At 57.4% G+C, this 114,516-nt stretch carries 106 protein-coding genes, 1 tRNA gene and 1 other RNA gene (2 of these 108 running past the window's edge); 65 read left to right on the forward strand and 43 right to left on the reverse strand.

The window, feature by feature from the left end; all coding sequences use genetic code 11:
• Window positions 1–123: the beginning of a dihydroneopterin aldolase gene (locus ACO079_RS13340; protein WP_421790724.1), read on the reverse strand. Its footprint begins 222 nt before the window's first position; 123 of the gene's 345 nt are visible here — the first part of the coding sequence; its start codon is at window positions 121–123; its stop codon lies beyond the left edge, outside the window.
• A 134-nt stretch (window positions 124–257) separates the two neighbouring features.
• Here ACO079_RS13340 and phhA point away from each other — a divergent pair, with 134 nt between their 5' ends.
• The 3 genes from phhA (at window position 258) to ACO079_RS13355 (ending at window position 3,727) form a co-directional block, all read left to right on the forward strand.
• Entirely contained in the window at window positions 258–1,169 is a 912-nt protein-coding gene (gene phhA / locus ACO079_RS13345; protein WP_421790725.1) for a phenylalanine 4-monooxygenase, read from the forward strand.
• Between the two features lie 84 nt (window positions 1,170–1,253).
• Window positions 1,254–2,777 carry a hypothetical protein gene (locus tag ACO079_RS13350; RefSeq protein ID WP_421790726.1) on the forward strand — a complete coding sequence of 508 codons (1,524 nt, stop codon included), beginning with the start codon at window positions 1,254–1,256 and terminating at the stop codon, window positions 2,775–2,777.
• Window positions 2,778–2,914: 137 nt separating this feature from the next.
• Window positions 2,915–3,727 (forward strand): hypothetical protein, encoded by an 813-nt coding sequence (locus ACO079_RS13355; RefSeq protein ID WP_421790727.1) that lies wholly within the window; start codon window positions 2,915–2,917, stop codon window positions 3,725–3,727.
• Here ACO079_RS13355 and ACO079_RS13360 read toward each other — a convergent pair.
• Both ACO079_RS13360 and ACO079_RS13365 read right to left on the reverse strand, forming a co-directional pair.
• Complete coding sequence (locus ACO079_RS13360) at window positions 3,724–4,095, reverse strand: 6-pyruvoyl trahydropterin synthase family protein (RefSeq protein WP_421790728.1); 372 nt, start codon at window positions 4,093–4,095, stop codon at window positions 3,724–3,726. The two genes, ACO079_RS13355 and ACO079_RS13360, sit on opposite strands and share 4 nt — an antisense overlap.
• Before the next feature lie 15 nt (window positions 4,096–4,110).
• A complete protein-coding gene (locus ACO079_RS13365) occupies window positions 4,111–5,118 on the reverse strand; it encodes a calcium/sodium antiporter (RefSeq protein ID WP_421790729.1) in 1,008 nt (335 codons plus the stop codon).
• Here ACO079_RS13365 and ACO079_RS13370 point away from each other — a divergent pair.
• From ACO079_RS13370 to ACO079_RS13380, 3 genes are all read left to right on the forward strand, one after another.
• Window positions 5,117–5,242: a hypothetical protein gene (locus tag ACO079_RS13370; RefSeq protein ID WP_421790730.1), complete on the forward strand. Its 126-nt coding sequence runs from the start codon at window positions 5,117–5,119 to the stop codon at window positions 5,240–5,242. The two genes, ACO079_RS13365 and ACO079_RS13370, sit on opposite strands and share 2 nt — an antisense overlap.
• Window positions 5,243–5,320: 78 nt before the next feature.
• Window positions 5,321–5,794, forward strand: a complete 474-nt coding sequence (locus ACO079_RS13375; protein ID WP_421790731.1) for an NUDIX domain-containing protein — start codon at window positions 5,321–5,323, stop codon at window positions 5,792–5,794.
• A gap of 67 nt (window positions 5,795–5,861) precedes the next feature.
• Window positions 5,862–6,323 (forward strand): hypothetical protein, encoded by a 462-nt coding sequence (locus ACO079_RS13380; RefSeq protein ID WP_421790732.1) that lies wholly within the window; start codon window positions 5,862–5,864, stop codon window positions 6,321–6,323.
• A gap of 124 nt (window positions 6,324–6,447) precedes the next feature.
• Here ACO079_RS13380 and ACO079_RS13385 read toward each other — a convergent pair whose 3' ends face one another.
• Window positions 6,448–7,221 carry a helix-turn-helix domain-containing protein gene (locus tag ACO079_RS13385; RefSeq protein ID WP_421790733.1) on the reverse strand — a complete coding sequence of 258 codons (774 nt, stop codon included), beginning with the start codon at window positions 7,219–7,221 and terminating at the stop codon, window positions 6,448–6,450.
• A 314-nt stretch (window positions 7,222–7,535) separates the two neighbouring features.
• Here ACO079_RS13385 and ACO079_RS13390 point away from each other — a divergent pair, with 314 nt between their 5' ends.
• A complete protein-coding gene (locus ACO079_RS13390; RefSeq protein WP_421790734.1) occupies window positions 7,536–7,724 on the forward strand; it encodes a hypothetical protein in 189 nt (62 codons plus the stop codon).
• A gap of 158 nt (window positions 7,725–7,882) precedes the next feature.
• Here ACO079_RS13390 and ACO079_RS13395 read toward each other — a convergent pair whose 3' ends face one another.
• The gene (locus ACO079_RS13395; RefSeq protein WP_421790735.1) at window positions 7,883–8,431 is read right to left on the reverse strand and encodes a hypothetical protein; all 549 of its coding nucleotides are present in this window, start codon (window positions 8,429–8,431) and stop codon (window positions 7,883–7,885) included.
• Between the two features lie 760 nt (window positions 8,432–9,191).
• Between ACO079_RS13395 and ACO079_RS13400 the strand changes: the two genes are divergently transcribed.
• Window positions 9,192–10,511: a hypothetical protein gene (locus ACO079_RS13400; RefSeq protein WP_421790736.1), complete on the forward strand. Its 1,320-nt coding sequence runs from the start codon at window positions 9,192–9,194 to the stop codon at window positions 10,509–10,511.
• 111 nt (window positions 10,512–10,622) lie between these two features.
• Here the strand turns inward: ACO079_RS13400 and uvrB are convergent, their stop codons facing one another.
• Window positions 10,623–12,779, reverse strand: coding sequence for an excinuclease ABC subunit UvrB (gene uvrB / locus ACO079_RS13405; RefSeq protein WP_421790737.1), 2,157 nt, complete (start codon window positions 12,777–12,779; stop codon window positions 10,623–10,625).
• A 153-nt stretch (window positions 12,780–12,932) separates the two neighbouring features.
• Between uvrB and ACO079_RS13410 the strand changes: the two genes are divergently transcribed.
• Complete coding sequence (locus ACO079_RS13410; RefSeq protein WP_421790738.1) at window positions 12,933–13,454, forward strand: response regulator; 522 nt, start codon at window positions 12,933–12,935, stop codon at window positions 13,452–13,454.
• On the opposite strand, the gene ACO079_RS13415 is transcribed toward ACO079_RS13410, so the two are convergent.
• The 3 genes from ACO079_RS13415 to ACO079_RS13425 form a co-directional block, all read right to left on the reverse strand.
• Entirely contained in the window at window positions 13,451–14,473 is a 1,023-nt protein-coding gene (locus ACO079_RS13415; RefSeq protein WP_421790739.1) for a threonine aldolase family protein, read from the reverse strand. The genes ACO079_RS13410 and ACO079_RS13415 overlap by 4 nt on opposite strands.
• Before the next feature lie 32 nt (window positions 14,474–14,505).
• Entirely contained in the window at window positions 14,506–15,237 is a 732-nt protein-coding gene (locus tag ACO079_RS13420) for a hypothetical protein (protein ID WP_421790741.1), read from the reverse strand.
• A 70-nt stretch (window positions 15,238–15,307) separates the two neighbouring features.
• Window positions 15,308–15,445 (reverse strand): hypothetical protein, encoded by a 138-nt coding sequence (locus ACO079_RS13425; protein ID WP_421790742.1) that lies wholly within the window; start codon window positions 15,443–15,445, stop codon window positions 15,308–15,310.
• A 378-nt stretch (window positions 15,446–15,823) separates the two neighbouring features.
• Between ACO079_RS13425 and ACO079_RS13430 the strand changes: the two genes are divergently transcribed.
• Window positions 15,824–17,029, forward strand: a complete 1,206-nt coding sequence (locus ACO079_RS13430; RefSeq protein WP_421792972.1) for a pyridoxal phosphate-dependent aminotransferase — start codon at window positions 15,824–15,826, stop codon at window positions 17,027–17,029.
• 92 nt (window positions 17,030–17,121) lie between these two features.
• Window positions 17,122–17,577: a Dps family protein gene (locus ACO079_RS13435; RefSeq protein ID WP_421790743.1), complete on the forward strand. Its 456-nt coding sequence runs from the start codon at window positions 17,122–17,124 to the stop codon at window positions 17,575–17,577.
• Between the two features lie 286 nt (window positions 17,578–17,863).
• Here the strand turns inward: ACO079_RS13435 and ACO079_RS13440 are convergent, their stop codons facing one another.
• The 6 genes from ACO079_RS13440 to ACO079_RS13465 form a co-directional block, all read right to left on the reverse strand.
• Window positions 17,864–18,757: a LysR family transcriptional regulator gene (locus ACO079_RS13440; protein ID WP_421790745.1), complete on the reverse strand. Its 894-nt coding sequence runs from the start codon at window positions 18,755–18,757 to the stop codon at window positions 17,864–17,866.
• A gap of 10 nt (window positions 18,758–18,767) precedes the next feature.
• Complete coding sequence (locus ACO079_RS13445; RefSeq protein WP_421790747.1) at window positions 18,768–19,766, reverse strand: aldo/keto reductase; 999 nt, start codon at window positions 19,764–19,766, stop codon at window positions 18,768–18,770.
• Between the two features lie 106 nt (window positions 19,767–19,872).
• Entirely contained in the window at window positions 19,873–21,045 is a 1,173-nt protein-coding gene (locus tag ACO079_RS13450; protein WP_421790748.1) for a DUF547 domain-containing protein, read from the reverse strand.
• 95 nt (window positions 21,046–21,140) lie between these two features.
• Window positions 21,141–22,085 carry a thioredoxin-disulfide reductase gene (trxB, locus tag ACO079_RS13455; protein ID WP_421790750.1) on the reverse strand — a complete coding sequence of 315 codons (945 nt, stop codon included), beginning with the start codon at window positions 22,083–22,085 and terminating at the stop codon, window positions 21,141–21,143.
• Between the two features lie 63 nt (window positions 22,086–22,148).
• A complete protein-coding gene (locus ACO079_RS13460) occupies window positions 22,149–22,658 on the reverse strand; it encodes a beta-lactamase hydrolase domain-containing protein (protein WP_421790752.1) in 510 nt (169 codons plus the stop codon).
• Window positions 22,659–22,663: 5 nt separating this feature from the next.
• On the reverse strand, window positions 22,664–23,575 hold the full coding sequence (locus ACO079_RS13465; RefSeq protein WP_421790754.1) for a mitochondrial fission ELM1 family protein: 912 nt from the start codon (window positions 23,573–23,575) through the stop codon (window positions 22,664–22,666).
• 99 nt (window positions 23,576–23,674) lie between these two features.
• On the opposite strand from ACO079_RS13465, the gene ACO079_RS13470 reads away from it, so the two are divergent.
• Genes ACO079_RS13470 through ACO079_RS13485 form a run of 4 tightly spaced genes read left to right on the forward strand, consistent with a single transcriptional unit; the run spans window position 23,675 to window position 26,400 of the window.
• Window positions 23,675–24,058, forward strand: a complete 384-nt coding sequence (locus ACO079_RS13470; RefSeq protein ID WP_421790755.1) for a BlaI/MecI/CopY family transcriptional regulator — start codon at window positions 23,675–23,677, stop codon at window positions 24,056–24,058.
• Window positions 24,055–25,593, forward strand: a complete 1,539-nt coding sequence (locus tag ACO079_RS13475) for a peptidoglycan DD-metalloendopeptidase family protein (RefSeq protein ID WP_421790756.1) — start codon at window positions 24,055–24,057, stop codon at window positions 25,591–25,593. The genes ACO079_RS13470 and ACO079_RS13475 overlap by 4 nt, the downstream gene beginning before the upstream one ends.
• A gap of 55 nt (window positions 25,594–25,648) precedes the next feature.
• Window positions 25,649–25,954 carry a metalloregulator ArsR/SmtB family transcription factor gene (locus tag ACO079_RS13480; protein ID WP_421790758.1) on the forward strand — a complete coding sequence of 102 codons (306 nt, stop codon included), beginning with the start codon at window positions 25,649–25,651 and terminating at the stop codon, window positions 25,952–25,954.
• Window positions 25,951–26,400: an SRPBCC family protein gene (locus tag ACO079_RS13485; protein ID WP_421790759.1), complete on the forward strand. Its 450-nt coding sequence runs from the start codon at window positions 25,951–25,953 to the stop codon at window positions 26,398–26,400. The genes ACO079_RS13480 and ACO079_RS13485 overlap by 4 nt, the downstream gene beginning before the upstream one ends.
• Here ACO079_RS13485 and greA read toward each other — a convergent pair.
• From greA to carA, 6 genes are all read right to left on the reverse strand, one after another.
• Entirely contained in the window at window positions 26,397–26,870 is a 474-nt protein-coding gene (gene greA / locus ACO079_RS13490) for a transcription elongation factor GreA (RefSeq protein WP_421790760.1), read from the reverse strand. The genes ACO079_RS13485 and greA overlap by 4 nt on opposite strands.
• A gap of 38 nt (window positions 26,871–26,908) precedes the next feature.
• Window positions 26,909–30,223, reverse strand: coding sequence for a carbamoyl-phosphate synthase large subunit (carB, locus tag ACO079_RS13495; RefSeq protein WP_421790762.1), 3,315 nt, complete (start codon window positions 30,221–30,223; stop codon window positions 26,909–26,911).
• A 124-nt stretch (window positions 30,224–30,347) separates the two neighbouring features.
• Window positions 30,348–31,907, reverse strand: coding sequence for a peptide ABC transporter substrate-binding protein (locus tag ACO079_RS13500; protein WP_421790764.1), 1,560 nt, complete (start codon window positions 31,905–31,907; stop codon window positions 30,348–30,350).
• Entirely contained in the window at window positions 31,907–33,520 is a 1,614-nt protein-coding gene (locus ACO079_RS13505; RefSeq protein ID WP_421790766.1) for a phytanoyl-CoA dioxygenase family protein, read from the reverse strand. The genes ACO079_RS13500 and ACO079_RS13505 overlap by 1 nt, the downstream gene beginning before the upstream one ends.
• A gap of 15 nt (window positions 33,521–33,535) precedes the next feature.
• On the reverse strand, window positions 33,536–34,297 hold the full coding sequence (locus ACO079_RS13510) for an FkbM family methyltransferase (RefSeq protein ID WP_421790768.1): 762 nt from the start codon (window positions 34,295–34,297) through the stop codon (window positions 33,536–33,538).
• A gap of 3 nt (window positions 34,298–34,300) precedes the next feature.
• Window positions 34,301–35,494 (reverse strand): glutamine-hydrolyzing carbamoyl-phosphate synthase small subunit, encoded by a 1,194-nt coding sequence (carA, locus tag ACO079_RS13515; RefSeq protein WP_421790769.1) that lies wholly within the window; start codon window positions 35,492–35,494, stop codon window positions 34,301–34,303.
• A 169-nt stretch (window positions 35,495–35,663) separates the two neighbouring features.
• Between carA and ACO079_RS13520 the strand changes: the two genes are divergently transcribed.
• From ACO079_RS13520 to ACO079_RS13535, 4 genes are all read left to right on the forward strand, one after another.
• Window positions 35,664–36,131 (forward strand): GatB/YqeY domain-containing protein, encoded by a 468-nt coding sequence (locus ACO079_RS13520; protein WP_421790771.1) that lies wholly within the window; start codon window positions 35,664–35,666, stop codon window positions 36,129–36,131.
• A 74-nt stretch (window positions 36,132–36,205) separates the two neighbouring features.
• A complete protein-coding gene (gene dnaG, locus ACO079_RS13525; RefSeq protein WP_421790773.1) occupies window positions 36,206–38,026 on the forward strand; it encodes a DNA primase in 1,821 nt (606 codons plus the stop codon).
• A 63-nt stretch (window positions 38,027–38,089) separates the two neighbouring features.
• Window positions 38,090–40,165 (forward strand): RNA polymerase sigma factor RpoD, encoded by a 2,076-nt coding sequence (rpoD, locus tag ACO079_RS13530; RefSeq protein WP_421790774.1) that lies wholly within the window; start codon window positions 38,090–38,092, stop codon window positions 40,163–40,165.
• A 7-nt stretch (window positions 40,166–40,172) separates the two neighbouring features.
• Complete coding sequence (locus ACO079_RS13535) at window positions 40,173–40,595, forward strand: secondary thiamine-phosphate synthase enzyme YjbQ (RefSeq protein WP_421790775.1); 423 nt, start codon at window positions 40,173–40,175, stop codon at window positions 40,593–40,595.
• Window positions 40,596–40,678: 83 nt separating this feature from the next.
• On the opposite strand, the gene ACO079_RS13540 is transcribed toward ACO079_RS13535, so the two are convergent.
• Window positions 40,679–41,713, reverse strand: coding sequence for a hypothetical protein (locus ACO079_RS13540; protein WP_421790776.1), 1,035 nt, complete (start codon window positions 41,711–41,713; stop codon window positions 40,679–40,681).
• A 177-nt stretch (window positions 41,714–41,890) separates the two neighbouring features.
• On the opposite strand from ACO079_RS13540, the gene ACO079_RS13545 reads away from it, so the two are divergent.
• From ACO079_RS13545 to ACO079_RS13560, 4 genes are all read left to right on the forward strand, one after another.
• The gene (locus ACO079_RS13545) at window positions 41,891–42,766 is read left to right on the forward strand and encodes a hypothetical protein (RefSeq protein WP_421790778.1); all 876 of its coding nucleotides are present in this window, start codon (window positions 41,891–41,893) and stop codon (window positions 42,764–42,766) included.
• Between the two features lie 65 nt (window positions 42,767–42,831).
• On the forward strand, window positions 42,832–43,122 hold the full coding sequence (locus tag ACO079_RS13550) for an aspartate decarboxylase (protein WP_421790779.1): 291 nt from the start codon (window positions 42,832–42,834) through the stop codon (window positions 43,120–43,122).
• Window positions 43,122–43,736, forward strand: a complete 615-nt coding sequence (locus tag ACO079_RS13555) for a 2-hydroxychromene-2-carboxylate isomerase (RefSeq protein WP_421790780.1) — start codon at window positions 43,122–43,124, stop codon at window positions 43,734–43,736. Before ACO079_RS13550 ends, ACO079_RS13555 begins: the two co-directional genes overlap by 1 nt.
• A complete protein-coding gene (locus tag ACO079_RS13560; RefSeq protein ID WP_421790781.1) occupies window positions 43,733–44,461 on the forward strand; it encodes an SDR family oxidoreductase in 729 nt (242 codons plus the stop codon). The genes ACO079_RS13555 and ACO079_RS13560 overlap by 4 nt, the downstream gene beginning before the upstream one ends.
• A gap of 3 nt (window positions 44,462–44,464) precedes the next feature.
• On the opposite strand, the gene ACO079_RS13565 is transcribed toward ACO079_RS13560, so the two are convergent.
• The 3 genes from ACO079_RS13565 to ACO079_RS13575 form a co-directional block, all read right to left on the reverse strand.
• On the reverse strand, window positions 44,465–44,653 hold the full coding sequence (locus ACO079_RS13565; protein ID WP_421790783.1) for a hypothetical protein: 189 nt from the start codon (window positions 44,651–44,653) through the stop codon (window positions 44,465–44,467).
• A 77-nt stretch (window positions 44,654–44,730) separates the two neighbouring features.
• Complete coding sequence (locus ACO079_RS13570; protein ID WP_421790784.1) at window positions 44,731–45,651, reverse strand: DUF4349 domain-containing protein; 921 nt, start codon at window positions 45,649–45,651, stop codon at window positions 44,731–44,733.
• A 52-nt stretch (window positions 45,652–45,703) separates the two neighbouring features.
• A complete protein-coding gene (locus tag ACO079_RS13575) occupies window positions 45,704–46,519 on the reverse strand; it encodes a carbon-nitrogen hydrolase family protein (RefSeq protein WP_421790786.1) in 816 nt (271 codons plus the stop codon).
• Between the two features lie 95 nt (window positions 46,520–46,614).
• On the opposite strand from ACO079_RS13575, the gene panD reads away from it, so the two are divergent.
• Together panD and ACO079_RS13585 are read left to right on the forward strand one after the other, a co-directional pair.
• The gene (panD, locus tag ACO079_RS13580) at window positions 46,615–46,980 is read left to right on the forward strand and encodes an aspartate 1-decarboxylase (RefSeq protein ID WP_421790788.1); all 366 of its coding nucleotides are present in this window, start codon (window positions 46,615–46,617) and stop codon (window positions 46,978–46,980) included.
• A 60-nt stretch (window positions 46,981–47,040) separates the two neighbouring features.
• Window positions 47,041–47,448, forward strand: coding sequence for a hypothetical protein (locus ACO079_RS13585; RefSeq protein WP_421790789.1), 408 nt, complete (start codon window positions 47,041–47,043; stop codon window positions 47,446–47,448).
• On the opposite strand, the gene ACO079_RS13590 is transcribed toward ACO079_RS13585, so the two are convergent.
• A complete protein-coding gene (locus tag ACO079_RS13590) occupies window positions 47,445–48,140 on the reverse strand; it encodes an SIMPL domain-containing protein (RefSeq protein ID WP_421790791.1) in 696 nt (231 codons plus the stop codon). The two genes, ACO079_RS13585 and ACO079_RS13590, sit on opposite strands and share 4 nt — an antisense overlap.
• A gap of 154 nt (window positions 48,141–48,294) precedes the next feature.
• Here ACO079_RS13590 and ACO079_RS13595 point away from each other — a divergent pair, with 154 nt between their 5' ends.
• Entirely contained in the window at window positions 48,295–49,065 is a 771-nt protein-coding gene (locus ACO079_RS13595) for an outer membrane protein (RefSeq protein ID WP_421790793.1), read from the forward strand.
• A gap of 120 nt (window positions 49,066–49,185) precedes the next feature.
• A tRNA-Ile gene (locus ACO079_RS13600) sits at window positions 49,186–49,262 on the forward strand.
• A gap of 12 nt (window positions 49,263–49,274) precedes the next feature.
• Here the strand turns inward: ACO079_RS13600 and ACO079_RS13605 are convergent.
• Window positions 49,275–51,383, reverse strand: a complete 2,109-nt coding sequence (locus ACO079_RS13605) for a TonB-dependent receptor (protein ID WP_421790794.1) — start codon at window positions 51,381–51,383, stop codon at window positions 49,275–49,277.
• Window positions 51,384–51,556: 173 nt separating this feature from the next.
• Window positions 51,557–52,087, reverse strand: a complete 531-nt coding sequence (locus ACO079_RS13610; protein WP_421790796.1) for a phosphoribosyl-AMP cyclohydrolase — start codon at window positions 52,085–52,087, stop codon at window positions 51,557–51,559.
• Between the two features lie 131 nt (window positions 52,088–52,218).
• On the opposite strand from ACO079_RS13610, the gene ACO079_RS13615 reads away from it, so the two are divergent.
• From ACO079_RS13615 to ACO079_RS13625, 3 genes are all read left to right on the forward strand, one after another.
• Window positions 52,219–53,163 carry a LysR family transcriptional regulator gene (locus ACO079_RS13615; RefSeq protein WP_421790798.1) on the forward strand — a complete coding sequence of 315 codons (945 nt, stop codon included), beginning with the start codon at window positions 52,219–52,221 and terminating at the stop codon, window positions 53,161–53,163.
• A 158-nt stretch (window positions 53,164–53,321) separates the two neighbouring features.
• Entirely contained in the window at window positions 53,322–54,026 is a 705-nt protein-coding gene (locus tag ACO079_RS13620; RefSeq protein WP_421790800.1) for a carbonic anhydrase, read from the forward strand.
• Window positions 54,027–54,166: 140 nt separating this feature from the next.
• Window positions 54,167–57,997, forward strand: coding sequence for an Ig-like domain-containing protein (locus ACO079_RS13625; RefSeq protein WP_421790801.1), 3,831 nt, complete (start codon window positions 54,167–54,169; stop codon window positions 57,995–57,997).
• A gap of 6 nt (window positions 57,998–58,003) precedes the next feature.
• Here ACO079_RS13625 and ACO079_RS13630 read toward each other — a convergent pair whose 3' ends face one another.
• A complete protein-coding gene (locus ACO079_RS13630; protein WP_421790802.1) occupies window positions 58,004–60,166 on the reverse strand; it encodes an acylase in 2,163 nt (720 codons plus the stop codon).
• A 166-nt stretch (window positions 60,167–60,332) separates the two neighbouring features.
• Between ACO079_RS13630 and ACO079_RS13635 the strand changes: the two genes are divergently transcribed.
• Window positions 60,333–62,246: a PhoX family protein gene (locus ACO079_RS13635; RefSeq protein WP_421790804.1), complete on the forward strand. Its 1,914-nt coding sequence runs from the start codon at window positions 60,333–60,335 to the stop codon at window positions 62,244–62,246.
• A gap of 10 nt (window positions 62,247–62,256) precedes the next feature.
• Here ACO079_RS13635 and ACO079_RS13640 read toward each other — a convergent pair whose 3' ends face one another.
• The 6 genes from ACO079_RS13640 to ACO079_RS13665 all read right to left on the reverse strand — a co-directional run bounded on the left by ACO079_RS13640 (window position 62,257) and on the right by ACO079_RS13665 (window position 69,016).
• The gene (locus ACO079_RS13640; protein WP_421790806.1) at window positions 62,257–63,210 is read right to left on the reverse strand and encodes a calcium/sodium antiporter; all 954 of its coding nucleotides are present in this window, start codon (window positions 63,208–63,210) and stop codon (window positions 62,257–62,259) included.
• Window positions 63,207–64,265: an AI-2E family transporter gene (locus tag ACO079_RS13645; RefSeq protein ID WP_421790808.1), complete on the reverse strand. Its 1,059-nt coding sequence runs from the start codon at window positions 64,263–64,265 to the stop codon at window positions 63,207–63,209. Before ACO079_RS13645 ends, ACO079_RS13640 begins: the two co-directional genes overlap by 4 nt.
• 3 nt (window positions 64,266–64,268) lie before the next feature.
• The gene (locus ACO079_RS13650; RefSeq protein WP_421790809.1) at window positions 64,269–65,978 is read right to left on the reverse strand and encodes a class I adenylate-forming enzyme family protein; all 1,710 of its coding nucleotides are present in this window, start codon (window positions 65,976–65,978) and stop codon (window positions 64,269–64,271) included.
• Window positions 65,979–65,992: 14 nt separating this feature from the next.
• Window positions 65,993–67,195, reverse strand: coding sequence for an acetyl-CoA C-acyltransferase (locus ACO079_RS13655; protein WP_421790810.1), 1,203 nt, complete (start codon window positions 67,193–67,195; stop codon window positions 65,993–65,995).
• Window positions 67,196–67,287: 92 nt separating this feature from the next.
• Window positions 67,288–68,106 (reverse strand): acyl-CoA thioesterase, encoded by an 819-nt coding sequence (locus ACO079_RS13660; RefSeq protein WP_421790812.1) that lies wholly within the window; start codon window positions 68,104–68,106, stop codon window positions 67,288–67,290.
• Window positions 68,099–69,016 (reverse strand): SDR family NAD(P)-dependent oxidoreductase, encoded by a 918-nt coding sequence (locus ACO079_RS13665; protein WP_421790814.1) that lies wholly within the window; start codon window positions 69,014–69,016, stop codon window positions 68,099–68,101. The genes ACO079_RS13660 and ACO079_RS13665 overlap by 8 nt, the downstream gene beginning before the upstream one ends.
• Window positions 69,017–69,212: 196 nt before the next feature.
• On the opposite strand from ACO079_RS13665, the gene ACO079_RS13670 reads away from it, so the two are divergent.
• The 3 genes from ACO079_RS13670 to lysM are packed head-to-tail and all read left to right on the forward strand — an operon-like array spanning window position 69,213 to window position 70,491.
• On the forward strand, window positions 69,213–69,419 hold the full coding sequence (locus ACO079_RS13670; protein WP_421790816.1) for a dodecin family protein: 207 nt from the start codon (window positions 69,213–69,215) through the stop codon (window positions 69,417–69,419).
• Window positions 69,419–70,015: a DUF937 domain-containing protein gene (locus tag ACO079_RS13675; protein WP_421790817.1), complete on the forward strand. Its 597-nt coding sequence runs from the start codon at window positions 69,419–69,421 to the stop codon at window positions 70,013–70,015. The genes ACO079_RS13670 and ACO079_RS13675 overlap by 1 nt, the downstream gene beginning before the upstream one ends.
• Before the next feature lie 26 nt (window positions 70,016–70,041).
• A complete protein-coding gene (gene lysM / locus ACO079_RS13680; protein ID WP_421790819.1) occupies window positions 70,042–70,491 on the forward strand; it encodes a peptidoglycan-binding protein LysM in 450 nt (149 codons plus the stop codon).
• A gap of 24 nt (window positions 70,492–70,515) precedes the next feature.
• Here the strand turns inward: lysM and ACO079_RS13685 are convergent, their stop codons facing one another.
• Complete coding sequence (locus tag ACO079_RS13685) at window positions 70,516–72,027, reverse strand: helicase HerA-like domain-containing protein (RefSeq protein WP_421790821.1); 1,512 nt, start codon at window positions 72,025–72,027, stop codon at window positions 70,516–70,518.
• A 96-nt stretch (window positions 72,028–72,123) separates the two neighbouring features.
• Between ACO079_RS13685 and ACO079_RS13690 the strand changes: the two genes are divergently transcribed.
• Window positions 72,124–72,456, forward strand: a complete 333-nt coding sequence (locus ACO079_RS13690) for a YegP family protein (protein WP_421790822.1) — start codon at window positions 72,124–72,126, stop codon at window positions 72,454–72,456.
• A gap of 19 nt (window positions 72,457–72,475) precedes the next feature.
• Here the strand turns inward: ACO079_RS13690 and ACO079_RS13695 are convergent, their stop codons facing one another.
• Window positions 72,476–73,342 (reverse strand): SIMPL domain-containing protein, encoded by an 867-nt coding sequence (locus ACO079_RS13695; RefSeq protein ID WP_421790823.1) that lies wholly within the window; start codon window positions 73,340–73,342, stop codon window positions 72,476–72,478.
• Window positions 73,343–73,412: 70 nt separating this feature from the next.
• Here ACO079_RS13695 and ACO079_RS13700 point away from each other — a divergent pair, with 70 nt between their 5' ends.
• On the forward strand, window positions 73,413–73,889 hold the full coding sequence (locus ACO079_RS13700; RefSeq protein ID WP_421790824.1) for a GAF domain-containing protein: 477 nt from the start codon (window positions 73,413–73,415) through the stop codon (window positions 73,887–73,889).
• Here ACO079_RS13700 and ACO079_RS13705 read toward each other — a convergent pair.
• Complete coding sequence (locus ACO079_RS13705; RefSeq protein ID WP_421790825.1) at window positions 73,886–74,788, reverse strand: OmpA family protein; 903 nt, start codon at window positions 74,786–74,788, stop codon at window positions 73,886–73,888. The genes ACO079_RS13700 and ACO079_RS13705 overlap by 4 nt on opposite strands.
• A 79-nt stretch (window positions 74,789–74,867) precedes the next feature.
• Between ACO079_RS13705 and ACO079_RS13710 the strand changes: the two genes are divergently transcribed.
• Both ACO079_RS13710 and ACO079_RS13715 read left to right on the forward strand, forming a co-directional pair.
• Window positions 74,868–75,461: a TetR/AcrR family transcriptional regulator gene (locus ACO079_RS13710; RefSeq protein ID WP_421790827.1), complete on the forward strand. Its 594-nt coding sequence runs from the start codon at window positions 74,868–74,870 to the stop codon at window positions 75,459–75,461.
• 31 nt (window positions 75,462–75,492) lie between these two features.
• Entirely contained in the window at window positions 75,493–76,221 is a 729-nt protein-coding gene (locus ACO079_RS13715) for a M48 family metallopeptidase (protein ID WP_421790828.1), read from the forward strand.
• On the opposite strand, the gene ACO079_RS13720 is transcribed toward ACO079_RS13715, so the two are convergent.
• The gene (locus ACO079_RS13720) at window positions 76,222–78,432 is read right to left on the reverse strand and encodes a DPP IV N-terminal domain-containing protein (protein ID WP_421790830.1); all 2,211 of its coding nucleotides are present in this window, start codon (window positions 78,430–78,432) and stop codon (window positions 76,222–76,224) included.
• A gap of 94 nt (window positions 78,433–78,526) precedes the next feature.
• Complete coding sequence (locus tag ACO079_RS13725; RefSeq protein WP_421790831.1) at window positions 78,527–81,811, reverse strand: VPS10 domain-containing protein; 3,285 nt, start codon at window positions 81,809–81,811, stop codon at window positions 78,527–78,529.
• Between the two features lie 135 nt (window positions 81,812–81,946).
• Between ACO079_RS13725 and ACO079_RS13730 the strand changes: the two genes are divergently transcribed.
• The 7 genes from ACO079_RS13730 to metH all read left to right on the forward strand — a co-directional run bounded on the left by ACO079_RS13730 (window position 81,947) and on the right by metH (window position 90,243).
• Window positions 81,947–82,486, forward strand: a complete 540-nt coding sequence (locus tag ACO079_RS13730; protein WP_421790833.1) for a hypothetical protein — start codon at window positions 81,947–81,949, stop codon at window positions 82,484–82,486.
• Window positions 82,487–82,582: 96 nt separating this feature from the next.
• The gene (gene ettA, locus ACO079_RS13735) at window positions 82,583–84,250 is read left to right on the forward strand and encodes an energy-dependent translational throttle protein EttA (RefSeq protein WP_421790834.1); all 1,668 of its coding nucleotides are present in this window, start codon (window positions 82,583–82,585) and stop codon (window positions 84,248–84,250) included.
• A gap of 117 nt (window positions 84,251–84,367) precedes the next feature.
• Window positions 84,368–85,354 carry an ArsR/SmtB family transcription factor gene (locus ACO079_RS13740; RefSeq protein WP_421790836.1) on the forward strand — a complete coding sequence of 329 codons (987 nt, stop codon included), beginning with the start codon at window positions 84,368–84,370 and terminating at the stop codon, window positions 85,352–85,354.
• A complete protein-coding gene (metF, locus tag ACO079_RS13745; RefSeq protein WP_421790837.1) occupies window positions 85,351–86,250 on the forward strand; it encodes a methylenetetrahydrofolate reductase [NAD(P)H] in 900 nt (299 codons plus the stop codon). The genes ACO079_RS13740 and metF overlap by 4 nt, the downstream gene beginning before the upstream one ends.
• Before the next feature lie 2 nt (window positions 86,251–86,252).
• Window positions 86,253–87,314, forward strand: coding sequence for a homocysteine S-methyltransferase family protein (locus ACO079_RS13750; protein WP_421790839.1), 1,062 nt, complete (start codon window positions 86,253–86,255; stop codon window positions 87,312–87,314).
• Window positions 87,315–87,341: 27 nt separating this feature from the next.
• A complete protein-coding gene (locus ACO079_RS13755; protein ID WP_421790840.1) occupies window positions 87,342–87,569 on the forward strand; it encodes a hypothetical protein in 228 nt (75 codons plus the stop codon).
• A gap of 13 nt (window positions 87,570–87,582) precedes the next feature.
• Window positions 87,583–90,243 carry a methionine synthase gene (gene metH / locus ACO079_RS13760; RefSeq protein ID WP_421790842.1) on the forward strand — a complete coding sequence of 887 codons (2,661 nt, stop codon included), beginning with the start codon at window positions 87,583–87,585 and terminating at the stop codon, window positions 90,241–90,243.
• Here metH and ACO079_RS13765 read toward each other — a convergent pair.
• The gene (locus ACO079_RS13765; RefSeq protein WP_421790844.1) at window positions 90,240–91,091 is read right to left on the reverse strand and encodes a pirin family protein; all 852 of its coding nucleotides are present in this window, start codon (window positions 91,089–91,091) and stop codon (window positions 90,240–90,242) included. The genes metH and ACO079_RS13765 overlap by 4 nt on opposite strands.
• 143 nt (window positions 91,092–91,234) lie before the next feature.
• Here ACO079_RS13765 and ACO079_RS13770 point away from each other — a divergent pair, with 143 nt between their 5' ends.
• Genes ACO079_RS13770 through ACO079_RS13785 form a run of 4 tightly spaced genes read left to right on the forward strand, consistent with a single transcriptional unit; the run spans window position 91,235 to window position 94,256 of the window.
• Window positions 91,235–91,828, forward strand: a complete 594-nt coding sequence (locus ACO079_RS13770) for a hypothetical protein (protein ID WP_421790846.1) — start codon at window positions 91,235–91,237, stop codon at window positions 91,826–91,828.
• Entirely contained in the window at window positions 91,813–92,271 is a 459-nt protein-coding gene (locus ACO079_RS13775; protein ID WP_421790848.1) for an ATP-dependent zinc protease, read from the forward strand. Before ACO079_RS13770 ends, ACO079_RS13775 begins: the two co-directional genes overlap by 16 nt.
• Window positions 92,272–92,316: 45 nt before the next feature.
• Complete coding sequence (gene rimK, locus ACO079_RS13780; RefSeq protein ID WP_421790849.1) at window positions 92,317–93,222, forward strand: 30S ribosomal protein S6--L-glutamate ligase; 906 nt, start codon at window positions 92,317–92,319, stop codon at window positions 93,220–93,222.
• Complete coding sequence (locus ACO079_RS13785; protein WP_421790851.1) at window positions 93,219–94,256, forward strand: succinylglutamate desuccinylase/aspartoacylase family protein; 1,038 nt, start codon at window positions 93,219–93,221, stop codon at window positions 94,254–94,256. The genes rimK and ACO079_RS13785 overlap by 4 nt, the downstream gene beginning before the upstream one ends.
• A 108-nt stretch (window positions 94,257–94,364) precedes the next feature.
• Here ACO079_RS13785 and ACO079_RS13790 read toward each other — a convergent pair whose 3' ends face one another.
• On the reverse strand, window positions 94,365–94,901 hold the full coding sequence (locus ACO079_RS13790) for a fasciclin domain-containing protein (protein ID WP_421790852.1): 537 nt from the start codon (window positions 94,899–94,901) through the stop codon (window positions 94,365–94,367).
• 161 nt (window positions 94,902–95,062) lie between these two features.
• On the reverse strand, window positions 95,063–98,650 hold the full coding sequence (locus ACO079_RS13795; protein ID WP_421790854.1) for a hydantoinase B/oxoprolinase family protein: 3,588 nt from the start codon (window positions 98,648–98,650) through the stop codon (window positions 95,063–95,065).
• Here ACO079_RS13795 and ACO079_RS13800 point away from each other — a divergent pair.
• The 16 genes from ACO079_RS13800 to murC all read left to right on the forward strand — a co-directional run.
• Complete coding sequence (locus ACO079_RS13800) at window positions 98,649–99,401, forward strand: TerB family tellurite resistance protein (protein ID WP_421790856.1); 753 nt, start codon at window positions 98,649–98,651, stop codon at window positions 99,399–99,401. The two genes, ACO079_RS13795 and ACO079_RS13800, sit on opposite strands and share 2 nt — an antisense overlap.
• A 91-nt stretch (window positions 99,402–99,492) precedes the next feature.
• On the forward strand, window positions 99,493–99,786 hold the full coding sequence (locus ACO079_RS13805) for a hypothetical protein (protein ID WP_421790857.1): 294 nt from the start codon (window positions 99,493–99,495) through the stop codon (window positions 99,784–99,786).
• Between the two features lie 54 nt (window positions 99,787–99,840).
• On the forward strand, window positions 99,841–100,755 hold the full coding sequence (locus ACO079_RS13810) for a DMT family transporter (protein WP_421790859.1): 915 nt from the start codon (window positions 99,841–99,843) through the stop codon (window positions 100,753–100,755).
• Window positions 100,752–101,420, forward strand: coding sequence for an N-acetylmuramoyl-L-alanine amidase (locus tag ACO079_RS13815; protein ID WP_421790861.1), 669 nt, complete (start codon window positions 100,752–100,754; stop codon window positions 101,418–101,420). Before ACO079_RS13810 ends, ACO079_RS13815 begins: the two co-directional genes overlap by 4 nt.
• A 33-nt stretch (window positions 101,421–101,453) precedes the next feature.
• Window positions 101,454–101,842: RNase P RNA component class A (gene rnpB, locus ACO079_RS13820), an RNA gene on the forward strand.
• A gap of 187 nt (window positions 101,843–102,029) precedes the next feature.
• The gene (locus ACO079_RS13825) at window positions 102,030–102,494 is read left to right on the forward strand and encodes a division/cell wall cluster transcriptional repressor MraZ (protein ID WP_421790862.1); all 465 of its coding nucleotides are present in this window, start codon (window positions 102,030–102,032) and stop codon (window positions 102,492–102,494) included.
• The gene (rsmH, locus tag ACO079_RS13830) at window positions 102,491–103,483 is read left to right on the forward strand and encodes a 16S rRNA (cytosine(1402)-N(4))-methyltransferase RsmH (RefSeq protein ID WP_421790863.1); all 993 of its coding nucleotides are present in this window, start codon (window positions 102,491–102,493) and stop codon (window positions 103,481–103,483) included. The genes ACO079_RS13825 and rsmH overlap by 4 nt, the downstream gene beginning before the upstream one ends.
• The gene (gene ftsL / locus ACO079_RS13835) at window positions 103,480–103,836 is read left to right on the forward strand and encodes a cell division protein FtsL (protein ID WP_421790865.1); all 357 of its coding nucleotides are present in this window, start codon (window positions 103,480–103,482) and stop codon (window positions 103,834–103,836) included. Before rsmH ends, ftsL begins: the two co-directional genes overlap by 4 nt.
• Window positions 103,833–105,608: a peptidoglycan D,D-transpeptidase FtsI family protein gene (locus tag ACO079_RS13840; protein WP_421790867.1), complete on the forward strand. Its 1,776-nt coding sequence runs from the start codon at window positions 103,833–103,835 to the stop codon at window positions 105,606–105,608. Before ftsL ends, ACO079_RS13840 begins: the two co-directional genes overlap by 4 nt.
• Window positions 105,605–107,053 (forward strand): UDP-N-acetylmuramoyl-L-alanyl-D-glutamate--2,6-diaminopimelate ligase, encoded by a 1,449-nt coding sequence (locus tag ACO079_RS13845; protein WP_421790869.1) that lies wholly within the window; start codon window positions 105,605–105,607, stop codon window positions 107,051–107,053. The genes ACO079_RS13840 and ACO079_RS13845 overlap by 4 nt, the downstream gene beginning before the upstream one ends.
• Window positions 107,046–108,452 (forward strand): UDP-N-acetylmuramoyl-tripeptide--D-alanyl-D-alanine ligase, encoded by a 1,407-nt coding sequence (locus tag ACO079_RS13850; RefSeq protein ID WP_421790871.1) that lies wholly within the window; start codon window positions 107,046–107,048, stop codon window positions 108,450–108,452. The genes ACO079_RS13845 and ACO079_RS13850 overlap by 8 nt, the downstream gene beginning before the upstream one ends.
• A gap of 6 nt (window positions 108,453–108,458) precedes the next feature.
• Entirely contained in the window at window positions 108,459–109,565 is a 1,107-nt protein-coding gene (gene mraY, locus ACO079_RS13855) for a phospho-N-acetylmuramoyl-pentapeptide-transferase (RefSeq protein ID WP_421790872.1), read from the forward strand.
• Window positions 109,566–109,569: 4 nt separating this feature from the next.
• Complete coding sequence (gene murD, locus ACO079_RS13860; RefSeq protein ID WP_421790874.1) at window positions 109,570–110,970, forward strand: UDP-N-acetylmuramoyl-L-alanine--D-glutamate ligase; 1,401 nt, start codon at window positions 109,570–109,572, stop codon at window positions 110,968–110,970.
• A gap of 11 nt (window positions 110,971–110,981) precedes the next feature.
• A complete protein-coding gene (ftsW, locus tag ACO079_RS13865) occupies window positions 110,982–112,100 on the forward strand; it encodes a putative lipid II flippase FtsW (protein ID WP_421790875.1) in 1,119 nt (372 codons plus the stop codon).
• Window positions 112,097–113,179 carry an undecaprenyldiphospho-muramoylpentapeptide beta-N-acetylglucosaminyltransferase gene (gene murG / locus ACO079_RS13870; protein ID WP_421790877.1) on the forward strand — a complete coding sequence of 361 codons (1,083 nt, stop codon included), beginning with the start codon at window positions 112,097–112,099 and terminating at the stop codon, window positions 113,177–113,179. Before ftsW ends, murG begins: the two co-directional genes overlap by 4 nt.
• Window positions 113,180–113,193: 14 nt before the next feature.
• Window positions 113,194–114,516, forward strand: partial view of a UDP-N-acetylmuramate--L-alanine ligase gene (murC, locus tag ACO079_RS13875; RefSeq protein ID WP_421790879.1) — the 5' portion only. The gene runs 81 nt beyond the window's last position; only the first 1,323 of its 1,404 coding nucleotides appear in the window; its start codon is at window positions 113,194–113,196; its stop codon lies beyond the right edge, outside the window.

Below are 114,516 nucleotides of genomic sequence, written 5' to 3' on the forward strand. Positions count from 1 at the left end.
CACGTCCTCAAGCGTCAGCACCAGATCGACCGTGACATCTTGGCGCGCCTTGCGTTCGAAATCATGCACGCCGAGCGAAACCGGCACGCGCAAAGCAGTGATTTCAATATCGATTTGAGCCATTCTTCAGGCTACTCCGGATCACAACACGGCGCAGGGCATAAGCGCGAATGGCTGCGCTTTCAAGCGCCGCGCACCTTGGACGAGGCGGCGAATACGCCTAGTTTCATTTCGAGCAAAACTCGGTGGAGGCCCCCATGGTCGAATTGCGTGTTCCCACGACCGATCCCATCGTCCAGCGCCAGGTCGAGGCGGGGCAGGTGCGTGATGATTTTACGATCGATCAGTGCTGGGACGAATACACCGATGAAGAACATGCCATGTGGCGCAAGCTCTATGATCGGCAGACCGGCATGCTGGGCAATCGCGCTGTCAAGGAATTCTATGACGGGCTGGATGCGCTGGGGCTGGACAATTCGAAAATCCCCGACTTCCGCGAGGTCAATCCAAAGCTGGAAGCCCTAACCGGATGGAAGCTGGTCACCGTGCCCGGCCTTATCCCGGATGAACCCTTCTTTACCCATCTGGCCAATCGGCGATTCCCGGTTGGACGCTTTATCCGCAAGCCGCACGAGATCGATTATCTACAGGAACCGGACATCTTCCACGATGTCTTCGGTCACGCACCGCTGTTGGGCCTGCCGGTCTTTGGCGATTACATGGCCGCCTATGGCCGCGGCGGTTTGCGCGCGCTGAAATTCGATACGCTGGAAAACATTACCCGGCTGTACTGGTATACGGTGGAGTTCGGCCTGATCAAACAGGATGATGCGCTGAAGATTTATGGCGCGGGGATCGTCTCGTCATTTTCCGAAAGCGTATTCTCGCTGGAAGCCCGCTCGCCCAACCGCATCGGGTTCGACATCGAGCGCATCATGCGCGCGCAATATCGCTATGATGATTTCCAGCAGACCTATTTTGTGATCAACAGTTTCGAACAGCTGTTGAACGACACCGCCAATCAGGATTTTGCGCCCATCTATGAGCGCATCAAGGGCCAGGCCGATATCCCGGCCCGCGCCACCGCCGAGGGCGATGACGTCATCCACAAAGGCACGCAGGAATACGCCGATGCCGGCGGCCGCTGGGAAAACGCGCCGCAGGTTTAGGACAGGTACCCTTCTTCTATTTAGGGTTTTGCCGCGGCAGGCCGCGCGCCATAGTGGGCGAAAGCAGGTTTGAGGAGGCGTCAGATGCGCGGTCTGATTTGCGGGATATGGCTGTTGGCAATTGCGAGCGCCGGGGCGCAGCAGGAGACGCCGCCCAATCTGGGTCAGGAAATGCTGGCTTTCGTTCAGGCTGCGAACGCCCATGATGCAGAAACCGCGCTTGAGATCGGGCGGGAGATCCCCGACATTCCCGCATTCCAGTCCCTGCCGGTCATGCCGCGGATGGAGTTTTACAATCGGCTGGCCTGGCTGGAAGCCGCGACGGGGAATGCCGAGGCGGCCTTGCTATTGCTCGATACAATAGAGGCAGAAAGCCCCGATCCCGGCCTGGCTCTGTCGGTGCGTTATGACATCATGTTGATGCTGGACCGGTGGACCGAGGCAAGCGACGCCATGCAGCGCCTGCTGGCGATCAACCGCTTCTATGCCAGTTATTTCTATCCCCCTTCATTTGATCGGCTGCTCGGTCGCTTGTCGCGTCAGGGGGAGCACGAAGAGATCATTGCCCTGACAACCGCCGCCGAGGGGCTTTTTGTCCATGAAGCGCCGGAATGGACCGATGCGGGCCGTCGTTTCCTGCTGGCAATCTCGTTTACCCGGCTTGGCCTGGAGGACCGCGCGGCCGCCCAGCTAAGCGGAATGCGCATCCCCTCCCTGCTGGCCGAAATCCGCTATGACCGCACCTTCAGCTATCTGTGGAACGGGCCGGGATTTGACGAGTGGACAGATGTAAGAGCCGCAACCCAGCTGGAGCTGACCCGGCTGCAGGCTCTGGCTGAAGAAAACCCGCACCATCTTTCGATCATCAATTCACAAATCCGCGCACTCGATGCGCTGGGCAATGAGGATGAGGCTCTACAGCTGGCCGAGGCGACGTTGGAGCGGATCGGTGCAGGCCGCCGCTATCGCGATCAGGAACAGGAGCTGGACTGGCTGCTGCAGGAGCTGGCCGATCTGTACTATGCGGACGCGCGATTTGAGGACGGCGATGCCATGATGGAACGCGCCATCAACCGGCCGCGCACCGAAAGCCAGTTCAACATCAACCAATCGATCAATTATGCCATCGAGCTGTTGTCACGCGGCGAGGATGCACGCGTGCTGGCTTTTGTTGAAAGCCTGCCCGGCCATGAAATGAGCTCGTTTGGAGAATTGTTTACCGTCGCCGTCCGTGCTTGCCTCGCTCACTATGATGGCGAGAGAGATGAATACCGCAGATATCTGACGGAGCTTGAAGAAGGCGCGGAGATCAATCCCGGCGCGCTGGAAAACGCTTTGCATTGCGCCGGTGACGAAGACCGCCTGGCCAGCATTATGCTGGAAAAGCTGAATGACCCGGACCGGCGTCAGGGCGTTCTCGCATTGGCGCAGGAGTATAGCGCGACCGGTGATTTTGCGGCTCCGCCCGAGGTCGAAAGCGAAAGAGCGCGGGAACGCCGTGAACGCCTTGAACGCCTGCTGGCGCGGCCGGAGATCGCGGCCCTGATTGATCAATATGCCCGCCGGGTAAATTTCCATGTCGACCGGCTGATTGATACGGGCGGCTAGCCTCGCCGAAACGACGCCTCCTCTTGACACGGGGGTGGTTGAATTCGATGCCGCCAGCACCAGAGCCAGAGCCATTTGATGATCCAGCTTTGGCGGAATGTCGTAAATCTGTGCACGAACGAGACAGGGTTGAAGGCATGGTGAGCGACACGAAGGCGCCCTCCGACGGGCGAGCCAATACGAGTGATGCGGTCCGTATCATTCTGGTTTTGCTGCTGGTGGTGGCGCAGATCAGCGCCAGCGCGCTGGCCTTTGCGGCCGGCTGGGAAGAGACGCCTGCCAGCCGGTCGAATGCCAATCCGACCCTGATCACACCGGAATCCTACGCCTTTTCGATCTGGGGTCTGATCTTCCTGGGAAGCATATTGTTTGCGCTGTATCAGGCGCTGCCGAAAAACTGGACCAACCCGAATTTGCGGCGCGCCGGATGGCTGGCCGTTCTGGCGTTCAGCGCCAATACCGCCTGGCAGATCTATAATCCGCTTTACGGGTTCCATTGGCCGTCTCTGGCGATCATCCTGACCATCCCGGTCTCGATGATTGTCCTGATCTTTATGCTTTCCCGGCGGGACGATGTCTCTCTGTGGACTCGCGTCTTCGTCTTTCCGCTTTTCCTGTTGGGCGGGTGGGGCACGGCGGCCTCCACAGTGAATGCCGTGATCACGATTGACTGGGAAGGTTGGAATTTTCTGGCCCTGGCGGACCTGCCGCTGGCCTTGAGCGTGCTATCTCTCTCGGTTCTGGTCGCCGCGCTCACGACCTGGCGGTCTGGCGCGATTGATTATGCCGCGGGCGTAGTCTGGGCGCTCGCCGCGATTGCTGTTGCGAATACCGGCGACGACGGAAACCAGACGGTCTATATCGCCGCCATCGGAGCGTCAGTGCTGTTGGGACTGGTCTTGCTGGCCAGCTGGGTCGCGGCGTTCAATCGACGGAAGACTACCGCCTAACCCCGGCGTAGAACGGCGCGTTCCCCACAGGAGGGACGGCCGACTTCCACGGCGACAAGGCCCGGCAGCTGGTCTTCCAACCGGTCGAACAGGAAGGCGCAAATATTTTCCAGCGAGGGCTTGTTGAGCCCCTCCACCTCGTTCAGCAGGCGGTGATCCAGAAGGCCCACCACACCGGCGACGATCTGCTCGATTTTCCAGGTGTCCTTGATCCAGCCCTTGTCATTGGGCTTGCCGGCCAGCGTCACCGATCCGGCAAAGGAATGCCCGTGCATCCGCGAGAACGGATGGTCCTCGGCCTCGTGCTCGAAATAGTGAGCGGCCTCGAAGGTAAATTCCTTCGTGATTTCCAGACGGGTTTCGGTCATGCAGCGTGTCGCGGGTTAGAGCTGAATGGGGTTCATCCACCAAAGCGCCGCGATATACGCAACATAGCCGCCAAAGAAAAGCACCCCGGCCAGACGGCCCACATTGCGGCCGGCGAAGATCCACAGCGCAAGCAGCGCACTCGCGCCCAGCATCACCCAGAAATCAAACGTCATGAACTGGTCCGGGACGGGCAATTCCACACCCGCAGCGCCCGCCGCCAGACCGGCAGCCCCGCCCACGGCAAACACGTTAAACACGTTCGAGCCCAGCACATTGCCGATGGCGAGACCCGCTTCGCGGCGCATCACGGCGACCACCACAGTGGCGAGCTCGGGCAGAGAGGTGCCAATCGCCAGCGCGGTCAGGCCAATGACGGCATCCGACACGCCCAGGATTTCTGCGGCTGCTGTGCCGCCCATGACGATCATGTGCGCACCGAGAGGCAACAGGACGATACCGACCCCCAACAGGACCAGCGTCATGGCTAAGGAGCCTTTGGACGCGGCTTCTTCCAGCTCGGCGACTTCCGCCAGGAGCGGGTCGTCATCCTTTGCGCCCATGGCAGAGAAAGCCAACAGACCGATAAAACCAAAGATCAGCGCAAACAGCACCGCCGCTTCGATGATGTCGATCATCCCGTCGCGGCTGACCACGACCAGCGCCACACCCGCCAGCAAGGCAAACACCGCATTGCGGCGCACGCCGGGCGCTTGGGTTCCGATGACGCCGACTAGTGCCGGCAGGCCCAGCACAAACAACACATTAGCGATGTTCGAGCCGACAATATTCCCCAACGCCAGGCCCGGCGCGCCGGACAGGGCGGCATCCACCGACACCACCAGTTCCGGTGCCGACGTGCCAAAGGCGACAATCGTCAAACCAACGATCAAAGGCGGTATGCTGGCGCGCTTGGCGATCGCGGCTGCACCGCGAATCAGCATGTCCCCGCCGAACAACAGGATCACGATCCCGGCGAGGATGAAGCCGCCAGCGAGCGGCAGGTTTGTTTCCAGTCCGAACATGAAGGCCGCTTGGGGCTGCGTTCAGGGACTAGTCGAGGCGACCGTATTCGATGAGATTCAGGATCGCGAAGGCACAAAAGGCGAGACCAAGAGCGATAAGGGCGTACATGAAATTCTCCGCTAAATCGGTTCAATTCTGGGCGCTTTCTAACCGGGTTTTACGCCCGCCGCTAGGGTGGGACTCTGCGAGCAGGAATCCCGCATGACCAACTGGCGCACCCGCCTGGAACCGCTCTGGCGGCCCTTGATCCAGATGCACTGGCGGCGCACCCGCGGCATGACGCTGGGGGTGAGGGGGCTGGTGGTGCGCGAGGATGGATTTATCCGACTGGTGCGCCACACCTATACGCCCGGCTGGTATCTGCCCGGCGGCGGGGTGGAGCGCGGCGAAACGCTTGAACAGGCGCTGGAAAAGGAATTGCGCGAGGAGGCCGGCATCCGCCCCACCGCCCCGCCAGAGCTCTTCAAAGTCTATTCCAACGAGGCCAACTTTCGCGGCGATCATGTCGCCCTGTTTGTGGTGCGCGCGTTCGAAGAAATCCCGGCAGAGCCCGGCCAGGAAATCGCCGAGATGGGCTGGTTTCCCGCCGACAAACCCGCCCCCGGCATCACCCGCGCCTCTCTGGCTCGCATTGCCGAAGTGCTGTTCGATCATCCAGTCAGTGAGGCGTGGTGAATCTCCAACGGCTTGGGCGCGTCGGTTTTGAACGCTATGGTAGAAAGACCAGCCAGGGGAGATTCAAATGAACAGGACGCTCGTATCAGCAGGGATTGCCAGTTTTGTGACCGCCGCCGCCAGTTTTGGCCACGCGGAAAATGGCTGTCCGGCGACAAGCGATAATCCCAGCTTTCGCGCCACCTTGGAGATTACCGACGCGGTGCAGGAGCACACGCTAGAGCGCGCCAGACGCAACACACAGACGGTGCCGACCTTTACTTTCATTTTGCGCGGCACGCTTCGGGTGAATGGTGGTGACGGCACCGAACGAGTGAATGCCTATATCACTTTTTCGGATTCCAGGCGGCTGGACGCGCCCTTAATCGATCGACAAAACCGGATACGGCTACAGTATCCGATTGGCAGTGTCAGCTATATCTGGGAACTCGTATCGAATACGGATCATGACTACCGCTATGTCTGGTTTGAGTGCGACACCCAGGGCCGCCGAATGGGACGCATTCATATTGGTCCATTTACGCCTTGATAGTCCATACAGGCGCCAATCACCTGGGTCCGTCGGGTTCGCCAGTCCTCGACCCCGATCGGCGAAGCCGAGGGTCCATCTTTTCCTAATTGATGGATCCCCGGATCAAGTCCGGGGACCCCAGCTATTTGCCAAACAACGAAAACACAAACCTGTCCGCTTCGGATGCCGCGCCGGAGGCCTCCGGGGTCCAGTCCGGGTCCTGGGCCAGTTGTTCGGCCTGCAACTCGCGTATCCGGGCAAAGCGGCGCGCCAGCTCGGCCCTGGCCCCGCCGGGCCATTCCTCCTGGCCGTCCGGGTCGGGCTCGGGATTGGCGATATCAATGCGCAACAGTTGCGCCTCGGTGCGGATAATCCGCTCGGCCAGACGCGCCGCGGCCTCGGCGGCACGGATCTGCCCGGCCTGACCGAGCTCTGCCGAGCGTTGATGGAGCGCGCGGGCGGCGTCGAGGGGAGATAACTCCGTGCCTCGCGCCCGGCTTCCTGATTTTTCCTGAGGCTCCGACCCATCCGGGTCGTCGCTCCTCGCTTTTTCCAGGCAAGCTGGAAACGCTGCGGGCGGACGGTCGTCCTTTTGGGGTGCTAAACCTGCGAACTCAGACCCGCTATCGCCCCAGCCCTGAGCGCATTCCATGCGAGCACCGGCGCCCGCGCCTTCGGGTGTCTCACCCGCCGCGCCGGGCGGAGCGGGAATAACCAAGGAATCAGGGGCGTGGGATGGCACAGAGTTTAACCCTTCAATTTCCAAGTCTACGATCCGCCACCCGCCCTGTGCGGCCCAGAGGTGAAGGGTAGACGGAGAGCGCCCCACAGCGCGGGAGATTTCGGCCATGCTCGCGCCCGCGCGCCGCATCGCCTCGGCCCGGGCTTTCAACTCATCAAGGGATATCACCGCCATCAGCCCACCAGTTTACGGGCGGTCGGGGAGGGCGTGGATTTCTTTTAAAACGCGTCATCCCGGACAAGCGCGAAGCCGCGCGATCCGGGACCTATGCTGTGATGTTGACGGTCCGGCATGGGTTCCGGGCTCTCACCTTTGGTTCGCCCCGGAATGACGGAGGTATAACGTGTTGGCGTGCATTATCCCCGGCTGTCATCGAACTGTAGTAAAACCGTCATCACGAACCCCAAAAACCTCCGCTATCGCACAGGGAGCAGCGGCCTTTATGGCCTCTGCATGCCAGTTACCTTCAACGAAGAAGGGAGGTTTGAATGGCACTTATTGACAAACATGAGCAAGAGTTGCTGCCAGCAGGAGAGTCGAAGAGCGTTGGCATTCAATTCGTGTTGACCTACCGGTCCTGGGGCGAACTGCCGGTCTGGATTCGGCGTACGCCCTTGTTCCTGGGCGGTATCGCCGCTGGCTATGCTCTGGCTGAGGTGATTAGCCTTATTGGCTGATTGCCTCGTTTTACGACCACAATTGAGGACGATCAGCTTTCTGACCGGATTTCCGGTCGGGGGCTGTATTGTCTTGTCCCTCGGCCCGGGCTTTCAACTCATCAAGGGATATCACCGCCATCAGCCCAGCAGTCTACGGGCGGTTGGGGAGGGGTGGATTAGTTGATCCAGCCCAGCATCCATTCTGCACCCAGACCGATCACGACAAACCAGAAACCGATTATGAGTTCGCTCCGACGCGCAGGGCTCTGAACAGCCATTGCAATGATCGAAAATGGAGAGAACGCCTTGGGAGGCCGGAACCGCATGAGTGCATGTGTTTCGTTCGTTCCGACCATTTTATGCTTTTGGTCCGGATGAACGTGGATCGACAGACCTTTGGCGTTACGCGCGAAGACATGTTCAAAATCAAACGGCTCGGCGTTTTCGACCCTTTGCAGATGGATTTGTTTGCCGCGCTCAATCCAATTGAATTGCGAATAGAGTTCGTTCGAAAGCCGAATATCCTTGAATTCGACATCGTCGGCTTCAACGACCTCAACTCTGAATATCCGTCGGCTGCCTTCACGCCGGATGATCCAGTACAATCGGCTTACAGACCCTATGAGCCATAGCCCACCGAGTCCTGCCAATACCAGGAACAGCAGTCCTAACTGACCGGTCGGCCATGCGGCCAACCACGCTCCAATACGCTCGAAAAACTGCATTCCCCATTCCCCCACGAATGAGGTTAGCGCAACTTTAGTATTGCGTCATCTGCCCGGCCCGGGCTTTCAACTCATCAAGGGATATCAGCGCCATCAGCCCACCAGTTTAAGGGCGATCTGGGAGAAGCGACAAACGAATCAAAAAGGCGAATCAGTTAAGGTTGCCGCTGCAACAAAAGTTAACGACATCCAAACAAAAACTACATTTTGTGTTGCGCGAATTGCCGCACCCCATATAGTGGGTTGGCGGTTGGCAGTCTTGACCGCCGAGTGCCAATCGGCTCTCGTATCCGACCCGGCGCAAAAAATACAAAACCGCCGACGAGGGTTGTAGCCTCGCCGACGGCTCTTTGAAGCGCCGACCAACCGAAGACCGGTTGGGCCGAGAAGCGCCCTAACGCCGCGCAGTTTGCGGAAAACGCCGATCGGGTCAACTGGTCGCCTACTTTAAGAGGAGGCCAAGTAATGGCTCATTATTGCGTAAACAAGAATGCCCAATCGAACGGTGACCACGAAGTACATAAGGTGGGTTGTTCGTTTTATCCCGATGTATCGAACCGTATATCGCTCGGCGAGCATGCGACTTGTTCTTCAGCAGTTAGCGCTGCGCGGCGATACTACAGCCAAGTAAACGGTTGCTATTATTGCTCAAATTCTTGCCATACACAGTAATCAATATTTGACCCCATGAGGCGGCGGACCAAGCGATTTAGATTGCTTGCCTGCCGTCCTCACCGGGGCGCCAGCGGGAGAGACTCTTGTGGCCATTACTTCCGAAATTAAGAACCACGCCCTACACGCTAGACTAGAAGTTTATCGCAAAGCGATCGCCGGAATTCCGAAAGATCATATCGATTTTATCAAGCGCAAGCGCCGAATAGAGGCGCTTTATGATTTTCTCGCTACAAACATCGAGAAGTCAGAGCCAAATTACATTCCTGACCAAGTGCTCGACATCGTACAGACAAACTGCGAGGCTGCGTTAGCCGCAATAAATTCTTTTTCTACAGAGAAAAACAGTTCTCAGCTCGACACAGCAATCGACAGCCTCAGTAAAGCGGTGCGGGAGATTCCAGCGCCTTTTTATTCAAGATATGCAAAATTAAATAATGCGCATCTAGATCGCTTCAACAATCGAGTTGACGAAATTGTGGAAGAATTTCTTTCGCGATTGGCAAGTGTGTCTGATCAAGCGAGTAACATTGAAACGATAGTTGGAGAAACTGAGGCGCGGATAAAGGAACTAAAAGAATCGGCGGCAGCATTCAACGATTCCTTGAACACTACTTTTCAACAATCTCAGGCACAGAGACGAGATGAGTTCAAAACAGAACTAGAAGGCGTCAATGATCAGACGACAAAATTTATCAAAGAAAATTCTGATAAGTTGAACGCAAAAATTGAAGAATTTGATGGTTCCCGAACCGAGCTCATTGAGAAAAGCAACGCGGAGTTAAAAACCGCAAACGATCGTTATCATGCATTGATAGAAGAGTACCAAAATAAGAAAACAACATTCGAAAAGAAAATTGAAGACGACATTCAGGAAATTGTCGAAAAAAGAAACCATATTCGCGAGCTATACCGTTTGACTGGAAATGATGCGACTGTTGGTGGGTATCAAAGCCAGGCTGACCAGGAAAAAAAGTCGGCAGATTTATACCGAGTTTTTGCCATTACATTGATGATTATCGCTGCAGCGGCCCTTTTATATCCGTACATCATGGAGATTGTTCGGAATGAAAGGCATGATTTTCAATGGGCGGTTTTCCTCGAACGCCTGCCGCTTTCCACGATTATTCTGGTGCCGGCTCTATATGCCGCGCGAGAGTCAGGAAAACACCGTTCTGAGGAACGGAGTCTCCGAACCCTCCAACTGCAAATATCCACGCTAGACCCATACCTTTCCACGCTGCCAGATAACAAGAAGCGGCAAATCAAAGAAGACCTTGTCGGCAAATATTTTGATGGTCGACGCGCTGAAAGAAGTTCGCGAACAGAGCAGAGTATGCTGGATCAAGTACTAGATGAACTCAGAAAAATTACTGGGAATTTCACTAACAGGTCACGAGGGCAGTAGCGGCAAGATGAAACCGCCTACTCCCCCTCCAGCGCTTTGATCTCATCCCTTAGGCGCGCCGCTTCCTCATCCGCCTTCGCGGCCGTTGCCGCTTCGGCGCGATGAAACCGCCTATTCGCCTTCGAGTTCCTTGATCTGGTCTCTGAGATCTGCGGCGGTTTCAAATTCCAGATTGGCGGCCGCTTCGCGCATCTGTTTTTCCAGATCTGCGATGACGGCTTTGAGATTGTTCGGCTCGAAGGTTTTCTGATCCTCCGCGACGCGGCCATCGCGTCGGTTTTTCCGATCCCGCGCCTTGGCACTGCGGCCCTTGGCGGTTTTTTCCATCACGCCTTCGAGCACGTCCGAAATGCCGCGCGTGATGGTTTTCGGCGTAATGCCGTGTTCGAGATTATGCGCCACCTGCTTGTCGCGCCGCCGGTCGGTTTCGTCCATCGCGCGCTGCATGGAGCCGGTGATGTTATCCGCATAGAGGATGACTTTTGAGTCGGCATTTCGCGCGGCGCGGCCAATCGTCTGGACCAGGCTGGTTTCCGAGCGCAGGAAGCCTTCCTTGTCCGCATCGAGGATGGCGACCAGCCCGCATTCGGGAATATCCAGGCCTTCGCGCAAGAGATTGATGCCGACCAGCACATCATAAACGCCCAGGCGTAAGTCGCGGATCAGCTCGATACGTTCCACCGTGTCCACATCCGAGTGCATGTAGCGGACTTTCAGCCCCTGCTCGTGCATGTATTCGGTTAGATCCTCGGCCATGCGCTTGGTGAGCGTGGTGATGAGGGTGCGGAAACCCCTTTTGGCCGTGGCGCGCGCTTCATCAATGACATCATCGACCTGACTGGCGCCGTCCTTGGAAACAGCGCGGACTTCCACGGGCGGATCAACGAGGCCGGTCGGGCGGATGACCTGTTCGGTGAACACGCCGCCGGTGCGGTCCAGCTCCCAGCCGCCGGGCGTGGCGGACACACAGATGGTCTGCGGCCGCATCAGGTCCCATTCCTCGAATTTCAGCGGGCGATTATCGAGGCAGGAGGGCAGGCGGAAGCCATGATCGGCCAGCGTTTTCTTGCGGTTATAGTCGCCCTTGTACATCGCGCCGAGCTGGGGGATGGTCTGGTGGCTTTCATCCACGAAGACCAGCGCATCCTCCGGCAGATATTCAAACAGGGTGGGCGGCGGCTCGCCGGGTTTGCGCCCGGTGAGGTAGCGGGAATAATTCTCGATGCCCGCGCAAGAGCCGGTGGCCTCCAGCATTTCAATGTCGAACTCGGTGCGCTGGGCCAAGCGCTGGGCCTCCAGCAGCTTTCCGCTTTCCTCCAGCCATTGGAGGCGCACTTTCAACTCGGATTTGATGGAGTTGATCGCCTGATGCAGCGTCGGGCGCGGCGTCACATAGTGCGAGTTGGCGTACATCTTGACGCTATCCAGCTCGGCCTGCGCCTTGCCGGTCAGGGGGTCGAACTCGGTGATGCGCTCGATCTCATCGCCAAAGAAATCCACGCGCCAGGCTCTATCGTCATAATGGGCCGGGAAGATTTCCAGCACATCGCCTTTGAGCCGGAAGGTGCCGCGCTGGAAGGCGGCATCATTGCGGGTGTATTGCAGGGCGACGAGGCGCTTGGTGATCTCGCGCGGGTCGATTTGCTCGCCGGCTTTGATCTCGAAGGTCATCGCCGTGTAGGTCTCGACCGAGCCGATGCCGTAAATACAGGAGACCGAGGCCACAATGATCACATCATCGCGCTCCAGGATGGACCGGGTCGCCGAGTGACGCATCCGGTCGATCGCCTCGTTTATGGAGCTTTCCTTCTCGATATAGGTGTCGGTGCGCGGCACATAGGCTTCGGGCATGTAGTAGTCGTAGTAGGAGACGAAATACTCCACCGAATTATGGGGAAAAAAGCTTTTAAATTCGCCGTACAACTGCGCCGCCAGCGTCTTGTTCGGCGCCAGGATCAAAGCGGGACGCTGAACACTTTCAATGACTTTCGCCATGGTGAAAGTTTTGCCCGTCCCGGTCGCACCGAGGAGAACCTGGTCTCTTTCCTCGGTATTGAGACCTCCGACGATCTCCGAAATCGCCGTCGGCTGGTCTCCGGTCGGCGCATATTCGGAGACACACTCAAACCGGATTCCGCCTTCCGATTTTTCCGGCCGGGCCGGGCGGTGCGGGGTCCACAGGGCCGGGGTGTTTGCTACCGCTTCGGGCGTGAAAACCGCCTGTCCCATATCCTGAACGGCGCTGTCATCTGCGGAAAGTTTGACCATGAGTTGTGTATAGGGAGTCCGGCGTGAAGTTTCCAGTTTGTTCCGCTGAAATTGCCGGGCTTTCGCGGATAATATAACACTTGGTTAAGGCGAATGAGCGCATTTTGACCCATTGGGACGAGGCAAACAGTAAAGGCACGCCGACGCGAAACCATGGCAGGCAGTTTTGATCGCGTCCGGGTCCTCATTGTGGAGGACAATCCGCACATGTCGGCAATCCTGCGGACAATCCTGCAGGGGTTCGGCGTGCGGATGATCCATGAATGCCGCGATGCCGAAACCGCCTTGCGCAGCCTGGAAACGCTCAACCCGGATATGCTGCTGACCGATTTATATCTGGGCGAAATGGACGGGTTTGAGCTGGCTCAGCACATTCGCAACGACGAAAACAGCGCTCATAAATACCTGCCGATTCTGATGGTTTCAGCGCATACCGAGCGCTCGAAAGTTATTGGCGCGATCAATGCGGGGATCAATGAATACCTCGCCAAACCGGTCAAACCGATTGATTTGTTTGAGCGCATGGTCTCGCTGATTGAGCGCCCGCGCCGGTTTGTCCGCGTCCCCGATTATTTCGGGCCCGACCGCCGCCGAAAACAGGATGCCGGCTTCCGCGGTCCCTGGCGGCGGTCCACTGACGAACAATACGAGGACGTCGAGGACGAAGTCGCCTAGGCGTTGATAGCGTGTCTGAAGTCTGAAAGTTCTTCTTCGCTCGTCGACCAGCTTGCGACGAAGCGTGCTGACCCATCCGGCCATTGATAAAATCCAACACCGGCTTTCCGCAACTGCTCGGCCAACGGGTCTTCCAACCGCGCAAAAACCTCATTGCCATCAACCGAATGAAGGATTTTGGCTCCGCCGGAAGAACGCAAAAGCGCCGCGATTTCCTGTGCGGCCGAGTTCGCGTCACGAGCCAATGCCAACCAGAGATCGTCCTCCAGCCACGCGAGCATCTGTGCTGCGATAAAGCGGGCTTTGGGTCCCATATGACCAGAGCGCTTTTGACGCGCTTGTAATTCGGTCAGTTGGTCCTGAGTTTTGCCGAACAGCAGAATGGCCTCAGCGCCAATCGCGCCATTTTTGGTCGCACCCAAACACAGAATGTCCGCACCGGCCTTCCAGCTGAGCTCTGCAGGCGTTTGGCCAGAAGAAATCAGCGCATTAGCAAAGCGCGCGCCGTCAAAATGAACCCCTAGTCCGAGTTTCCGCGCTGGCTTGGTGACGGCGATGAGCTCGTCGATTGAATAAAGACAGCCCGACTCGTTGAGATTTGAAATCGAGAGCGCCCTGGGCGGCGTGGTGTGCACAAAATCTCGAGGCCATTCCTTCAGCACTTTGTGCAGCTGCCCAGCATCAATCTTTGCGTGATCCCCCTTCAATGGCAGCAGTTTTCCGCCGCCTGTAAAGAATTCCGGCGCACCGCGTTCGTCCCGATGGATGTGCGCCTCATCATGACACAGGACCATTCCGTGCGGTGGACATAATAAGGACAGTGCGAGCGCGTTTGAGGCGGTGCCGCTGGTTGTCAGCACCATCTCAATGGGGGCTTCAAATAGCTCGGATAATTTCGCCCTCAGCCGGGTGGTTATCGGATCATGGCCATAGCTCGCCGCATAGCCATCGTTCGCGGTTTTTAATGCGTCCAGAATCACCGGGTGGACCGGCGAGGTGGTATCAGACAGGAAATTCATACCGCCAGAACCTTGGCAATTTTACCGGCGCGTCAATCCCCGAAAGCGGGATCTGGCGCGGATGACGGTAAGCGGTCCCGCATGGCATCCGAATTGCTGAAACTCGGGTCATTCAGGCCCGACGCGAGAGTGGCGGTGCCGGCGAGGGCATGCGGAGACACCCCGAACATCGCCCGGATCGCGCTGACATCAATTGAATAATGGTCAGACGGGCTCTCACCTGCGGCAGTTAGCCTGGCGGTTCGGCGCGCGCCATCTGGACACACGCCCGTGCGCTGGAAGGTCTGAATGTCGCCCGGACATTGAATGCCGCTCAGCACGGACCGGGTGCCGGGATTGAGCGGATAGGCGTCGGTTCCGGGGTCCTCTGAAAGCGATGCGTCTCCGGTGGTGGACTGTGCCGAGACGGGTTCTTGTTCGGAAGGGCCAGCTTGGTTCTCAGAACCGGTCGCAGGTTCTGAAATGGAGGGCGGTGCGATCGTTTCTTCATCAATCGTTTGCGGCGGCTCGGGCTCCAGCTCCGGGTCCGCAGCGATGGGCGGCTGTGGCTCGGGGAGTTCGGATGTAAAAAGCGCAACATCAATCACACGGGCAGATGAAACCGGTGGTTCGCCGGGGCCTGCGAGCAGTATCGCGCTCAGGCTGCCAATATGAAGTATGACCGCAACGGCAAGCCCCACTGCCTTCTGGCGTGAGGACTCCTTACCATTGGAATGGAGCCAAGCGTGTAACTCTCGAAGCTGCAAATGCTTGCCCCGGACCATCGAATTACCCCGCCATGTCTAGGCATAGCGCAGGAAGAGGTCCGGGGCGAGCCCATTCGTGTGGCGAGAATTATTTGCGGGCTTTTTCGGCGCGGCGGCGAGCATCATAAAGCGCGGCCACAGATTGACCGCCGGTTCGTGAGAGCACACCGAAGCTGCGCACCTGCGGTAATTTAACGGGAGAAGCGGTTTTCCGGAGTATGGTCATGATCAGCCCCTTGGCTATCTGGCCACGGCGGCTGATGCCGCTGTGGATTTATTAGAATCCCCCGATTCGGCCACCGGAAAGATCAGGCTCGATGAAGACTGGCTGTTCACCAGAAACGCACTCGCCGCGAACACAACAGCTGCAATCACCAGACTTGTCAGCGCTGCTGCGTTTGTTGATCTGTGCCGAGCCATCACCGTCTCCCCTAATTGGCCGATACAAGAACATTCTGCGGCGTTGCGGGCAGGCCAAGGGCAAGATCGCGTCAAAGTAAAGAAAGTCAGGGCAAGGTTGCGGCAATTGAGGCGATATTGCGGCTTGGCCTGCGCAGGCACGGCGACTAGTTTTTCAAATATCACGTCAGGAAAGACCCAGCATATGGACATTGAACTCTCGCAAGCCCTTGCCCGCGTCCAACCCTCGGCCACGCTTGCGGTAACGCAAAAAGCCAGTGAGCTGAAGGCGCAGGGCATTGATGTAATTTCGCTCGGCGCGGGAGAGCCGGATTTCGATACCCCGGAGCATGTCAAACAAGCCGCTATAGACGCCATTCGGGCAGGAAAGACAAAATACACCGCCGTAGACGGGTTGCCAGAGCTGAAAGAAGCGATCTGCGGCAAGTTCAAAAGAGAAAATCAGCTCGAATATGTGCCATCACAGATATCGGTTGCACCGGGTGGTAAACCTATTCTGTTCAATGCATTGATCGCTACCCTCAACCCGGGTGATGAAGTGTTGATCCCGGCACCCTACTGGGTGTCATATCCCGAAATGGTGCGCTTGTGTGGCGGCGAGCCCAAAACAATTCCGGCAGATATACAGACAGGCTTCAAGATTAAGCCAGAGGCTTTGGATGCGGCGATTACACCGCAAACCAAATGGTTCATATTTAACTCGCCATCCAATCCGACCGGCGCAGGATATACCGCAGAAGAAATTCGTGAACTCGCCGAAGTGTTGCTACGTCACCCACATGTCTGGGTGATGACCGACGATATGTATGAACACATCGCTTATGATGGCTTCAGGTTTGCCACGATGGCAGAGGTCGAGCCCAACCTTAAAGACCGGACGCTGACGACGAACGGTGTGTCCAAAGCATTCGCGATGACGGGCTGGCGAATTGGGTATGCGGGAGGGCCAGCGAAGCTGATAACCGCTATGCGTAAGGTCATGTCCCAGACTACATCGAATGCAACATCGATCAGCCAGTGGGCGGCGGTAGGCGCATTAACCGGACCGATGGATTTTGTCGAAGAGCGTAATGCGGCTTTCAAGCGCCGCCGCGACCTTGTCCTTGCGGATATCAACGCATCGGCCGGTCTGTCGGCTCCTGTGCCCGAAGGGGCTTTCTACATTTTTGCAGACTGTGGGCCCTGGATCGGCAAGACCAGTGCCAAGGGTAATTCGCTAAAGGATGATGTTGGTGTGTGCGCCGCTCTTCTGGAAGAAGAGGCTGTTGCTGCCGTGCCGGGCGCTGCCTTCGGCGGATCACCCGGCTTTCGCATCTCTTATGCGACCAGCGATGAGGCCCTGATCGAGGCCGGTAAGCGTATTCGTCGTTTTGCAGAAGGCTTGGAATAAAAAAATTTCATCACTACGACGAATAATATTTATTTGATCTATGGATCGGCTTGCCCCATATCCCGGGCAAAGTAAACGAATGGAGTTGCCAAATGGGTATGGATCAGAACCAACGCGAAACTATGGCAAAGGCCGTCACCGAAGTGCTGGCGGATACCTATGCTTTGTATTTTAAAACGCATGCCTATCATTGGAACGTGACCGGGCCGCGATTTCACGATCTGCATACGCTATTCGAGACCCAATATACTGAGATGTGGGCCGCAACCGATGAAATTGCCGAGCGCGTCCGAGCCTTGGGCGTTAAAGCCCCGAATTCCTATTCGGCCATGGGGGAGCACGCCCGGGTAAAATCCGATGCGATCAGTACAGATGCGAACGAAATGATCGCTGATCTGCTGGCTGGTCATGAGCAAGTCGCAGAAACGATCCGCGGTGTTCTGGAACAAGCCGGACAACACGGGGACGAAGCCACCGGCGACATCCTCACACCGCGCCTGACAGCCCATGAGAAAATGGCCTGGATGTTACGCTCGACACTTGGCTGATCCCACTAGCCCCGACAAAAAAGAAACCCCGGTCAGCTCGACCGGGGTTTTTCTGTTACCAGAAATAGAAGCGCCGGGCCCTAGGGGAGGGAAAGGGTCCCGGCGCAAAGTGCATACAATGTCGGGGAGGAGACAGTATGCAAACTTGAAGGGGGAACGATGGGCAGTTGCCTCGTTCGGGGGAGTATATGTGCGTGTGGATCCAACTTGACCAGAGCCAAGTACGAATAGCGGTTATGCAGATTTGCAACGCCGGAATGGTCAGGCGGCCAGACCAAGAGGAGACTCAGGCTTCCCACCGCTTTGCTTCGGACATCAGAAAATCTCTGAAAACAATGATGCGGCTCGAGCCTCGCAATTCTTCGGGATATACAAAATAGACGTCAAAAACCGGTCCTTCGATTTCCGGAAGAACGCAGACAAGCTTGTCATTATCCCGTGCAACATAATCGGGCAGGCCAGCGATTCCGATTCCGGCTTCGACAGCTTTCATAACGGCATTTACCGTGTTGGCTTCCAGAACGGCAGGGCGCGGCGGCGCACCGTCCGGCCTTCCGGCACGTGAGGCCCAGTCAAGATTGGGAATAGGAGCAAGGTGTGGCGGCCCATACTGAACGATTGCATGATCATCGAGCGCCTCCAGGCTGCGAGGTGTACCCGCGCGTTGCAGATAGCTGTGGCTGGAAAACAGGTGTTGAGGCACCTGCATGATTTTACGCTGAATCAAATCATTTTGTGTGGACGGCCAGGGACGGATGGCACATTCGGCCTCAAGCCCGGCGACATCGAGCTCATGATCGTCGAGCAATAACCGAATCCGGATATCAGGATAGGCAGCGTGAAACGACGCCAATCTTGGAGCTAGCCAGGTCGCCCCCAGCGCCGTTGGCGCGGTGACACGAAGGTCGCCTGAGGGCTTGTCGCGCGAGTCCGCCACCATGGCTTCGGCCAAAGCAACCTTAGAGGAAATATCATGTGCGGCCCGGTACAAGAGGTTGCCTGACTCGGTGAGCAGCAGCCCGCGCGCATGCCGGTGAAACAGCTTTATACCGAGCTGGTCTTCCAGAGCAGTAATCTGACGGCTGAGTGCAGATTGGGACAAGCCAAGTGTTTCGGCAGCCGCAGTCAGGGAACCGGCTTCTGCTGCAGCGTGAAAGGATTTCAGCTTGTCCCAGTCCATAGCAATCTTGTCAGCGGTTAACCGAGGCCATCCCTTGTTCGTTATAACGCGCGCCTTGCACCTTGTCCGCCAGTGCGCCCAATCCCGCCAATTCCGCGTCTGAAAGCGTAATGGCAGACGCGCCCAGATTGGATTTCATATTGGCCAGCTTGGTTGTGCCCGGAATGGCAACGATATTTTCGCCTTGTGCGAGCACCCAGGCCAGTGCCACTTGCCCGGGTGACGCCCCGTGGGTTTCTGAAATGGATCTGACCTCTTCTACGAGCGCCAGATTCGCCTCGTAAGCGCCCTCGGCAAAGCGCGGCTGCATCGCGGCCTGGCGAAACTCGCCTTCGCCTGATGGTTTGTTCTCCTTGGTCATTGCTCCGGTGAGGAGCCCGCGTCCGAGCGGAGAGTAAGCCACCAGTGTTGCACCAATATCCTTTAGCGTTGGGAGTGTGGTCTCCTCAACATCGCGCGAGAAGATCGAATATTCACTTTGTACAGCGGACACGGGATGAGTTTTGTGGGCTCTACTGATGGTTTCGGCGCCCGCTTCAGAAAGGCCGATCGCACGGACTTTCCCCTCATCAACCAGATCCCCCATCGCACCGACACTCTCTTCAATGGGAATGTTCGGATCGACCCGGTGGAGATAGTAGAGGTCGATCACATCTGTCTTCAGAAATTTAAGCGAATTCTCTACAGCCCGGCGCATATTTTCCGGCGTTCCGTCGACGGTTGTGCCGGAAATATTTCCATCCTCGTCGAATAGAAATTTGGGCCCCCATTTTGTGGCGATGCGCACTTTATCGCGCCGATCACTGAACGCCTCACCCAGCAATTTTTCATTGGCTCCCATGCCGTACATTTCGGCCGTATCAAAATGATTGATACCCAGCTCAATGGCCTCGTGCAGCATGCGAATGGCTTCGGCCTGTTCGGTCGGCGGACCATAAAATGCTGACAGGCCCATACAGCCAAGCCCGATCGGGTTGACGTCGAAATCATGAAGTTTGCGTTGGTCCATTCCGGCCTCCCTTTGGAAGCAGCTTAGACGCGCGCACCCGCATCCGGCCAGATAAAAGAATGGCGGCCGATTGGCCGCCATTGTTTATCGGATTAAAACTGACCCGCTAGTTCGTTGGGTCGGCGTCACCTTCTTCCTCGTCATCCATATCGATAACGAAATTATTGTCCGGCAGATCCGTAACGATGACGTTGCCAATTGTGCCATCGCGGAATTGACGGATGCGGCGTTCAATCACGTATTCCATCAGCACGCGCGCATTGTCTGGCAATCCGCCACAGAACATGGCGTCACGGCCAGCGCCGCCCCGACCGGTGCTAACGGTCTGACTGATAGACCCACCACACCGGTTAGAGCCGTTGGTCATGTCGGCCACACCCCATTCTTCGACATTGGCGCGGAGCGGGATATCAGCATCGACCAGCTCCATAACGGCGTCGCTGGCGAACAGGCGCACATGGGCCCTCACATCCTCCGGCCAGTTCGGGAAGAAATACGGTTGCGCCTCTTCATAGAGGTGAGAAATTTCCAGCGTGCGGCGTGAATTATCAACGCCGCGCAATGAGTGGACGAATTCGCGCGCATTGGATTCGAGCTGTGACCAGATCCGCGACCCAGTATAGGCGTCCCGGCGGATCCTCGGGCTACCAATCGTTCCATTGAAAAAGCCATAGATGACCCGAGGGTCGTCCCAGTGCTGATAAACGATATTGTACTGGATATCGTTCAGGCTGAGCGGGTTTCCAAGAATCGTCACGACCGGCGCGTCCCAGAAGAATTCATCGCTGTTATGGGCACGAACCCGGCGCATATCGGATACAGGGTAGATCAGGCCCGTCTGTTCAATAACCGCAACTGTGTAGAGATTCAGCCAGTAGGCCAGTTGTTCATCTGGATGCAGGCGGGTGAGATTGACGCGCGCCGGTATTTCTTCCAGCTCGCGTCGGTATTCGGAAATGGCGTCCATGTGGAAGTCTTCGACCAGGTGATAGATCACGCGGTTGGCTTCATACCTGTAGCGGCCGTCATTGCCGGTGTTGATCCGCGTACCGGTATAGATAGGTTCACCGCGGGGTGACCTGCGATCGGAGGTTCCGACATTCAGCACGATCTCGCCAAGCATCATCGACCAGGTCGAGTAATCGATCGTGGTACGGCTGTATTCAACGCCGTCTGACGGTCCCAGCCCCATCGACATTGGGGGCGTTTCATCGGCATAGGCCGAGGCTGAAAACGAGATGACCGCGAATGCTGCGACAAGATGAGATAGACGGAACATTATCTTCCCCGGAACAGGAGCTTCCAACACTTTGGGCCTGCATCTAGGGCAGCCAACCCAGCCTGACCAGTTAAATCGGCGAAAGGTGTTGCGGATTATTCCTGTGCCGCCAGAAAACGTTCGGTTTCCAGCGCTGCCATGCAACCCATGCCAGCGGCCGTAACCGCCTGGCGGTAGATATCGTCGGTCACATCGCCAGCGGCAAACACGCCCGGAATCGAAGTCGCCGTAGAATCCGGCTTGGTGACCAAATAGCCACCTGATTTCGTCTCCAGCTGGTCGGAGAAGAGCTCGGTCGCGGGCGCATGCCCGATGGCAATGAAAACACCATCTGCCGGATGCTCACTCACATCTTCGGTTTTGACATTCTTGAGCCGGACGCCCGTCACTCCAGGCGGATTTTCTCCACCAGTGATCTCTTCCAGAACGGTGTCCCAAATCACTTCGATCTTCGGATGCTTGAACAGGCGCTCTTGCATAACCTTCTCGGCGCGCAGTTCGTTGCGGCGGTGTACAAGCGTGACCTTGCTGGCGAAATTGGTGAGGAAGAGTGCCTCTTCTACAGCCGTGTTTCCGCCGCCGATCACAAACACTTCTTTTTCGCGATAGAAGAAACCGTCGCAGGTCGCACAGGCGGATACGCCAAAGCCCTGGAATTTTTCTTCTGACGGCAGTCCGAGCCATTTTGCGCTCGCGCCGGTGGCAATAATTACGGCATCGGCAGTGTAGAGCGTGCCGCCATCGCCTTTCAGCTTGAAGGGCCGCTCTGAAAGATCCGCTTCGACAATGATGTCTTCAACGATCTCGGTGCCGACATGTTCGGCCTGGTCTTTCATCTGCTGCATCAGCCACGGGCCCTGCACAACCTCGGCAAAGCCGGGATAGTTCTCGACATCGGTCGTAATCGTCAGCTGACCGCCCGGCTGGAGGCCGGCAATCAAGAGCGGCTTCAACATGGCCCGTGCGGCGTAAATCGCGGCTGTATAGCCTGCGGCCCCGGAGCCGATGATGATAACTTTGCTGTGGCGGGTCTCAGACATGGAGCGACTCGATCCTGCTATTTGCGTGCTGTTTAGATAGTCAGCAGCGCCGGGCCTACAACCCTATTCAGGGAATGCGGCCGCATAAGCCGGGGATAAACGCCGCATCATCTCTTCATTGATCCCATCCCGGGGCCAGAGATTGAGATCGACGGCCTCTTGCGGCGTCATATGACCGGACTCAATCAGATAGGCGGTATAACTATGCGAAGCGCGCCAGCCGATGGTGCAATGAACAACCACCCGGCCTTGCGCGGTCTCTAATGTCTGACCGATTAGATCGACCGTTTCAGGCGTGTAGGCCTCTCTTGGCATTGGAATATTGGTGTAGGAAATCCCTAGCGCATCGATTGCCGCAGGTTCGTCGAAGTCCACACCTTCCATCTCGGAATCGGGTCGGAGATTAATGATGGTCGTAACGCCAGCTTCCGACCAGGCTTGCAAATCCGCTTCCGTCGGCTGGCCCGCAAACCAGACCGAACCATGTTCACTGACAATACTGTCAGGTGTTTCCTGCGCGATGGCCGCAGCGGTTGAAATGAGTATTGCGGGCAACAAGACACGAAGAAGCATCGGATTTACCTTTTCAGATTGAAGCGATCAGCCAGAATTCCAGCGATCCGGCCGGTTTCATTCAATGGGACGTAAGTCCAGGTTTCGAGGCGGCCAAGGAAGGGGCGCAGAGCGCCATAGGACTCCAGCGCTGCATACAAACGCCGGAACTTTCCGGGGTTGCCTTCCAGGGGCAGCGAATAGACCGGCTTTCCTGTGAATGCGGCCTCTGTCAGCATATTGGTGGAATCTTCTGTGACGAATATCCAGTCTGCGGCCGCCAAGAAGGCAAAATACGGGTTTTCGCCCTCGCCGGTATAGACCCAGCAATTTGGTCGCTCGCGCAATTCAGCCAGTCGCCGCACCAGGCCTGCGGGAGTCCTGCGAGACGTTGTTATGAGCAAGGAATGTCCCTGATCTAGAAATGTCTTGGCCCGATCGACAAGGGAATTAATGACACCTGCATTGGCCTGCAGCCGCTTGTTTGGTCCGCCAATCAACATGGCGATCCGGGGCTCCGGAAATTTTGCGAGGTCATTTTCAAACGACATCTGGGCGGCGGTAAGTTTTTCTGCTGACAGCCGGTTCGGGGACCCAATCATCGAAACTGCTTTGGCCCGCCGAAGCCGATCATGATCGGGCGCGACAATCGTGTCGAATAGCTGGTAATAGGATCGCGGATCTTGCACGTAGACAAACTTGCAGCCGCGATAAACACTCCGATGCTGCCGGGCAATCGCGATGGAGGGCCGTCCGCATCCGATCCAGATATCCGGATTTTCCGAGTTGGGTAGGGCGGCGTAACCATCGTTTCTTGCCAAAACGCGATGAACCTGACCACCGCAATAGCCAGCGAGGGATTCTGCAAGGCCAAGCGCTTGATTTTCAACACCCCGGCGTGAATCGGCAACGGCCCAGATTTCGATTGGCTGGCTCATACCAATCACTAGGCCGATGGGGACAAGAAGAACAAGCCCCTTGACTGAGTGTTACGCGTTTAGCATCGTTACAAGTGTAACAACTAGGTGACGACTATTATGCCCACAACGCCATCGCAAGCTGAGCTCGCCATCCTCAAATACTTATGGTCAGCCGGGCCCCAGAGCGCGCGCGAAGTCCAGAACGCAATCGCGGCCCAACACGGATGGTCCTATTCGACGACGCGGACGCTGCTCCTCCGAATGACCAAAAAACAACTGATCAGGCGCAAAGACATGCACGGCCTGGCTGTGTTTGCTGCGAAAGCTACAAAAGTCGCCGTCATGGGGGCATTGATAAAGGAGTTCGCCGCCAAAACGCTGGATCTCGACGGCCCGATCGAAGCGACGGCGTTCTCGTCCAGCAAATTGTTTTCCAAAGAAGAAGCGGCCGAGCTGGAACAATTGCTTTCTCAGTCGGCCGATGATGAGGGCCGGTCATGACGGGGTTGGTTGAAGCTCTCACCCTCGGCACCGCCTTTTCGCTCTTCGTAGGAAGTGTCCTGGCAGTATCACTCTCTTTGCTCGGACGGTGGGCCGCAGATGTAGCCGTCTGGCGGACCGCGCGATGGGCGACAATTCTGCCGATCGTGCTCGCGCCGGTAATCTACATGATCCCGGAAACTCAGATGGCCCTTGCCCCGGCTGTGCCCGTGGGCAGCGAACCCACCGACACAATAGCATTCGCCGTAACCGATGCTCGCCTTTCGCCTGAAGCGGCCACAAACCTTTCTTCCTGGATCGGCCTTGGCAGTCTTTATCTTGCCGGGCTGACGGTTTCGCTTCTGTTGTGTTTGGTCCGGCATATACGCCGCGCCCGAATTCTGGCGCGGTCCCGTCAGCCGGTTGGACGTGAGACGCTGTTGCTTGAAGCTGTTCAGCAGGAAGCGCTCGTTCGCGGCACCAGATTCCGAATAACGGCCGACATGACCTCGCCCGCGCTTTCCGGATGGCAAGGTGTTGTCCTGCTACCCGCTGATTTGTTTGAAAACCGCAAATCGTTTCGTTTCGCCGTGTTGCACGAGTTAATGCATGTACAGCGGGGTGATGAGCGTGATCGTCTGGTGGGCAGAGCATTGATGGTTTTTCTTTGGTTCCATTTGCCGCTGTTCTGGATTGAGCGTGAACTGGATGCGGTCCGCGAACTGGCGTGTGACAAGGTGACATTGAACGCGTTGGGGCGTGAACAGCGGCATGACTATGCCGTCGAGGTGTTCAACGCGATGCGCGGAGAAGCATTGGCTGCTTCACCTTTTGGACCCCATGGCAGGAGACATCGCAAAATGCGTATTGAATCTATTCTAAACAGAAATGCGCGGACCCATACGTCGGCAAAATGGGTGTTCGGAATTGTCGGGGCTTTCATGGTCCCTGTCGCCGCAGCCCAGGCCTCCTGGACGGAAAGGATTGACCCCCCACGGTCAATCAAATTGGTCACGCCATTTTCAGCGACAGCCCAAGACGGGATTGCGGATTCCAACGAAACCCAAGCGGCCCCGACCACGTCGTCAGGCTCCACCCAGACGCACGAGGCACAAGACGCCAGCTTTGGTCCGGCCGGAGCGTCAGCGCCAACGCTTGAACGGCCTGTTATGCAGGGGAGAATTACAAGTCTTTATGGACCGCGTTCCGCCAGGCCCGCCGGGGCTCCGCTTTTTCATGGTGGTGTGGATATAGCGGCACCTGCGGGCACGCCGATAACAGCAGCCGCCAGCGGACGGGTGGTTCATGCGGCGTTTGGCTATAGCGGGTCAGAGGCTTGGGGGAATACGCTTGTCATTGACCATGGTCGGGGATGGCAAACGGTCTACGCGCATATGCAGGCTTTCGAAGTCGCGGTCGGCGACAGTGTGACTGCGGGGGAACGGATCGGTCGGGTTGGATCCTCAGGGCAATCCACAGGCCCCCATGTCCACCTTGAAGTGCGCCGCAATGGTGAGCGTGTAGACCCGGCTGACTTTGTATCGGGATTGCGTTGACCGGTGGGATAGTCTAATTGCTTGACATGTAACGCATAGGTTACATAATGGCGGAATGACGCATACCAATGATGTCTTTCTTGCTGTCAGTCATCCGGTCCGCAGATCGATTCTGGAGCGCCTGCGTGCTGGAGAATTGCCGGCAGGCCGCATCGCGGAGCCCTTCGAAATAAGCCGGCCCGCTGTTTCCAAACATCTCGCGGTATTGCGTCGCGCTGGCCTGGTAATCGAGCGCAAGCACGGTCGCGAACTTCTCTACCAGCTGAACACAGAAATGATGGAAGAGGCGCGCGACTGGCTGAATCGCTTCTGGGACAACCGTCTGACAACACTCAAGCAGCTTGCGGAACGCAAATCATGACCGGATCTGTCGAAGATATTGTATGCAAAATTGAAATAGACGCCAGCCGCAAACGGGTCTGGGACGTATTGACTGGAAAAGAGACGATACCGATCTGGCTTGGCTGTCTGGAATATACGGGTAAGGCGGGTTCGCGGTTTTACATGCAACCCGACGAGGCGAAACGCGAAGCCGGTGACCTTGAAGGCGCGACCTGGTGCGAGATCGAGACACTGAATCCGCCCCGGACATTTGTTTTTTCCTGGTTCTTTCCAGACACGCCTAAAACCTATGTTCGCATCGACCTGGAATCGCTGAGCGAAACCCGCACCCTCGTGCAACTAAAGCATTTCGGATGGGATCAATTTCCGGTCGATATCATCCGGCACATTCGCGACGGCCTGGCAGGCGGTTGGGAAAGCGCTGTTCTGCCGAATCTGAAAAAAACCGCGGAAAGCGACGTCTAGATCCAGTCAACCTCGATGATTTCGTAGGATTTCAGACCGCCCGGCGCATTCACTTCCACAACGTCACCGACTTCCTTGTTGATCATGGAGCGGGCCAATGGCGACGTGATCGAGATCTTTCCCGCTTTCACATCGGCCTCATCTTCACCAACAATTTTGTAGACGGCTTCCGCATCAGTATCTTCATCGACGACTTTCACGGTCGCGCCAAACTTAATGGTGTCGCCATCCAGTTTGGTCACATCGATGACTTGCGCGCGTGCCAGCTTGTCTTCGATCTCGGCAAGGCGGCCTTCAATCCAGCCCTGACGTTCTTTCGCGGCGTGATACTCGGCGTTCTCGGAAAGATCGCCGTGCTCGCGCGCTTCCGCAATCGCCTGGATCACGGCCGGGCGTTCAACGGATTTCAGGTTTTTCATTTCTTCGTCGAGGGCTTTATGGCCGTCGGCGGTCATAGGAATTTTCGTCATGTCTGGATACGCCGCAGTTCAATCTGCATTTGAAGTGATCAATTAGAATAAGATTGCAAGGCGCGCGGTTCAAGCGCTCCATCATCTATCTTTTCCAGTGATCTTGCCGCCGCAATCGCGGCCGACGCCGTCGTGTAACACGGTATCTTCATTTCCAATGCGGTTCGGCGGATGGAATAACTATCCTTGTGAGAGAGACGTCCCTCCGTCGTATTCACGATCAGCTGGACGTCGCCATTCTTGATGTCATCAACAATGTGAGGCCGGCCCTCATAGACCTTATTGACGGTTTTCACCTTGATGCCTGCCGCTTCAAACGTCTTCGCAGTGCCGCGCGTTGCCAGGATTTCAAAACCCAGATCGGCATAGGCGCGGGCAGCCTCCAGCATCAGCGGTTTGTCGGATTCTTTCAGCGAAATGAAGATCGAACCCTTGCGAGGCAGGTTCACGCCTGCAGCTAGCTGTGATTTCGCGAAGGCAGACTCGAACGATGTGTCGATGCCCATCACCTCGCCAGTGGAGCGCATCTCTGGTCCCAGAACCGGGTCAACGCCAGGGAAGCGTGCAAATGGCATCACGGCTTCTTTCACCGCCACATGTTTCAGGTCCGGGCGCTTGAGGGCGAAGCGCTCCAGCGGCGCCCCGGCCATGACTTTTGCGGCGATCTTGGCGACCGGAACACCGATTGCCTTAGCGACGAAAGGGACCGTCCGGGATGCGCGCGGATTGACCTCCAGCACATAGATTGTGCTGTCCTTCACCGCGAATTGAACATTCATCAGGCCTTTCACGCCAATAGCCTTGGCAAGCGCGACCGCTTCGGCCTCAAGCTCAGCGACCATGTCGTTGGACAGAGAAAAGGGTGGAAGCGAGCAAGCGCTATCGCCAGAATGAACGCCCGCTTCCTCAATGTGTTCCATCACGCCGGCGACGTAGACGTCTTTGCCATCACAGATGACGTCGACATCAATCTCTTCTGCATTGTCGAGATAGCGATCAACCAGCAGGGGTGTGTCACCCGAGACATTCACCGCTTCGCGCAGATAGCGCTCCATGCCTTCGGTATCGCGCACGATCTCCATAGCCCGGCCACCAAGAACATAAGACGGGCGCAACACGAGCGGGAAGCCCAGCGTCTCAACCGCCGCCATGGCTTCGTCTTCAGAGCGGGCAATCGCATTCGGCGGTTGTTTCAAGCCAAGATCATCCAGAAGCGCTTTGAAGCGCTCGCGGTCTTCAGCGAGATCAATCGCGTCCGGCGGTGTGCCCAGGATGGGGATGCCTGCCGCCTCCAGATCACTGGCCAGCTTCAAGGGCGTCTGACCGCCATATTGAACCACGACACCCAGCAATTCGCCGGATTGTTGCTCGGTCTCAATCAGCTCCAGCACGTCTTCAGCCGTCAGCGGTTCGAAATAAAGCCGGTCCGCCGTGTCGTAATCCGTTGAAACGGTCTCCGGATTACAATTGACCATAATCGATTCAATGCCCTCTTCCTTGAAGGCAAAGGCGGCATGACAGCAGCAATAATCAAACTCAATCCCCTGACCGATCCGGTTTGGACCCCCGCCCAGGATGATCGCTTTCTTACGATCCGATGGCTGCGCCTCGTCATCTGCAGGCTGGCCGAGCGCGCCGGTTTCGTAAGTTGAGTACATGTAGGGCGTTACCGCCTCGAACTCGGCAGCGCAGGTATCAACCCGTTTATAGACCGGGCGCACGCCAAGTTTTTTGCGGTGAGCGCGAACTTCTGCTTCCGTCACCCGGGTTAGCACGGCGAGCCGCGCATCGGCAAAACCGTCAGCTTTTAGAGCCAGCATGGCCTCGGCATTATCTGGCAGACCGCTCGCCCGAACCTGATCTTCTGTGGCCACGATCTCGTGAATCTGGCGCAGGAACCAGGGCTCGAAATCGCATGCCGCTTGAACCTCATGGATTGTCAGCCGCTCTCGGAAGGCCTGGGCTATAATCAACAAGCGGTCCGGCGTCGGCCGGGACAGTGCCGCGAAAATCGCTTCGCGCCGGGCATAGGCGTCGGGCGCTTCAGCCAGGCCCTCAATCTCGATCTCGTCAAAGCCGGACAGGCCGGTTTCAAGGGACCGCAAGGCTTTTTGAACGGATTCCTTGAATGTTCGCCCCATCGACATGGCTTCGCCAACTGATTTCATCGAAGTCGTGAGAATGTTCTCGGCACCTGGATACTTCTCGAAGGCAAAACGCGGAATTTTCGTGACCACATAGTCGATAGTGGGTTCAAAACTGGCCGGGATCGCCCCGCCCGTAATGTCGTTGCCGATCTCATCGAGCGTGTAACCCACCGCCAGCTTGGCGGCGACGCGCGCAATCGGGAAGCCGGTCGCTTTCGAGGCCAGAGCCGAAGAACGTGACACGCGCGGATTCATCTCAATGACGACCATGCGGCCATCAGCAGGGTTCACCGCGAACTGGACATTTGAGCCGCCGGTTTCCACGCCAATCTCGCGCAATACCGCGATAGAGGCGGTCCGCATGCGCTGGTATTCCTTATCCGTCAGGGTGAGGGCAGGGGCGACGGTGACGCTGTCGCCGGTGTGCACACCCATCGGATCGACGTTTTCGATAGAGCAAATGATGATGCAATTGTCCGCCTTGTCGCGAACAACCTCCATCTCATATTCTTTCCAGCCCAGAAGGCTTTCATCGATCAGGACCTGGCCGGTCGGCGACGCATCGATGCCCGCGCGAATGATCGTTTCATATTCATCGAGATTGTAGGCAACACCGCCACCGGTGCCGCCCAATGTGAAGGCCGGGCGGATAATTGCGGGCAGGCCGATCTCATCGATGACTTGCATCGCCTTGATGACGCCGGCGGCGCGGTCATAACCGATAATTCGGCCATCCTCGTCTTTCACCTTGGGTGAGGAGATTACGACGGCACGCGGATTTTCCAGGCCGATCCTGTCCATGGCTTCGCGAAAACGCTCGCGATCCTCGGCCTTATCGATGACATCCGCTTTGGCGCCGATCATCTCGACGCCATGCTTTTCGAGAACACCGCGACGGTCGAGTTCAAGGGCGCAGTTCAGGGCTGTCTGACCCCCCATGGTTGGCAGTAGCGCATCCGGCTTTTCAAGCGCGATGACTTTTTCGACCATCTCCGGCGTGATCGGTTCGATATAGGTCGCATCCGCCAGCTCCGGATCGGTCATGATCGTGGCGGGATTGGAATTCACCAGAATGACCCGATAGCCCTCTTCCTTGAGCGCTTTGACCGCTTGAACGCCGGAATAATCAAACTCACAGGCCTGGCCGATGATAATCGGGCCGGCACCAATGATCAGAATACTGTTTAAATCCGTACGCTTGGGCATTCGCAGGCTCGCTCTTGCGGGCGCAGCTGTAACCGCCTTGCCGAGGCGGCAAAGGGCGCAGTGCGTCTGGTTGTCGTGCTAGGAGGCGGTCTTAACCCGGATTCGCAGGCTTGGCGAGGGACTATTAGCCGCCGACCGATAACGCACGCCAGATTTGCGGTTGAACACCATTGGTCAGCCCGCTCACCCGGTCGGATACAAGCCAGTGCGCTTGTTCATGCAGGAGTGGAATGATGATCTGTTGGTCCAGAAGAATCCGCTCGGCCTCGTCAATATGTCGGTTGCGTTGGGCGGGCTGAATGGCTTCACGCGCCTGGCCGATGGCGGCATTGAACGCCTCATTCTCTGATGTCGGTGAATCAAACCAGCCGGAGTCATCAGCAAAACCACCCTGCGTAAACGGGTCCATCAGGAAATGGCCGTCGAATTTGAGCCCCCGGTCAAAATGCGACATCGCCACATCAAAATCGCCGCCATCAACAGCCGAGTACAAATCGACCGCCGCGGTTGTGAGAAGTTCGGTTTCGATCCCGGCGCGGCTCCAATCATCTGCAAGAGCGACCGCCATCCTTTCCCGATCGCCCGCCATAGTACGAAGCTGGATTTGCGGGCGATTGGCACCGGTCAACCCTGCTTCAGTAACAAGGCGCAAGGCTTCATCCGGATCAAACCTCGGCGCTTGCCCGGTCGGCAAAATCGTATCGGTTGGATCCGCCACACCGCGCATGATTTGCTCGGACAGGAAGGGCCGGTCAATCGCAAGGGAAAGTGCACGACGCAGAACAGCCTGATCAAGTGGTGATCGGCGGAGATTGACCTTGAGATAGGTGAATTTCGGAGCCGGAAAACTCATCAACTGATCGCCGACCTGATCCCGCAATAGGGTGATCTGGGTGGGCGGCGGTGCCTCAGCGAGATCAAATTCGCCCGCCCGGAACATGCGCGCGCGGGTCGCAGCATCATCGACAATATCAATCCGTGCCGCCGGCACCGCTGCGGGCTGGATGGCGTACTCATTCCGAACCAGATCGTAGGATAGCGCCCCCTGATCCGCCAACGCGAAGGGGCCGGAACCCACAAAGTTTTCGGGGCGAATCCACGCAGCGCCATGCGCTTCCACGGCGTGCTGTGGCACAGGGTAGAATTCCTGCATCAGAAGCGGGAAATGGCCAATGGGCTGGATCAAACGGATTTCTACAATGCCGCCATCCAGCAACGAAACGCCCACATCGCTTAAGGGCAATTCGCCAGCAAGCGCCGCCAGAGCGTTCTCAACCGCAAAAAAGTCCCCGATCTCGCCGCCAGCCGTTGCCGGGTCGAGAAAGCGTCTGACGGACCAGGCGACATCGGCGGCGGTCAAGGGATGACCGTCCGACCAGAACAGCCCGCCGGGAATAGTGAAATGCCACATCCGCCCATTGTCCGGCGACGACCATTCCGCAGCGAGGCCGGGCGCGAGCCCGAGCACGTTCGAGTAGTCCGTGAGTGGTGTGAAAATTTGTTTGAAAATCAGGGCAGCAGACGCGAACTGGCCGATCGCTGGGTCCAATGAATCCGGCGCCGTTCCGATCGCGACCCTCAGGAGCCCCGCCGGGGCATCGCCGCTTCGACTGCAAGCGGCGACCGTCAGGCCCGCCAATCCGGTTGCAATCGCTCCGCGTCGGGTGAGGGCTGGCAGCGACATTAAACCAGTTCCACCACGCGCTGCGGATCCGCCTCGCGTTTTCTGGGTTCGACAAAATAGAGCCCGCCCGTATCCCAGCGTTCAACGGCGCCATAATGCTTCATGGCATCCAGCGCCGTGTAATGAGATATGATGGCTTTGCGCAACCGGTCGGGATTCCTGGCGACTGTGCCGCGGTGCAGGAGGCGCGCATGCCAGATCAGCACATCTCCTTTTTCGGCGGTGAACTCGACGGTTTCGAGTTTCTCCCGGTCGATGATTTCCTCAAAAAATGGCGTGAGCACGCGTTCGGAATGGATCGGCCAGGCACGCGTCTCACGAACCTCGTCGGGCACGAAATTCAGGATTTTGCTCTTTTTGATGTGCGGCCATTGGTGGGAGCCGGGAACAAACTGGAAGGGTCCGCTGTCGGCGGTGATGGTGTCGAGCGCGAACCAGCAGGCCACGTAGCGGCCCCGCACCTCATCCGGATTCAGATAATCGTCCTGATGCCAATCGCGCTGGGTGGTTTTCCAGCCGGTCAGATTGAGATTCATGACCATTTCTTCGCCTATTAGCGAATGCAGGGTTTTTGCCAGCGGACCATAAAGACAAAGATCACGGATTTCCTTGATCTCCATATAGGGTGTCTCGTCGTCCCAGCCGCCCGGCGCGGAGATTTTCTCGCGGACGCGGCAATAAGCATCGACCACGTCATCCGGAATGAATTTTCGGAGAATGAGGTAGCCATTCTCACGCCAGAACTTCTGCTCATTGGTCAGCAGGGTTTCATCGACCTGCTTGCGATCGAGTGGCGGCAGCATGTTATCAGAAGGGGCTTCTTCGGCGATGTCGTCCCAGCTGATTGATGCTTTGAACGGGTTCTGGGCGAAGAAGATAAGTTCTTCCTCGCCGGGCCCGGCCAGCCGGACACGGCTGGCCCCGAATCCTGCAGCCTTGGCGGCACGAGACAGGCTGTCCGGTGTAAAAAACCATCGCCGGACATTGGCACTGAGATGCGGCCAGTCCGGCCCCATTTCTTCACGGCCTTTAGCGGCATAGTTTGGCGTGGAAATCATCAGTAATCCGCCGGGCTTCAGCTTTGCGCGGCAGGCTTTGAGGAAGGTAACAGGGTTATTCGTAAAACTAATGACATCCAGCGCGGTGACAGCCTCGAAAGCACCATCTTCGAGCTGGCTATCTTCAATACGATTGGGTTCGACCGGAATATTGAGGTGTTTCTGTCCCCAGGCCGCAATCTCTCTCCAGTTATCGACGCCCTGGACCTTCCAGCCGTGAGCGCGCGCGTGAAACAGGAAGTAACCTGGGCCCGATCCGACATCGAGCAGATGCTTGTCCCAGGGACCGGTTTTGACCACCCAGGGCGTTAATTCCCTGGCCGCATCCATGAGCCGCTCATATTTGAAGCTGAGCCCGGATAACTCCAGAGCTTTCCAGTCATCCATGAAGTGCTCGGCACCCAGATTAGTAAAGTCAAACGCCACCGGCGGGTTACGTTGAGCCAGCCCGCAACCCGTACAAACCTCGATTGATGCCGTCTGATTAAGCGGCAGGTCAAAGGCGGAATAGGCTTCTTCAAAAGAACTCCCGCAGGACTGGCAGGGGGCACGCATTTTTCACTCTCACGCTTAGGCTCGTGGCCGGAAAACAAAATTGTTCAGATAGCCAGATTGTCCGGCTTTCTGCCGATGATCAACATCTGCATCGAAAGCAGAACGCGGATGAAGTGTCCCGTCCTTCAGGACGAAGGTGTCATATCCGAATGTCTCGACATGATCGAGTTCATCCTCAATACGACGCCCTGTATGACGCTCCTCCAGCTCGATAATCATCACCGGTCGATCGCGCGCAATGGTCGCAGCTGCCCCCGCCAGGACCTCACGTTCATGACCTTCAACATCAATTTTCATGAAGCCGACCGGGGGTGGGTCCAGCTGATCCAGTCGGATCCTTTCCGCGTGAATACGAAGATGGGGGCAGTCGCCGACCTTTGTTTCTGAAAGCGAAGCTCCCTGATTAGAAAATTTCCGGCCCTTTCCGGGAATCAGCAGCTCGCACGGGCCGTCGCGATCAGAGAGGGCATAGCTAAGACATTTTATTTTGCCGCTCACCCCGCGTTGCAGCCAGTCGAACATCACCGGATTGGGCTCGAACGCCCAGACCGTTTCGGTGTAGCGCGACATGACATGAGCCCAGATGCCACGATTGGCGCCGATGTCGAATGCCGTGCGCTTTCGATCCACCAGCACCTGCAGCAGATGGATTTCCGGTTCACCGCATTTCAACTCGCGCGCTGTGATGCGTTCCAGATTGTATTTGGCAGGAACAAAAAAACGCTTCAGCTGTTCCGCAAAGGTTAGCGGAATGGAGGCAGTTCGGTTGGGGTTCACGGCTCAGGCCGGGCTGGCTTCAGCTTTTTTCAGGCTGGCCACGAAGCGGTCGAAAACGGCAAAACTGTCCTGCGGTCCCGGGCTGGCTTCAGGATGATGCTGAACCGACATGACCGGCTTCGAAGTCAGACGAAAACCGCAATTCGTTCCATCAAATAGCGAAACGTGCGTTTCCACCGCATCGGCCGGCAATGTGCTGGCATCGACGGCGAAGCCGTGATTCATAGAAACGATTTCCACTTGGCCGGTCTCATGATTTTTGACCGGGTGATTAGCGCCATGATGGCCTTGAGCCATCTTGACGGTCTTTCCGCCCAGCGCCAGCGCAAGCATTTGATGCCCCAGGCAGATGCCAAGGACAGGTACGCCAGCATCGATCACGCCGCGAATAGTCTTGAGGGCATAACTGCCCGTCGCGGCAGGGTCACCCGGACCATTTGATATCAGAACGCCGTCAGGTTTGGCAGCCAGCACATCGGTTGCGGTCGATTTGCCGGGCATGACTTTTACGCGGGCCCCGGCGGAAACCAGACGGCGCAGGATATTTGCTTTCACACCGTAATCCAGGACCGCGACCAACGGCCCGTTTTCCGGTCCGGTTTCAAAGCCTTTGTCCCAAATCCAGTCGCCTTCCTGCCAATCGGTGTCGCCGCCTGACATAACGCCGGCGGCCAGTTCGCGTCCTTCCATGGTCTGGGCGGTTCGAGCGATTTCTATCAGCCTTTCCAGATCAAAATTATTCATTTCGGCGTGGGTAATAACAGCCATGGGCATACCGCTTTCGCGAATACGCCGTGTGATGGCACGGGTATCGACGCCGGAAATTCCAATAATAGCCCGGTCTGCCATCCAGTCGGAGAAATGCTCTTGCGCCCGATAATTCGCCGGATCCGTCATATCCGCGCGCATCACCGTTCCCGTCGCAGCCCTCGTCGCGGGATCACTGGCGGCCTCCTCGTCTTCCGCGTTGGTGCCAACATTGCCGACATGGGGGAAGGTGAAGCAGACGATTTGTCCAGCATATGATGGGTCGGCGAGGATTTCCTGCTGACCCGTCATCGCTGTGTTGAAGCAGAGCTCTCCGATCGATTCGCCGCGAGCACCCAGCCCTTTACCGGCAAAAACGGTCCCGTCGGCCAGGACAAGTCGCGCGTAAGTCATTGGCATTGGGGGTTGATTTTTTTTTGTCGCCGTCATACGAGCGCGCTCCTTGAAATGAGGGGGCGTTAATCGCTATCTTTACCCTCAGACGGAGCGCGACGCTAGGAGGCGCCCCACACGAGGTCAAGCCAGTGCTTGAACCAAATTATATAGGAAAAACAAAGGCCTTTATCGGTGTCAGTTTGGCACCAAGGTATTGAATGATATGTCGATACGTGAACGAATTCTCGCTGATCTGAAGATCGCAATGAAAAACAAGGACGCTGTGCGTCTTTCAACGCTGCGCTTGATTTCTACGGCCATCAAGGACCGTGACATTGCCGCGCGTGCCGAGGATCGCTGTCAGGGCTGCGAGTCCGGCGAGATTATGGCCATCCTGCAAAAGCTCGCGAAACAACGCGATGAAAGTGCAGACACATACGAAAATGCTGGCCGGCTCGACCTTGCAGAGAAAGAGCGCGCCGAAGCTGAAATCGTGCGCGAATATTTGCCTCAGCCGATGGACGAGGACGAAATTGAAGCTGCTGCCAGTCAAGTCGTCGAGGAATTGGGGGCCACCGGCCTGAAGGATATGGGAAAATGCATGGGTGCGCTCAAAGAGCGCTACACAGGCCGCATGGATTTTTCCCGGGCGGGCGCGAAGATCAAATCGCTTTTGACGAAAGCGGCCTGAGTCTTCGCCATTAGCCGTCGCCATTCCACATTGATTGGGATACCATGGGGCATTTCGCCGTTGCGGGATGCCCCATGCGTTTGACCGATGATTTCAAGGATGAAATCCGCGCGCGGATTCGCTTGTCGGATCTGATCGGGCGCAAGGTCAATCTGAAGCGGACCGGCCGCGAATTTGTGGGGCTTTCTCCCTTCAAGAAAGAAAAAACGCCGTCCTTCACCGTCAATGATGAAAAGCGGTTCTATCATTGTTTCTCGACCAACGAGCACGGTGATGCGTTTGACTGGTTGATGAAAATCGAAGGTCTGTCATTCATGGAAGCCGCCGAGCAGCTCGCATCCCTTGCAGGGTTGCCAATGCCGAAAGCGGATCCGGAAGCCGCCAGAAAGGCTGAAGCCTCCAAATCCCTTATTGAGTGGATGGAAGCGGCCCAGCGCTTTTATTCACAGCAGCTGAAGTCGTCGGCGGGCGCAGATGCCCGTGCCTATCTGGAACGCCGTGGTTACGGCCCCAAGGAGTGGACCGCCTACGAGATCGGCTATGCGCCCGACCGCCGGACAGCCCTGAAGGAGGAATTGACCGCAGCGGGCGCTTCCCCTGCAGAGTTGATCGATTGCGGTTTGTTGATTGCACCCGATGAAGGCGGGGTCCCTTTTGACCGCTTTCGCGGCAGGATCATGTTTGCGATCCGCGACCGTCGAAACCGTCTGGTCGCGTTTGGCGGGCGGGCCATGTCCGCCAATGCCAAGGCGAAATACATGAATTCGCCTGAAACCCCGATCTTTCACAAAGGCCATAACCTCTATCGCTATGTGCCTGCGCGCCGGGCGGCAGCGGATCCAAAGAACAACGCGAACGGTTTGATTGTGGCGGAAGGTTATTTCGATGCGATTGCCTTCTCACGCGCCGGACTGGAAAATGCCGTCGCGCCGCTGGGCACGGCGCTGGGGGAAGACCAGATCAAAATGCTCTGGCAAGCAGGCGATGAGCCGATCCTGTGCCTCGACGGCGATGCGGCCGGACGCATGGCGGCCAACCGGGCAGCCGAACGGGCTCTGCCGCTCCTTGAGCCCGGAAAAACGCTCCGCTTTGTATTCCTGCCAGATGGCAAAGACCCGGATGATATGCTGCGTGAAGAGGGCGCTGCGGCGCTCAAGGATGTGATGGGAAATACGCGGCCCCTGGCGTCCATCCTTTGGGACATGGAGGCAGAAAAGGAACCGCTGGATGATCCCGACCGGCGCGCTGGGTTCCGCAAGCGATTGCGGGACCTGCTGTATAAAATCGAGAACGCCTCGGTTCGATCTGAATACCAGCGCGAATTCGACAGGCGCCTGGATCAAGCCTTCGGTGCACCGGGGCGAGGCAACCGGTCTTTCCGAAAGGGGATTCGCCTCGGCGCGAAAGAGGAAACAAAGCGATTGGCTGGCGCTCGCCCGGTGCCAACGCGCGCCCGCCATCTATTGTTGGCAGCGATCGAATATCCGGAAATCGCGGAAAATCAGGCAGAACTGTTATTAAGCCTGCCCTGTGGTCAAATGGATGGACTTCGAGATGCAATCCTTGACTCGCTTTCATCAGAGGACGTTGACCAGGCCGGTGGAATACGAAACTTGCTGATGAATCATGGCTTTGCGGCAGATTTGAAACGTCTTGATCCGGAGCGCATACCGATGCGGGCGGCGCTCGGCGGCGAAACCGCAACTGCAATCCAGCGAGAAGAGGCTTGGACACGCCTCGCAAGCGCTTATATGGAACATACGGGGTATCAGTCTTTGCGGCCAGAACGCCTGTCACGGCTCGCCGAAGAAATTGAGAACGATGATGCCGACACATTGCGCAGCCTGATGGAAGATCATCGGCGGCGCCGCACACGGCAAAAGCCCGACACCTGAGGTTGGCGGGTTGATCAGGAATTGCGGGTGGCGAATCAGCCACCGGACGGGAAACACTTAGGCATGGCAACAAAAACGAAGTCGGCAGCGGCAGCGAAATCTGGCGAACAAACGCAAGACAGCCCGCTCCTCGATCTCACCGATCGCTCGGTCAAGGCGATGATCAAAGCCGCGAAAAAACGCGGCTATGTCACCCACGACGAAATCATCAAGGTTTTGCCGGAAGAGGAATTCACTTCCGAGCAAATTGAAGATGTGCTCGCCCAGCTGTCTGAAGTCGGCGTTAACGTCATTGATAGCGAAGATGCGCCCGATGATGAGGACGACACCAAAGCCAAGGAAGGCGATGGTAAAGGCGACAATGAAGGGGACGATGACGGCGACGGAAAGGAAGAGGGAAAAGCTGTAACAGCTAAGGCCAATACAACCGTCACCGGCCAGAACACGACCAGCGCATCAGACCGCACTGATGATCCGGTGCGCATGTATCTCCGCGAAATGGGCACAGTCGAGCTTTTGTCCCGTGAGGGTGAGATCGCCATCGCCAAACGCATCGAGGCCGGACGCAATGCGATGATCCGAGGGCTGTGCGAAAGCCCGCTGACATTTGAAGCCATCATGGTTTGGCGTGAAGAAGTCGAAGAAGGCCGCGTTCTTCTGCGGGATGTGATCGACCTGGATGCCACCTTTACCGGTAAAAATCCGCAGCCTGACTATTCTGAAACCGGGCGCCCGGACCAGCAGCCCGGCGGCAAGCCGGAAGACAAGCCCAAGCCGAAAATGCCGGAGGGCCACGAAGAGAAGAACAAGGATGGCAAGGAAGACGGCGAAGGTAGTGACGACGAAGATGATGATGACGAGGATGAGGGCGTAAACCTCTCCCTCTCGGCAATGGAAGCCGAGCTGCGTGACGAGGTTATGGAAATCCTCGACGCGATTGCTTCCGATTTTACGGCTTTCAGGAAGTTGCAGGACAAGCTGGTTGCCGCACGCATCGCCGGCAAGGACCTGACAAAGCAGAGCCGCGAGAAATATGAAGAGTTACAGGCGCGTATCGTCACCGAATTGAATAGCCTGCATCTCAACAATGCGCGGATCGAGGCGCTGGTAGAACAGCTTTATGCGATCAACAAGGAATTGATGGCGCTCGAAGGCCGCCTTTTGCGCATGGCCGACGCCCACGGCGTGCCGCGGCTTGAGTTCATGGAAGCATATTTCGGAAACGAAACAAATCCGAACTGGCTGGACGATTTCAAGGATAAGTCGAAGTCCTGGACGCGATTTATTCAGCGTGAAGAAGGGGTTGTGGAATCCATCCGCGAGGAAATCTCCGAGATTGCGCAGCGTTCCGGCGTGCCGGTTGATGATTTCCGTCGTATCGTGAAAGCGGTGCAGAAGGGTGAGCGCGAAGCCCGCATCGCCAAGAAGGAGATGGTTGAGGCCAATCTCCGCCTGGTTATTTCGATTGCGAAAAAATACACGAATCGCGGGCTGCAATTCCTCGATTTGATCCAGGAAGGAAATATCGGCCTGATGAAAGCGGTCGATAAATTTGAGTATCGCCGCGGCTACAAATTTTCGACCTACGCTACGTGGTGGATCCGTCAGGCGATCACGCGGTCCATTGCGGATCAGGCCCGGACCATCCGGATCCCGGTGCATATGATCGAGACAATCAACAAGATTGTCCGGACCTCGCGTCAGTTCCTGCATGAATTCGGCCGCGAGCCGACGCCGGAAGAGCTGGCCGAAAAACTCGGCATGCCGCTGGAAAAGGTTCGCAAGGTGATGAAAATCGCTAAAGAGCCGATCTCGCTGGAAACGCCCATCGGGGATGAGGAAGACTCGCACCTCGGCGATTTCATCGAGGACAAGAATGCGGTCCTGCCGATTGATGCGGCCATTCATGCCAATCTACGTGAAACCACGACCCGCGTGCTGGCCTCTCTGACGCCGCGCGAAGAGCGCGTCCTTCGTATGCGGTTTGGCATTGGCATGAATACGGACCACACGCTGGAAGAAGTGGGGCAACAGTTCTCGGTGACCCGCGAACGGATCCGTCAGATTGAAGCCAAAGCGTTGCGCAAGCTGAAACACCCGAGCCGCTCGCGCAAACTGCGGAGCTTCCTGGATAACTAGCGGGCAAATGCCCCAGACCACACTCCGCCTCTCTACAAACGGGCCTGGCCTTTATGATGTCACGTCAAAGGCTACCCGATTTGTTGCCGAGAAGGAGGCGGGCGAGGGCCTGCTGACGTGTTTTGTCCGGCACACCTCCTGTTCGCTGGTGATCCAGGAAAATGCCGATCCGGATGTGCGGCGAGATCTGGATGAGTTTTTCCGCCGGTTGGTGCCGCATAGTGATGACCCGACCATGGGCTGGCTGCGGCACACTACGGAAGGACCAGACGATATGCCCGCTCATATCAAGGCAGCCCTGACGGCGACTTCGCTTTCCATCCCCGTTACCGATGGGCGGTTAGCACTGGGCACCTGGCAGGGGCTTTACCTGTTTGAACATCGCGATGCGCCACATTCCCGGCAGATCGTGCTTCACCTGTCAAAATAAAAAAGGGCGGCCAGGTGGGGCTTGGCCGCCCTTTATAATGACAGCGCCGTCTGGGTGAGGTGCCGTCATGGGTGTTTTCCGGGTTAGTCGATTTCGTCTGGCTCAACGCCGTCATCAGCCGTGCGGTTGATGATGCGCAGCGCATCTATGGGCGCCGCTTCACCGTCGTCATCTGCTTCCCGCACCCGTTGCACCGCCGGCAGGATAAGTCCTGCTCGAGAATCGTCCTCCTCACTGCGAATGTCGCTGGCCGCCGTGCCGCTGGCCGACGTGTCGCTAGCACGGGCTGGCCGCGAGACGCGGGCCGGTGGCATTCCCGAAGCGCCGTTCGTGGTGGCTGTTTCGCGCGCGCGGTTCGGGACCGGAGCCGCGACGTTTCCCGCGCCACCGACGGTGCGGATGACATCCTGAATGTCATCGTCACCTTGATAAAAGATACGTGCGATCACGGTGAAATAGCGCGCGCCAGCATAGTCATTGTCGATCGTGCCGCTGTCATACTGACACCAGCCCACGGCGCTGATCGGCAATTGAACTTCGAAGACATCATCCTGGCGAAGGAAGTCGGCTTCCGAGCCCGCATTGTTTTCGGTGAATAGTTGCAGATGTTCCTCGACCTCACGGACCGGATTGAACCAGCCAATATCGACCAGCGCATTCGCATCCCAGTCCTGAGGGATCTCCAATGGCATATCAATGTCAAAATTCTCGAGCGTATCTGTGCCATTGAACATCTGGGTATGGTCAGGCATATCGCTGCCAAACAGGAAGGGGGAGGGGATTGCTCCGCCTCCAGGCGCTGAGACGATGTCGATATGGGTCGGCATGCCATGGGCGCGCAATGCAGCTGTTTCGGCGAAGTCATAGGATTTGCACCAAACCTGGCCCCGTACGTTCACAATCTCGGTCTCACCGGAGACTACGCGCAGATTGCGGTCAGCAGGATCTGTCGAATTCGCGATATTGCGGACTGTGATACTGATGGAAGGCGTGTGTTGCGTGACCAGAATATCGTGGACCGGGAAGGAAAAGTCGGTGCCGTCGGCACTGGCAGATGCTGTCGCTAAGAAAGAGAGCCCTAACCCTCCAAGCAGAACAGTTTTCAATTTCGTTTTCAATTTTGTCTCCTGTTGATGGACCGCGCTGTCCCTCAACACGCGCTGGCGAATACATTGCGCTTTATGGAGAAATTCGGTTCATGCGGGGAGGTGCAGGTCAGGACTACAACGCGCATGAAGGTTGCAACGCGATGCAACTTGGTTGCATCGAAATGCAACCCGTGACACATTTTCGCCATGCGACCGATCGCCTTTTCCGAGAAGCTCCAGCTTGTGCTGAAATCCCTTTCTGTTAGCCGGGCCGGGTTGGCGGCGGCCTTGAATGTGGACAAGTCGCTGGTCGGGCGCTGGGCTTCCGGGGCGGTTATGCCGTCCGAACACAACCGGTCCCTGCTGACACAATATATTGCTCAGCGGATCGATGGGTTCTCTATGTTGGACTGGGAAGCCGACATCAATGCCTTTTCTGCTCGGCTTGGTAATGAGACGGGCACCGGTTCGAGCACAATGCAGGACTGGATTCCTGATGCATTGCTCGAGGAGGCTACACGCGGGGCCAAGCGCCGGGCAACGGCCTATGAAGGTATCTGGCGCTCGACGCGTTATTCCAGCGATTTGCCGGGACGATTCCTGCACGACATCACGCTAATCCGTTGCAACCGTGAAAATATCATCGAGTTCACATCTGGCATTGAAGGCGTGCGTTATCGCGGCCGGGCGCTGTTGCTGCAGCACCAGCTCTTTTCCATCGCTGCCGATGAAGAGGCTGTCGCCATGATGTTTGGCATCTTCAACGGTGTGGCCCGGCAAAAAGCTGAAGTGCTGGATGGGCTTTCTATCGCGACGTTACGGGATGCCGGTGGCTCGCCGGCCTGCTCGGCTGTCGTTATGCACCGCATCGCTGATTTAACCGGTGCGGCGGATGCCGACACGCAACTGTTCGAAGCCTCGGTCGCGGCCCAGAACCCGCTGGCTGAGGAACGCGCCGTGCCTCAGGATATCCAGGATCATCTCGCTCGCACAGCTTCGCAGGATACGCCCGGCTTGATGCGGATGCTCTTCCAGAATTCCATGGCACGCGGCCCCTTGTTGGAGCCCCATTCCGCGGGCTGAAACCTTAGCGCGGGCGCGCTAAGCTACTGCCAACTGATTCTTCGCTGACATGGGGAGGCACCGGCATGTCCACCGATCGCACACTGGGTTCAAAATCCAACCCATCCAAATTCGACTGTTATCCTGACCTTGCCAATGACGAACCCTATTTTGTCATTCGCGCGGATGATCCGCTTTCCAACGCGCTTGTAGAGCTGCACGCTTATATTGGTGCCGGCCAGTCCGGCGCGGCACACAACAAGCTGGCGGAGATTATGGAGCTAACGCGTGACAAGCCACCGCGGCCGTCTGACAGCCCGAAATATCGCGAGACCTTCGCGATATCCTCGTCCATGGAAAAATGGCGGGAAGGCTGATGCCGCAAGTTGACTTCATTTTCGATTTTGGAAGCCCGAATGCTTATCTGGCTCACAAGCTGGTGGCGGGGATTGAACGTCGCACCGGCGTCACGTTCACCTACAAGCCTTGCCTGTTGGGCGGGATATTCAAGTCCACAGGCAATCAGGCACCCATGCTGGCCTTTGCGGGTGTAAAGGGAAAGCTGGAATACGACATGCTTGAATTCCAGCGCTTTATCGACCGGCACGAACTGACGAAATTCAATTTCAATCCGAATTTCCCGATCAACACATTGCCGCTGATGCGCGGCGCGGTGGCGATGGAAATGAAAGGTCAGGCCGACTTGCGCCGCTATGTTGACGCCATCCTGACATTTATGTGGGAAGCGCCGAGAAATCTGAATGATAGCGAAGTGCTGGCGCAGACCTGGACGGATGCCGGATACGACGCGGATGATATGGCGGCACTGATCCAATCGCCTGAAGTCAAAAAGGGATTGATGGAAAATACGGCTGCTGCCGTTGAGCGGGGCGTGTTTGGCATTCCAACCTTCTTTGTCGGGGATGAAATGTTCTTCGGAAAAGATCGCCTCGATCAGGTCGAGGAAGAGATCAGAAAGCAGGGTCCATGAACGGCGCGTGTCTGGTCGTAGGGGCAGGCGATGATACGGGTTCGGCCATCGCTCATGCTTTCGCAGAAAAAGGCCTGACTGCCTGCGTGGTTCGTCGGCCACGGCATCTCGACAAGTTGGAACAGCTAGTCGCCGATATTGAAGTCAAAGGCGGTAAGGCGCGCGCCTTCGGCATGGATGCACGCGAAGAAGACGAGATGGTCAATCTCATCAGCACGATCGAGGCCGAGGTCGGCCCAATCGAAGTTGCGGTTTTCAATATCGGCGCAAATGTCCGGTTCGGCATTCGTGAAACCACATCGCGTGTTTATCGCAAGGTCTGGGAGATGGCGGCGTTCGCGGGTTTCCTGATGGGCCGTGAAGTCGCCGGGCCGATGCTGGACAGGGGCCGGGGCACTATTTTGTTTACCGGGGCCACGGCCAGCCTGCGGGGTGGAAAGGTCTATTCCGCTTTTGCGGGGGCCAAGTTTGCGCTTCGTGCGCTGGCGCAATCCATGGCGCGTGAACTAGGCCCCCGAAACATCCATGTTGCCCATGTCGTCGTGGATGGCATGATCGATTCCAGTTTTATTCGGGATAACGTCCCGGGCGTTGATGGATTGCGCGCGGAGGATCGAATTCTCTCGCCAGCCGCGATTGCTCAAAACTATGTCATGTTGCACGAGCAGCCGCGCTCGGCCTGGACCCACGAGTTGGATCTCAGGCCATGGGCGGAAACCTGGTGAAACCTAGGGGCGGCTTTTGACGCGCACCGGGACGGGCTGATGCAGAGGATAGGCGCGAGCCAGGTTCAGATAGTCCCCTGCGCGCTCCGCAATCTTCTGAGCTTCCGCGACGCCTTCGGATTTCAAGAGGCGCGCTTGTTGCGCCAGCATTTGACCGAGTTCGAAAAGTTGGCGGCGGTTTGAGCCGTTCATATCAATCTCCCTTAACTGAAACATTGTACGGCCAAACACCGAAGTTGGATCAGTTCGGACGGGCGATCATGCCGGAATTATCTGTGGCGTTGCGCCATCCAGCGCCGCCAGCGCGAACGGATCAGCCAGAACGCCGGAATGATCAGGATCAACCAGGGTAGAATAGCCGCTGTGAGTCGGATTACGGTCGCGAGCCCGCGTGAGGCAATGCTCAGGAAATCGTTGATCGCTGCCGTTATCGGGTTTGTTGTAGAAGGCGTAAACGGCACCGCTTCCGATCGATAATTGATGGTCAGAAGCGACATGGAAACGCGCCGCTCCAGATAGCGCAGGCGCGAGGTAGCGCTTTCGATTTCAGTCTGCACACGCGCGAGCTCGCGCTCGACCCGGATCAATTCTTCGACGCTCGCCTCGTCTGTTTCCAGCAAAAGGATCAATCGATCTCGTAATGCAGTCTGGCCAGTGAGACGCGCGCGCGTATCCAGAATGGGAGCGGACAAATCTTCGGCCGAAGTGGTCTCCGACAAAAGCCGGCCACCGGCGGCCTCGGCATCCTCACTTATTCGCGCCCGAAATTCGGTCAGCCAGGCAGGCGTTGCGCGCAGCGACAATTGCCCGCTGGACCGATCAGCGGATTGGGTCGACACCTGAGCATTGATGATCTGGCACACGTTCGGCCCCGCATCCTCGCAGACTTGGCGATGAAGCTGGAAAAGCGCTTCCAGGTTGTCCGATGGCGTCTCGACCGCCATGCCGTAAGCGTAGGCAAGGAATCCTGGATTTTCATCCTCGGGTGCCTCGGCTTGTCCGTCTTGAACGCCGCCAACAAGCTGAACAGGTTCGACAGAACCAAACTCGGAGCTAACCAGCCTAGAGCCAGTAACAACAATACCATCATCAAAGGCGGGTTCAGCGACATAGTCCACTGATCCTCGATCAGCCCCACAAGCTGTTAGAATGAGTCCAGCGCCCGCTATAGCGGCGATACGTTTGATCATGTCCTGTCTCCCGTTCCCATCCCGTTGATTGAAGGCACCGATGACGGCAAGATCAAGGCGTTTTAGTGCCGGGCTTGAGCCAGGGTTTTAACTCGCCCAGCCAGTTTCTTTGAGCGGCGGCCCTGGCCCGGTAATCGAGATCATACTCCGCGACCAGAACGGATTCGTCTGCACCAGCTGCAGCTAGAAGTTCACCTTCCGGCCCGGCGATCACCGAATGTCCGCCATAGGCAGTATCGCCCTCGACGCCGCAGCGATTGGCCAGAATGGAATAGACAGAGTTCTGCATGGCCAGAATCCGCATCTCCCAGGCAAACAAGTCCAGGGGCTCCCCTGCCAGATTACAGGTCGGCGTTGCAATGATCTCGGCACCTTGAAGCGCGCTCGCACGATAGCTTTCCGGGAAATGCCGGTCATAGCAAATGACGACGCCGACGCGCCCGGCCGATGTGTCGTAAACATCGAAGCCGCTTCCGGAGGCATAATAGTCTTTCTCCCAGAACTTTTCGAACTGCGCGATGTGCACCATTTTCGAGATGCCTATCAGCGTCCCATCGGCCTCGAAGACAGGTGAGGCGTCAAAGCGTCGGCCGTCTTTTTCCTGAAAATAAATGTTCGCCACAGTGACGATTCCATTGGATTTGGCCATCTTGCCAAGTTCGTTGAGTGCCGGGTTTTCATCAGTCATCGCATAGGCGCTGGCGTTATTGCCGCGCGCCACGGGGAAAAAGGGCGACAGCTGAATTTCCGGAAACACGGCGACCTTGGCACCCTTCGCAGCCGCCTTTGCCAACATTTGGCGGGCCGTTTCCAGATTGGCGTCGATGTCCGGAGACGATGCATGTTGCAGCGCGGCGAGTTTGGGCATTTTCCCTCCCTTTCGGAACGTCAGGCAAGACACTATATCCAGCGGTGGATTTCGGTTATATGCGCCGCAACATGACCAGCAGTCAGGATAATTCCATGCGTTTGAAAATGATGAAATCGAAGTTGCATCGCGCGACCGTAACGGAAGCAGATCTTCACTATGAAGGTTCGATATCGGTTGATCGCGATTTTCTCGACGCATCCGGCATCCTGCCCTATGAGCAGGTCGATGTTTTGAACATCAATAATGGCTCCCGCTTCACGACGTATACAATTCCGGCACCTCGCGGTTCACGGAAGTTCGGAATCAATGGCGCAGCCGCGCGTCTCGCCCAGGTCGGCGACAGGATCATAGTGGTCGCTTATGCAGAAATGGACGCGGTGGAGGCCGAACGCCATGAGCCGGGCGTACTTGTGTTTGATGAACACAATCATCCGCTGCAAACGCCTGAAGCGGCTTAAGAATTTCTATAATTTCACGGTGTATTCGATTCCGGCAATTGGGTTCCGGAGCATGCGCTGGTGGCATTTAGTGTCGATAAATCCATTATTGACCCGCCGGGTATTTTCCAGGCGGTTTTGCATGGGCCGAACATCTTTTCGGTCAGCCTCGATAATGCGAGAACCCTTGTGCGGCGTTTCGAAACCGCGCCCTTGAACGGCGTAATAATCGATTATTCCGATGCCATTCTCGGCCACTCAATGAGGGAGTTCCACGAGATTGCCTCGGTATTTGCCAAAGGGCTGCCGAAAGGAATGCCGTTTGCCTACGTGTTTGGGGCCCAACAACTGGCGCATGTTATGTATATGACGCGGCTGTTGCATGCGGGCGGCCTCATGGTGAAAGCCCATGCATCGCAGGAGGACGCAAACGCATGGATTTTCCCGCTCGCCGAAGCCCGCCGCGCAGAGCGGGAACGCGCCGCCTAATCCTCGATCGCGTACACGCCATTAATAGTGACCGACACCGTCAATTGACCGGCCGCAACCGGTGTCGATGCGTCGAAACTTTCTGTGCGGGCCAGCATGGCGCGCGGTTGAGGCGAGAAGCCGCCTGACTCGGAGAATTCGATCAATCCGCCCAATTCGATGCCCAGAGCCGTGGCGTAAAGGTCAGCGGTCTGCCGCAATGCCGCAACGGCGCGCCTTCGCGCCTCATTCCGGGCCGCGGAATCGTCTTCAAGGCCGAACGTCACTCCCTGGATGTTGTTTGCACCGGATGACACCAGTGCATCGATCGTTCCACCCAGATTATCAAGGTCGTCGACGCGGGCCGTAACCATGTTCGTCACCTGATATCCTGTAATGCGTCGGCTCTCGCCGGACGAATAATTCGACCATACCGGATTAACCTGAAGATTAGACGTCTGGACGTCCTGCCTTTCAATCCCGGCGCGATCCAGTGCGGAAAAGACAGAGGCCATCAATCGTGAATTGGCATTCAAGGCTTCAGCCGCGGTTCGGCCTTCGCTGACGACGCCGGATTGGACCATCGCAAGGTCGGGGGCGGCCTGAACTTCACCTGTGGCGCTGAGTGACAAACGGCCCGGCTCCTCCTGAGCAAATGCAGGCGTGGAAAGTGCAAGAAAAACAGAACTGGCAAGCAAGGTTGAGCGGATCATTTGAACCTCTTTGATTTGACGTTGGTGGACCGTCTAGCCGGGTGATACGGCGGTAGTACGGCACCGCCATAAATCCCCCATTCATTTTGCGGTGAACCGTTTTCGCACGCCTGCGTACCCCTTGATGTCTCCCAACCCATCAAGAGGTAAAATCATGTTCTTCAAAAGTATTCTTGCAGCATCGGCCGCAACGCTGGCGCTTGCCGGTACCGCGAGTGCACAAAACTATGTTTCGGTTTCCGGCGGCTTCAATCTGCAGGCCGACAGCGGCAATTCTGGCGCTTTGACCCGCGACTTCGTGACCGGTAATGGCGTGGCGGTTCCGGCTGGAACGACGCTGTCGCAGGGCACACCTATTGCCTGGAACACCGAATTTGGCACGGGTGGTTTTTTCTCTGGCGCTATTGGCCGGGAAGTCATCGAAAATGTCCGTCTGGAGTTCGAAATCGCTTACTCGAGCGCCGATGTCGACACCCACACTAATGTCACCGCCGGCGGGAACAGCATTGATGCGGCTGATGCTGCGGTTCTGATCACGGGCAGCGCGCCGCTGGGTGTGACTGTGGGCGCAGCCGTGGCTGATGGCCGGGGCGACATCTCCACGCTCAGCTATGCGGTGAATGGCTTTTATGACATTCCGCTGGAAATGTTCACCGCTTATGTCGGCGCTGGCGTCGGTCTGGCGGAAGTCGAAGTCAATTACGCACCTTTCGGCATCGCAATCATCCAGGACACGGAATCGGTAGGTCTGTTTCAGGTGATGGCTGGCGCCTCCTATCCGTTGAATGATACGACGGATTTGTTTGGTGGCTATCGGTTCCGGATGGCCGGCGATGCCGGCACAAACTCCGTGCTTTTCCCGACCAGCCTGGATGTTGAAAATAACGCGCACGTCTTCGAGTTTGGCGTCCGCTTCAACTTTTAAATCGGACGCTTCCGGCTACACAAAAGCGCCCGGCATATTTTGGCGGGCGCTTTTTTATTTACAGCATTCCCGGCTTGGCGCGGGGCAGGGCATTCCGTATGTGTTTGTGCGCCGGTTTGGGGGCCTGTAGCTCAACTGGTTAGAGCTGGCGGCTCATAACCGCTAGGTTGGGGGTTCGAGTCCCTCCGGGCCCACCATTTTTCTCTTCCCTAAAACCGGTGCCGCACCGTCAGGCGCGCATTTAACGGCTCACCTGTTGTGATGTTGTCGTTTGAATGCGCGTCAGGGAAATAATCTTCATCCAGCAGATTTTCGATATTCAGCTGCAAGCGCGTGTCCTCGCTGACATCATAAAAAACGCCAGCATCAAATCGGATATAGCTGGGCACTTCGACCGCATTGTCCTCGCGGACGAAAAACGCGTCCTGATAGGTTGCACCGCCGCCAATGGAGAGGCGGTTAGTCAGCCGGTATTGGGTCCAGACCGAAAGCATATGCTCGGGCGTTTGCCGGGGCCGGTTGCCGTTATTGGCTCCGCCTTCAATCTCGCCATCGAGATAGCTGTATCCTGCGCTGATGAACCAGTCGTCCGTCAGTTCCCCTACAAGCTCGAGTTCAAACCCGTCTGTGGTGCTGCCGGGCACGGTCGTCACAATGGACGCATCATCCGGATCAACGCTCGTAAACAGGCCGCGTTCCAGCCGGAAAGCGGAGGCGGTGAAGCTTAGCGCGGGCGAAATATCCCATTTGAACCCGATTTCCTGATTTTCAAAAACTTGCGGTCTGATGTCTTCAGTCGTGGTCGACAGCGTCAGGAATTGGTCGCCCGAGCTGGGCAGGAAAGCCTCTGAATAGCTGGCATAAATCGAAATGTTTTCAGCCGGCTTGTAGATGAGTCCAAGACGCGGAGAGATTTCATTATCGTCGCGCGCACGGCGGCCATTGTCCGTTGGCGAAATGGCGCGCCGGTCCAGGACCGAAACATCAAATTGATCAAACCGCAGACCGGCGATCAGCTTGAAATTCTCGGTGAGATCTATCTGGTTCTGCACATAAGCCGAGACAAAACTGACATCACTCGTCCGATCACGAGCCGGCACGGAATAGGTGAAAGCGGGGATGATCAGCGGATCAGTGAAAGGGATGACAATCTGATCATCATTGCTGGCCGGAAACAGTGTGTCATTGCGCGCATTGTCGGTTTGCTGATCGCCATATTCCAGACCGAACAGGACGGTGTGGCCTACAGAGCCGGTATTGAACTCTCCGATCAGATTGCCTTGGACAATCAGATTCTGGCGGGCGGTGGTGTCGAGATATCCATCCAGTCGAACGGTATTCGGTGTGACCGAGGCATCGAATCCGGCCGGATAGATATTCTGGTACAGCTTGTCGTAATCGGCATATTGAACGGTGGCGTTGCCCCGCAGCGTATCCGAGAATTCGTGATCAATGCGGGCTCTCAGAATATGGGCCTCCAGCGTGGTGAAACTCTGATCCGGTGACCCGAAAAATGTTTGATTGAAGCCCTCCAGCGGCCGGTCCGGCCCACCCGCTACACTGACGGAAGGCACGCCGCGGTCGACGACACGATCGTCATTCAAATACTCATAATAGAAAACCGCCCGGGTTTGCGGAGAGAATTCAATGCCAAGCGTTGGATTGATCCCGAATCGGGTCCCGTCGAACTGATCACGGTGATTGTTCAAACCTTCGCCAAAGAGGTTCAACCGCGTGGCGGCGGCCGGACCCAGGTCCACATTGGTATCGACGCTGGTGAGATAGGCACCAAATGTGTCCGCACCGGCAGTCAGCGTTGTGAACTGATCGCCGATCAAAGGCGATTTGGTCACGCGGTTGATGACGCCGCCCCCGCCTCCTCGCCCGAACAGCAGTGCATTAGATCCGCGCAACACCTCAATTTGATCCAGATTATAAAGCGGGCGGTAATACTGAACATCGTCGCGAATACCATTCAGGAAGAAATCTGCCGTTGTCTGATTGCCGCGAATATTGATGGAATCGCGATGTCCTTCACCCTGGCTGATCGACAGGCCGGGTGTGTAGCGCAACAGATCTCCGAGGCTGGTAAAAGCCTGGTTTTCGATCTGTTCAGCCGAGACAATGGACAGGCTTTGCGGGACATCAACAATTGGCGTTGGTGTCTTCACGGCATTGATCTGATCAAGCGACAGATATCGGCCGATCACTGTGATGGTATCCTGTTCGGGGAAGGGGACGCCTTGCGTTTCCAACGTCTCCGAATCTGCATGCGCGCTAATAGCCAGCCCTGCGGCGATGGCCGTGGCGATAATCATTGCCCGATCCCCCGATCGTTATTGATAATGAGTTGCAGCTATATAGGCGCGAGACTCAATTACAACCGGGCAAGGCACAAACAAATTGTCGCAGAGCGAATACGCCCTGCGACAATCCGTTTACGTCATGCTTGGGAGCCAGATGGCGATATCCACCCGCCGCTACAGCAGTCTTATTCCGCGCTGAAAGGCAGCGAGGAGTGGTGAAGAACGATGCGCAACTCACCGTCGTCGCCACGCACATAGCCGAAGCTGTATTCAACTTTCACTTCATTGCCTTCAGTCGTTGTGAAGAAGTAATTGCCCATGGCCACGGCGCTGTCGGCATCGATAAGCGTGCCTTCGTTTTCCCAACGCACATTGGTGTACGGCGCAATGGCGAAGCCATTGTCTTCAGCAATCGAGCCGCCGACGAAGTAGGACAGGGCTTCGTCAAACGTGCCGCGGAACTGGTCGTCAGAAGCCAGGGTCGGCTTGAACAAGACGTCATGCGAACCGTAAGCATAGAAGCGTTCGATGTGAGCAGCAGCCGCCGCTTCATAGTCTTCGTTTGCGGTATAAGCTGCGCCGATTGCGACAATGCCTTCGCCCCAGGCTTGCTGAGCAGCATTTACTTCGGCTTCGGTGATGGTGTCATAAGCAGCCGCGCCGGAAGCAAGAAGAACCGAGCCGGCGAGAGCGGCGGAAACTGTGATCGTTTTCATTTGTATCTATCCTTTTGAACCCGTGCGTTTGTCTGCACGAGGGCTGAGATAAGGACCGCCCTGCCGATTACCAATTGAATATGCGGCGCTGATTAATTGCTTTTGGGAATGAATAGGTCGAAGCTGCAAGAATGCGTCCGACCCTTCGTCAGCTCGAATATTTTGTCGCTGTCGCCGACGCGTTGGCGTTCGGTCCGGCTGCGCAAAAACTCGCCGTTACGCAACCCAGCCTGTCAAAACAACTCGCGAGCATGGAGGTTGAACTTGGTGTCCGGCTATTCGAGCGGACGTCCAGATCGGTGCGGCTGACCGCTGCCGGTGAACAATTGCTCGGCGAGGCCAAGGAATTACTGGACGCGGCATCAGCTTTCAAAAACAAGGCGCGCCGACTTGGCCGCAAAGCCGGGCAGCGATTCAAGGCCGGCGCATTGCCATCAATTGGTGCCTATCTATTGCCGCGCTTTATGGAGCGGCTGCGAGGTGAACGGTATGACACACGCTTTAGCGTCCGCGAAGGCGTGGCCGCTGAGCTCCTGGCTAAATTGGCAGACGGCGAATTCGATTTTGTTGTCGCATCAGAAAGCAAGGTAAGTGGCCTGGTGTCCCGCCATTTATTCGATGAATCGCTCTGGATCAGTAGCCATCCGGGAGATCCGTTGATGGCACCCAACCTGCCGGTCCGGCTTGAAGAGCTGGCAGGTCGGACGCTCATCACCGTTGGTCCTGACTTCTATCTTTCAGACGTTGCGCACGATCTTGCCGCCCTCGCCAAAGCAACTGTGAGCGACGAATATCAAGGCGCAAGCCTCGATGCCGTTCGCAGAATGGCTGACAGTGGAGCAGGAATTGCCGTTCTGCCAAGCCTGTATGCGCTCGGCGAGGCCGTGCGTGATCCGGCTTTTGCTGTACGGCGCATAGATCACGTAAAGGCGTCACATCCGGTATTCCTGCACTGGCGGAGGTCGAACCCGGATCCTGAATTGTTCAACTGGCTCGGTGACGAACTTGTCTTCGAGGCGCAAAACATCCGCCGCGAGCAGGGCGAAATATTTGTCCCAGAAAAACCAGCTAGGTAAGTAAGTGCCGATCCGCACTCTATGTTATAACATAACACAACATCATGAAAAAACTGTGTTTTCTGACTTGCTAGTGGCCGCGTGCGGCATACCTGCTTCTGCGATAATTAAACAATGGGGATATGGCTGAAATCAAATCGGCCAAAGGAGAGGTCATCATGAAAACGCTTTTGCTTGCAGGCGCGAGCCTGGCCCTTGCGGGCACCGCTGCCGCTCAGGATTACAGCTATTCCGGTGAGACGGGGCCTGCGAACTGGGGCGGTGTCTGTGCCACCGGAATTCAGCAATCCCCGATCGATCTGAACGGTGCCGTAGAAGCTGAAGGTATTATGCCAGCACTGGCATGGCACACGGCCGATTCGGTTGAATTGACCCGCAATAGCCTGAACTTCACAGCAAACACCGATGCCGGCACGCTTATCCTGAACGGTGTGCGCTATGATCTCATTCAGTTCCACTTCCATTCGCTCAGCGAGCACACGGTTGATGGTGAAGCCTATCCGCTGGAAGTGCACTTTGTGCACGCGTCTGAAGACGGCAATTTGGCCGTTGTTGGAGTCTTCTATGAGGAAGGCGACGAGAATCCCGAGCTGACCGCTTTGTGGAATGCAATCCCGGCCGCGGGCGAAACCGGCATGGTAGAAAATCTGGATCTCACCAACTTCCTGCCGGGTGACATGGATGGTTTCCGCTATTCCGGTTCCCTGACGACACCGCCTTGCTCGGAGGTTGTCGCCTGGACCGTATTGTCAGAGCCACTAGAAGCCTCAGCCGAACAGATCGAGGCTTATCAGGGCCTGTTTGGCGATACTGCCCGGCCAACCCTTCCGCACAATCGCCGTTTCGTGCTGGAAAACGACTAATCCTGCATTCGATCGATGGAATGAGAGGCTGTCCTGGAAACGGGGCAGCCTTTTTTCAAACTTCAGCACGTTTCGGTTGCGGACTTCGTTCGACCGTATAGCTTGGAAAAACAGGTCAGGCTGATTGGGATGAGTTTGCAATGCGTAAAGCGACCGGTTTTGCGGCGTTAGCCTTTTTGTATGTCAACTCCGGTGCCGCTTTGGCTGACCCACCGGTCCTTGGCGGGTTGGCAGATGTGACCGCACAGGAAAGCGAGGTCCAGGGCGCCGGCGTACTCTTTCCCTTGTTCTCCAATGTCACGGTCGGTGCGACCAATTCGCTTCAGGGCGGGTCATTTGCCTATTATGGCCTGGCCCAGGGCGATTTCATTTATTTCCGGACGCTTGAGGGGTCTGATCTCCAATTCCGGACTGCATTCTCGCGCGTTGAAATATATCGGGGAAATACGCGGCTTGGATTCTGGCAGCCGCAAAGCATTGATGGCCTGGATGGAATTACCATTGAGGCGGATATCACCCCGGAAACCCTCCAGGAAATAATTCGATCGATTCATCTGTTTCACCAGCCTGATCCTCCGGTCGAACAGCGCCGGATTTTCTTGCGGGTGACGGATGCCGAAGGCGAGTTTTCGAGCGAGGGAACGACGATTGGATTCGGTGAAGCATCAGCGACACCCCCCTTCGAGACACCGGCCGGATATGCTGTAGGTGATCCCGCTCTTGGCGATCTCGACAATGACGGCGATCTCGACATGGTCCTCGGGCGCAACGGTGCCGTTTTTGATTATTTCGAGAATACGGGCTCAGTCTCCAGTCCTACTTTTGTCCAGCGCTCCGGTGCAGCTAATCCATTCGATGGCATCGACCTCGGCTTACGCGGCCGTGCAGCGCTCGGCGACCTGGATAATGACGGTGATTTGGATTTCATTGCCGGTGATCACACCGGACTTGTGGAGGTGTATCTGAATACAGGCAGTCAGGCGGCAGCTGTCTTCGAACGGCTGGATACGCCGGATGGCACTCTGCACGGCCAGGATTTTGGCGATCTCGCCGAACCGCATATTGCGGATTTTTCCGGCGATGGCCTGCCGGATGTCACGGTCGGGACGCTAGACGGGAATATTCGCTATTTTCTCAATACAACGCAGAACGCAACGCTCAGCTTTGCGGAGCATACCGGCGCAGCCAATCCGTTCGAGGCCGTTGAGGAGTCAGGACGTGCCGGTCCATCACTGACCAGTTTCGACTTCGATGGTGACGGCGATCTTGAATTGCTTGTTGCGTGGCAGAGTGGCGGCGCATTGAGTTACTTCGAAAACACGGGAACTGCGGCATCGCCTCTGTTTGTCGATAATACGGGATTCGGTCCGCAATCACGATTTGGGAATTTTGGTGATGCGGGCCTCGCAGTCGCCGATCTCAATCAGGATTCTCTCTTGGACCTCGTCGCGGCCCGTTTCTTCTCAGGCATGGCGTATCATCCTGGGTCCAATACGGTTCCGCGTGACCCGTCTCTATTGCTGACGATTATTCCAGAAAATGATCCACCTCGAGGTGGGAATGTACTTGTCAGGATCAATGAAGACGCTGGCCCCTTCGACTTAGGAACCAGCCTCAGAGGGGTTATTGTCGACAATGAGGGCGACGCATGGGATTTCGAAAGCGTAGATCTGTCGAATACGAATGGCGCTGTCGTCTTTAACAGCACGACTTTCACGTATGATCCCGAGCCGTTTTACCAACGTCTCGGCCGGTTTGAACAGGAAACGGATTCATTGACCTATACGGTCACGGACACGAATGGAGCCAGTTCAACATTTACGATGAGCATCCAGGTGCCCGGCGCAAATGATCCGATGACGGCCAATGATGACCGTATAGAAATCAGCGAGGACGGCCCGGCATTGGAGTTTATTCCACTGGTTCTGGCCAACGATTCAGATCCGGACGAAAATGATCGCTTGAACTACCGGTTTGACAATACGACCGGCTTGCGCGGGCTTATTGAATTCCGGTCCGACGGCGTCGTAAACGGCCGCGTTTACGATCCAAATGGAGCCTTCGAAACCCTTGCTCTGGGAGAAAGCGATGTCGATCGCTTTACCTACACGGTGCGAGACAGCGGCTCGACGACCAGCGACCAAAACGATCAGACCGCAAATGTGGAAATGATCATAATTGGCGCCAATGATCGCCCCGTTGCCGACGATGACAGCGTGGACGTCGCGCTCTGGGATGCCGAGCGAAATATCACCAACGAGCTGCTCGATGGCGACAGTGATATCGACAATGACGCCGTGATTGCCATAACTGCGATCGATGCGACCAGCGCGCGAGGCACGGTCCGGTTCGAGAACGGTCAGGTTTTCTATTCACCGGGGGCAGGTTTTGTCGAACTGATCAATGGAGGAACGTCCACCGACCGGTTCGTCTACACGCTTTCTGATGAGCATGGAGCCTTTGATACCGCGACTGTTACGGTGAACGTATCGAATGGGCCTTTGCTCAGGTCTGCTGTTCTGCCAACCACGCGGTCCGGCGTCGTTGGAGGAGATGTCTTCACCGCGTTCGCAACCGTGTTGAATGGTCCAGGTGATCAAGCCGATGGTTGCCGGATATCGGTTGATCCGGGCGCTCCTGTGTCCATGACCTATCGCCAGGTGGACGCGGCAAACCAGCCGATCGGTGCGCCAGACCCGGTATTCAGCATTCCGGCCAATGCTCAACGCTCATTCGTGTTGGCTTTCACACCGCAAACGCCAACGACCGGAGCCGGCGTGGATTTGCCGGTCCGTTTTTCCTGCGACGAAGGAAGCGCGCCTGTCTTTGAGGGGGTCAACACATTGTTGGTCTCCATCTCGGCGACGCCCATTGCCGATGTCATTGCGATCGGTGCGACCCCCACAAGTGACGGCGTCCTGCGCGTACCAGCGAACGGTGGACGACAGGCAATGGCGGCGGCGGCTATAAATATTGGTGCTCCAGAGACACTCAATGTGAGCCTCGATAACGGCTTTGGTATGATCCCTAGCTCCTTCACGCTTTGCCAGACCGACGAAAATGGTGTGTGTCTCGCGCCACGGGCGCCCGGCGTGGACGTCAACATGGCGGCCGATCCCGCGCTATTCTCTATTCTGGCTGTGGACAGCGATGGCGATCAAACGACAGTCCCGGATGACCCTGCGAATGCAAGACTGTATTTGCGCTTCCGGGATGCGGCAGGTCAGACGCGTGGATTGACGAGCGTCGGCTATACGACAGGACCATTCGGCCTGCTCGATTCAACGCAAGACACAGGGCCTTATGGTGTTTGGCAGGGTACTTTGGCGGTCGACTCTGGCCAGGGCAATAATGGGCGGAGCCTTCTTGTGGCGCTCCCCGGAAATCGCCTGATGCTGATCAATCGCAATAGTGTCGGCCTGATTGACTATTCGCCCGGCATCTTTAATGCCCGGCGCAGGAATTTGGATGGAACCTATTCGCTGGTAACAGCATCAGGCCAGGCCACGACCGGCAACGTGAATGGGTTCTGGTTCCCGGGGCGGCAAATCCAGCTTCAGTTGGTCGACCAATCTGGCAGTTTTTCTGTTTTCACGGGCACGATTGATCAGCGCTCATTCACCGCGCCGATTGATCTTTCATCACCTCAGCTGTTGGCGTTTGGGGAAGCAGCGGCCGCGCAGGGCGTTGCTCAATGGGAGGCAACAGCGACTGTAAGCAACCTTATCAGTCTGACCTATACGAACCCTGTGACAGGCAATGATTGTAGCTTGAGCGGTAATATTCAGATGGCATCTGTCGCGCTCGCCGAGTTGGCGACTTATGTGTTGAGCAAGGAAAGCTGTGCGGATGCCGGCGATGGAGAAACCGCCTTTGCCATTATCTATCAGCAACCGGATGAGAATGGTGTTCTGCGCTTGCGCCTTGCCTATATTTCTGGCGACCGCGCTTTCTATTCGGTTTTGCGTTAGCCAGCGCTAATCGCGGCCACCGACCCTATAATCCCGCGTCGCTTCTGCCATCAGCGCGTCTTGCGTCCACGGGATTTCACGCAACTCCATGGCTACGAACTCATCTGCCTGGTCGGCATAATGCGGTGAGGTTCCGTTCAATGTAGCGGAGCCAAATTGATGGATGGCACGGCTGCGCAAATTTCCGTTGGCATCCCATTCCACGGCCATGATGTAGGTGTCCCCGGCAACGCCGTGAAATTGTCCTTCTGCGTTCAACTCTGTGCAGCCACAGTAAATCGCCCGGAGTATGTCAGGGCCGCCATCAACAGGCTCATGGAATTCGCCGCGCACATGGCGGTTCACATCACCCCATGGCGGATCAAGCCGGCCATGATGGGACATCAAGTCGTCAGCCGAGGCACGCAGTGCCTCTGCCGGATCACACGTCCAGGGCCTCAAATCATGCCTGTTCTCTATACATTTGATGGCCGTGAGCACGCCCAGCGCAGCGGATGTATCGAAAATGTCAGTAGAGAAGTCCCACGCCTCAAGCACTCGCTGAGCATCGAACATCAGCTGGTCGTCGCCAAAGTCCTGCGCCAGTAATTCACTTACGAGCCGCGCCACGGGTGAGTTCGCCGCATAATGAAGGTCGAACTTGTGGCCGAGCAAATCGGTCCCGGTGATAACTGTATCATCCTCGAGAAGCTGGAAAAGGCGTTGTCCGCGATTGGTCATTTCGCGCTCGATCCCAAAACTGGCCGGGAAATCGTCTGGATCGAGGTCGTCATCGCGGGCCGTTGCCCGGAACGGGGTGTTATTGGCGTTCGCGACAAAGCCCGAAGGCGGATCAATCACGATCGGCAGGTCAGAAAGTGGTGCATACTCTGTCCAGATCAGCTCAGAACGGTCTCCCGGCAAATATTCGCGCCAATCATACCCCGCCGCCCTTACCGGCATGCGTGCGTTGTAAACATAGGCGATATGCCCCTCCCGGTCGGCATAGACCGTGTTGAGACTGGTCACAGCCTGCATCTCCATGGCCGCCATCCAGTCTTCGAAGGATTCCGCGCGGTTCATACGGTACCATTGTTCGGCGGCGCGGATTTCATCAAAGCCGGAATAGCGAATGGCATAGGTGCCATGGGGACGCCGGACGACCGGGCCATGCGCTGACCACAAAAGCTCGCGATTGAAGACCCAGGAAAACGGTCCGAACAGGCGCACGCGCAAGTCTGCTGTGCCGGTTTCGAAATCCACCCATTCGCCATCGAGGCGATATTGGTTTTCGTCCTCCGGATTTATCTCCAGCACATAGATATCCGCGAGATCCGGATGGTTGACCGTGTGGGCCCAGCCGAGATCGGCGTTATGTCCGTGCAGGACCAGGGGCGCCCCGGGAAACGTACCGCCGGCCGCATCCCAACCCTCTTCGCTTTGCACGCGGATTTCATACCAGGCGACGGGCCCAGTGAAAGGTTGATGCGAATTGATGATCAGGCGTGTTGCACCACCCTCGGAACGTGATGGCGCTACAGCGATCGCGTTGGAGCCCAGCTCAGGGTTTTCTCCGTCTATCAATTGCCAGGCGGCTTCATCTTCGCCGATCGAGATGGTTCTCTGTCGCGTTTCTGCAAACAATTCGCCGAGATCGGCATCCAGACCATACATAAAGGGGGTTCGCAAAACGAAGCCCGCGACCACATCCTCGCCGGTGACCGGCAGTGCCCCGTAGCGCACGCGGCCAGGATTTTCCAGCGCCCAGGCGTTAAAGCCAGTGGCATAGGCTTCCAGGAGATCGCGCGTATCTTGGGCAAGATCGCTCTCATATTGTTCGGCAACCGTCTCGCGGACCCGCAGGAGCTGCACGATATAATCGGTCGGGGCAGCATCCTGACCATCATACAGCGCAAGCGTTCCGCGCGCCGCCAGCAGTGTGCTCTCGATGGTTTCCCAATCATCCTCAGCATGAGCCCAGGCAAGGCCGAAGCCGACGTCCGCATCGGTTTCACCGGAAATATGCGGCACTCCGTAGGCATCCCGGATTATGCGGGCGGAATAGCGGGCGGCCTCGGCCCGGATGATATCCTCGTCCGGGCTAGGCGGAGCGGGCGTCCAGGCCAGGGTTGCCAGTCCGAGTATCGCCACGACCAGAACACTGCCGATGATCTTGAATGCCAGTTTCATAGATTGTCTCCCCGCCGTCAGAATAACGCATTGACTTCAAACGTCAGCCGTCAATCTCTCTGCGTTGGATGCGATTGGTTAGCGGCACATTCGGTTGTTCGGTGACAGTGATGAAATTGTCGTATTCCCACGCTAAGCGGAACACAGACGAGTGTAGGCGATCAAAATGCAAGATCTGGACGACATACCATCCAATCCGAGACCAGCTGCCGGTGCAGCGACCATCAGCGAGATTATTGAAAAACGCCTGAGCCGCCGCGGATTTCTGGGTGGAATGGCAGCTGTGTCAGGTTTAGCGCTTTCAGGGTGTGCGCTGAACACATTCCGATCAGAGAATGGGGCCGCGCCCGCATTCGGATTTGAGGAAATCGCGAGGGGAAGCGATCCGACTCATCATGTGCCCCTTGGATACCAGGCCGACATTGTGATCCGCTGGGGTGACGCGTTATTTGAGGATAGCCCGGCCTTCGATCCGCAGTGCCAGTCTGAAACAGCACAATTGCGTCAGTTCGGTTTCAATAATGACTATGTTGGCTTCATACCCCTTCCGGATGACCTTGAAGGCACGCGGGGGCTGCTATGTGTCAATCATGAATATGTTTCAAGCGAGATGATGCAGCCGGGAATTTCCGAGCGGGGCCGCGATCAGATGACCCGTGAAGAATGTCTGACCGAGATGGCAGCTCACGGCGGAACGATCGTCGAAATCCGGCAAACGCCGGATGGTTGGCAGCCCGTTATCGGGTCGCCCTACAATCGGCGGATCACCGCTCATGCGACGCCGTTGGAAATATCCGGGCCTGCGGCAGGATCGCCGCGGCTTGTGACGGCTGAGGACCCGGAAGGGCGGACCGTTTCCGGAACGGTAAATAATTGTGCTGGCGGCACAACGCCGTGGGGCACGTATTTGATGGCGGAAGAGAACTTCAACAATATTTTCCTCGGCGAGCTTCCCGATGGGCATCCCGAGACGGTCAATCACGAGCGTTATGGCGTACCGTCCAGCCGCTATGTCTGGGGTCAGCATTTCGATCGCTATAATGTCGCGCTGGAACCGAACGAGCCAAACCGTTTCGGCTGGATTGTTGAAGTTGATCCGTTAGACCCGGAATCGATCCCAAAGAAGCGAACCGCTCTGGGCCGGTTCAAACATGAGGGTGCAGAAAGCGTTGTCGCGCCGGATGGCCGCGTCGTGCTCTATTCAGGAGACGACCAGCGGTTTGATTACGTCTACAAATTCGTCACCGCCCGCCGGTTCAATCCGGACGATCGTTCTGCCAATCTCGACCTGCTCGATGAAGGCACGCTTTTTGTCGCTCGATTTGAAGACAGCGGTGATGTGAATTGGATGCCGCTAACATTCGGGGAGGGTCCCCTCACGTCCGGCAACGGTTTCAGCTCGCAAGCGGATGTGCTGATAGAAGCGCGGCGGGCCGCAGACCTTCTCGGCGCAACGCCCATGGACCGGCCTGAGGACGTCGAACCGGACGCCCGGAGCGGCAAGGTCTGGGTCATGCTCACCAACAATTCACGGCGATCGGAAGAACAGGTGGATGCGGCAAACCCAAGAGCCGAGAACCGTTTTGGTCATGTCATTGAAATCACCGAACCGGATGGCGACTTCACCTCAACGCGCTCGCGCTGGGACATTCTCGTGCGCTGTGGCGATCCGGAAAACCCGGAATTTGGCGCGACGTGGAACCCGTTGACCAGCCCGGACGGATGGTTTGGCAGCCCGGACAATTGCGCCGTGGATCCGCAAGGCCGCCTCTGGATTGCCACCGACGGCAATGAATGGACGGGGAATGCAACGGACGGTTTGTGGGCCATGGAAACAACGGGCGAGCGCCGGGGAACGGGTCGGGCCTTCTTTCGAGCGCCAGTTGGCGCGGAAGTCTGCGGACCGAAATTCACACCCGATGGCGAAACCCTGTTTCTTGCCATCCAGCATCCGGGCGACGGGAGGGGAGCGTCTTTCGAGGCACCGGCAACCCGTTGGCCCGATTTTCGGGATGATATGCCGGCGCGCTCTTCTATTGTTGCCATCCGTAAACAAGGCGGCGGCGTCGTCGGAAGTTAATTATCAAGACTCAGGCAGAAGCGGCCAGCCACACAATATAAGCACCATAAAGGCCCAGCAGCAGCGCGCCTTCGCGCCGGTCGATGCGCTGCCCGGTAAAAGCAAACAGGATCAGCATTGCCGTTGCTGCAAGCATCACCCAGACGTCTTCACGCAGGACGCGATCGGCAACATCGAGGGGACTAACCAGCGCCGCTGCACCCAGAATACCTGCGGCATTGAAGATGTTGGAACCGATGACATTGCCGAACGCAACATCGCCCTGACGGCGGATGGCGGCAGCGATCGTTGCGGCCAGCTCGGGCAATGAGGTGCCAAAAGCAACAATCGTTAGCCCGATTACGGCTTCGGAAATCTGCGCGTTTTCGGCCAATGTGACAGCGCCGCTCACCAGAAAACGTGCGCCCAGAAGAACGCCAGTCAGTCCGGCGACAAAGAAGCCGGCGGCCAAAACCCAGTTTTCCGGCGCGTTTGTACTGGCGGCTTCTGCCTCGTGAAGCGCGCCAGCCTTATCGCCCCGCCGGCGGTCGAGCACATAGCTTAGTAAGACATAGAGCAACAGCCCACCTACAAGCAGGGCGCCCCAGCCAATAGGGAGGGGTGAATAGAATAGGAACAAGATTGCGGCAGATGTCGCCAATCCAAGCGCCAGGCCGTCGCGCAACAGAGCTTCGCGGACAGCTAGAATCGGGCGGATAAGCGCGCCAACGCCAAGGATCAGCAGGATATTTGCGGTATTGGATCCAACCACATTTCCCACGGCAACATCAGTCGCGCCAGAAAATTGTGCCTGCAAGCTGGCCGAAAGTTCCGGCACCGATGTTCCAAACCCCACTAGCACCAGCCCGACAAACATGGGCGAAAGATTGAGCTTGTTGGCAATACCCACAGCGCCCCGGACGAGCGCATCTCCCCCGAATGCCAGCAAGGCTATGCCGCCGAGGATGAGAAGCGCGGCCATCATGATGTTGACTTGGGCGGATCAGGTTTTTTGTAGAACTCGCTATCGCGCCAGACCTCGAGGCCGAATTTTGCCAGCACGCTGCCGACCGCCACCATTGGAAGGGCCAGTAAAGCACCTAGCAATCCAAACAAGGCACCACCGACCAGCAAACCTGCCATGATCCAGAGGGGGTGGAGTTTCAACTGGCCGCCGACAAGGCGTGGTGCAAGCCAGACAGTTTCGAGTATCTGCGCCACGCCATAGATCGCGACCACAGCAAGAATAGGCCAGAGCGTGTCGTACTGGCTGACGGCCACCAGTAGGGCCAGTGAAAACATGACCAGATTGCCGACAACCGGGATTATGGCCGATAGGCCGGTCAGAATGCCGATCGCGACCGAATAATTCAGGCCGATCGCAGCGAGCGCAGCCGCGTGATAGATAGCTTGCACCAAAATGACGAGGCTCTGGCCACGGACATATCGTGAAAGCTGGACATTGGTTTCCCGTACGATCCGGCGTAGCTCGTCGGAGTAACGGCGGGGTGGCAGGTTGCTGATCGTTTCGGAAATGCCTGGCCAGTCCTTGAGGAAGAAAAACAAGGCAACTGGTGTCAAGAACGCCAGCAAGACACCGGAGATAGCGTTCGATACCGAACCGGCGATGCGTGCGCTGATCGTCCGCCAGGGATTTTCCTCGCCCATTATGGATTGCATGGAGATGGCCGGCATCTCAAGGCCGAAACCTTCGGCGATTGCGCCTGCGCTCGTGAGCGCATTGTCCAACAGGGTGGGCAAACGAGCGATAAGATCGCGGCCTTCGATGATGACAATGGGTGTGATGGCCACGACCGGTCCGGCAATAACAATCACCGATAGCAAGGTCGATAACAGCGCGGCCAGACTTCTAGGAGCCCCAAGCTTGCACATGCGCTTGGTCAACGGCTCGAGAATCACAGCCAGAAACGCCGCGATCAGAAAAGGTAGGAGAACAGCGCCCGCAGCCCGCAAGGCCCAGGCAATCGCAAGAATTGCGATCAGGCCAAAGACGAACCGGGCATCAATCGTTAGCTTCATATATCAGGCGTTACCGCCCAATAGCTGTTTTCGCAAGCCGGGCTTGTCGACCTTTTCGGTCCCGCCACGCGGCAAGGGCTCGTTGAAATGCCAAAGGTGCTCCGGCCGTTTAAACGCGGCCAGATCGCCTTCCAGGAAGTCGTTGAGCTCATCTAGCGTGATATCAATCCCTGGCTTTGTATAGATCGCGGCTCCGACAGCCTCACCCAAGCGGGCATCCGGTACAGCGAAGACAGCCGCCTCGATAATTCGCGGATGCTTGACCAGCGCGGCTTCGACCTCGAGACAGGCTACATTCTCGCCGCCCCGGACAATCATGTCCTTGAGCCGGTCCACGATAGTAACGAAACCTTCTTCATCCATTGTGCCAACATCGCCCGATTTGAACCAGCCATCCGGTGTCAGGGCTTTTTCGGTTTCCTCAGGCAGGTTGAGATAACCCGCGAATACGCCAGGGGTCTTGATCCAGACTTCGCCGGGTTCACCCGTTGACACGTCCTTGCCATCGGATCCAACAATTCGAACATCCGTTAATGGAGGTACCGCGCGGCCGCAAGAACCTGGCTTGCTTTGATAGTCCAGAAGGCCGTTGTAAGTGCCGAGCGCGCTGGTTTCAGACAGGCCATAACCCGTTGAAGAGTATGAAGATTTAAAACTTTCGGCGAGGCGCTTCACATGGCTGGCCGGCCTTTTGGCACCTCCTGCCGATAAGTCGGTTAGCGTATCCAGACTCTCGCCCATGGCTTCTGCCGCCAGCATCAGCTCGTGCGACATGGTCGGCACGCCAACAAAATTAGTGATCTTCTCTTCCTTGATCAGGCGCACCGCTTCTTCTGGCTTCCAGGCCCGCATCAAAACCATTTTCCGGCCCAGAATGATCGACAACATGAAGACCGGGTGGGTACCGGTAACATGGAACAGGGGCACCGACAAAAGTATGGCAAGATCACCGGCGGCCTCTGCCATCTTGCCGCCTTTTTCGGTTTCCTTGGCGGCAGCCATAACGAAGGCAAAAGACAGGATAACCGACCAGGCTCCACGATGCGTCAACATCACGCCTTTGGGATCACCTGTAGATCCTGACGTGTACATGATGCTCATCAGGTCATCGGCTTCGACGGCTCCCGCGGGCGGGTCTTCGTTGAGGCCATCATCCCGGACCGAAGCCCAGCTCCGGTCTTGCCCGTCAAATTCGCCAGTCCCGCAAATGAGTTTCAGGCCAAGCTTGTCTTTCAGCGTCAGGAATTTCGGCGATTGCTCTGAATCAACCAGCAGGATTTTCGCGCCACAATCTTTCAATGCGAATTCCATCTCGCTGGGCGTCCACCAGCCATTCAGGGGAACGATCACCGCACCGGTCAGCGTAGTGCCCAGATAGGTGGCCATCCATTCTGGCGTGTTCCTTGTGGCGGTTGCGACCATGTCGCCTTTCTTCACACCCAACTTGACGAGACCAGCCGCGAAAGAGCGGGCTTCCCGCGCCAGATCGCCGAAGGTCCAGCGCACATCGCCATGCACCACCGCGATTTTGTCGGCGTGCATATCGCACATGAACAACAGACCATCTGTGTTATTCGGCGCATTCTTGAAGACGCGGAACGTGGCGCCACGGATCTCGGCTTCACCCACTTCAAAAAACGGATTTGTGCCCATTAATTTGAGAGCAGATTCCATAATCTCGTCGCGGGTCGGGGCGGGAAGGCGATCAGCCATCTTTTTGACGTCCTCTAAGCAATTTCAAACAGGCCGGCGGCACCCATGCCACCACCCACGCACATGGTGCAAACGACATATTTCGCGCCCCGTCGTTTGCCTTCGATGAGGGCATGGCCCACCATCCGCGCGCCTGACATGCCGTAGGGGTGGCCGATCGAAATCGCGCCGCCATTGACGTTCAGGTTTTCGTTCGGAATGCCGAGATGATCGCGGCAGTAGAGCACCTGAACGGCAAAAGCTTCGTTCAGCTCCCACAGATCTATGTCATCCATGCTCAGGCCATTGGCCTTGAGCAGTTTCGGAACGGCGTGGATCGGACCGATGCCCATTTCATCCGGATCAAGCCCGGCCACCGCAATGCCGCGATAAATTCCGAGCGGTTGCAGACCGCGCTTTTCAGCCTCCTTGGCTTCCATCAGCACTGAGGCAGAGGCACCATCGGAAAGCTGAGAGGCATTGCCTGCCGTTATGAATTTGCCTTCCTGAATGACCTGTCCATTGGCAAACACCGGGTTCAGCGATTGAAGGCCTTCCAGCGTGGTGGACGGGCGATTGCCTTCATCCTTATCCAGGGTCACCTCCTGGATGGTGATCTCTTTGGTTTCCTTGTTGAAGACGCCCATTTGTGAGGCCAGCGGCACGATCTCATCATTGAATTTACCGGCTTCCTGCGCGGCGGCGGTGCGCTGCTGGCTTTGCAGGGCATATTCGTCTTGCACGTCGCGCGAAACGCCATACCGGTCGGCGACAATCTCGGCGGTTTCCAGCATCGACATGTAAAGCGAGGGGATGTTTTCTTGAATCCACGGATCAGCGGCGCGATTGAGGTTCATCTTGTCGTTCTGAACCAGCGAGATGGATTCCAGACCACCGCCAACGGTCACCGTCATGCCATCCACGATGATCTGCTTGGCAGCCGTGGCAATTGCCATCATGCCCGAGGCGCATTGGCGATCCATTGATTGCCCTGCCACACCGGTCGGCAGACCGGCCCGGATAAGACATTGGCGCGCCGTATTCTGTCCGGTCGAGCCCTGCTGCATGGCCGCGCCCATAACGACATCGTCAATCTCTGCCGGATCAACACCCGATCGTTCAACGGCGTTCTTGATGGCATGGCCGCCCAATTCTTGCGCTTGAGTATTATTGAAAGCACCGCGATAGGCCTTGCCGATCGGTGTGCGGGCGGTGGATACGATTACGGCTTCGCGCATACTGTCCTCCCCGGGATGAACGCTGTTCACTTTGGATGATTGCCGATTGCAGGGACTACGTCGAGCCCTGAGAATCGCCAAATTCAGTCAGGTTATTTCTCGGCTTTGTACCAGACCATCTGCTGCGTGGTCGCGAGCAGTTTCCCGGATCGGGACCAGATTCGGGCATGCTGGTCATAAAACCCGCCGCCGCCACGTCCGGCATAGGCGTCTATGAACACATAATCTGCGCCGACGTTGGAATAATCCTCGGCGGAGGCATGCAGATATACGCTCATGGAAACCGTCGAGAGCGGAACGAATCGCTTTGCCGTGAAGAAAACCCGCGGGGTGGGGGTATCGGCCAGGCAGACCAGACCAATCGGATCCAGCGGTCGATCTTTCGCAAACCGCACCCAGAGCGCATTTCTGGTGGAATCTGAGTTGAAGAAATCGGTGTTCAATGCGGGGCGGATTTCGATCCGCTCACCCCAGGTGCGCGGAGGTTGGAAGCGTTCGCAGTCCTGTGGCGGTGGCGCATCCGGCATCTCACCCTCAGTCCACTCCAGAGTGTCGCGTCTTTTGCTGAAGACACCCGTGGCCCGCAAGGCCGGAGAGGGCGCATCGCCTTGCTTGATCGAGGCGGCCCAGAATTCTGTTGATTTTCCCACGCGGTGGCAGATAGCAGAGACCTCAATCGGATCTTCGGTCATGCCGGTCAGGAAATCGGCAGTGATCGAGATCAACTCTGGTCCTTCGCCAACCGACTGCTGCATACCTTGCGCGAGCAAAGCAGCGCCGACCCCGCCGAAGGGGCCAATCTTATTCTGGTAGTCCGCCGTGATCTCCCCGTCATAGCGCGCGCGGCCAGGTGCGACATCGACCGACGTCAAGTTAATCGCCCGATCAAAGCTGTGCGGCGCGTCAGCCAAGGGACACGCCGAAATGCTTGGCGGCAGCCGTGATGAATTTAATCGTCTGGCCAGACCCGTCGGTAAACATCTCCTGTCCTTGTGGATCGAGAATGCGGTTGAAATTCTCGGCCACGCCCTCCGGTGTTTGTTCTGATGGCGGCAGATAGATGCCGGGCGTTTCATATATCCGCGTGGCGGCATATCCGCCGGCGCCGGCACACAGAATGGTGCGTTCTGGAGCCTCTTCGCTGACCAGATAGGCCAATCCGGCAGAAACGCTTTCGACCGTCATCAAATCCAAAGCGGCCGGTGGCAGCAGGCCTTCCGTCATGCGCGTCGCCGCAGTCGGTGAGAGCGTGTTGACGCGAATGTCGGTCTTTTTGCCTTCCAGGCTCAGCACATTCATCAGGCCCACCAGACCCATCTTGGCGGCACCATAATTCGACTGACCGAAATTGCCGTAAATGCCAGAGGACGAGCTTGTCATGGCGATGCGGCCATAGCCGCGCTCCTTCATGTGATCCCAGACAGCTTTCGTGCAGGTCACTGAACCCATCAGATGGACATTCAGGACCAATTCGAAATCCTCGAGCGTCATCTTGGAAAAGGATTTATCCCGCAATATTCCGGCATTGTTCACCAGGATGTCTACCGCCCCGAAGGCCAGAATGGCCTGGTCGACCATGTCGGCGACTTCATCAGGTTTGGTGACGTTCGCCCCATGAGCGATCGCCTTGCCGCCCTTTTCGGTAATTTCCTTCACCACAGCCTCGGCGGTTTCAGATGAGGCGCCCGAGCCATCAATGCTGCCGCCAAGATCGTTCACGACAATATTGGCGCCGCGTTCTGCCAGCAAAAGCGCATGGCTGCGCCCTAAACCATTGCCAGCTCCAGTGATGATGGCGGTCCGCCCGTCAAATCGGATCATATGACTACTCCCCAACCTCAGGATAGACACTAGCGGGGCACCAGGTGACGGCTAGGTCTGCCAGCCAGTTTCGCTGCCAACGGCCTGCAAAAAGCAAGGCAATTGCTGTTTGAACCCACAACCTCAAACGGATTGGCGCTTGCGCGAGTCCACACGGGGGTTAAGGTTTTTTGAAAACTCATGAAAGGAAGTGCTTATGTCAGTCGCACGCGTAACCGAAATCTCCGCCTCATCCAAAAAAGGCTTTGAAGATGCGATTAAGGTAGGTCTGAAACGGGCCGACAAAACCTTGCGCGGTATCAAAGGCGCCTGGGTGAAAGAACAAAAAGTCACTTACAAGGACGGCGATGTGGATGAGTTCCAGGTCAACATTCTGGTCACGTTCGAACTGGACGATGATTGATGAGCGGCCTTGATATTGGCAGCTTGCTGGAAGCGGTCTCAAGCTCGCAGGGGCGCGCGCCCATTGAAAACGCCGCTTCGGGTCTAGGCCTGAGTGGCGATCAAACCCAAAGCGCCATCCAGGCTTTGCTGCCAGCACTCGCGGCAGGTTTATCGCGTGAGGAAGGTGGTGGAAACGCCAATAATCTGATCTCCACCATTCTTAACGCAGGCCAGAGTCGCGACCTTGAAGACCTTGGGGATCCGGTGGAAACCGGCAACTCAATTCTGGGACAAGTGTTCGGTAATCGCGATGTGTCGCGGGCCGTCGCGGCTGATGCCGCTGCGCAAAGCGGCATTGGCGAAGAAGCTTTAAAGCGTCTTTTGCCGGTCATTGCGGCGTCTCTGGTCAGCCAGCTGGCCGGGCGGCAGGAACAGCAGAATTCCGGCGCAGGAGGACTCGTGGGTGGTTTGCTGGGCGCGTTAGGCAACCCGCAAAACAGTAGCGGTGGCGACCTTGCCGGTCTGGCGGGCTCATTCCTTGGCGGTGGCCGCTCACAACAAGCCGATCAGCCGGGCATATCTGACGATGTGCTCCGCATGATCATGAACCGGTAAACTCAAACCAGAAAAGGGGATAGGACATGTTTGGACTTATTCAGGTGGTAGCACAGGCCGGACGCGCCCTCGGCATCGGCGAAGGCAAATCCGAGGAAGAAGAAGCCGAAATTGTTCGCAATGAGGTGAAAGAGCAAAACCTTGAAGGGGCCGAAAAGGTCGATTTTGAGGTCAAGAAAGGAAAGGTCGTCGTCAAGGGTGAGGGCGTTGACCAGGCTATCAAGGAGAAAATCCTGATGGCTGCCGGCAACATCAAGGGCATTGGCGAGGTCGAGGACAAGATCATTGCCGCCAAGAAAGCAGCCGCTGGCAAGTTCTACACTGTGAAGTCCGGTGACTCGCTCTCGAAAATCTCCAAATCGCAATATGGCGATGCCATGAAGTATCCTGAGATCTTTGAAGCCAATAAGCCAATGCTAAAGCATCCGGACAAAATCTATCCGGGTCAGGTTCTGCGTATTCCGCCGAAAAAATAACTGTGTCTGTGGGCGTTCTTCGCTTTAGCGGCGAAGGACGCCCAACACGCCGCGTACCAGTTCGCGGACCAGTGTCCGCGAGGATTCCCGCAGTACGTTATTGACGGCCCGCTCGGTTGAGCTCATCCGGCGTGAGCGGCGTCGGGTGTTCGTTCGGCGGCTCCGCGTTTGCGTGGTCCGGCGGCGGCGCTCTTCGCGTTCCTCGGCCTGGCGGGCGCTTTCTTCTTCGCGCAGCCGTTGGGCCGTGCGCTCCTCGAGACGCTCAAAGGCGGACTCGCGATCCACGCGTTCATCATAGACGCCCTTCAGCGGGCTGGACGCCATCATGCCGGCGCGCTCGAGATCGGTCAGCGGCCCAAGGCGACTCGATGGCGGGCGGATCAGGGTCCGCGCAACTTCCTGCGGGATGCCCTTTGCATCCAGCGTGGAGACCAGCGCTTCGCCGACCCCAAGCTCGGTGATGACTTGCTGGGTATCGAATGCCGGATTTTCGCGGAAGGATTCCGCGGCTGCCTTCAGAGCCCGCCGCTCTTTCGGTGTGTATGCCCGAAGCGCGTGCTGGATGCGGTTGCCCAGCTGAGACAGCACTTCATCGGGGATGTCGCGCGGATTTTGGGTCACGAAGTAAACACCCACGCCCTTGGAGCGGATCAGTTTGACGGTCTGTTCCACCTTGTTCACCAGAGCCCGCGGCGCGCGGTCGAATAGAAGATGTGCTTCGTCGAAGAAAAAGGCGATGCGCGGCCGGTCCGGGTCACCAACCTCCGGCAGTTCCTCAAACAGCTCGGCCAGCAGCCAAAGCAAGAAGAGTGCATAGAGGTTCGGGGCATGGATCAGCTTGGTGGCATCGAGCACATTCACCCGGCCATGACCGTTCTCATCTACCGTCATGAAGTCAGCCAACGACAAAGCAGGCTCTCCAAAGAAATGCTCCAATCCCTCGCGCTCAAAAGAAAGAAGCCGGCGCTGGATGGCGCCAATGGAGGCGACCGCAACATTGCCATAAGCGGCGCTCAACTCGGCCCGGCGTTCCGAGACATGGGCGAGGAGCGCCCTCAAATCTGCGAGATCAAGGAGAAGCAGGTTTTCATCTTCAGCGAGCTGGAACGCGACGTTCAGTACACCTTCCTGCGTATCATTCAGCTCCAGCATCCGCGAAAGGAGAAGCGGGCCCATCTCGGAGACGGTCGTGCGGATCGGGTGGCCTTTTTCGCCGAAAACATCCCAGAACACGCAAGGCGGAGCGCTGTAGGCATAGTCCTCCAGGCCGATCTTGTTGGCACGGGAAATCAGCTTGTCATGCAGCTTGTGCGATTCGGACCCAGGAACCGCCAATCCGGAAAGATCACCTTTAATGTCTGCTGCAAAAACCGGGACGCCCGCTTTTGAAAAGGCCTCCGTCAGGATTTGCAACGTCACGGTTTTACCGGTTCCGGTGGCGCCGCTGATAATACCGTGACGGTTGGCGCGCTTGAGGATGAGGTGCTGTGGCTCGCCGCCGGCACCACCGATGAAGATCCGGTCGATTTGTCCCATGATGGTCCCCGCCTGTTATTGCGTTTCTTCGGGTCTAGTAACACAGGTTAATCTGTTCAATAATCTTCTAAGCACACCACACGGGAGGAGACAGCTGTGGCCGGAAAATTTGTCATCAAGACCGCAAAGAATGGCGAAACGTTTTTCTCGCTAATCGCAGGAAATGGCGAAAATGTCGGGAAATCTGAAACCTATAAAGCAAAAGCCAGCGCCAAAAATGGCATTGCCTCGGTCCAGAAGAATGCCGGTGACATGAACAAATATGTCATCAAGGAAGGCGCAAACGGAAAATTCTATCTGTCGCTGAAGGCCGGCAATGGCGAGATCATTCTCACTGGGCAGGGTTATTCCAGCGAATCTGGTGCCGAAAAAGGCCGCGAAGCTATTGCGCGCGCGGCTGACGGCGCGGACATCGTCGACGAAACGTAAGTCTGTTAGGGCGCCCGGCCTACAGGGTGTCTTCCACCTTAAAGACTGCACATACCGAGGCCGTTACACGCTGGGGCTCGCGATCAGCCGCCAGCGCGTAGCGGTCTAATTCTGCCAGTAATTGCTCAGCCGTCAGGCCACTGCCCGGAGGCGGAGGAGGAGGCGACGGTGGTGGTGGAGGAGGTGGCGGCGGAGCGCTTGAATAGCGCGCATAGTCGTCATAGCCGGTCTCGGTCGATGGCCGCCCTAAACATGGACCCTGTCCCTCTTGAAGCGTCGCAATCTCACCGAGTTGCGAACCAGCTGCTTCCGCAACGATCCGTGCCCTTTCAGTGGCGTCATTAACGGCCGCCGCAAAAGCCGAACGCTGGTTCTCAGCGGTGGGTTCGAGAAAAAAACTCACATTGCCGGAGTTCACGGGTCCTGCCGCCAACGCCGCACCACGTGCATCGCTGGTGAGTTCGGGATTAAGCACCACAACATTCATTGAGACGGTGGCCACATAGCCCAGCAGGGAATCCGGATGCCGATTCTCCACCAACCGTTCGCCTCCCTCACCAAATCGCTCGGTCACTTGCTCATAATAGGGCCGAACCGAGAGGTTTGAGGTGATCCGGACGTCCCCATTCGCCGCCAGCCTCACCGCCTCCGCCGCCAGATTGGCGCGGACGACCGCTTGCTGGGAAGCCGCTTCACTGGTCGGGGCCCGGCCCTCGAAAGACACCTGGAAACGCGCCCGGTTGGCCGGAACTTCAATATAAGCCCGGCCCTGCGCTTCGATCACGGGACCCTGTGCCCAGATGGGTACGGGATTGCCGGACATTGGTTCGCAAGCGGAAAGTGCCAATGCGCTGACACCGACAACCAGTACACCTAATCTGCGCATGTTATCCCCCTTGAATTCCCAATCCGAAGTCACGATACCAAATCGCGACACCTCACGAAAAGGCTTTCCCATGACAGGCGAAGAAAAAAAGGCGCATTATGCTGAGCTGAAGCGCGAAATCGAAGCTGTTGTCGCAGGCGAAACCAGCCGGACCGCGCGTTTCGCGACTGCGTCATGCCTATTGGCGGAAGCTTTCAAGCCGCGCTTTTTCTGGACAGGATTTTACGAGGTGGATCCGAACAAGCCTGAAGAGCTGGTTGTCGGGCCTTATCAGGGCTCGATGGGATGCTTGCGCATTCCGTTTGGCCGAGGCGTCTGCGGTGCCGCAGCGGCCAAGCTGGAAACCCAGTTGGTGCCGGATGTCCATGCTTTTGACGGCCACATTGCCTGTGATGGCCGGACCAATTCGGAAATCGTCGTGCCGGTGCTCGATGCCAACGACCAACTGGCCGCCGTGCTGGACGTCGATAGTGAAGCGCCCGACGCGTTCGATGAGATCGACCGCGCCGGGCTTGAAGCCATCGCCAAAGTGCTGTTGACCGCCTAGCGGACGACAATCTCCACGCGGCGGTTGTGGGTGCGGCCAGCCTCCGTGGCATTGGTGGCTTCAGGTGCGAGCGGGCCGACGCCTTGCGGCTCTAGCCGCGATGGATCGATCCCGTAGTCATCGACCAGTGCAGAGATCACCGAAGCGGCGCGTCGGCGCGACAGGTCGAGATTGTAGCTAAGCGATCCGGTCATATCGGTATGTCCGACGACATAGAGGTTTAGATTAGGCCGGTTGAGCAGCAGTGAATGCAATGCGTCCAATGCGGCAGCGCTTTCTGCGAGGAGTTCATCAGAATCGTGCGCAAACAATAGACCATCGACGCGAACGTGCCCGTCCGCATCCAGGCCGTCTGCCAAGGCTTCAGCGGAAACGGCGACCATGCCCGTGTCCATCTCGGCGGTTTCAATGATATCGATTGATGTACCATGCCGTCCGGTTGCGACCGCAACATAAGCCAGACGGTCTTCGTAGCCGAGCGTGCCGACCGCATAATGTGAATTGGGACCGTTGATGGCGCGGATGCCATTGGCCTGATGAAACCGGTTTCGGGTCGAACCCGTGGTGCAACTGCCATCACCGGCACACGACCAGATCTCCTCAAACCCGGCCTCTTCCAGTGCCAGGCGGTAATTCGTGAAAATTTCCAACTCGGAGCGCTCGTCCGGACTTTCATAGTAGAGCCGCGTAACCCGGCCTTCGATCCGTTCAGTTACCGCCTCGCGAACCTCGAAATCAAAGCCGACAATCAAGTCATAGCGATTGTATTCCCAGTATTCGCCTCCGCCCTGAGACCCGTCGTAAGGCGTCACCAACGGGTGGCCCGTCACCTCCTGCTGTGCCCAGGCTCCACCGGAGCAAATCAGCGCGGCAACAATAAGCAGTCTCCCGGTCCCCATTCGCATCCTCCCTTTACGCATACGATTAAATCAGATTAGTTTCATTGAATGAACCTTCAATGAACAAATATTCAGTGAAATGTCAAATCAACGCGATCAACAAAAACAGGAAACCCGCGCGCGGCTTATTGAAGCCGGAGCGAAAGTGTTTGCAGAACGTGGTCTGGAGGGCACACGCATTGGCGATATTGCCAAGGAAGCCGGTGTTGCGATGGGCACGCTTTACACGCATTTCCCGGACAAGGAAGCCTTGTTTGATGAGGTTATGAGGGCTGGTAAAGCACTCATTATCGACGGCATCAAGGCCACCTACGAGCTGGATGTCGAACATGCCACCCGCGACTTGCTGGTGATGGAAGGCGTTGTTGCCTTTGCCGAAACCTACGGCTCCTTGTTTCGATTAATGTTGGCCCGGGGGGGAGGTGAAGACCCAATCCAGAGGGAAGTCATAGATGCCGTGACAGAATTACGGGTAAAAGAATTTGAGGAAGGGCGGGTGGTTGGCTGGGTTCGGCCGGGTCAGAATTTGAAGGCAGTTGCCCGCTGCGAAGTCGGGGCTGTTTTCCATTTACTCGATTGGTGGCTGGACGATCCAGCCCGGATGGATCGTGAGGAACTGATCGGGACGCTCTCAAACTTCAGACGGTTCGGGTTAGAAGGCCGCGAACCTTGATCTGGGGAGCCGGCGGCGGAAGGCTCTGGCAATGCAACAATTGATTCGTCTTCAGGGCCGTGAGGTTGGGTATCGGCTAGTACGATCGCCGCGCCGACGGACTATTGCCCTTCAGATTGACCACGATGGCTTGCAAGTTCGTGTGCCTCAGCCTGCCTCACAGCGCCAGATCGATAGTGTTCTCAAAGAGAAATCCGACTGGATTACGCTAAAGCTGGACGAATGGGCGAAACGGCCCGCGCCGCAAAACCGCCTGTTTGGAACAGGAGAGCGCTTCCCTTTTTTGGGCCATGAACTGACCCTCGACGTAATCGCTCACCCCACCAGGGCAAGGACCTGCGTCGAACGTCAGGACAACATTCTGCGAATCGAAATCGATCGGCATCTGCAAGGCGAAATGCGAGAGACTACCCTCCGCAAAGGTCTGGAAAGATGGTATCGCCGGGAGGCTGAGGCTGACTTTCCTGCGCGCGTCCAAGACTATGCGAACCAGCTGGGTCAAACTGCCAGCAAAGTTGTCATTAGAGATCAGAAGCGACGCTGGGGAAGTTGCGATTCAAAAGGCGTTATTCGCCTCAATTGGCGGTTGATCGGCGCAGAACCCGACCTAATCGACTATGTCTGCGCACACGAAGCGGCGCATTTGCTGGTACCGAACCACTCCGCTCGCTTCTGGGCACTGGTGGAAAAATTAATGCCGGATTGGAAGGCCCGGCGGCAACGATTGAACGAGACCGCCGGGAAATTCGTGCCGTTCTAATCAGTCATCCGGCCGGAGATGACGGTCGAAGAACTCCATCATGGCCCGCATGCGGTGCCGGTTTCGCATTTCGCCGCGGATGCCATGCCGCTGACCCGGATAGGTCATCATTTCAAACGGCAAATCGCGTTCCTGCAAGGCATTGAAAAGGCGCGTCGAGTTTTCGAACACCACATTGTCGTCAGCCATGCCGTGCATGATCAAAAGTGGGGTATCCCATCCTTCCAGATGCGCGAAGACCGAGGATTGCGCATACCCTTCGGCATTATTCTGCGGCGTGCCCATAAAGCGCTCTGTGTAGTGTGTATCATAGAGCGCCCAATCGGTGACCGGAGCACCGGATACGCCGGCGGCAAAAGCGCCGGGGGCCTGCAGCGTGGTCATCAACGTCATATAGCCGCCATAGGACCAGCCCCAGATTCCGACCCTGTCAGGGTCCACAAAATCCAGTGACTGCAGATAGGCCAGTCCGGCCAGTTGATCTACGACTTCCACCCCGCCCATCGCACGGTGAAGCGCGGTTTCAAACGCGTGCCCACGATCCGGCGTGCCGCGATTGTCCAGCTTGAAATAGATATAGCCTTGCTGCGCGATGTATTGATCGCTTGTGCCCAGCCATGACATGCGAACCCGGCGGCCCACAACTGGGCCCCCATAGACATTCACGATCACCGGGTATTGCTGCGACGGGTCAAAGTCTGGCGGCAAATACATCAGATAATGCAGCTCTGACCCATCAGCAGCTTCTATTGAACCAAAATTCGGCACGATGTGATCGTCGAGATATGGAAAGTAGGGATGGTCCTCATTGAGCTCGTTTTCCTCGATCCAGCGAAGCAATGAGCCGGAGGCATCATAGAGCCCGGTCTGAGAAGGCTGTGAGGGGTTGGAGAAACTTGCCAGGTAGGACTGCGCGCCTTCTCCCATGGAAATGCCGCCCCACCAGCCTTGGCCGTCTGTGACCTGAACCGGCTCGCTGTTGGCTTGTGCGAAAGACACGGCATACAAATGCCTCTGAAGCGGATCGGTTACCCAGCCCGTGAAATATACCAGGCCAGCATCCGCATCGACGCCTTCAATCGCGTTGATCTGCCAGTCCCCCGAGGTGATCTGCGCGATCTCGGTGCCATCGCCGGCATAATGATAGATGTGCCGGAAACCGGTCCGCTCTGACGTCCAAAGGAAGGTGCCGTCCGAAAGGAAGGTGAGGTCGTAGGTGAGGTTGATCCAGGCCGGATCGAGCTCGGCCAGGATAGTTTCGTTTTCGCCGGTCGCTGGATCATAGGCCAGCAAGTCCAGCCGGGTTTGCGCGCGGTTCTGGCGTTGTACAAACAATCGCCCATCCGGAGCCCAGTTCGCCCGTGCGAGATAAATATCGGTCTCTTCGCCCAGATCAGCTTCGACGCGCTCGCCAGTGTCAAGATTCTCAATAAACAAGCGAATATTGACATTGGCTTCGCCAGCATAAGGGTAGCGTTGTTCGGAAACGGTCGCACCATCGCCCTGAATATCAACACGGTACGAGATCGGAATCGGACTCTCATCGACTTCAGCAAAGGCGACATATTGGTCATCGCGGGAGAACCAGTAACCCGTCGAGCGGCGCATTTCTTCCTGGGCGACAAACTCGGCCATACCATAAGAAAGCGTTCCGCCGCCCTCGGTGGTGATCGCGCGCGTTTCGGCGGTTTGCAGGTCATGCACGAACAGATTTTGCTCGCGGACGAAGCCGACATAGCGGCCGGCCGGCGAAATACGACTGTCTGTTTCTGCGGCCTCGGTTTCCATCAAGCGGCGGGCGTCGCCACTTTCCAACTCATAATAAAAAACGTCCCCGTCCAGCGGGAACAAAATAGCCTCGCCAAGTGAATCCCAGTCATAGCTGACAATTCCTGAGCCCGTGATCCGGGCGCGTTCGCGTAACTGGATTTCTGCTTCGGTCAGTTCGCGTTCTTCCGGCACAAGTGCGCGGCTGTCCACCAGCATGAAAGGCTCGCCGCCATCCACATCAATCGCCCAGAGATCGCGGACATTGGCATCCTCCTCCTTGGCCTGCAGGAAGGTGATAAGGCCACCATCCGGCGAAAAGCGCGTGGCCGACGCCACCGGGCCGTTCAGGCTGGGACTGGCATAAAGACGTTCCAGGGTCAGGCTTTCACTGGAGGCATCTTGTGCGGCGAGGAGCGCCAGAACGGCGAGAGAAGAAATCATGTTGTTACCCTGATAATCGGATTAACTCTGGACATAACGCCAACGGCGCCCGCTGGAAAGCGGACGCCGTCGCAAGTTCTCGCTTTCATTCCTTCTAGAGCGGTGGAAGTACGGTGTTCGGTGTCCACGGCGCCCCGGCATTCGCGAGGGTTTCTTCAAACGCCGGAATGCTTTCTTCCGTTAGGACCAGAAAACGCGCGCGAATGTCTGCGAACTCTGCCTCGGCAAAGCCGAGCTGCTCTTCATGCGAAGCAGAAGGCCCATAAGTCGAGTTACTCGTGCCGAGTGAGGCATAGAACAGGCGTGAGCCAACGGTTGATGGTTCGAAATCATAGATGCCGCCGCTGGACTGGTTGCCGCCAAGTGCCTCCTCGATTTCAAACAGCTCCTGACGGAGTGCTTCATACTGATCATCCAGCTCTCCGGGCGCTGTGCGAGTCCGGTAGAGCGCGGACTGCAAGCGTTCCAGACGGAAACGGGTCTGGGTGATCGACGCATTGGCGGCGGAGAAGCTGCGTTGCAGGTCAGCGAGACGCTCCCAGAACGCGACGACCTCATCGTCCGGCGAGCCGGGCAGGGCCCCCTCGGTCAGCCGTTCAACCTCAAAGGTTTGAGGATCGCCAATGGTGACGGTTTCCCCATTATGCTGGCGAACCAGCGTCACCGTGTAGGTGCCCGGACCGACCAGAAAACCCGAAGTTTCAGAGTCTGGCGTATCTGGCTGAGTCACCGCAGACGGGCTGGGATAAGTCAAATCCCAAGCCACGCGGTGGAAACCAGCACCAACCGGTCCCGGAAGACGCCGCACCACGCGGCCATCGCTATCGCGTACCACCAGCCACATGCGGGGAGGCGCCTCCCGTCGCTCGGCTTCAATCACGTCAAATCCAGGGAAGGGCGTGTCATCCCATTCGGCAACGAGCGGGGCTTCTTCTGCTTGCCGGATTTCCTCGGACGTTTGCAGGCCTTCGTGCATGTAATAGGTGAAGGTGGCACCAAAGGGCGGATTCGGAGCATAGAAATACCCGTGGCCTTGAACGCCGCGCGGTCCGAAGCTCAGCTCATGTTGCTCCTGATACCACCAGGCGCGGCGGATCGGGAAAAGCTGGGTCGTGTTTTCCAGCGCATCTTCAGATAGATTGCGGAGCGGCGAGATGTCATCAAGCACGTAGATACTCCGACCGAACGTGCCTACAACGAGGTCATCCTCGCGTTCCTGGATCAGCAAATCACGGGCCGGGATGGGCGGCATGCCCGCACTCATCTCAACCCAGTTGTCGCCGCCATCGATGGTGAACCAGACGCCGAATTCTCCACCCACGAAAATCAGGTTTGCATCTTCATGGTCCTGAACAATTCGCCAGATGATCTGGTTTTCCGGCAAACCATTGGTGATCGAGCGCCAGGACCGGCCGAAATTATCTGACCGCAGCAAGTAAGGCGCAAAGTCGCCCTGCTTGTGATTGTCCAGCGCAAGGAAAACCGTGCCCGCTTCAAAGCGGGACGGCTCGAAATCATTGACATAGGCAAGATCTGGAACGCCCGGCAGATCGCCAGCTTCGGTCCGGTTCCAGGTCTCACCCCCATCGGTGGTGATCTGGATCAGACCGTCATCGGTTCCCGCATAAATGACAGTCTCATCGACCGGGGATTCCGCCAGCGCGCTGATCGTATTGTAGCGTGACATGGCGAGCAGATCCCAGCCTGCGTCCCATGACCATTGCCGGCCCATTATAGGCAACAGCATGCGGCTTTCATCGCGCGTCAGATCGCCTGAAATCGGTGTCCAGTTGTCACCCCGGTCATCTGACCGCCAGACCCTCTGGGAACCATGATAGAGCCGGGTCGGTTCGTGAGATGAGACCACAATTGGTGCATCCCAGTTAAACCTTTCAGCGGGCTCGCCTGGCTGCGGCTGGGCGCGGATGTAGACGATTTCACCGGTGGTCCGGTCAAAGCGCACCAGATTGCCCTGCTGCCAGCTGGAATAGGCAATATCCGGATTGCCCGGCTCGACGTCAGGTTCATGCCCATCACCGAACAGGGTGATTTCCCAATCTGCGTTGCGGATGCCGTGGCGGCTGTCCGTACGCGATGGTCCGAGCTGGGTGTTATTGTCCTGTGTGCCGCCATAGACATTATAGAATGGCTCGGCGTCATCTACAGCAATGTCGTAAAACTGCGTGATCGGCATGTTCGCTATGAAGCGCCACGTTTGCTCGTCATCATGCGTCTCATAAAGGCCGCCATCCGAACCGACCAGCATGTAATCCGGATCCGTTGGGTGGAAGCCGATGGCGTGATCATCGACGTGCTTGTTCTCATTATTGATGTCGCGGAATGTTGCGCCGCCATCATTGGATATTTGCGTCGTATTGCTGACCAGAATGATGCGATCAAAGTGGTGTGGATGCGCATACAGCTCCGTATAATAGTGCGGGCCGGTTCCGGCAGAAACTGTATCTGACATGCGCGTCCAGCTCTCACCGCGGTTCTCCGACCGATAGACACCGCCCGTCCGGCGGTCCTGTTCAATCGCGGCATAGAGAATGTCCGGATTCTGAACGGAGATTGCGAGTCCGATCTTGCCCCTATTGCCTTGCGGAAGACCGGTGGTGACTTCGCGCCAGGTGTCCCCGCCATCATCAGACACATGGATGCCGCTTTCAGGCCCTGCGCCCATATAGGCGGCGACGGTCCGATGGCGTTGCCAGGTGGCCGCGACGAGACGGTCCGGGTTGCGCGGGTCCATGACAATGTCGGTTACACCCGTCCATTCACCGGCGGATAGCACGAGTTCCCAGGTTTCACCGCCATCCGTGGTTTTATAAAGGCCGCGTTCGCCTCCCGGTGACCAGAGTGGTCCCTGGGCGGCCACCCACATTGTATTGGAATCTTCCGGGTGGATCAGGATTTCCGAAATGCGCTCGGAATCTTCAAGTCCCATATGGTCCCAGGTCTGGCCGCCATCACGAGAGCGATAGATGCCATTGCCGTAACCGGCATGCCGGCTGCCGGTATTCTCGCCGGTTCCCACCCATATCGTATGCGGATTATTTGGATCGACCGTAACCGTACCGATGGAGTAAATTCCGGTATCATCGAAGATCGGTGTCCAGGTCGTGCCTGCATTTTCCGTCCGCCAGACACCGCCGGACCCCACACCGACGATCCAGGTCGAGGGATCATGCGGCATGATCTCGATATCGCTGAGGCGCCCGGCCATGAAGGCCGGCCCGATGCTACGAAACTCCAGACCTGTAAACGTCCCGGCGCTGAGCACCTCTTCTGTTTCGTTTGCTTCAGCTTCGCCACCCGACTGCGCACAAGCGGTTTGTGGCAACACGCCGATCATCACGGCGCAAATTAATCCTCGCATTTATAGCTCCCCAGCCAATCCAGAAAAAGACCCTAACAGGCGTCCGGGAAATGAGAAGGTCCGTGCGGCAAAATAACAAAGAAGTTAGGAATCTAACGGCTTGACCGGCGCGTCTGGTTGGTAACGATGCGCCTCATGAAAATCGGCAAACTTCTTCGTGACATTCACCATTGGGGCTCGCCCATCATCATGTTGCCGCTGGGCGTAATGATCATTGCGGGCGGCTTTCTGATGCTAAAAAAAGACATTGGCTGGATTCAACCGCCCACCCAGCGCAGCGCGATTGAAGTCACGGGGCCGCCGGAAACCACGCTATTGCAGATGTATGAAGCCGCTGCGGCGATCCCCGAGCTGGAAATCACGAACTGGGATCAATTCGACCGGATAGATATCCGGTCTGATCGCGGCGTTGCCAAATTCATCGCCCCCAATCGCTGGGAAGCGCAGATTGATCTTGTCACCCTGGAGACCCTTTCGCTGGAATACCGCCGTTCGGATTTGCTGGAACAAATCCATGACGGTTCCTTCTTTGCAGATTGGGTGAAGCTCTACATTTTCTTTCCGGTCGGGATTATCTTGTTCTTCCTTTGGGCGACCGGCATCTGGCTTTTCTTCGAGCCCTATATCAAGCGGGCGCAGCGGAAAAAGAAGCGGGCGGAGCGGTCAGCCTCCTAGCCAAACGCGGCGCATTCCGGAATTGCCCGCCCGCGCGCGCTCCGCTATACGCCGCGCAACACATTATTCCCTGATTTAAAAGGACTCACGCGCGCCATGGCCGCCTATCAATATGTCTACCATATGGACAAGCTTTCGAAGACCTATCCGGGCGCTTCAAAGCCGGTTTTCGAGAACATCTCTCTGCACTTTTTGCCAGACGCCAAGATTGGCGTTGTCGGCGTCAATGGCGCGGGTAAATCCACGCTTCTGAAAATCATGGCCGGCATGGATACCGAGTTCACCGGTGAGGCCTGGGCGGAGAAGGGCGTGCGCGTCGGCTATCTGCCGCAGGAACCCCAACTCAATCCGGAAAAAACCGTCTGGGAAAACGTCATTGAAGGCTCGGCGCACAAGAAACTGGTCGATGATTTCAACGCCGTTTCGATGAAGCTGGCCGAGGATTATACCGACGAGCTGATGGCCGAGATGACCGAGCTGCAAGAAAAGATCGATGCAGCTGATGCGTGGGACATCGACAGCAAGATCGAAATGGCGATGGACGCGCTGCGCTGTCCGCCCGGCGAGAGCGAGGTAACCAATTTGTCCGGCGGTGAAGTCCGCCGTGTTGCCCTGTGCCGCCTGCTTTTGTCCGAGCCGCACATGTTGCTGCTCGACGAACCCACCAACCATCTGGACGCGGAATCGGTTGATTGGCTTCAGCACCATCTGGAAAACTTCCCGGGCGCCATTCTGGTCGTTACGCACGACCGTTACTTCCTCGACTCGATCACCACCTGGACGCTCGAACTCGATCGCGGCCGGGGTGTGCCGTATGAGGGCAATTACTCCTCCTGGCTGGAACAAAAGCAAAAGCGTCTGGCCCAGGAAAAACGAGAAGAAGGCTCCAAGCAGAAAGCTCTGGCCCGCGAGTTGGAGTGGATCCGCTCTTCGCCCAAAGCCCGTCAGGCCAAATCAAAGGCCCGGATCAAATCCTATGAGGAGCTGCGCGATCAGGCCGATCGTCAGGAAATCAACACTGCCCAGATCAACATTCCGCCGGGCCCGCGCCTCGGGGGTGTGGTTCTGGAAGCCGCGGGCCTGAAGAAAGCCTTCGGCGACAAGCTGTTGATTGAAGGCTTGGAGTTCAAACTCCCGCCCGGTGGTGTAGTTGGTGTGATCGGTCCCAACGGGGCGGGTAAATCCACCCTGTTCAAGATGATCACGGGTCAGGAGCAGCCGGATGAAGGCACGCTGAAACTCGGTGAAACTGTGCAGCTCTCTTATGTCGATCAGTCCCGCGACAAGCTGGATGCCAACAAAACCGTTTGGGAAGAAATTTCCGGCGGCCATGACATGATCAATCTGGGCGGCAAGGAAGTGTCGTCCCGCGCCTATGTAGGTGCGTTCAACTTCAAAGGCGGCGACCAGCAAAAGAAAGTCGGCTTGCTGTCAGGTGGTGAACGCAACCGGGTTCACCTCGCCAAGACGCTGCAGACCGGCGGCAATCTTCTTTTGCTCGACGAACCGACAAATGACCTTGATGTGGAAACGCTCGCCGCGCTGGAACAGGCGTTGGAGAATTATCCCGGCTGTGCCGTGGTTATCTCGCACGACCGTTTCTTCCTTGATCGTCTGGCCACCCACATTCTCGCCTTCGAAGGCGACAGCCATGTGGAATGGTTTGAAGGTAATTTTGGAGACTATATGGAAGACAAGAAACGGCGCCTGGGCGAGGACGCCGTCGTCCCGAAACGGGTGAAGTTCAAGAAGTTTAGCCGGTAACGACTGGCAAAAGTTCTGAAAAAGGCGGCTCCTGGGCCGCCTTTTTTGCAGCGCATCATTGAAAAGAACGCTCAATGATATAAACATATCTTTATACGTTTCTGGAACGTGTGGGATATGGACGATCTTGTTGCCCAACTCAAAGCGCTCGCCGAGCCGACGCGCCTGCGCATTGCGAGCCTTTTGGCGCGCGGTGAGTTGACCGTATCCGAGCTGGTGCAGGTGTTGGGACAAAGCCAGCCACGCGTCAGCCGCCACCTCAAACTACTGACAGCCGCCGGTTTGGTGGAACGTCTTCCAGAGGGCGCTTTTGTCTTCTACCGGCTCGTCGCTTCAGGACCGGGCTATCGCCTTGCCAATGTTATCGGCGAAATGTCTCCCCCGGACGATCCGGTCCTGAAGCGCGACCTGGCCCGCCTTGAAAGCGTAAAAACGGCGAGGGCCGCCGCCGCGGAAGCCTATTTCAAACGCGCCGCTGAGGACTGGGACAAGATCCGAGCTTTGCACCTGTCTGAGGACGATGTTGAAGCCGCGATGCGCGATGCGGCGGGCAGTGGACCGTTCGATCTGATGATCGATGTGGGCGTTGGCACGGGCCGCATTCTGGAAGTTTTTGCTGATCGGGTGAAAGAAGGCGTGGGCGTGGATATCAACCACGCCATGTTGAATGTCGCGCGGCTGAACCTTGAACGCGCAGGCCTGTCCGAAGCCTCGGTGCGCAAAGCCGATGTTTCGGCGCTGCCGTTTGAAAACGAGGTCGCTGATCTCGTGACGGTGCACCAGGTGCTGCACTATCTGGATGATCCAGCCATTGCGATCGCCGAATGCGCCCGGGTTTTAAAGCCAGGCGGCGTCCTGTTGATCGCAGATTTCGCGCCGCATCAGCTAGAGTTTCTGAAGACGGAACACGCCCATCGCCAGCTCGGTTTTTCTGATGAAGACATAACCGGCTGGGTTGAAGAATCCGGCCTGGAATTGCGCCGCCGCGCGTCGCTGCATCCAGAACAACCAGAAAACCGTTTGACCGTGAAAATCTGGGCCGCAAGGCGTCAGCCCGTGCGGGCACCTTCATCCACCGGTAAAGTAGAAAGCGTTCGCCGATGACCTTTCAAGCCAAAGCCTTTGCCAGTGGGCGCGACAGCGCTCCGACGGTCTCGTTCGAATTCTTCCCTCCGAAGAATGACACGATGGAAGCGCGTCTCTGGGAGACTGTGGAACGGTTGGAGCCCTATCAACCCGATTTCGTGTCGGTGACTTATGGCGCCGGTGGTTCCACCCGCGAGCGCACACGGAAAACGGTCAATCGTATTCTATCCGACACCAGCTTGAGAGCCGCCGCTCACCTCACTTGTGTTGGCGCCACGCGCGACGAGACGAAGGATATAATCCGCGAATACAAGAATGCTGGAATTGATCATATTGTGGCGCTGAGGGGGGATTCCCCCGACGGTATCGGCGCCGCCTATCAGACCCATCCGGGCGGGTTTGAGTGTACATCCCAATTGGTCGCCTCCATCCGCGAGGCGGGCATTTCCGATGTCTCGGTCGGCTGTTATCCGGAGAAACACCCCGATAGCCCGAGCGTCGATCACGACCTGGATGTTCTGAAGAAAAAAATTGATGCCGGCGCGACGCGGGCTGTCACTCAGTTCTTCTTTGACCCTGACACCTTTTTCCGTTTCCGCGACCAGGCAGTGGCATCCGGCATCACCATTCCGATCATTCCCGGCTTGATGCTGCAGTCGAATTTCGCGGGCCTTCAGCGCATGTCAGGGCTCTGCGGCGCGTCCGTTCCAGACAGCCTGCCGCCCTTGTTTGACGGGTTGGAAGACGACCCTGACACCCGCGATCTGGTCACCGCAAATGTGGTCGCCAAGCTGGCGCGCAAGCTGGAGAAGGGCGGCGCGGAACACTTCCATTTTTACACGCTGAACCGCGCCAATCTGGCGATTTGCCTGGTGCGCCTCCTGGGCGTGCGGGCTTTGGAAGAGGCCGCTTAACCATGCCGGATCGGGGCCAGAGGGTAGAGGCGCTTCAACGTGCCGCACGAGAGCGCATCGTCGTACTCGATGGGCCCAAAGGCACCGAGATTCAGCGGCGAAATCCCACTGAGGACGATTTTCGTGGCGAACAGTTCGTCAGCCATAATCAGGACCTCAAAGGCAATAATGACATCCTTAATCTGACCCGGCCGGACATTATCGAGCAGATTCACCGCGACTATGCCGACGCCGGAGCGGAAATCCTGTCCACCAACACATTCAATGCGAACGCCATCAGCCAGGGCGAATACGGGTTGGCGGACCAGACCTATGCCATCAACAAGGCTGGCGCAGCGATTGCCCGCAAGGTGGCCGACGCGTTTTCATCGAGGAATCGGTTGTTGTGGGTGGCGGGTGCGATCGGCCCAACCAATGCGACGCTGTCCCTGTCTCCGGATGTGAATCTTCCGGAATTCCGCGCGACCGATTTCGAAACCATGGTCGGCGTCTACAAGGAAGCCGCGCGAGGCTTGATGGATGGCGGCGCAGATTATCTGTTGATTGAAACCGTCTTTGACACGCTGAACGCCAAGGCGGCGATTGCGGCGGTGCGGGATCTGGAGGCCGAAACCGGTGAAGGCATTCCTATGGCCCTGTCCATGACGGTGGTGGACAAGTCAGGGCGCAATCTCTCCGGACAGACGGTTGAAGCTTTTTATACCTCAATCGCACACGCTGAGCCTATCACGGTCGGGATCAATTGCTCCTTAGGTGCAGAGCAAATGAGAACTTATATCGCTGCGCTCTCGCGTATCTCTGAAAGCTTGATCCATGTCTATCCGAATGCGGGTCTCCCCAATGATCTTGGCGGCTATGATGAGCCGCCGCAAACGACGTCGGCGCATCTTGGCGAATGGGCTCAATCTGGCCTGGTAAACATCGTCGGCGGGTGTTGTGGCACGACGCCGGATCATATCCGTGCCATTGCAAAAGCGGTTTCCGGGCAATCCTCGCGTGGCATCCCCGAGCGCTCCACCGCCATGCGGCTTTCTGGTCTCGAGCCATTTTCGATAGCCGGATAACCGCGCGCTCAAGAGAGGAATCCAGACATGAAGATTGCGATCCGGATTATCGTAGCCCTGTTTTTCGGCGTTTTTGCCTACATCATTTCCAGCATTGTGGTCGGCACCCTTATGGGCAGCGGCATTGTCAGCCAGATTATCGCCATTGTGATCGCCGTTTGCTTTTTCCTCGCGGGCTTGTTCGGTAAACCAGGGCGTAGCGGTGACAATAAATTCGGGAATCCTGGCGGCCCCGGACCGATGAATATCGATTAGGCAACGCTTCTTTATGTCCACGAATCCTCGATCCACATTCGTCAATGTCGGCGAGCGCACAAATGTCACGGGCTCCGCGCGCTTTCGAAGGCTGATCACCAATGGTGACTACACCGAAGCGCTGTCTGTAGCGCGACAGCAGGTAGAAAACGGCGCCCAGATCATCGATGTGAATATGGATGAAGGCCTGCTGGATTCGAAAGCGGCCATGCGGACCTTCCTGCGCCTGATCGCCGGGGAGCCAGACATTGCCCGCGTTCCGATCATGATCGACAGCTCCAAATGGGAGGTGATCGAGGAAGGTCTGAGAAATGTTCAGGGCAAATCGATCGTCAATTCGATCAGCCTGAAAGAGGGGGAAGGGCCTTTCCTGGAACAGGCTGCCCTCATTCGCCGCTATGGTGCTGCGGTTGTGGTGATGGCCTTTGACGAAGACGGTCAGGCCGAAACGGCGGACCGCAAGTTCGAGATCTGTCAGCGCGCCTACAAGCTGTTGACCGAGAAAGCCCGCATCCATCCCGCCGATATCATCTTTGATCCGAATATTTTTGCGGTCGCGACAGGCATTGAGGACCATGACGACTATGGCCGTGCCTTTATCGAGGCAACGCGCCGTATCCGGGCAGAATTACATCATGCCCATGTCTCGGGTGGAGTGTCCAACCTCTCTTTTTCCTTCCGGGGCAATGAGCCCGTGCGCCGGGCCATGCATTCGGTTTTCCTTTATCACGCGATTGAAGCCGGGCTGGACATGGCGATCGTCAATGCCGGTCAGCTCGACATTTATGATGATATCGAACCAGAGCTTCGTGAGGCGGTTGAAGACGTCATCCTCAATCGAAAGCCTGGCGCGGCCGACCGCTTGCTGGAGATCGCCGAGCGTTATCGCGGCACAGACAAGGCCGAGGAAAAAGCCGCAGCTGAGTGGCGCGGTTGGCCGGTCGAAAAGCGTCTGGAACATGCGCTGGTCCATGGGCTGACCGATCATATTGACGATGACACCGAAGAAGCCCGCCAGGCTTTCGACAAACCCTTGGAGGTGATCGAAGGCCCGTTGATGGACGGCATGAATGTCGTTGGGGATTTGTTTGGCGCCGGGAAGATGTTCCTGCCGCAGGTCGTGAAATCCGCCCGCGTCATGAAGAAAGCGGTTGCTTACCTTTTGCCCTATCTGGAGGAGGAAAAACGTCTCTCCGGCAATGCCGGCAAATCCAATGGCAAGGTCGTGCTCGCCACGGTGAAGGGCGATGTCCATGATATCGGCAAGAACATCGTCGGCGTCGTCCTGCAATGTAATGGCTATGAGATTGTTGATCTTGGCGTGATGGTGCCGGGTTCGGATATTCTCGAAACCGCCAAGCGTGAAGGCGCGGATATTGTTGGCCTGTCGGGCCTGATTACACCGTCTTTGGATGAAATGGTGGATGTTGCGCGTGAGATGGAGCGGCTCGATTTTAATCTTCCGCTCCTGATCGGCGGCGCGACGACCAGCCCGGCGCATACCGCGCTGCGGATCGAACCTGCTTATTCGAGGGGCCCGGTCATCCATGTGAATGATGCCAGCCGTGCTGTGGGCGTGGTGTCGAAACTGCTTTCGTCCGAGCGTGAAACCTACGCAAATGAAAACCGGCAAGCGCTGGCAAGAATCCGGGAAGTGCGAGAGCGAACCGCCTCCAGTCGTGACCGGGTTCCGCTCGCAGCGGCGCGCGCAAAGGCCCCGGATTTGCATGGTGCAGTTCAGCCAGCGCCGAACATGCTTGGCCTGACGATTATCGACGACGTCACGGTTGCCGACCTCGTGCCCTACATCGACTGGACACCGTTCTTTTTCAGCTGGGGCCTCAAAGGCGTTCATCCGCAAATTCTCGACGATCCCAAGCGGGGCGAGGCGGCCCGGTCTCTGCTCAAGGATGGTCAGGCCATGTTGGACCAGATTATCGCAGAAGACTGGCTCAGCCCACGCGGCGTGGTAGGGCTCTGGCCAGCCAATCGCACAGGCGATGACATCACGATTTGGACTGGCGCGGATCGCAAAGATAAGCGCGCGACCTTTTTTGGCCTGCGTCAGCAAACCGCGAAATCCAATGACCGGCCGCATCTTTGCCAGTCAGACTTTGTCGCTGAAAGCGGCGAAGATTGGGTCGGTGGGTTTTGTGTGACAGCAGGCGAAACGGCGACCCGAACCAAAGCGTTTCAGGACGCTCAGGATGACTATTCAGCCATCATGCTGGCCGCTCTGGCGGACCGTATTGCAGAGGCTTTCGCTGAATATCTTCATGAGCGCGTCCGCAAGGACATCTGGGGCTATGCGGCAGACGAAAAGTATTCCAACGAACAACTGATCAAGGAAGCCTATCAGGGGATCCGTCCGGCACCAGGCTATCCGTCCCAACCGGACCACACCGAGAAACTCACCCTGTTTGAATTGCTCGATGCCTCGAAGAACTGCGGCGTCGACCTGACGGAAACACTGGCTATGACGCCAGCCTCATCCGTGTCCGGCCTTTATCTGGGTCATCCCGAGAGCGAATATTTCGTCGTGGGGCGCATCGGCGAAGATCAGGTGGCGGATTATGCCCACCGCAAAGGCTGGACCGTGCAGCAGGCTGAAAAAGCGCTCGCCCCGATCCTGGGCTATGAACCCGGGACCGGGACGAAGCAGGATGCGGCCTAGAACCGGCCCATCTGGAAATCCAGCATGGCCTGACGGACTTCGCCTTCCGTGTTCATCACGAAAGGTCCGCCACGGGCGACCGGTTCCCGCAAGGGCTTGGCAGCGATCAGCAACAGGCGGGCGCCGTCATTGCCAGTCTCCAGCCGGGTAAGGTCGCCCTCTCCAAGAACGCCCAGCTCACCCTGATTGATGGCCATCGGTGCTTCACTGCCGGTACGGGGCAATATAACCGAGCCATCATGCACCGCCACGATGGTGGAGTGCTTGGCTGGCAGCGGTTCTTCGAACACAGCATTTGGCTCTAGCAGAATCTCCACGAAGAAAGGCTGGACGGTGATGTTCTTCACCGGGCCTTCCACGCCCGTCGATGTTTTACCGGCAACGATTTTCGCGACCGCACCATCACGAACATCGCTCGGCACCTGATCAGCTGAAAACTCCTGATATCCCGCCGGCTTCATCTTTTCTGCACGCGGCAAATTGATCCAGAGCTGAAAGCCGGACATCAACCCGTCTTCCTGTTCCGGCATTTCGGAATGCACAATACCGCCAGCTGCGGTCATCCATTGAACGCCACCGGGTTCGATCACGCCCTCATGGCCCTTATTGTCCTTGTGCCGCATACGGCCCGCAAACATGTAGGTCACCGTCTCGAAACCGCGATGAGGATGCGAGGGAAAACCCGCCAGATAATCATCCGGATTTTCCGAGTGGAAGTTATCCAGCATCAAAAACGGGTCGATCTGCGGCAGGCGCGGCGTCCCCAGTAGACGGTTGAGTTTCACACCCGCACCGTCACTGGCGGCCATGCCGGGTTCGAGATGAACCAGAGGTCTGATTTGGGTCATGGCAAGTCTCCTTCGATCCCCAAAATGGGGACAAGGAATGAATTGAGTAGGGAAGGCGTTGAAAACCCGGTTTTTCCATCCCGTCAGCAATAGACGCAATGCAACCGCATCGCGTAGGATTGGGCTAACCGGGGAGAGCACGAATGAGTCGCGCTATTATCATTTCAGCAGGTCTTGCAGCAGGTTTGGCCGCTTGCAGCGCACCCGATCAAAGCGATCAACCCGCGCCGGGCTCTGATCAGCCAGGTGAGGCCGAAAGCGCGATCGCCGCAGGGCTGGAAGGACAAACCTATTCGGCGCAAACCGAGGTCGCCGGGTATTACTTGCCACAAGATCCGGTCGCGATCGGCGATATCGTGCTCGACCACATCAGCGTGGCGCTGGACTGGGAGGCGGAGCCGTACATTAATGGTGAGCCAGACAGCTTTCCGCCGGTGATGCTGCATTTTGATGATACGTCGAGCCCGACGGGCACAGGCGAGCTAGGCAACACGTATTACGAAATCACCCATCGCGTTGTGCCCCACGCCTTCTCGGTAACCGATGAGGGCCTCTCACTGACCGGCCAGCACGAGCTTTTTGGCGAAGTTCGCTTCGAGGGCACCTGGAATGCTGATCACATAGCGGCCATGCAAGCAAGCAACCCGCAAGGTGCGCAGGCGGCACTCACAGGCGATCTGTCGATCGGCGATGTCGTCTTTCAGGGCGTAACCTTTCAGGGATGGTTGGGCGATTGAGAACACCGCGCAAATCCCGGTCCCAATTTACAATTGGCTGGCGCGAATGGGTTGAGCTCCCGGATTTGGGCGCAGCCCGCATGAAGGCCAAGATTGATACCGGTGCCCGCACGTCTGCGGTCCACGCCTGGAAAATTGAACCGTTCGAGAAAGACGGCGAAAAATGGCTGCGTTTCGAGCTGCACCCCAATCAAAAAGACAATAAATTCCGCATTCCTTGCGAGGCACAGGTCGCGGACGAGCGCCTTGTCCGGTCTTCCAACGGGCAAGTATCCAAACGCTATGTGATCCGGACGCGATTGAAGCTGGGCAGTCGCACCTGGCCGATCGATCTCACACTCTCGCGGCGTGACGAGATGGGTTTTCGTATGTTATTGGGCCGCACAGCGTTGCGGGGTCGAACACTGATTGATGCTGCCGCGTCATTTCTTTGCGGGGACTAGTCCCGCAAGCGCCGTCATACGATTTTAGCAACCATTGGAAATTCCATGCGTTTTGCCCTTTTGTGCCGCAATGAGAAACTCTATTCGCACCAGCGCCTGATCGAGGCCGCCGAAGCGCGCGGCCATGAAGTCGATGTGCTGGATACCTTGCGAATCTATATGAACATCACCTCGCATCGGCCAGCTCTGCACTATCAGGGCGAGAAGCTTCCAAGTTATGATGCGGTTATCCCGCGCATTGGCGCGTCGATTACCAATTATGGTGCCGCCGTTGTCCGCCAGTTTGAAATGACTGGGGCCTGGACGCTCGCTGAATCAGTGGCAATCACGCGCTCTCGCGACAAGCTGCGTTCGCTTCAACTGTTATCGCGCGCCGGGATTGGCCTGCCTGTCACGGCCTTTGCGCATGAGACACGCCGGATTGACGAAATCCTGGACATGGTCGGTGGCGCGCCTGTCGTCATCAAGCTGCTTGAGGGAACCCAAGGTGTCGGCGTGGTTCTCGCAGACACCAAGCGCTCGGCGAAGTCTGTGATCGAAGCCTTCCGCGGCGCCAAAGTGAACATCCTGGTGCAGGAATTCATCAAAGAAGCCGGCGGCGCGGACATCCGAACCATAGTGGTCGGTGGCAAGGTGGTCGCGGCTATGAAACGTCAGGGCGCGGACGGTGAATTCCGTTCCAACATTCATCGGGGCGGCGGGGCCGCCAAGGTGAAAATCACGCCGGAAGAACGGGCAACAGCGGTTCGGTCTGCCAAAATCATGGGCCTTCATGTGTGCGGCGTGGATATGCTGCGCTCAAACCACGGTCCGGTGGTGATGGAAGTGAATTCTTCACCGGGTCTGGAAGGCATTGAGGGCGCGACGGGCCTGGATATCGCGGGCAGCATTGTGGAATTCATCGAAAAAACTGCGACGCCCGGCAAAACCAAAACAAAGGGCAAAGGGTGAACCGCGAACCATTTGTGATCGCCGGGCACGAAGTCCAGCCCGGAACCACCGCTATCGTTGATTTGCCGGTTTCGGTTCTGTCTGATCACACGCCTATGGCGATGGCGGTGCACGTCCTGCATGGCCGCCAACCCGGCCCGACGGTGTTTGTTTCCGGCGCCATCCATGGCGACGAAATCATCGGTGTTGAGATCATCCGCCGCCTGATCCGCACCACTCAAATGAAGCACCTCAAAGGCACGCTGATCTGTGTGCCGATCGTCAATTCCTTCGGCTTCATCAATCACACGCGCTATCTGCCTGACCGGCGCGATTTGAACCGGTCATTCCCGGGCGCATCGCGCGGCTCGCTTGCGGCCCGGCTGGCCAAACTCTTCATGACAGAGATTGTCGCCCGATCAGATGTCGGCATCGACCTGCATTCGGCGGCGCAGCACCGTGTGAACCTGCCGCAATTACGCATTGATGATGGTTCCAAGCAGGCGCTGGAGCTGGCGCGGGCCTTTGCACCACCGGTTATCGTCGTATCGAAGCTCCGCGACGGGTCATTGCGCCAAGCCGCCCGCGATCTGGGCAAGGATGTCCTGGTTTACGAATGCGGTGAGGCACTTCGTTTTGATGAAACGGCACTCCGAATTGGTGTGACCGGAATTCTACGTGTTTTGCGCAAGCTGGGCATGCTGAAACAGGATCGCCGAATGCGGATGCCTGTGGCAACCGATATCAGCCAGTCCACCGAATGGGTGCGAGCGCCTATGGGCGGCGTCCTCCGGGCGTTCAAATCGACAGGCGCCTGGGTTGAAAAAGGCGAAGTCATTGCCGCCCTCTCGGATCCACTCGGGGCCAAAGAGGTGGAGGTGGAGTCGCCTGAAGCCGGCTTGATCATCGGCCGGACCATGCTGCCCATCGTGAATGAAGGGGATGCCCTGTTTCACATCGCAGAAATCGTGAAGCCGAAGACAGAGGATGGTCATACAGAGCTGGAACAGGCTTTCGAGGGGCACCCGCTTTTCGATGAGGACGAAATTCACTGATTACGCAAAAGAATCCGCCCGCAGGCGCTACGACCTGCGGGCGGTAATTCAGCGCGGACCAAGGGACAGGGAAGGGGCGGTCCGGCGCTGCCTTGGGCGATCTGCCTCTTAGTGGGTGTCGGGCAGGATCACTTCATTGATGACGTGAATGACGCCATTGGATGCATCCACATCTGCGGTAATCACAGTCGCGCCATCGATCATGACCGACCCATGGGTCGCGTTGATGTCGATCGTATCGCCCTGAACGGACTCAACAGACAGGCGCTGACCGGCCAGATCCGCGGCGAAAACTTCGCCCGGAACAACGTGATAGGTCAGAATGGACACCAGCTGATCGCGGTTTTCCGGCAGCAGCAGGCTATTGATCGTGTCCTGACCGAGAGCCGCGAAAGCTTCATCTGTCGGGGCAAACACTGTGAACGGGCCATCGCCACGCAGCACATCGACCAGACCCGCGGCCTGCACGGCGGCGACCAGCGTGTTGAACGAACCGGCGCTAATGGCGGTGTCAACGATGTCAGCTTGTTGTTGATAGTCGCCAGCCAGCATCAGCTTGACTTTCGGGTTGGTGACCGTGTCATGAGCCAGGGCCGGGGCAGCGAAAGCGGCGGCAGCCGCGAGAGAAATCAGAACTTTACGCAATTTGTACGCTCCTAACGTCTTGGGGGGACGAGGCGGAAGATGCCGCCCCTCACTCGCAGCGGATTTCCGCCGCGAGTTGGGAAGGTTTACGGAGCGTGGCCCGATCCGGATCTACGGATTAAACATGTTTAATTTTAGAGAATTACGCCTTGAAACTAGGGTTATTCCGCCCCAGCCGCTCCATACCCGCCGCCGCCAGGTGTCGAGATTTCAATACGATCACCGGCTTCGACCTGAACCGAGAATAACCCTTCAAGCGGTTCGACTTTTCCGCTTTTTCGGATCACGCGCTGCGCGCCGAGCGAGCCATTCCCTCCACCTGCGATCCCTTTCGGCGCTTCGCGCCTGTGCGAAGACAGGAGTGCAACGTCCATGGATTCAAGAAATTCGAGGCAACGGATAGATCCATGGCCACCTGGATATTGTCCCGTACCGCCCGATCCTTTTCGAATTTTGTGATGAATGACCCGTACCGGATATCGGCGCTCGAGAATTTCCGGATCGGTCATTTTTGAGTTCGTCATATGCGTGTGGATGGCGTGCGTTCCGGCAAAGCCTTTGCCGTCAGGCCCAATCCCCGCCCCGGACCCTCCGCAGATCGTTTCATAGTATTGATGCCGCGCATTGCCGAAGGTCAGATTGTTCATCGTACCTTGTGCTGCAGCCATTCTACCTGTGGCCTCAAACAGCGCATCAACCACCATCTGGCTGGTTTCAACATTTCCGGCGACAACGGCCGCGGGAGGTTGCGGGTTCAACAGGCATCCCTCGGGGATCATGAGCTGGATGGGTTTGAGGCAGCCTTCATTCAAGGGAATTTGATCGCCCACAAGACATCGGAAGACATAGAGAACCGCCGCGCGCGCCACGCTGGATGGCGCATTGAAATTGGAGGTCAGCTGGGCGCTGGTTCCAGTGAAGTCAATCACTGCGGTGCGGTCATCGCGGTTAACCCTGATGGCCACGCGGATTTCTGAGCCATCATCCAACTTAATGCTCGCTTCACCATCGCTGAGAGCACCGATCACCCGGCGCACAGCCCGTTCCGCATTATCCTGCACATGACCCATATAGGCTGAGACAACTTTCAACCCGTGATCATCCACAAGCCGCTTTAGCTCAGCTGCACCCTTTGCGCAGGCCGCCAGCTGCGCCTTCAGATCAGCGACATTCTGATCCGGATTTCGCGCCGGATAGGCACCGCTGTCCAGCACGCGGCGGACATCATCATCCAGAAATTTCCCGCCGCGCATGACCAGCGTGTTCGCGAAAGAAACGCCTTCCTCCTCAATCGACGTGGAGAAAGGTGGCATGGAGCCTGGCGCGATGCCGCCCACGTCGGCATGGTGGCCTCGCGCGGCCACATAGAACAGCCTTTCGCCGGTCTTATCATCATGCATGGGAACCACAATGGTGATGTCTGGTAAGTGCGTGCCGCCTTCATAGGGCGCATTCACCGCCACGGCATCTCCTGGCCCGAGATCCGGATGCGCTGCAGCCGCCGATTTCACGCTGGCTGACATGGAGCCGAGGTGCACCGGCATATGCGGTGCGTTAGCGACCAAGCCGCCATCGGCATCAAAAACCGCACAGGAAAAATCCAGCCTTTCTTTCATGTTGACGGAGTGCGCTGTGCGCTCGAGCGCGACGCCCATTTGCTCCGCCACCGACATGAAGCGCTTGTTAAAAAGCTCGAGCCGGATGGGATCGAGCGCGGTGGACTCCTCGGAATCGGTTTCCGCTCCCATAAACTCCAGCACCAACATGCCATCTCCCAGGCGTCTTGCCGACCAACCTGGATCGACGACGAGCGTGGAGTTCGGCTCCACGATCAGGGAGGGACCTTCAATGTCGGCGTTTGCACCAAATTCATCCAATGGATAAACCGGCCAATCGCTCCACTCGCCATTCTGAAAAACAGGTCGTGTTTCCAGCTTGTCCGGAATATTGCCAGCCTCGGGCAGGGGAATAGACCAGCCCTTTGCGCCTTCAGGGTCGGCCAAGGCTTCCGCAGCGACGGAATCGATGATGATGCCGCCTTCCGGGATGAAACCGAACAGGCGTTGATGAGCGGCGCGGAAGTCTTCGAGGATTGACGCTTGATCGCCAAGCGCAATTGGCAATGCGGTGTCCGAACCTTTGGCGCGCAGTCGGAATTCCAGTTTCTTCCGGATTGCATCCGGTGCAGCGCCTTGGATTACAAGCGTCTCCGCGGCCGATCGTGCAAGTTCTTCGGCCCGATCCCTCGCCGCGCTGAGCGCGTCGTCCAAGCCCAGATCAATCGCGGCCTCACGCGTCTCGCGAAGCTCGGCCAAGCCAATCCCCAAAGCTGACAAGAGCCCGGCGACGGGGTGGATCAACACGGTCTTGATACCAATCGCCTCGGCAACCTTGCAAGCGTGTTGACCGCCTGCACCGCCAAAGGAAGACAGCGCATATTTGGCTGGATCAACCCCTTCGCCGATCGATATTTGCTTGATAGCCTGGGCCATGTTTTCGATGGCAACCGCCAGAAACCCTTCAGCCGCGAGTTCCGCACTTTCCAGGCCCATTTCATCGGCCAGCACCTGAAGCTCGTTCCGGCTGGCTGTGAGATCCAGTGGTGATGATCCGTCATTGCCGAACGTCTCCGGAAAATGGGCAGGCTGAACCCGGCCCAGCACGATATTGGCATCAGTAACGGCGGCCTTGCCGCCGCGCCCATAGCCTGCCGGTCCGGGCTGAGCGCCTGCGCTTTCCGGCCCCACCCGGGCGCGCTCGCCATCGAAGGTCAGCAAGGAGCCACCGCCCGCTGCAATCGTATGTACCGCCATCATCGGCGCGCGAAGACGCTGGCCCGCAATCACGGCTTCGCCTTGCCTTGCATAGTTTTCGCCATCAAAACGCGACACATCGGTAGATGTGCCGCCCATATCAAACCCGATGACTTTCGGATAACCGGCGGCTTTTGATGTCTTGGCCATCCCGACAACACCGCCGGCTGGACCGGAAAGCACGGCGTCCCGCGCAGCGAACGTTTCTGCAGCCGTCAGGCCGCCTGACGACTGCATGAAATAAAGCGGCACTCCATCCAGCCTCTGCGCCACACGGCTAGCGTAATCGCGTAGGATCGGCGTCAGATAGGCATCCAGAACCGCAGTTGAGGCGCGGGGCACAATCTTAATCAGCGGGCTAGCCTCTGTCGAACAGATAACGGTTTCAAAGCCTGCATTCCGGGCCATATCTGCTATATAGTTCTCATATGAACTATCTTGATAGGCGTGCAGCAATGCGATGGCACATGTGGTGCAACCCGCCGCTTTCGCGTCCAGGAGTTTCCGGCGTAACGAGGCGTCGTCGAGAGGGGTGACGATCGCGCCATTAACGCCCGTTCGGTGTGAGACCTCAATGACATTCTGATGCAGTGGCGCCGGCCGCTCGATGGACATCGCGAAGATGTCAGGCCGGGTTTGATCGCCAATGACCAACAGGTCTTTAAAACCCTGATTGACGACAAAGCAGGTTCTGGCGCCCTTGCGTTCCAGCAAGGCATTGGTGGCTACGGTCGTGCCCATTTTTACTGCGGAAACCGTACCTGACGGGATCGGATCGCCGGATCCTACACCCAGCATCCGCCGAACACCTTCGGACGCCGCATCCGGATAATCCGGGCTTTCCGAAAGGAGTTTCAGAGCTCGCAATTCGCCATCAGGCTGGCGCGCAATGACATCGGTGAAGGTGCCGCCGCGATCAATCCAGAATTCCCACATGCCAGACACGTCTTATAATTTCATCGCTGCAGAGTTACATGGAGGCGCGGAGACTAGACCGATGGGCTTCTGGCGCAAGCTGACAGATTTCATAACCGGGCAACCTGACCCCTTTGATTGTGAGGGCGAGGATTGCGAACCAGGACACCGTGTGGACGATGCCGATTTCGCCATGGCCCTGATCGGCCTGGGTGCAAAAATGGCCAAGGCGGATGGCGTGGTTACCCGCAATGAAGTCGCGGCGTTTCAGCAAGTCTTTCAAGCGCCACCGGAGAGCGCAGACCTGATTGCGCGCGCCTTTAACCTGGCCAAGGAGACAACGCTGGGCTTTGATGGATATGCGAGACGGCTTGCCCTGCGATACCGCGCCAATCCGGCCGTACTGGAAGATGTGCTCGACGGCCTTTTTCACATCGCCAAGGCCGATGGAGTCGTGACGGAAGATGAGCTGTCCTATCTGCAAACGGTGGCGGAAATCTTTGGTTTTTCAGCGCGCGAGTTCCGGCGGATGCGTATGTCTCACGGCCTCGTGGATGCCAGCGATCCCTATGTGATCCTGGGGATAGACCCTGATGTTGATGACAATGAGTTGAAGCGCGCTTATCGCCGGATGGCGGCGCGTAACCACCCCGATGCGCTTGTCGCGCGTGGAGTTCCATCAGAATTACAAGGGCTTGCAGTTGAAAAAATGGCAGCAATCAACGCCGCTTACAAGGAGATACGGGACGAAAGGGCCGCTGAATCCCGCTAACTAAATTGCATCCGGCAATTGACGTGGGGCGGGCTGGCCCCAATCTTGTAAGCAGATTCTTAACCACCCGCTTGTGCCGGAAGGGGCAGATATGGGCCAGACACAGACATTCCGTTTCCCGCATACCGCCGGCAACTGGCTGCGTGCTTTCATCGCGGCCGTGCTGGCCGTCGCTTTCTTCGGTCTGGTTTTGATGTTTGCGGCTATTTTCGCTGCCGCTGCGCTAGTGGTGATTGGGGCAGCCATGGTGGCGGGCGGTGCATGGTGGTTGTGGCGCAAGGTGCGGGGCCGGGATAATGCGAAAGAGAGCGATGACCCCACCATCCTTGTTGCGCGCCGGGGACCGTCTGGCTGGACAGTCGATGGGAATGACGAGCCCCGCTGACTTTTAAACATTCCGTGACTTGGTAATCGCGCGAACGCGGTCTAACCCGCAGGCATGAGCCTGCGTGATTTCACAGCCTTCTTTGCCGTTTGCGTCTTCTGGGGCCTGAATTTCGTTGTCGCGAAATTCGCGGTGACCGGCGCCCCCGGCTGGGTGCCGGCGTTTGAAGGCGTTCCGCCCGTCGCTTTCGCTTTCTTGCGATTTGCCTTGCTCACACTGCTGCTCTTTCCCTTTCTGCGCCCCTTGCCCAAGCAATGGCTGACGCTTTTCGGTGTCGCTATGGGAATGGGTGCCATGCAATATGGCTTGATCTTTGTCGGGCTGCAGACCGCAACTCCGTCAGGTATGGCGCTCGTGATGCAAAGCGGCGTTCCCTTCGTAACGATCTTATCTGTTCTTTTCTTGAAAGAGCATATTGGCTGGGTGCGGGGGATCGGCACGGTTCTGGCTATGCTTGGGGTCATTCTCGTGATTGCAAACCCGTCTGAGCTCACCTTGTCTATCGGGCTACTCTACGGGTTGGGCGGAGCGTTTGTGGCGTCTGTTGCCATGATCCTGATCCGCCAGATTGATATGAGCCCGATGCGGCTGCAGGCCTGGATCGGACTGATCTCCTCGCCGATTCTTTTCGCCGGGACTGCGTTATTTGAATCGGGTCAGCCAGAGGCAGTTATGCAGGGCGGATGGGTCTTTCTGCTGGCATTGCTGTTCACCGTCATACTGGTCAACATCTATGGCCACGGCGTGTTCTATTTCCTGCTCCAGAAATATGATGCAACGCTTGTGGCCCCACTCACCCTGATGGCGCCGCTGATAGGCGTGATATCCGGGATTGCCATAACCGGTGACCCGATCACAGGCATGTTGATTGCCGGAGGATTGCTGACCCTCGCGGGCGCCGGTATCGTTGCTTCCCGGCCAAACAAAAAAGTGCCGAAAGCCCCGCTGGCTCGCAAGGAATCGCTTTGAAAATCATCCAGGCGCCCTCACCGAACTTCAATGACCGCCTCAAACAGGTGAGCCTGATTGTTCAGCACTATACGGGGATGGAAAGCGGCGAGGCCGCGCTGGCGCACATGCGGACCCCGGAAGCGGCCGTTTCCTCTCACTACATGGTTGAAGAGGACGGCCGAATTTTCCAACTGGTCGATGAAGGCAAACGCGCCTGGCATGCGGGTGTGTCTGAGTGGGCGGGCGAAACAGACATCAATTCGATCTCGATCGGAATCGAAATCGTCAATGGTGGACATGATTACGGCCTGCCGGAATATCCTGTCGCTCAGATTGATGCAGTTATTTCGTTGACGAAACAAATTATGGATCGGCACGTTATCCCTCCGCATCGCGTGGTGGGGCATTCGGATATTGCACCCATGCGGAAGATTGACCCGGGCGAGAAATTTCCCTGGCAACGACTTGCAGAAGCGGGCTGTGCGATCTGGCCCGAACAGGCAACAGAATCGCGGGACTGGCGCATTGATCTCGGGCAGATCGGTTACGGCTTTGCGGCGGGGGAGGTTGCGACTGTCGAAGCCTTTCAGCGACGCTTTCGTCCAGATGAAGTGACAGGCCGCGTGGATGAAGAAACTGCTCGTTTGATTGCAGCCGTAGCCGCGCTTATGCCGAAGCCTTGACGCCAGCGCCCAAACCGCCGACATAAGCAGCGGTCAGGCGGCTGGGCGGCCGCTCTTGCAAGGCTCGAAAGAGCGCAAGGGAGGAAAGTCCGGGCTCCGGAAAGGCAAGGTGCCGGGTAACGCCCGGCGGGGGTAACCCCAGGGAAAGCGCCACAGAGAACAGACCGCCGGCATTCGCCGGTAAGGGTGAAACGGTGCGGTAAGAGCGCACCGCCCCGACCGTAAGGAAGGGGGCACGGCAAGCCCCACCTGGAGCAAGACCGAATAGGGATGGAAGCGGTTTTCCGCACGCTCGCCTTACAGCGCCATCCGGGTAGGTCGCGCCAGGCGCATAGCAATGTGCGTCGCAGAGGAATGGTCGCCGCGTTCTTTCCGTATTGGAAAGAATGACACAGAACCCGGCTTACAGGCCGCCTGACCCATACTTTTCCACACCAATCCACAGATATGTTCTTTATTTGTTCTTTTTCTTCGCTTTGACCGGCTTCGCGAATACTTAAGGCCTTGCAGAAAAATTGGGAGAAATTCGCCTTTCTCCATTGTTTCCCATGAAATCCCATGTTATCCCATTATTAACCGCCAAAGCTGGCGCGGTGAGGGGAGACACCGGTGTTTGTATCGACTGCGATCAATGGAATTGACGCCAAGGGCCGTGTTTCGGTCCCGGCGGGATTCCGCGCGGCGGTCAGCGGCGGCCCCTTTGATGGCATCTATGTTTGGCCCAGTTTCGATGGTCCCTGGCTGGAGGGCGGAGGCCAGGCGTTGATGGACGACTACCTCGACATGATCGAGGACATGGATCCCTATGACGAGGCCCGACAGGCGCTCGAGCAATCCATCTTTGGTGAAGCGCGCACGCTCTCCTTTGATGCCAATGGCCGCATTACGCTGCCAAAAGATCTGGCGGCTTATGCCGGGCTGGAGAAACAAGCGGTATTTGTCGGGCTCGGTCGGCGTTTTGAAATCTGGAATCCGGACGAGCATGAAAAGCGGGCAAAGTCCGCACGTGGTTTTGCCAAGGACAACAAGCTGAAACTCCGCCGCTCACGGCGCAGCACGGAGAGTGCAGCATGAGTCATGTCCCGGTTCTGTTGAATGAAGTCATTACAGCGCTCGAGCCGCGCGACGGTGCGCTTTACATCGACGGCACATTTGGAGCCGGCGGATATAGCCGTGCTGTTCTGGCTGCCGCGGAATGCCGGGTTCTGGGCATCGACCGGGATCCAAATGTCCGCAAGCTCGGCGAGGATCTGAAAAAAGCCTCTGATGGCCGCTTCGTGTTGGTCGAGGCGCCGTTCTCCGCCATGAAAGAGGTCGTGACCCAATCCGGCGGCACGCAGGTCGATGGCATTGTGCTGGACTTGGGTGTGTCATCGATGCAGCTCGATCAGGCCGAGCGGGGCTTCTCGTTTGCCAAGGACGGCCCGCTCGACATGCGCATGAGCGGGCAGGGTCCCAGCGCGGCTGACGCAATCGCCCAGCTGACCGAAAAAGAGCTCGCCGACATTTTCTATGTGTATGGCGAAGAAAAAAAATCGCGCCGGGCGGCGGCTGCCATCGTTCGGGAGCGTGCTGAAGCCCCCTTCGAGACGACGGATCATCTTGCGCGCGTGATTGCAAAGGCGGTCGGCGGCAAGAATAGCAAGACACACCCGGCCACCCGCGCCTTTCAGGGATTGCGTATCTTCATCAATGACGAGCTCGGCGAGCTGGTTCGCGTTTTGACGGCCGCCGAACAATTGCTGGCGCCGCTGGGCCGTTTGGTGGTCGTGACTTTCCACTCGCTGGAAGACCGCATTGTCAAAACGTTTCTTCGCGCCCGTGCGGGCCTGTCAGCAGGAACATCACGACACATGCCCGAAGCGGAAGCGGGGCCTGAGCCCTCTTTTCGGCTTTTATCGCGGAAGGCCATTGAGCCAAGTGCTGAGGAGGTAAACCTTAACCCTCGCGCTCGGTCAGCCCGGCTTCGAGCCGCCATCCGCACAAATGCGCCATCTTGGCCGATTGATATTTCACTCTTCCCCCATGCGCCGTCCCTGTCACGGCTGGAGGTCTCCTCATGATCAAGGCTCTCAATATTCTCGGCTTTGTCGTCGCATTGGTGCTCGCTGTCGCGCTCTATATTGCCAAGACAGAGGCTCAGGAAGCCCGGGAACGTCTGGTCGAAATTCGCAGCGAGCTCGCTGAAGAGCGGCGGCAGATCAATGTTTTGAATGTCGACATTGCTCATCTGGAAGACCCTGACAGGATGCGGGCCTTGGCCCGTCAATATCTTGGATTTGAACCACTCGATCCAATGCGCGAAGTTTCCATGTCGGACCTGCCTTTGCTGATTGAGACCCCCGACCGGACTTTCACGGCCTCTGGCGAGCCGGCCACAGATGAAAACATTGTGGCGGCCGGAGGGCGTCCATGATCGGACGCTGGCGCCAGAAAAAGGAGCCACAGCCGCGAATTGAAACCTATGCGGACGCGGCTCCGCTGAACGAGGCCGCGCCGGATAATCTCACACGGGTACTCCGTGTTGAGAACGAAGACGCCTCCGCTATCGAAGATGCGCGCCGGCGGCTCGCCGTGATTGGCTTTACGTTGATTATTGCCTTTGGGGCGCTTGGCGTTCGCGCCATAGAACTGGCATTGGCAGAAACAGAAGCCACTGCTGCTGCTCCGCTTCTGGCTGAAACGCGCCGCGGCGATCTGGTTGACCGGAACGGTCAGGTCCTGGCGACAACATTGGAAACCTGGTCGCTATATGCAGATCCGCAGCTGGTTTGGGATGCAAGGGAAACGGCAGAAGCGTTGGTTTCGGTACTGCCCGAACTCAGCGTGGATGAGCTCACAGCAAATCTATCATCCCGCCGCCGTTTTGTCTGGATTCAAAGAAACCTCACTCCGCGTCAGAGGCAGGCCGTGTTTGCGTTAGGTATGCCTGGCCTCGAATTCCGGACAGAACCTCGCCGGGTGTATCCTCGAGGTCGGTTGGCCGCACACGCCATCGGCCATGCGAGCCGGGATATGGACGGGCTTGCCGGGGCGGAAGCGGCTTTCAATGTCGCCTTGTCAAATGATGGCGGACGGCCGGTCCCGCTTTCCATTGATATGGGGGTTCAGTTCCATGTGGATGAAGTGCTGCGTCGCTACATGGCAGAATTTGAGGCGCTTGCCGCTACCGGGATCGTTATGGATGTCGAAACCGGCGAAATTTTGAGCCTTGTCTCGCTGCCGGATTTTGACCCCAACCAGGCGGGAGATGCTGATCCGGGCGAACGCTTGAATCGCGCGCTCCAGGCCCGCTACGAAATGGGGTCTACCTTCAAGGCGTTTACGGTGGCCTTGGCGCTTGAACAGGGCATCGCGGAACCTGGCGAGACATTTGATGCACGCGGTTCCCTGCAAATCGGCGGGCATACGATTGATGACTTCCATGCTGAAAACCGGGAACTCACGCTTGAAGAGGTTTTCACGCACTCGTCCAACATCGGATCATCGCTAATTGCGCTAGAGGCAGGTGCGGACGCTCAACGGGATCTGCTTCAACGTCTGCGCCTGCTGGAGCGCGCGCCGATTGAGCTCGCCGAGAGCGCAACCCCCTTGCTTCCGCAAAGATGGGGCCCGACCGAGACAGCTACGATATCCTACGGTCATGGCATTGCGGTCAGCCCGCTCGCGGTGGCTTCCGCTTTTGCCGCAATTGCCAATGATGGCGTCTATGTCCGCCCGACCTTGCGCCCTGTGCGGCCTGGTGAAACCATCCCGGGAGAACAGGTGATCGCACCCGATGTGGCCGGTCAGGTTTTGGACTTGATGCGTGAAGTGGTCGCCAACGGCACGGGCGGCCGCGCTGAAGCGCCGGGATTCCTGGTCGCTGGAAAGACAGGAACGGCGGAGAAACCGGATCGTGGCGGTTATAATGAAGACCGTTTGATTTCCTCTTTCTCGGCGGTTTTCCCTTATGACGACCCGCAATATGTCGTTTTGGTTATTCTTGATGAGCCACACGGAAATGCGTCGACATTTGGCTATGCGACTGGTGGCTGGACGGCGGCCCCCGCAGCAGGCGAAATAATCTCGCGCATCGCCTCGATTCTGGGCGTTGAAAGACGTGATTACGATCCCGTCGCTCGTTCTGCCCTTGTGCGCGCTGCTCTGACGCCTGACCCCCAACCCGTTGTGAGACCCGACGAGTGAAACTTTCAGACCTGATATCGCCAGAACCGCTTGGCGGCCCAGATGTCGAGATCACCGGCTTGACGCTGGACAGCCGGGCCGTGCAGCCCGGTTTTTTGTTTGCAGCTCTCCCCGGTTTGACGGTGCATGGCAAACAATTCATCGCCCAAGCGGTCACGTCCGGGGCGGCAGCGGTATTGACAGAGCCAGGTATTGATACCGGCACGGCTGTCGCAATCCATGACGCCGATCCGGCGCGGCGTTTTGCAAAGATCGCGGCGCGTTTCTACCCTCGCCAGCCGCAAGTCGTAGCGGCGGTCACAGGCACGAATGGGAAGAGCTCAACAGTCGATTTCTTGCGCCAGATCTGGCGCGGCGCGGGTATCGATGGCGCGAGTTTGGGCACGCTTGGCGTCGCGCGGGGTGAGGGCTGGGTTGAGACGGGTTACACCACGCCAGATGCCGCAGCCGTCCATAAAGCGTTGGATGAGCTGGCCGGGGCTGGATGTACGCATCTGGCGATGGAATCGTCGAGCCATGGTCTGAAGCAGAAACGCATGGATTCGGTGCACGTAACGCTCACCGCCTTTACCAATTTAACGCAAGATCATCTCGATTATCATCCGAATTTTGATGACTATTTTCACTCCAAGCTGAAACTTTTTGTCGAGCTGGCGCCCGCCGGTTCGACCACCATCATCAATGTTGATACCGAATATGGTGAAGCCTTCGCCGAGCGCTCAGCCGCGCGTGGATTGAATGTAATTCAAGTTGGCTGGCGGGGGCGCGACTGGCGTATTCGAGAAATCACCCCAAAGGCCGCCAGTCAGGATGTCAGGCTGGAGATTGGCGGCAAGCCATACAGAGTTGAGCTGCCCCTGGTCGGCGAGTTTCAGGTGGCCAACGCGGTCGGAGCGGCGGCCATGGCGGCGCATTCAGGCGTGGATCAGGACGCCGCTATCAAGGCCATCTCGAAACTGGAAGGCGTGCCTGGCCGGTTGGAAATGGCGGCCCGAACCGCAGCCGGTAATCCGGTTCTGGTTGACTATGCGCACACACCGGACGGTCTCGACAAACTTATTCGCGCGTCCCGCCCGCATACGCGCGGGAGGGTGTTTATCGTTTTCGGGTGCGGCGGGGATCGCGACCCGACCAAGCGAAAACCCATGGGTGAGATAGCAGTAAAGCTGGCCGATCATGCCATCGTTACCGACGATAATCCGCGGTCCGAGGACCCAGCTGCCATTCGCGCAGAAATTTTGAAAGGGGCGGTTGGTGCAGAAGAAATCGGGGACCGCGCTAAGGCCATTCGCGCGGCTCTGAAACAGATGCAGGCCGGTGATACACTTCTGATCGCCGGGAAAGGCCATGAGACAGGCCAAAAAGTCGGCGATGTTGTGCATCCGTTCGACGATCGCGAAGAAGCCCGCAAAGCGGTATCTGAAATGCGAGGCAGCCATGGCTGAGTCTCTTTGGACCGCCGCTGACGCCGCAAAAGCGACGGCGGGAACCCTCACCCAAGGCGAGGATTGGTCAGCTACCGGCATCTCTATAGATACGCGCTCACTTAAACCGGGTGATCTGTTTGTTGCGCTTGAAGCCGAGCGCGATGGCCATGACTTTGTCCCGGATGCGATGGCTCGTGGGGCGGCTGCGGCTTTGGTCTCCAACCCAGAATGCGGGCCCGGCAAAAAGTTGGTAGTCGGCGATACGCTGGAGGGTCTGCGCCGTCTGGCGATTGCGGGCCGTGACCGATCTGGCGCGGTCCGGGTTGCCGTAACGGGAAGTGTTGGCAAGACCAGTGTAAAAGAAGCACTGGCGACTGTGTTCCGACAGGCCGGCACGGCCCACGCCTCGATCAAATCCTACAATAATCATTGGGGTGTGCCGCTGACGCTCGCGCTGACGCCTAAAAATGTGGATCGCGCCGTCTACGAAATGGGCATGAACCATGCGGGCGAGATCCGCGCCCTTTCGAATCTTGGTCAGCCGCATGTGGCTCTGATCACCAAGATTGCGCCCGCCCATCTGGAAAATCTGGGTTCAATGGAAGCGATCGCAGATGCCAAATCCGAGATTTTCGAGGGCCTGCACAAGGACGGTGTCGCCGTTTTTCCTGCCGACGATGAGTTTGCTCCGCGTCTGACAGAGCATGCCCGAAAGAGCCGGGCGGCCTTCATGATCGAGTTCGGGCGGGAGGCCTCGGCTGCGGTGCGGCTGCTGGATTATCAAACTGGCCCGGAGGGGGGAAAAGGACGCATCAGCGTGCTTGGCAAAGAGATTGATTTCCACCTTCCGGCAACCGGTGTGCATTGGGCCTGGAACGCCGCAGCGATCTTCGCCACCGCTATAGCTGCAGGCGTTGATGCCGAAACCACGGCTGAAGGATTGCGCTACATCAAGGCAGAGGCCGGCCGCGGTGCGATACAAGAGCTGCCTGTTAATGGCGGACACTTCACCCTGATAGACGACAGCTACAACGCCAATCCTGTCTCCATGGCCTCCGGCTTGTCGATACTGGGCGCAACGAAACCCAAAGGTGGCAAACGCATCGCCATTCTCGGTGAAATGCTCGAACTTGGTCCTGACAGCGCGCAGCTCCACAAATCCCTGACCAATCCGCTGAAGTCCGCCGGCGTTGACGCGGTATTCCTCGCCGGGAAGGGCACAGAGCCTTTGCGGGATAGCCTGCCCGTTGGTCTTCTGGCAGCTTACGCAGACACTGCCGCCGAACTGAAAGAAGCCGTTGCGGGTTATGTTAACCCGGGTGATGTCGTATTTGTAAAAGGCTCGAACGCATCTGGCGTTCACACAATTGCCCGAATGCTGTCCCAGGACGGGTTCGGGGCCCGGGGACAGGGATAAGACGACATGCTGGAATGGCTACTTCTGCCGTACGCTGAAGAGTTCGCGCTCTTCAATCTGCTCAACTACATCACATTTCGAACCGGCGCGGCGCTGATGACGGCGCTGCTGATCACAATTCTGGGCGGCGCGCCCTTCATTCGCTGGCTGAAGAAGAAGCAGAAAGAAGGGCAGCCCATCAGGGATGATGGGCCTGAACGCCATATTCTGGAAAAAGCCGGAACGCCCACCATGGGCGGTTTTCTGATTCTCGTCGGGATTACAGTCGGCACGCTGCTTTGGGGAGATTTGTCGAACCAATACCTTTGGGTCGTTCTGTTCGTGACCATCGGCTATGGCGCAATTGGATTTGTGGATGATTACCGCAAGGTGACCCAAAAATCCTCGGCTGGCATTTCCGGGCGGATGAAGCTGCTATTCCAGTTCATCATTGGCGGGATTGCGATCTGGTGGATGACGGCACTGCTCGCCCAGGCGCCCGACGTTCCTGAAGGTTTCGCAACCTCCGTTGCTATTCCCTTCTTCAAGGATGTGTTGATCCCGCTGGGTCCGTTTTTCTTGATTTTCGGGACATTGGTGATTGCTTTCGCGTCGAACGCTGTGAACCTGACCGACGGGCTGGATGGGCTGGCGATTGTTCCGGTGATGATCGCCGCCGCCAGTTTTGGTTTTATCGCCTATGTCGTCGGCAACTTCGTTTTCGCCGATTATCTGCAACTCAATTTTACGCCTGGAACCGGCGAGTTGGCAGTTTTCTGCGGCGCCCTTCTCGGCGCGTCACTTGGCTTTCTCTGGTATAATGCCCCACCGGCCATGGTGTTCATGGGAGATACGGGCTCGCTGGCCTTGGGCGGCGCGATCGGCACCATTGCTGTGGCGGTGAAACACGAAATTGTCCTCGCCATCATCGGCGGGCTTTTCGTGCTGGAAGCCGTCTCGGTGATTGTTCAGATCGCCAGCTTTAAAATGTTCGGCAAGCGCGTTTTTAAAATGGCGCCAATCCACCATCACTTCGAAAAACAGGGCTGGCAGGAATCGACAATTGTCGTTCGCTTCTGGATCATCGCCGTGATCCTGGCCCTGATCGGTCTCTCCACACTGAAGCTCCGCTAAATCGATGATTCCCGTTCCTGGATATGAAGATCAGGCCGTGGCCGTCTTCGGCCTGGGACGGACCGGATTGGCAACCGTTGAAGCACTCCAGGCTGGCGGCGCAAACGTGCTGGCTTGGGACGATAACGCGGAAACGCGCACCAAGGCTCAATCAGCGGGGTTCTCGCTTATCGATCTTGACCGCGCGGATTGGACCGAGATCAGGGCTCTGGTTTTGTCGCCCGGTGTGCCGTTAACTCATCCCGAACCGCACCGGCTGGTGAAAACCGCCGGCGCGCATAGCGTCCCGGTTCTCGGCGATATGGAGCTTTTTGCTCAAGCAATGGCGGCTCTGCTGGAAGACCGCCGGCCAAAAATCATCGGGATTACCGGGACCAATGGGAAGTCCACGACAACCGCTCTCATCGGCCACATCCTGAAAAAGGCGGGTATCGACACCCGAATTGGCGGCAATATCGGCGATGCGGTTCTTACCCTCGACCCGCCGCGCTTAAGCACCGTCTTCGTGTTGGAGCTGTCCTCCTATCAGCTCGACCTGGTGCATTCGATGAGTTGCGATATTGCGATCTGGTTGAACCTGTCAGAGGACCATCTCGACCGGCATGGTGATATGGCAGGCTATCGAGCCGCCAAATTCCGTATCTTTGCAAATCAGACACCGGACGGCGCGGCCATTGTGGGTGTTGACGATGATTACTCGGTTGCGGTCTTCTCGAAGCTCAAAGCGGCGAAAGATCGCGAGCTTATCGCCATTTCCTCCGGCCGCTCTCTGAGCCACGGCGTCTATGCAGTCGGATCAAAACTGTTCGATGGAATGCTGACGCCCGCACATGAGGTTCTCGATCTTGCAACCGTTCCCACTCTGCCGGGAGCACACAACGCACAGAATATCGCCGCTGCCTACGCGGCGGCTCGCCAGCTTGGACTGCCAGCAGAAACCATCACAGAGGCCATCAAAAGCTTTCCCGGCCTAGCCCATCGGCTGGAACTGGTCGGCACTCATAAATCCGTGCGCTATGTGAACGATTCGAAAGCCACCAATGCTGAAGCGACGGCCAAAGCCTTGGCCAGCTTTACAGATATTTTCTGGATCGCCGGGGGACGCAAGAAAGAAGGCGGGATTGGCTCGCTGGCACCCTACTTTGCGAACATTGCCAAGGCGTATTTGATCGGCGAAGCGGCTGAGGAATTCGCGGCCACGCTGGGAAGTGCGGTGCCGCATGAAATCGCTGGAACCCTGGAAAATGCGATGGATCTGGCCGCGAGCGACGCCGCGACTGGAGGTCATGAAGCGCCGGTCATTCTTCTTTCACCTGCTTGCGCGAGTTTCGATCAGTTCAAGGATTTCGAGCACCGCGGAGATGTTTTCCGCGTGCTGGCGAAAGCGCGGATCGGAAGCGCGTAAGGGGCGAGCAAATGGTCGTCATAGAGGCCCGCAGTGTTGGCGATTGGTGGAGGTCGATCGACCGCACCATGCTCTTCGTGGTGTTCGCTTTGATCAGCGTCGGCCTGATTTTATCGCTCGCTTCCAGCCCGGCGGCCGCTGTTCGCGAGAACATTTCCGATCCCTTCCACTTCCTCTACCGTCACAGCGTTTTCGCGGTTTTAAGTGTCATTGGACTGATCTTTGTATCCCTGCTGGATCGGCGAAGCATCAGGCGGCTTTGCGCGCTGACCCTGGTCGGTTCACTGGCGCTGATCGTTGTAACGCTTATCAGGGGACATGAAGTCGGTGGCGCTTCGCGCTGGCTTCATTTCGCGGGTTTCTCGCTGCAGCCGTCGGAGTTTCTCAAGCCCTCACTGATCGTCATCGCCGCCTGGCTGTTTGCAGAAGCGCGCAATGGCGCACCTATTCCCGGGCGGGTGATCGCCTTCGGACTTTATCTTACCAGCGTGGTTTTGCTGATGCAGCAGCCCGATTTCGGACAGTCCATCCTCATCACGCTGGTTTTCGGCGGCGTCTTTTTTGTCGCCGGCCTTAATTTGCGCTGGATGCTCGGCCTGGCGACGACGGCGACCGCTGGCGTCGTCTCCGCTTGGCTCTTCCTCCCCTATGTTGCAACCCGTGTAGAACGATTCCTCAATCCCGATGCCGGTGAGACCTACCAGACCGATACTGCTATCGAAGCTATTTCGCGTGGCGGGGTGTTTGGTGTCGGACCGGGAGAAGGAATTGTGAAATGGAACCTGCCTGACTCTCAGTCCGATTTTATCCTCGCCGTCGCCGCAGAGGAATTCGGTTTGATTGCTTCGTTGTCGATCATTGGCTTGTTCGCCATTCTGGTCGCACGGGCCTGGTTGAATGCATTGAGGCTGACAGATCATTTCGCACAGCTAGCGGTTTCAGGACTGGCGCTACAATTCGCCTTGCAGTCGGTCATTAATATCGGCGTGAACCTCGATCTCATTCCGCCGAAAGGCATGACCTTGCCTTTCATCTCTTATGGCGGCTCGTCCATGCTGGCCCTCGCGCTGGGCGCGGGACTGATGCTGGCATTGACCCGCAGGCGGCCGGGCGCGTATCTGCGCGCATGAGCACACCCAGAAGGGCATTGATCGCAGCAGGCGGCACGGGCGGACACATCTTCCCGGCACGCGCGGCAACACAGGAATTGGTGGATCTTGGCTGGGAGGTTCGCCTGATCACCGATGCGCGCGGGTTCAAACACACAGACGGGTTTCCGGCGTTATCCATCGACGTCATCAAGGCGGCCAGCCCGATCACGAAGAACCCGATCAAGCTGGCCACCGCCTGGCTGCAACTGTTCTCCGGGTGGCGCGATTGCCGTCGAATTATCAAGCAGTGGCAGCCGGATGTGGTCGCTGGCTTTGGAGGATATCCGGCTTTCCCAGCCTTGTTGGCGGCCCAACAGAAACGCATCCCCTTCGCTATTCATGAACAGAATACGGTTCTGGGCCGGGTCAATCGCGTGTTTGCGAAAACGGCTGGTTTCGTCGCCTCGGGCTTTGACCGGCTGGATCGCTTGCCGGAAGCGGCAACGCACCAGGTTCTTGGCAACCCGGTTCGCCAACCCATTATTGAAGCGCGGGAAGACGCCTTTCCCGCGACTGACGGAAAGCTCCTGCTTCTTGTGTTGGGCGGCAGTATGGGCGCGCGCATCTTATCGGAGACCGTGCCGCAAGCCGTCGCCAAACTCCCGGAATCGCTGCGTTCCCGCCTTGTTGTTGCCCAACAGACCCGCGAGGAATCCCTGGATATGGCCAGGGACATTTACTCAAACGCCGGCGTTGACGCCGTTTGCGAGCCTTTCTTCACCGATGTGGCGGCGCGGCTGTCGACGTCGCATCTGGTGATCGCACGAGCAGGTGCGTCGAGCGTGTCTGAAATCGCCTGCGTGGGCCGTCCGGCTATTTTCATTCCGCTCGCGATTGCCATGGATGACCACCAAACCGGCAATGCCGCACACCTGGTTGAGGCCGGGGCGGCAGATGCTATCCCGGAACATGCCTTCTCTTCTGAAGAGCTGACCCAACTGCTTGAGACCCGTCTATCGGACCCGGCGGAACTCCAACGCCGCGCCGCCAAAGCCCACGCCAAAGGCAAGCCCGAGGCTGGCAAGGAATTCGCACAGGCGCTGGCTGCGCTCGTATAAGGAAAAGACGAACCATGCCCTCCAATGCTCTGCCTATCCGTGTCGGTCCCATGCATTTTGTCGGCATTGGCGGTATAGGTATGAGCGGCATTGCCGAGGTGATGCTCAATCTCGGCTACAAGGTTCAGGGTTCTGACATCAAGGAAAATCCGAACGTCGCCCGCCTTCGCGAAAAGGGCGCGGAAATCCACATCGGTCATTCGGAAGAAAATGTGAAAGGCGCGGGAGCGCTCGTGGTTTCAACCGCCATCAAGCCGGACAATCCAGAATTGCTGGCGGCCCGGGAAAAGAAAATTCCGGTCGTAAGACGCGCAGAAATGCTCGCAGAGCTGATGCGGCTGAAATATTCCGTCGCAGTTGCAGGAACCCATGGGAAGACCACCACAACATCCTTGCTGGCGGCATTGATGGATTCCGCCGGGCTCGACCCCACCGTCATCAATGGCGGCATCATTTCCGCCTATGGCTCGAACGCCAAAATGGGCGAGGGCGACTGGATGGCCGTGGAGGCCGATGAGAGTGACGGCTCGTTTCTGAAGCTCCGCGCCACGATCGGCATCATTACCAATATCGACCCGGAGCATATGGAGCATTACGGCGATATCGACACGCTCCGCTTTGCCTTCCGGCAGTTTGTCGAAGGCCTGCCCTTCTATGGCTTTGCCGTTCTGTGCACGGATCACCCGGAAGTGCAAGCGCTGGCCGCGAGGGTCACTGACCGCCGTGTCATCACCTATGGCTTCAATCCACAAGCGGATGTGCGCGCAGAAAACCTCGAGATGACGCCTGAATGGTCAAAGTTCGACGTCATATTCTGTGACAATGGCCATTCTGAACGCTGGGACGGGGTCTTCCTGTCGATGATGGGCGAGCATAACGTGCTGAATACGCTTTCGGCTCTGGCGGTCGCCCGCGAACTCGGCGCGGATGAAGCCGCGGCCAAATCAGCTCTTGAAGGGTTTGGCGGTGTGAAACGCCGCTTCACCAAGACGGGCGAGTGGCAGGGTGCCGATATCATTGATGATTATGGCCATCACCCGGTTGAGATTTCAGCCGTTCTCAAAGCCGCGCGCCAGGCCGCCAAGGGCAAGGTCATCGCGATTGCTCAGCCGCACCGTTATACCCGCCTGAACGATCTGTTCGAGGATTTTTGTACCTGTTTCAACGATGCCGACAGCGTCTTCATTACGCCAGTCTTTGAAGCTGGCGAGAAGCCAATCCCTGGCGCCGATGCTGACCATCTGGTTGAAGGACTGCGCGCGCACGGCCATCGTGATGCGCATACGACGACCCGTGAGACGGTCGTAGCCGCCGTCGCGGAACGCGCGGGAGAGGGG

The sequence above is a fragment of the Hyphobacterium sp. genome (assembly GCF_965228115.1).
In the GTDB taxonomy this organism is placed as follows: Bacteria; Pseudomonadota; Alphaproteobacteria; order Caulobacterales; family Maricaulaceae; genus Hyphobacterium.

Excerpts from the sequence above, each read along its gene's own strand:
- phhA (WP_421790725.1), top strand. The coding sequence starts at position 258 with ATGGTCGAATTGCGTGTTCCCACGACCGATCCCATCGTCCAGCGCCAG.
- ACO079_RS13350 (WP_421790726.1), top strand. The coding sequence starts at position 1,254 with ATGCGCGGTCTGATTTGCGGGATATGGCTGTTGGCAATTGCGAGCGCC.
- ACO079_RS13355 (WP_421790727.1), top strand. The coding sequence starts at position 2,915 with ATGGTGAGCGACACGAAGGCGCCCTCCGACGGGCGAGCCAATACGAGT.
- ACO079_RS13360 (WP_421790728.1), bottom strand. The coding sequence starts at position 4,095 with ATGACCGAAACCCGTCTGGAAATCACGAAGGAATTTACCTTCGAGGCC.
- ACO079_RS13370 (WP_421790730.1), top strand. The coding sequence starts at position 5,117 with ATGAAGGCCGCTTGGGGCTGCGTTCAGGGACTAGTCGAGGCGACCGTA.
- ACO079_RS13365 (WP_421790729.1), bottom strand. The coding sequence starts at position 5,118 with ATGTTCGGACTGGAAACAAACCTGCCGCTCGCTGGCGGCTTCATCCTC.
- ACO079_RS13375 (WP_421790731.1), top strand. The coding sequence starts at position 5,321 with ATGACCAACTGGCGCACCCGCCTGGAACCGCTCTGGCGGCCCTTGATC.
- ACO079_RS13380 (WP_421790732.1), top strand. The coding sequence starts at position 5,862 with ATGAACAGGACGCTCGTATCAGCAGGGATTGCCAGTTTTGTGACCGCC.
- ACO079_RS13385 (WP_421790733.1), bottom strand. The coding sequence starts at position 7,221 with ATGGCGGTGATATCCCTTGATGAGTTGAAAGCCCGGGCCGAGGCGATG.
- ACO079_RS13390 (WP_421790734.1), top strand. The coding sequence starts at position 7,536 with ATGGCACTTATTGACAAACATGAGCAAGAGTTGCTGCCAGCAGGAGAG.
- ACO079_RS13395 (WP_421790735.1), bottom strand. The coding sequence starts at position 8,431 with ATGCAGTTTTTCGAGCGTATTGGAGCGTGGTTGGCCGCATGGCCGACC.
- uvrB (WP_421790737.1), bottom strand. The coding sequence starts at position 12,779 with ATGGTCAAACTTTCCGCAGATGACAGCGCCGTTCAGGATATGGGACAG.
- ACO079_RS13410 (WP_421790738.1), top strand. The coding sequence starts at position 12,933 with ATGGCAGGCAGTTTTGATCGCGTCCGGGTCCTCATTGTGGAGGACAAT.
- ACO079_RS13415 (WP_421790739.1), bottom strand. The coding sequence starts at position 14,473 with ATGAATTTCCTGTCTGATACCACCTCGCCGGTCCACCCGGTGATTCTG.
- ACO079_RS13420 (WP_421790741.1), bottom strand. The coding sequence starts at position 15,237 with ATGGTCCGGGGCAAGCATTTGCAGCTTCGAGAGTTACACGCTTGGCTC.
- ACO079_RS13425 (WP_421790742.1), bottom strand. The coding sequence starts at position 15,445 with ATGACCATACTCCGGAAAACCGCTTCTCCCGTTAAATTACCGCAGGTG.
- ACO079_RS13430 (WP_421792972.1), top strand. The coding sequence starts at position 15,824 with ATGGACATTGAACTCTCGCAAGCCCTTGCCCGCGTCCAACCCTCGGCC.
- ACO079_RS13435 (WP_421790743.1), top strand. The coding sequence starts at position 17,122 with ATGGGTATGGATCAGAACCAACGCGAAACTATGGCAAAGGCCGTCACC.
- ACO079_RS13440 (WP_421790745.1), bottom strand. The coding sequence starts at position 18,757 with ATGGACTGGGACAAGCTGAAATCCTTTCACGCTGCAGCAGAAGCCGGT.
- ACO079_RS13445 (WP_421790747.1), bottom strand. The coding sequence starts at position 19,766 with ATGGACCAACGCAAACTTCATGATTTCGACGTCAACCCGATCGGGCTT.
- ACO079_RS13450 (WP_421790748.1), bottom strand. The coding sequence starts at position 21,045 with ATGTTCCGTCTATCTCATCTTGTCGCAGCATTCGCGGTCATCTCGTTT.
- trxB (WP_421790750.1), bottom strand. The coding sequence starts at position 22,085 with ATGTCTGAGACCCGCCACAGCAAAGTTATCATCATCGGCTCCGGGGCC.
- ACO079_RS13460 (WP_421790752.1), bottom strand. The coding sequence starts at position 22,658 with ATGCTTCTTCGTGTCTTGTTGCCCGCAATACTCATTTCAACCGCTGCG.
- ACO079_RS13465 (WP_421790754.1), bottom strand. The coding sequence starts at position 23,575 with ATGAGCCAGCCAATCGAAATCTGGGCCGTTGCCGATTCACGCCGGGGT.
- ACO079_RS13470 (WP_421790755.1), top strand. The coding sequence starts at position 23,675 with ATGCCCACAACGCCATCGCAAGCTGAGCTCGCCATCCTCAAATACTTA.
- ACO079_RS13475 (WP_421790756.1), top strand. The coding sequence starts at position 24,055 with ATGACGGGGTTGGTTGAAGCTCTCACCCTCGGCACCGCCTTTTCGCTC.
- ACO079_RS13480 (WP_421790758.1), top strand. The coding sequence starts at position 25,649 with ATGACGCATACCAATGATGTCTTTCTTGCTGTCAGTCATCCGGTCCGC.
- ACO079_RS13485 (WP_421790759.1), top strand. The coding sequence starts at position 25,951 with ATGACCGGATCTGTCGAAGATATTGTATGCAAAATTGAAATAGACGCC.
- greA (WP_421790760.1), bottom strand. The coding sequence starts at position 26,870 with ATGACGAAAATTCCTATGACCGCCGACGGCCATAAAGCCCTCGACGAA.
- carB (WP_421790762.1), bottom strand. The coding sequence starts at position 30,223 with ATGCCCAAGCGTACGGATTTAAACAGTATTCTGATCATTGGTGCCGGC.
- ACO079_RS13500 (WP_421790764.1), bottom strand. The coding sequence starts at position 31,907 with ATGTCGCTGCCAGCCCTCACCCGACGCGGAGCGATTGCAACCGGATTG.
- ACO079_RS13505 (WP_421790766.1), bottom strand. The coding sequence starts at position 33,520 with ATGCGTGCCCCCTGCCAGTCCTGCGGGAGTTCTTTTGAAGAAGCCTAT.
- carA (WP_421790769.1), bottom strand. The coding sequence starts at position 35,494 with ATGACGGCGACAAAAAAAAATCAACCCCCAATGCCAATGACTTACGCG.
- ACO079_RS13520 (WP_421790771.1), top strand. The coding sequence starts at position 35,664 with ATGTCGATACGTGAACGAATTCTCGCTGATCTGAAGATCGCAATGAAA.
- dnaG (WP_421790773.1), top strand. The coding sequence starts at position 36,206 with ATGCGTTTGACCGATGATTTCAAGGATGAAATCCGCGCGCGGATTCGC.
- rpoD (WP_421790774.1), top strand. The coding sequence starts at position 38,090 with ATGGCAACAAAAACGAAGTCGGCAGCGGCAGCGAAATCTGGCGAACAA.
- ACO079_RS13535 (WP_421790775.1), top strand. The coding sequence starts at position 40,173 with ATGCCCCAGACCACACTCCGCCTCTCTACAAACGGGCCTGGCCTTTAT.
- ACO079_RS13545 (WP_421790778.1), top strand. The coding sequence starts at position 41,891 with ATGCGACCGATCGCCTTTTCCGAGAAGCTCCAGCTTGTGCTGAAATCC.
- ACO079_RS13550 (WP_421790779.1), top strand. The coding sequence starts at position 42,832 with ATGTCCACCGATCGCACACTGGGTTCAAAATCCAACCCATCCAAATTC.
- ACO079_RS13555 (WP_421790780.1), top strand. The coding sequence starts at position 43,122 with ATGCCGCAAGTTGACTTCATTTTCGATTTTGGAAGCCCGAATGCTTAT.
- ACO079_RS13560 (WP_421790781.1), top strand. The coding sequence starts at position 43,733 with ATGAACGGCGCGTGTCTGGTCGTAGGGGCAGGCGATGATACGGGTTCG.
- ACO079_RS13565 (WP_421790783.1), bottom strand. The coding sequence starts at position 44,653 with ATGAACGGCTCAAACCGCCGCCAACTTTTCGAACTCGGTCAAATGCTG.
- ACO079_RS13570 (WP_421790784.1), bottom strand. The coding sequence starts at position 45,651 with ATGATCAAACGTATCGCCGCTATAGCGGGCGCTGGACTCATTCTAACA.
- ACO079_RS13575 (WP_421790786.1), bottom strand. The coding sequence starts at position 46,519 with ATGCCCAAACTCGCCGCGCTGCAACATGCATCGTCTCCGGACATCGAC.
- panD (WP_421790788.1), top strand. The coding sequence starts at position 46,615 with ATGCGTTTGAAAATGATGAAATCGAAGTTGCATCGCGCGACCGTAACG.
- ACO079_RS13590 (WP_421790791.1), bottom strand. The coding sequence starts at position 48,140 with ATGATCCGCTCAACCTTGCTTGCCAGTTCTGTTTTTCTTGCACTTTCC.
- ACO079_RS13595 (WP_421790793.1), top strand. The coding sequence starts at position 48,295 with ATGTTCTTCAAAAGTATTCTTGCAGCATCGGCCGCAACGCTGGCGCTT.
- ACO079_RS13605 (WP_421790794.1), bottom strand. The coding sequence starts at position 51,383 with ATGATTATCGCCACGGCCATCGCCGCAGGGCTGGCTATTAGCGCGCAT.
- ACO079_RS13610 (WP_421790796.1), bottom strand. The coding sequence starts at position 52,087 with ATGAAAACGATCACAGTTTCCGCCGCTCTCGCCGGCTCGGTTCTTCTT.
- ACO079_RS13615 (WP_421790798.1), top strand. The coding sequence starts at position 52,219 with ATGCGTCCGACCCTTCGTCAGCTCGAATATTTTGTCGCTGTCGCCGAC.
- ACO079_RS13620 (WP_421790800.1), top strand. The coding sequence starts at position 53,322 with ATGAAAACGCTTTTGCTTGCAGGCGCGAGCCTGGCCCTTGCGGGCACC.
- ACO079_RS13625 (WP_421790801.1), top strand. The coding sequence starts at position 54,167 with ATGCGTAAAGCGACCGGTTTTGCGGCGTTAGCCTTTTTGTATGTCAAC.
- ACO079_RS13630 (WP_421790802.1), bottom strand. The coding sequence starts at position 60,166 with ATGAAACTGGCATTCAAGATCATCGGCAGTGTTCTGGTCGTGGCGATA.
- ACO079_RS13635 (WP_421790804.1), top strand. The coding sequence starts at position 60,333 with ATGCAAGATCTGGACGACATACCATCCAATCCGAGACCAGCTGCCGGT.
- ACO079_RS13640 (WP_421790806.1), bottom strand. The coding sequence starts at position 63,210 with ATGATGGCCGCGCTTCTCATCCTCGGCGGCATAGCCTTGCTGGCATTC.
- ACO079_RS13645 (WP_421790808.1), bottom strand. The coding sequence starts at position 64,265 with ATGAAGCTAACGATTGATGCCCGGTTCGTCTTTGGCCTGATCGCAATT.
- ACO079_RS13650 (WP_421790809.1), bottom strand. The coding sequence starts at position 65,978 with ATGGCTGATCGCCTTCCCGCCCCGACCCGCGACGAGATTATGGAATCT.
- ACO079_RS13655 (WP_421790810.1), bottom strand. The coding sequence starts at position 67,195 with ATGCGCGAAGCCGTAATCGTATCCACCGCCCGCACACCGATCGGCAAG.
- ACO079_RS13665 (WP_421790814.1), bottom strand. The coding sequence starts at position 69,016 with ATGATCCGATTTGACGGGCGGACCGCCATCATCACTGGAGCTGGCAAT.
- ACO079_RS13670 (WP_421790816.1), top strand. The coding sequence starts at position 69,213 with ATGTCAGTCGCACGCGTAACCGAAATCTCCGCCTCATCCAAAAAAGGC.
- ACO079_RS13675 (WP_421790817.1), top strand. The coding sequence starts at position 69,419 with ATGAGCGGCCTTGATATTGGCAGCTTGCTGGAAGCGGTCTCAAGCTCG.
- lysM (WP_421790819.1), top strand. The coding sequence starts at position 70,042 with ATGTTTGGACTTATTCAGGTGGTAGCACAGGCCGGACGCGCCCTCGGC.
- ACO079_RS13685 (WP_421790821.1), bottom strand. The coding sequence starts at position 72,027 with ATGGGACAAATCGACCGGATCTTCATCGGTGGTGCCGGCGGCGAGCCA.
- ACO079_RS13695 (WP_421790823.1), bottom strand. The coding sequence starts at position 73,342 with ATGCGCAGATTAGGTGTACTGGTTGTCGGTGTCAGCGCATTGGCACTT.
- ACO079_RS13700 (WP_421790824.1), top strand. The coding sequence starts at position 73,413 with ATGACAGGCGAAGAAAAAAAGGCGCATTATGCTGAGCTGAAGCGCGAA.
- ACO079_RS13705 (WP_421790825.1), bottom strand. The coding sequence starts at position 74,788 with ATGGGGACCGGGAGACTGCTTATTGTTGCCGCGCTGATTTGCTCCGGT.
- ACO079_RS13710 (WP_421790827.1), top strand. The coding sequence starts at position 74,868 with ATGTCAAATCAACGCGATCAACAAAAACAGGAAACCCGCGCGCGGCTT.
- ACO079_RS13715 (WP_421790828.1), top strand. The coding sequence starts at position 75,493 with ATGCAACAATTGATTCGTCTTCAGGGCCGTGAGGTTGGGTATCGGCTA.
- ACO079_RS13720 (WP_421790830.1), bottom strand. The coding sequence starts at position 78,432 with ATGATTTCTTCTCTCGCCGTTCTGGCGCTCCTCGCCGCACAAGATGCC.
- ACO079_RS13725 (WP_421790831.1), bottom strand. The coding sequence starts at position 81,811 with ATGCGAGGATTAATTTGCGCCGTGATGATCGGCGTGTTGCCACAAACC.
- ACO079_RS13730 (WP_421790833.1), top strand. The coding sequence starts at position 81,947 with ATGAAAATCGGCAAACTTCTTCGTGACATTCACCATTGGGGCTCGCCC.
- ettA (WP_421790834.1), top strand. The coding sequence starts at position 82,583 with ATGGCCGCCTATCAATATGTCTACCATATGGACAAGCTTTCGAAGACC.
- ACO079_RS13740 (WP_421790836.1), top strand. The coding sequence starts at position 84,368 with ATGGACGATCTTGTTGCCCAACTCAAAGCGCTCGCCGAGCCGACGCGC.
- metF (WP_421790837.1), top strand. The coding sequence starts at position 85,351 with ATGACCTTTCAAGCCAAAGCCTTTGCCAGTGGGCGCGACAGCGCTCCG.
- ACO079_RS13750 (WP_421790839.1), top strand. The coding sequence starts at position 86,253 with ATGCCGGATCGGGGCCAGAGGGTAGAGGCGCTTCAACGTGCCGCACGA.
- ACO079_RS13755 (WP_421790840.1), top strand. The coding sequence starts at position 87,342 with ATGAAGATTGCGATCCGGATTATCGTAGCCCTGTTTTTCGGCGTTTTT.
- metH (WP_421790842.1), top strand. The coding sequence starts at position 87,583 with ATGTCCACGAATCCTCGATCCACATTCGTCAATGTCGGCGAGCGCACA.
- ACO079_RS13765 (WP_421790844.1), bottom strand. The coding sequence starts at position 91,091 with ATGACCCAAATCAGACCTCTGGTTCATCTCGAACCCGGCATGGCCGCC.
- ACO079_RS13770 (WP_421790846.1), top strand. The coding sequence starts at position 91,235 with ATGAGTCGCGCTATTATCATTTCAGCAGGTCTTGCAGCAGGTTTGGCC.
- ACO079_RS13775 (WP_421790848.1), top strand. The coding sequence starts at position 91,813 with ATGGTTGGGCGATTGAGAACACCGCGCAAATCCCGGTCCCAATTTACA.
- rimK (WP_421790849.1), top strand. The coding sequence starts at position 92,317 with ATGCGTTTTGCCCTTTTGTGCCGCAATGAGAAACTCTATTCGCACCAG.
- ACO079_RS13800 (WP_421790856.1), top strand. The coding sequence starts at position 98,649 with ATGCCAGACACGTCTTATAATTTCATCGCTGCAGAGTTACATGGAGGC.
- ACO079_RS13795 (WP_421790854.1), bottom strand. The coding sequence starts at position 98,650 with ATGTGGGAATTCTGGATTGATCGCGGCGGCACCTTCACCGATGTCATT.
- ACO079_RS13805 (WP_421790857.1), top strand. The coding sequence starts at position 99,493 with ATGGGCCAGACACAGACATTCCGTTTCCCGCATACCGCCGGCAACTGG.
- ACO079_RS13810 (WP_421790859.1), top strand. The coding sequence starts at position 99,841 with ATGAGCCTGCGTGATTTCACAGCCTTCTTTGCCGTTTGCGTCTTCTGG.
- rsmH (WP_421790863.1), top strand. The coding sequence starts at position 102,491 with ATGAGTCATGTCCCGGTTCTGTTGAATGAAGTCATTACAGCGCTCGAG.
- ftsL (WP_421790865.1), top strand. The coding sequence starts at position 103,480 with ATGATCAAGGCTCTCAATATTCTCGGCTTTGTCGTCGCATTGGTGCTC.
- ACO079_RS13840 (WP_421790867.1), top strand. The coding sequence starts at position 103,833 with ATGATCGGACGCTGGCGCCAGAAAAAGGAGCCACAGCCGCGAATTGAA.
- ACO079_RS13850 (WP_421790871.1), top strand. The coding sequence starts at position 107,046 with ATGGCTGAGTCTCTTTGGACCGCCGCTGACGCCGCAAAAGCGACGGCG.
- mraY (WP_421790872.1), top strand. The coding sequence starts at position 108,459 with ATGCTGGAATGGCTACTTCTGCCGTACGCTGAAGAGTTCGCGCTCTTC.
- murD (WP_421790874.1), top strand. The coding sequence starts at position 109,570 with ATGATTCCCGTTCCTGGATATGAAGATCAGGCCGTGGCCGTCTTCGGC.
- ftsW (WP_421790875.1), top strand. The coding sequence starts at position 110,982 with ATGGTCGTCATAGAGGCCCGCAGTGTTGGCGATTGGTGGAGGTCGATC.
- murG (WP_421790877.1), top strand. The coding sequence starts at position 112,097 with ATGAGCACACCCAGAAGGGCATTGATCGCAGCAGGCGGCACGGGCGGA.